Raw genomic sequence first — 115,343 nt, forward strand, 5'->3', positions numbered from 1 at the left:
AATCCTATCTTAAACCCTCTTAAAAAAGAAGAAACGGCACCCACCGCCGTTTCTTCGGTCTGTTGATAAGCCTTTTTATCCTGAAAAATGTGAAAGGCGGAAGGTGGGGTAGCTCTCGGAAGAGCGTTAGCGCCGCCTTTGTTATCAGGAAATCACCGCTCAAGCGGTTTATAATCAAAATTTCCCGAGAACAACAGCGGCCGGAAGGGGATACCTCGCCGGTGCACCACATTCTTACTTCAATCCTATCTTAAACCCTCTTAAAAAAGAAGAAACGGCACCCACCGCCGTTTCTTCGGTCTGTTGATAAGCCTTTTTATCCTGAAAAATGTGAAAGATGGAAGGTGGGGTAGCTCTCGGAAGAGCGTTAGCGACCGCCTTTGTTATCAGGAAATCACCGCTACTCAGCGTCTAAATTGAAAATTTTCTGATAACAACAGCGGCTGGAGGGAGATACCCTACCGGAGCACTTGCGCTATTTTTCAACATCCCTCAGGCTTCACAACAGACTCAACCAGCCAAAGAGCCGTTTCTTCTTTTTATCCCCCTCACCGAAATGACTCCCGAACATCCACCATAACCTGATCCTGACTCGCCTCCGGCTTACGGTACGTGGAATGCTCGATCAGCCTTTGCAGCTCCCGCTCGTATTCATCGCAGTCTAGCGGCAGACGCACCTTGCTCTCGCGGATAGAGGATAATACCATGCCGTTAATAATCATCAGCGAGTGTAAGCCCTCAGCCGCAGGTACCAACGGTTCCTGCCGGTCTGCGATCGCTTGAAGGAAATCCGCCACAATCCTTTCATGTCCAGGACCCGCACTTCCATCCCATTCGATCTCCACCACGTCGTGCTGGACGGTACCGAAGGCCCGTTTGGCGTGCTGAATGTAGCCGAGCGCCGACTCCGTATTTTGATACAGCGTTACTTTTTTGTGCTCATACACAAGCTTGCCGTATTCGCCGACGATCTCCAGCCGATCCGTGCCCGGGCACTCCGACGTGGACGCAACGAAGTTTCCCATCAGCCCACCCGGATACTCCAGCATGGCATGAACCTCATCCTCGACCTCAATATGATGGTACTTTCCGAATGCAGCCGTCGCTGTAATCGATTGAGGGAGGCCGAACAGCCACCACATCATATCCAGATTGTGCGCGCACTGATTTAACAGCACCCCGCCGCCTTCGCCCTTCCACGTGCCCCGCCAGTTCCCTACGTTAAAATACGCCTGAGGACGGAACCAGTTCGTATTAAACCAGGCGAACCTCATTAGCCTTCCGAGCTTGCCTTCCTGCACCACTTGCCTGATATACTGCCACTCAGGAGCTGTTCGCTGCTGATAGATGGCGGCAAATACGAGACCCGGCTTATGCCTTCGCTGCTCTTCATACACAGCAATCATACGCTCCGCATCCTTCACATGGGCGGCTACCGGTTTTTCCACCAGCACGTGAATATTTCGGCGCAGCGCCTCGATCGTTACGGTCGTATGCTGATAATGAGGGGTCGCCACGATAACCGCATCCAGATTGCCTGCATCCAGCATCGCAATATAATCGGTAAAGCCCTGAACTCCGTATTCGGCAGCGAGTCGATTTACTTTTTCTTCCTTTTGACTCCAAATAGAGACAACCTGGCAGCCTTCCATCCGAGACAGCTGCTCATAATAAAGCTTGCCCATATTGCCCATGCCAATAATGCCGATTTGAATCTTGCCCTTCTCTTGCATCAGCTTCACCGCCTTTCCGCTGTCTAATAGCATACCGTGGGCTGCGGGAGCGGTCTCGCGATTTGTTCGACCTGGTAGCCGAATCCGTAACCGGTCAGACTGTCCAGCTGTACCTTGCCGTCCTGTCTCCGATACAATCCGGGGTGAACCTGGGCTTCATAATGAGAGGCTTCAGGGTAAAACTGCATTCCGTTCGTCTCCACCCCCATAATGGTGCCTGCATGATAAGCCAGCAGCAGGTGAGGAATTTGCGCAAGCATCGGATTCGTTAAATCCTGCACCATCAAGGTCATGCCATGTGCCTTCGCCCAGCAGAGGCTTAGCAATGCGCCTGTTTGTGTCTTGCACGTTTTGAGCGCAACGCCGGTCCAACCCAGCTCCCGCCCCAGCTTCACCAGTTCCCAGTCATGGGCGCTCTCGTCCATGAACAAAGGCTTTCTGGCGCTGACGCTGCGGACATCGAGCCGATGTTCCTCCAGCTCATAAGGAAAAGGCTGCTCAATATACAAGATCGCTTTATAAATGTCCGGATGCTCCCGCATTAACCGGTCCAAGATATCGTTCACGTAGCTGCAATCGGTAACCTGGCAATTGAAGTCCGCCGTCAGCCATACAACCCGTCTGGCTAATGCAATGTCTCCGACTTGAACAAGCCGGTTGTAGTCCCAAGCCGCATCATTCCCCGTCAGCTTGACCTTCAAGCATTGCAGGCCGTCTCGTTCAATCCAATCCTCCAACGTGTACGGATAGCCGTCATCGCGTTCGCTGCCGGTCAATTCGTGCCGGTACAGCAGGTCTTTGCCTCCTACTAGATGCCATGCAACCAATTCTTTGTGTTTGGGAATGGAGAAAAAATCCTCCGGGTACAACCCATCAAAGCTAACCGATGACCCTGCCGCCGGCTCCAAATAAACGGACAAATCCTCGTTCATATAAGTCCCGTTGTAGGTCTCGTAGATGTTGACCCGGTTCGTCTGTCCGTAAGCATCATGAAGCGCAATGTCAAATAGGGAAAAGCAGACGAGCGCCGCCAAATACGGCACAGGCTCAGGCAAGCCCGAGCTCGCGTTAAAGGCATCGACCACCTTAGGCAGCCGCTGCTTCTGATAACGTACGCCCAGCTCGAACGGATGGCCCTGCTCCTTCCACCCGGACAGATCCTCGGCAATGAGCCGGCAAATCTGCTTCAAGGCTTGCTCGCGCGCTTCATAGCTAAGCGAACTCGGCCATACCCATTGGACACTTAACGGCGTTTCCCCCCATCCCTCGGCACGTTCGCCTAGCCGGTTTTCCGTCTGAATGCATACTCTTGCGCAGGTTACGGTCGTCAGTACCTCAGCCCCGAACTTCAGAGGGACGCGGGTTTGCACAGGCAGCTCATATAGCTGCAACCCGGTTACGGTAATATCATACGGCTTCATGACCGGTCTCCCCCGTTTCTCTCATGATGCTCCTGATATATGCCACCTCTTCCTGAAGCGCAGGAATGAGGAGATCCAAGTTACTGCTATGATAAAAAGGCTGAAAGTTCAGTACGCCTTGAAACTTAGCTTCGTGCAGCGCCTTCGCGATGACCTGCCAATTCGTTACGCCGTCCTGACAAGGCATCCATTGCTTGCTCCAGCCTTTGTTCGGAGCCGTCCTGCCCTCCGGATTGTACACGTACTGGGCGTCCTTGATTCCCATACCGGCCAAGTAGCTTCCGAGCGATAGAATCGCTCTCCTCCAGTTATCGTTGCCCTCATGAAACTGGTTGCCCGGGTCCGGCATAATGCCGACATAGTCGGACGGCAGCCCTTCTACGAGAGACAGTGCCGCATAGGAATGATGAATGAGCATGCGGTCCCCGTGGTGGATTTGGTACACCGCCTTGAGCTTATATTTGGCGCACAGCTCCGCCATTTGATACATCGAGGCACGGGCTTTCTCCATTTGCGTAAACAAGTGCTCTTGCTCGTCATAGGAAAAGTACGACATGCGGAAGCTGCGGATGCCTACATCGGACATGATCTTCAAGGGTGTGTCATCCCGTGCGAGCATTTCCGGCGAAAAGCCGGTTGTGGCGAACTCCACCTTCAGGCTGCTGCGCTGCATGGACTTCACAAAGGCAGGAGCTTCTTCAGCAAATCGGTCCGGAGTGACCCAGTAGCCTTCACGGACCACCAAATCGACCGCATCGAATCCGCTCCCACGGGCAGCCTCAGCAAGCTGGTTCACATCGCAGCTCTGAAAAAACTTAGGAAACAAGGTATACAGCATCGAATCGATCTTCCCCCTCTCCCCGGCTACGCCAAACGGTCCAGCATATCCCAAGTAACGACCATTTTCGGTTTGGAGCCATTCAGGAAAGCCCTTACATCCTCAACAACCTGATTCCCGATATGATAGCTTTGGCCTCCCGCCAAGTGGGACGTATAAATGCAGTTAGGCAGCGTGCGGATCGGATTGCTCATCTCTGCAGGTTCCGGATCGGACACATCGAGAAAGGCGAACAGGCGTCCTTTCTTAAGCTCTGCAATCAATGCCTGCTCATCAATGCAGCCGCCGCGGGAGGAATTGATAAAAATCGCGTCATCCTTCATCGCCTGAAATTCCTTTGCTCCCATCATATGGCGCGTGCTGTCCGTCATCGGGGTATGCATCGTGATGGCATCACATTGCTCGCAAAGCTCTAGAAGCGAATCGACCTTCGTCGCCCCGAGCTCTGCGGCGGCTTCCTGCGTGATATACGGATCATACAGCAGCACCTTTGGGCCAAAAGGCCGTACGAGCTGCAGGAAGTAGCGGCCCACCTGGGACGCGCCGATGATGCCGACCGTAGCAGCCGCCAGATACAATTTGTTCGGTACCGGCTGCCGGAACTCGGTTCGGTTCGACTGGGCATTCGGAAGGATTCGTCGCAGGCCGATGATCATTTCGCCGAGCACCATCTCGGCTACAGTCCTCCCTATCGCCGGAGCGCAGGAAGCAATCACAATATCGCTGCCGCGCAAATCGTCCGTGAAAAAGCCTTTGACAGACCCTGCGGCATGCTCCCACAGCCTGAGGGACGGACAAGCCTCCAATATAGCCTTCGTAGGCTTAGGCGTCCTCCAGGAGCCTACAGACACTTCGCAATCCTGCAAAAAGGCTGCAGCCTCATCATCGTTGAACTGTACATCCGTTGGATTCCATTTCACTTCAGCAATCGATTCAAGCTCGTTGCGGCTTACTTCTGAAAATATAGCTTTTTGCATACTAACCGGCATTAAAACCCCTACTTTAGCCATGCTCCATTCACGCCTCTCCGTCATTATTTTACATAGTCAATATAACACCTTGCGAAATAGGGACGAATGGCAAAATCGAGCCTTTACTTGTCGTTTTGTGTGATAGTTGATATGGTAAGGGGAGATGCCTTTGTAGAGGGAAGGTGTATTCAATGAACTCCAATCTGCTCATTTTGTTTAAAGGGGAAAAACACGGCTACGGGAAGGTCGCTTTGCACTCGCATACGTTCTGGCAGCTGGAAATGGTCACCCGCGGCCACATTGCCTATACGCTGTACGACAATACCATCAGGGTGTTGAATGCAGGAGATATGCTGCTGATCCCTCCCTTTCAGGAGCATGAATTTATCTATGATACTCCTGGTGCGGCATGGATTACATTGAAGTTCGAACGAAGCGAAGCTTCTGACTCGTCATGGGGAGGGGTCATTCCAAAATCGCTGTTCACCGAGAAATTTATGGCGTCGCTTCTTGCGACGATTACCGGAACGATCCTGAAACCCTACGAGAAAACGTTCGTGGAGGGAATGCTGGAGTCTCTCTTTGTGTATATCGGATCGGACGATTTTTGCCAAATGGAGGATGAGCCGAGCCAGCTTGTCCGCGCTATTACCGATATGGTGCGGGAGCGGAACGGCAGACCTATCAGCGTGGATGAGATCGCAGAGCAGCTGTCGTATACGCGAAGCCATATATCGAAGCTGTTCAAGCAGCTGACCGGGGAAAATTTGAAATCCTTCATCGACCGTGTGAGGCTGGAGAAGGCCAAGGAGATGCTACGGTATAGCGAATTCAATATATCTTATATCACAGAGGAGCTGGGCTTTAAGGATATTTTTACATTTTCGCGGTTTTTCAAGCGCATGACGGGAATGAATCCGAGGCTGTATCGATCTCACTAAATAACCCCACAAAGTGGGGCCAGGTTGTCGAGAAACCTATGAGGCTTGAACTAATGCTAGTATACTACGGTGGGGCATACCCCTCCAGCCAAGCTTCCGAAGCAGGCTTTGCTACGCAAAGCCCCCAGCTGTTGAAACCCGTGAAATGTGATTAGATTTAGCGGTATTTTCACGGGTTTCAAAGGCGGACGTAAACTCTTACAAGATATACCCCACCTCCATATTTAGCATAGTTCCCGCAAAATCAGTTTTCTCGACAAGTTCCCCCCACGAAGTAGGCCCATGGCTTCGAAGCTGATTCAGGCACATGCGGGGAGCCACGAAATTTAAAAAAGCTCCTTCCCGCACAAAGCGGGAAGGAGCTTGGTTCATTTTGGATTCGACTCACGCCGAACCAATTAGAAAATGCGGTTTTTCCAGCCGAGCAGCTTGGCGATTGCTTCTACGTAGTAGTAGTCTCCGTAGATCAAGGAGACGTTCACGTTTTGTCCCGCCGGCTTGTTACCCGTTCCTTCGAGCAGAATCGCTTCGTGTTCAGGACGGTCCCAAGTTCCGTAGTTTTGCGTCAGCGAGAGCAGGATACGCTCCGCTGCGTCGCGGTAGGCTTTGCCTTCAACGCCTGGCAGCGCGTCGGCCAGCTCCAGCAAGCCGGATGCGGCGCAGGATGCGGCCGAGGTGTCGCGAGGCTCGTCGGCCAAGCTTTCCGCCGCACGGAAATCCCAATGCGCCACATGATCTTCCGGCAGCATGGACAAGAAGTAGTGCGCTACGCGCTGTGCTGCGCGCAAATATTTCTTATCGCCGGTGAAGCGGTACGTGTTCGCCATGCCATGCAGCGCCCAAGCGGCACCGCGGCTCCAGGAGGAATGAGGGCCCGCGCCTTGACCGCCAAGAGACTCGATGACCTCACCGGTCTCAGGGTTGAAGCTGACGATATGGTTAACCGAGCCGTCCTCGCGGATAAAGTGGTTCACAACAGTGTCCGCGTGAGCTTTAGCGATATGGCTGAAACGAGGATCCTTGATCTCTTCGGCTGCCCAGAACAGAATGGACAGGTTCATCGAGGAGTCGACGATCGACCAGCCGATTTTTTCCTGATTCCATGCGCGGAGGAAGTTGCCTGCAATGTTGAAGCGTCCAGCGAGGAAGTTTGCTGCCGTCAGCCCGCGGCGCTTGCCGTCCTCATCACCTGTCAGCTTGTACTTGATTACCGCAGTAGGCAGGTATTGGAAGCCCACGTCGTGGTGATAGTTGTTTTGCTGGATCGATTTTTGCTCCAGCTTCTCGTCCCATACCCAGGCTGCATTTTTGTAATGCTCTTTGCCTGTCATTTCATGCATAATCCACAAAATGCCCGGCCAGAAGCCCGATGTCCACCAGTCATGGCGCATATCGTCGTAAACCCCTGTATCAGCCGGAGCCACGTGAGGGGACTTGTCCCCGATTTGGGTAATCATACGATCTACCTTGTGCTGCAGAGCCTCCCAAATATGCGGAAGTGCTTCTTGCAAATTCGCTGCTTGCTTCAACTTGCTCGTATCCAATGCTGTCATGCTCGTTATCCTCCTTTAGGATGGCTTCTGAAATCGAATGAAGTTTATAGATGCAGGATGCGCCATAGCACACCCTGCCCGAATCACTTTAGATGGTTAAGAATGCGGTCGGCAAGCCGGCGCTTGCAACGCTTACGACGGAGACTGGCTCATGCTTTGTTCCATTAGCCGCCGCGCTTGCCGCTGGTCCCCCTGCCGATACGAAGCCGGTCACCGGCACGCTGGCGGCAGCTCCGCCTACAGGATCAATCACGATGCGTGCGCGTCCGTTCGTCAGCTGAATCAAGCTGGAGCCGCGCACCGTACCTTGGCGGTCGATCAGCTTGCCGTCGCCGGTTAAACTGAACCGGACGAAGTTCAACGCGTCGAGGCAGCGTACGCCGTTGGCGTCATAAGCAACCGCTTCGACAACGATGCCGTCTTCCTGCTTCTCAGAGCTCAGTCTGATCTCGACCGGCTGGCCCCAAGCTTCCGTTTGATATTCAAACGACAGCTCGTCGGTTACCGTAACGCCGTCTTTCGTCGCTACTAACTTCACCTGGTTGATGCCCAGCTTCAGTACGGTCTCCCAACGCAGGCCTGCCGCAGGGAAGTTTTGAGAATCGCGCTTTTTCACGCCGAGGCTTGCGCCATTTAAGAACAGCTCCGCTTCCGGGCAGTTGGAGTATACCTTGATGGTTTTCAGCTCATCCGCGGCTCCCCACCGAACCGGCATCGTATGGCCGTAAATGCGGGCCATCGGCTTGCTTGTCCAGTATGATTGGTACACGTAGTAAGCTTCTTTTTTCGTAAAGTCGCGTTCGATGATCCCTTTCATATTCAAATAAGGAATCGGGGAGTCTGGACGAACTGGTGTTGCAAAATCCTTGAACGCCCACTGTGCCGCACCGGTCAGCCAATCCATCTTCTCCTGGGATTTCAAATACCAGTCGATCATTTCGCAGAAGTAGGTTTCCGACCAGTCGCCGTCACGGGATACGCGAGGCTCGCCGCCGGTCAGCAAATAATCGCCGTCACGCTCATCGGTATCGCCGTCACCGCTCTTGATAAACTCAAAGCCGGTGTACGTCTTCTCCACATGACGCGTTGCCAGGTTATCCGCGCCCCACTCCATATGGAAGAAGGAGTCGACGTTTTCAAATGCTTGGCGGCTGCTTTCTTCATAATCCGTATAAATGCCGCGGTACCAGCCTGCCCAGATCGAAGGCGAGTACACGTCGATAATGTCCTTGCAGAACTCGCAGCGGCGAATCGCGGTCAAACGGCTCGGATCCAGCTTATGCGACAAATCGTGAAGCTCCTTCATGAACGCGCGGATTTCCTGCTGGTCGAAATAGTCAAAGTCACATTCCCAATCGTTCTCGTTGCCGAGTCCCCACAGAATAACCGAAGGATGGTTATAATGCTGCTCGATCATCGCGGTCAGCATATCGCGGCACTGCTGGCGGTACTGCTCGCCTCCAAGACCTCCGCGGCACCAAGGAATTTCTTCCCATACTAGAATTCCCAGCTCGTCGCACAAATCCAGAACGATGCGAGACTGCTGGTAATGGCCGAGGCGAATGAAGTTCGCCCCCATATCCTTGATCAGCTGCATTTCCGTGCGGATCATTTCCTCGGTCATCGCAGGCCCAACGCCCGCATGATCCTCGTGGCGGTGAGTACCGCGCAGCAGCAGACGCTCGCCGTTCAGCTTGAACGGCCCTCTTTTCACGAATTCGAAGCTGCGGGCCCCGAAACGCTCCACCTGTTCCGTACGGCCGTATGCACTTTCCAGCTCCACCGTGCAGCTGTACAAGTAAGGACTGTCCGTCGTCCACAGCACAGGGTTCGCCAGTTCTGTTACAGCAAGCTCCTTCATCCCCGTCCAAGGCTTCTCGCGAAGCTGGAATTGAGCCAGCTCCTGTCCTTCTCCGTCCTTGATGCTGACCTTCAGGGTCACTTCTTCCTGCAAGCCTTGCGGATTGTATAAGGCAGCGCGAACCGCAACACGGCAGCTGCTATGAGCATCAGACAGCTTCGGCTCCACATGGACACGCTCCAAGGAGACCGCAGGCACATAAACCAGGTTCAAATAGCGGTATATCCCGCCGTACAGGTTAAAATCACTGGCATCCGAAGGAATCGTCTCCAGCTCACGGCTGTTGTCGCATGCCACGGCTACCGGAATGAGTCCTTTGTAGCGTTCGATTTCGCGCGCCTGCGCAACAGCTTCCGTAATGTCTACCGTAAATTCGTCATAGCCGCCCAAATGGGAGCCTACCTTATTCGTGTATACATAGACATCCGTACGCTGGCCCGCTCCCTCAAAGTGAAGCAGCGTCCTCCCTTGAGGATAAGGGTTGTTCACTTCCAGCTTATTACGGTACCAGCCCTGTCCTTGATAATACTTGCCGTTCGGGTCCAGTACGTCCAGTCCGTTGTAAGAATGAGGCAGCTCTACGCTATGCCATGGGACATTATAATGGTTCTGCAGCTTGTCCTGGCGCCATACCTCCCAGGGCCCTCCCAGGCTTCCGCGGTGATGCTCCCATTGCTCGATTAATCTGCGCTTGATCAAATCTATTCACACTCCGTTGGTTATAGTGGTTTCATTTTTAGCGAGTGATTGGAGAAAGTCTGCCGTCGGCTGCCGCCACGCTTCGGCCTCTGACCATCTGCTTGCGCCAAGTGCTCGTACTGGCCAAGCCGTGAAGCAGAATCGGTCATTCATGGCCGATCACCGACCCTTTCCTAAACGAGTCTCCAGTAAATCCAAATACTATAAACAAGCTTATCAAAAAATGCTCGTCCATTGTTTGGTGTGTTTATGATAAAATGTTGTTATATTACGGTTAACCGACTGAGGTGATACTACCGATGAAAATAATGAACTATATGAACTTGAACCGACACCCGGTTAAGCTCTCCTTCGCCAGAGACCGTACCCACGAATTTGTTGAAATTTTCCACGCCCATCAAGGGATGGAGCTTTTATACGTTCATGAAGGACACGGCAGTGTGATCGTAAATCAACAAATCGTGAAGCTCGGGCCGGGGAGTCTGGTGTACTTCCGTCCGTTTCAGCTGCATCGTATTCAAATGAAGATCAGCGAAGAGGCCCCTTACATCCGTTCTTTGTTCGTATTCGAGCCCTCTGAGCTTGACCGTTATCTAGCACCTTTTGCATCGCTGCAATCATTCTTTCGTTGGCTGTGGAAGGACCCTATCGCTTATCAGGTGTTCTCCGGCCTGCCTCAAGAGCGGATGGTTGAGCTATTGAATGTATACCGTACACGAATTGAGAAAGCACAGCCTGAGGATCTTCTGGAAGAGGAAATGCTGTTTCTTGTCGCTCTGCTGCATGAGCTGAAAGGGCATTGGAATCCGGAAGAGGCGGCGAGACCCGTTCGAAGCAAATCAACCAGCGCCGAGCAGGTCATGGAGTGGATCGAGGAGCACTATATGGAGGAATTCCATTTGGAAAGCCTGGCCAAAGCCGTTCATCTATCGCCGAATCACATCTCGGCTGTATTTCGTCAAACAGCGGGGACCACCATTACGGAATACTTGACCGCAAGGCGGATCCGGCAGGCGTGCTGGCTGTTGAAAACAAGCGATTTGACCGTTCAGGAGGTCGGCCAGTCGATCGGGCTGAGCAATTTCCCTTATTTTTGCCAGCTGTTCAAAAAGCATGTGGGGCTGACCCCGTATCGCTACAAGCGTTCCTTTGATTAATGTGCCGAATGATTTATGAACTAAAGCCCCGATACCGTGCAGCTCGCGCCGGAACCAGGGCTTTTTGCGCATGTCGGAACCGACCAAGTCCTCTCATAAAAGCCGAAAAAAATAAGCCGGCACCGTCCAAAGCGATGCCAGCTTGTTATCCGTTACTTTTTGCTATCAGGGTCTGACGGTTCTTCCTTAACCCAGCGGTCATACCGGTCGTCGACCTCTCGAGCCATCTGCCGGTACAGCTTGGTTTCCCGTACGACAGGATCGATCTGAGCCTGTATACGGATTTCCGTCTTGATCGGCAGCCGCTTGCGGGCCGCTTCCTCGGTATCCTCCGTATCCATTTCTCCTTCCGTCAGCTTGCGCGCGAGCTGCTCTTCCCATTCTTTTTCATCCATCGTCAGGTCCTCCTTCAACATTCAGTTCCATTCGATATAAAGATAAGCTCACTTCTAATTTACCCGATGCGAAACAGGATTACACCTGTTTTTTCCAGTTGGTGAAGAGACTTTACTTCGGGTGGCGGCGCGGTGCTTCCTATTAGCCTGCTGTATAGTCAAATAGTTATGATAAACCTGCCAACCCTCACCCGTCGGGGTCCGCCAGTTCCAGCTGCCCGTAGCCTGTAACGGCTTCATAAAGAGTGACTGTCCCGTCATTCAAGGCTGCTCCAGCACCTCTTCTTCCGGGAAAATAGCCTTGCCGGATGCTTTGCGGTATTCCGACGGGGAAAGGCCGGACTGTTTTTTGAATATCCTAGAGAAATAATACAGCTCCATTCCAATCTTGTCCGCTACCGCGGATATCGACAGATCGGTCGTAGCCAGCATTCGGCGCGCCTTCTCCAGACGCTTCTTGTTGATATACACAATGGGAGAGAGCCCCATCATCGATTTGAAATAATGCATGAAATAGTTCGGGTGAAAATGGACCAGCTTCGCCAATTCCTCGACAGTAATCGGCTCGGCGAGATGACGTTCGATATAGGACAGGACGATATTGATCTTGGACGTGCTGGAGGTCGCCGCCAAGTGCAGCTGCGTCTCCGATTGCTCGATGTATTCGGATATAATCTCGAACAGGATGGATTTTATGCGCAATGGCGCCGTAACGGAGCTATCCGTATGCAGCTCCAGCAGCTGCTGAAATTGCTTTTCGAGCAGCGGCTCGTCCTTTACGGTGATCCAATGAGGCAGGTCGAGCATTTGAAACAGGTTCACGTCCCCTACCGTCGCCGAGAAATGGCACCAATATTTGCCTAGCGGATTATCGTTCTCCGGAGCGTAAGACAGCCGCATGCCTGCAGGCAGCAGGAACAGCTGGCCGGGCTCGGGATAATAATCCTTGCCGCGGATATGAATCCAGCCGCCGCCTTCCCGGATATAATACAGGCGGTTGACGTCCGTCATCATGTTGGAGACCCGCCAGTTCGTGCCTACCTTCGTGTAATGCGCCATTTGCAGCGTAATCTGGGTATTGTCCAGATAGCTTCGCATGAGCTGAAGCTGCAATTTGTCTTGATCCATGATAGCCTCCCACTCAACCAAAAAAGCATTAGGATTGTGCAAATGTCTGCTACTATCATACATCCGCTTCCCCTGTTTTGCCTACAAGAATATGTATGCAGCCTTGCGCTGCTTAGGGTAGAATGAGCTTTTCTGCGCTATTCATCGCTATTTGGTGAGAGGCGGAAAGTACAAAAGGACACATCCTTTTTGGATGTGTCCTGAGTCTGTCGAGAAACCTATTGAGCTTGAACTATTGCCAATATACTCCGATGGGGTATGCCCCTCCAGCCGCTGTTGAAACCCGTGAATGGGATTAGATTTAGCGGTATTTTCACGGGTTTCAAAGGCGGACGTAAACTCCTCCGAGGCATACCCCACCTCCACATATAGCATATTTCGCGCAAAACAGGGTCTCTCGACATCCTGGGACACATCCTTCTTGGATGTGTCCTTTTGTTGTGAGGAGTAGAAGGGAATTACTCCTCCTTCCCCTCGGATGAGGAGGCGAAATAGGAGTTCAAGATCATGACGGACTCGTTCCCCGTACGGAGGTAATCCTCCTCGTAGAAGCGCTTGGAGACGTAAGCCGCCGCCAAGAAAGCGATGCAGAGCAGCACGAACATCGTCCAATGCAAATTAATGGCATACGAGTAGGATAACACAACATTCAGCAGCTGCAGAACAAAGACGAAGCAGCATGCGACGGCAAAAATCCCCGTCAAAGAGCGGTACGTGCTGCAGCGCAGCTTGTACAGAAGCAGCGGCGTCTTCCAGCCCCGGATGGACGCCAGATGCGAGGCCCAGCGGTAGAACGGGGCCCATCCCATTTTGACCCGTATTTCGCGCAGCGTAACATGAAATTCCGCGTACAGCTTTAATTTTACCCCTTCCAACACTTCCGTATTTTCCTTGAAGCAGATGGCACGGTTGCGATCGAGGGGACCGCGCTCCAGCAGCCATTTGCCGAAATACGAAATGATGATGCCAAGCAAGTAGCACCCGATCAGTCCTGCGATCGTCAATCCTGTGAGAATGGCCGCGGCCAAGGGTCCGTCCTCCGCCAGCTGCTGAATGCAATAGCTCATAATATCGCTGCTGGCATGAAACGAATTCATTAACCGCTTATGCATGGTCCAATCGATCAACAGACCATAAGAGCATCCTATAGCCGCTATAAATATCAGTCCTTGGAAGAACAAACCGACGATATCCAATAAAAATGACGCTAGCTTTTGCAAAATAATTCTCCTATTTGCTGTATTGGACGGCTCAGCCATCCTATGGTTACCTAAGTTGTATTCGACATATTGCTATAAATATCCTACCTATTAATACATTTCCAATAAATAACGATATCTGCGCTTTTCTCGAATGCTGGTAAATGCCCCGTTTCCCTTGCGCGCGGCACAAAAAAGCGGACCGTTCAAAAACGACCCGCTGCTCCAACTGCCTATTTGCGGCAAAATTAGTCCGCCTTCCGCCTTATGTCCTTTTCCAGCCGTCCTTCAAAGAAACGGTCCTATGGAACATCAGCCGCTTCGACGAGGAATGTTTGGAATCTACGCAAAAATAGCCGTGCCGCATAAATTGATACCGGCTCTCCGGCGGCGCTTGGGATAAGAAAGGCTCGACGAAGCAATCTGTCAGCTCGATCATGGAGTCCGGGTTGATTTTGTCCCCCCAGTCAGCCTCCTCGTCCTGCAACGCCCCCTCATCAAGCAGCAGCTTGTCATACAGCCTGACGCTGGCATTCACCGCATGCTCCTCCGATACCCAATGAATCGTTCCTTTGACCTTTCTGCCGGTGAAGCCGCTACCGCTTTTGGTCTGCGGATCGTAGGTGCAGTGCAGCTCGGTAATCTCCCCTGTGACCGGGTCCTTTCTAAACGTTTCACATCGTAAATAATAAGCGCCCTTAAGTCTGACCTCCTGGCCTGGGGACAGCTTATGAAAGCCCTTGACAGGATGCTCCATGAAATCGTCCCGCTCGATATAGAGCACCCGTGAAAAAGGAACCTTCCTATCCCCGAGCTCCTCATTCTCCGGGTTGTTCGGGATCGGCAGCCACTCCACCTGACCCTCCGGATAGTTGGTAATGACGACCTTCAACGGCCTGAGAACCGCCATCACGCAAGGCACCGTCGTTTTCAAATGATCGCGTACAAAATGATCCAGCAGCGATATATCGACCGTGCTCCACGACTTGGATACCCCGATTTCATCCAGAAAACGGTGGATACTCTCCGGCGTATAGCCTCTTCGTCTCAAGCCTTTGATCGTCGGCAGCCTCGGATCATCCCAGCCTTCCAGGAAGCCTCCCGCCACCAATTCTCTCAAGTACCGCTTACTCGTAACCGTGCCTTGGATATTCAGCCTTCCGAACTCTCTTTGTTTTGGAGCGGGATGGATATCTAACGCATTCAGAACCCATTCGTACAGAGGCCGGTGGTCCTTGAACTCCATTGAACATAACGAGTGGGTAATGCCTTCGATCGCGTCCTGCAAAGGATGGGCAAAATCATACATCGGATAGATGCACCACTGATCCCCCGTCCGGTAATGATGCGCATGGATTATCCGATACAGGACCGGGTCTCGCATGTTCATGTTCGGCGAAGCCATGTCGATCTTGGCCCTAAGAACCCGCGCCCCTGTCGGAAATTCCCCCTGCTTCATTCTGTGGAACAAATCGAGATTCTCCTCCACGGTCCGGTTTCTGTAAGGACTTTCCTTGCCCGGCTCGGTCAAGGTGCCGCGATAGTCATGGACTTCATCCGCGCTTAGGTCGCACACATAGGCAAGTCCCTTCCTTATAAGCTGCACGGCGTAATCATAGAGCCGGTCGGAATAATCCGAGCCGTAATAAATGAATGGCCCGGGATCGAATTGAAGCCACTTCATATCCTCGATGATCGCCTGAACGTACTCCATGTCCTCCTTCAATGGATTTGTATCATCCATTCGCAGGTGAAATCTGCCTCCGAAGGTTTTGGCTATCGAATAATTAATGTTAATGGCGTAGGCGCTGCCGATATGCAGATACCCGTTCGGCTCCGGCGGAAACCGGGTGCAGACCTTTTGCTCATTCGGCCCTTGCATCGCCAGATCCTGTGCGACCATTTCCTCCATCGCATTTAGCGGCTTATTCTCCATGCTTGATACGCTCCCATTTCCCATTGTACAGATGACCTCCTAACTTTTTTTCACTTATGGACCTCGGAACAACAAAAAAACTCCCACCCCCAAGATTCATCTTGGGGGCGAGAGTCCGATTTCGCGTTGCCACCCCAGTTCACCGGCATGTCGCCATGCCGACCTTATCAGGTACGGCGAAGCCTTATCATAAGCAGCGATCGCGATACCCTAGCTCTGTAACAGGAGCACCTGTCATAGCCTCCCGCTTGCACGTAGTTCCTGCGCAAGGATCGGTATGAGACTCAGAGGCTTGTTTCGGTAAAAGGCTCTTTACCCCTTTTCAGCTGCCGGGGCTCTCTGGTGAAAAAACCGTTTTACTTACTCTTCTCGTCATTGTCGGTTAATTTTGAATTATTGAACAATTTACATCAACTACAACCATTTGTCAAATGACAAATCCAATGCCCTCAAGCCCTGTTTATCATAAAAGGACGGGCCCTTGGTCCACGCGCAGGCCAGATGCATGAGCAGCTCGGCCGTCATTTTTTCCCGAACGGCTGCATACTCTGGCATACCATATAGGTTATGCCATTCATGAGGGTCCTGCGCCAAATGATACAGCTCACCTTGGACCTGGTCCACCCGGGAGTAGGCGTCGTGAAGCGCTCCGGGCAAGTACAGGATCAGCTTCCAATCCTGCTTGCGCCACATCAAGGAAGGAGGCATATGCTCTCCGGATGTGCCTTTGGAATGGTATTCGCAGAACGTCCCCAGGCGCTGCTGCTCTCCGAGCAAATCCAGACCGGGGAGGAGAGGATTTCGCGGAAGGCCCGCCACTCTCGACAATGTAGGCACAAGATCGATAAGCTCGGCCGGGCGGTCGTCTTCCGTTCCCTGTTTTTCCTTGGCAATATAAGAGCCCGATAAAATCATAGGAACCCGCACGCTGCTGTCGTACAAGCAGTACTTGCTGAACCGGAAGCGGCGCTCGCCCAGCATCTCTCCGTGATCGGATACGAACACAATCAGCGCGTTTTCCAGTCTTCCCTGCTGCTCCAGCAGGTCCAGCGCCCGCCCAAAATAATGATCCAGCCAGGTACAGTTAGCCCAATAACGCAGCGTCGTTCGTCTTCTCTCCTCCGGCGTCATCCGCTCCCAGACCTGTCTCTTATCGAGATAATTGCTGCGGGTCTGAGCGCTCCCCTCATCGTTAGCGGCCAAATGAGTCCCCTGCTCCTGTTCCCAAGGAGGCTGCGGCAGATCGGGTATGTCCTCGAGGCGGTACATAGACTCGAAAGCTTCGGGCACGTTGAACCCGGCATGCGGCTTCAGGAAGGACAGGTACAAAAACAGCGGCCTTGATTCGTCCAAACCGTTTTGCAAAAACTTCATGCACTCCTCGGCTACCCATCCGTCCCGGTGCCAGTGCATCGGAATCCGGCTCGTACAGCCGATATACCCGTTCGCGTTCTCTTCCCCGCCGCCGTAATTCCGGGTCTCCTCATGGTAAGCGGCCAAGCCCTCCGGCTCGGCATCGCCCATCATGACCGCCCCGTCTTCATAATGCCCGCTATTGCGGGCAAGTCCTACCGCGCGCACCTCGAAGCCTCTCGTCGGAGGAACGGGATTCTTCTCACCGTGGTTCCAATGCGTCTTCCCGAAGCCGGCCGTCTGATATCCCGCTTTGCGCATCAGCTCCGGCAGCGGATCGCTCGGCAGCTTATCTTCGTCGTGCAGGCCGCCGTAATTGGTCAGCACGCCAAGCTGCGACGGATAGTAGCCGAACATCATGGAGGTTCGGCTGGGCACGCACATGGGCGCTTGACACACCGCCTGGTTGTAGACGATTCCTTGATCGGCAAGCTTATCGAGGTTCGGGGTTTTAATATGCTCGTTGTACCGGCCGATACAGTCCCAGCGCTGCTGGTCCGTCATGAAAAAAATAATATTCGGTTTGGTTTGTACCATGACCATCATCCTCTCTGTTTATCCTATGCTTTGATCGATCCTACCATAGCGCCTTTGGCAAAATGCTTTTGCAAAAAAGGGTATACCAGTAATATCGGCACGGTAGCCACTACAACTGCAGCCATCTTGAGCATCTCCGACGGAGGAGGCTGCATGGAGACATCATAGGCCTGCAAATCCGTGTTGGAGGCGTTAAGAAGCATATTTTGCAGCAGCACCTGAATAGGCCACTGGGAGGAATCGTTCAAATACAGCAGAGCTGAAAAAAACTGATTCCAATAGCCGACGGCATCGAACAGAGCGAATGCGGCGATGGCCGGAAGCGATAGCGGAAGGACAATCGTGACCCAGGTTCGGATATCGTTGCTTCCGTCGATGGCGGCAGACTCGTCCAGCTCGGCGGGGATGCTGTCGGAGAAGCCCTTCATCAGGATCACGTTCCAGCCGCTGGCGAGCGCCGGAATAATCAGCGACCACACGCTTCCGATCAAGCCCATTTGCCGGACCAGCATGTAGTGGGGGATGAGTCCCGGACTGAACAGCATCGTCAAGAGCACCATGAAAAGAATTGCTTTGCGGCCGCGCATTCGTTTGCGGGAAAGGGCGTACGCCATTGTCGATGTCACCGTTAAACTGCAGATCGTTCCGACGATCGCCAAGAAGGCGCTGTTGCCTACCGATCGAAGAAACGCTTTGGTGGACAGCAAATATTCGTAGGAAGCGAGGCTCCAGTGATCTGGAAACAGCACCCACTTTTTTTGCAAATATTCGCCAGGATCCGTAAAAGACACTACGACAACGTAGTAGAACGGAAAGCAGGTCAGGAACGCGAGCAGCGCCAGCAAGGCGCCGTTCGTATATCGGAAGACGGAGTCTCCTAAAGTAGTATGTTTCATGATTGTACCTCCTAAAGGCTTTGCGTAGCAAAGCCTACTTCGTAAGCTACTGCTCTGGGCTTTGCACAGCAAAGCCTGCTTCGTTAGCTTCTGCTCTGGGCTTTGCGCAGCAAAGCCTGGGTCTGCTGAAAAACCTATAGAGCTTGAACTATTGCCAATATACTCCGGTGCGGTATGCCCCTCCAGCCGCTATTGAAACCCATGAAACGTGATTATATTAAGCAGTATTTTCACGGGTTTCAAAGGCGGACGTAAACTCCTCCGAGGCATACCCCACCTCCATATTCGGCATGGTTCCCGCAGAACAGGTTTTTCAAAAACCAAGGGCTTTGCGAAAGCAAAGCCTGCTTCATTAGCTTCTCTCCAAGCTTTGCGAAAGCAAAGCCTTGAGATTGTTGAGTAGAGAAAAATGCAAAAGGTGAAGGTGGGGTGTCTCCTGGAGGAGCGATAGCGTCCGCCTTTGTTATCTGGAAATTACCGCCAAATAGCGGATAAATCGAAAATTTCCTGAAAACAACAGCGGCCGGAGGGAGATACCCCACCGGAATAACGTTGCAATTTTTCAATCTCTACAAACAACCCAGAGCTTGCCAAGCAACGCGCCCCCCTGTCAAAATACGCCGTCCTGGCCGAACTTCTTGGCAACCCGGTTGGATACGACAACCAGGATCAGCCCGACGACCGACTTGAACAAGCCTACGGCAGTGCTGTAGCTAAACTGGGCCCGTTGAATCCCGTTACGGTATACATACGTGTCGAATACCTCGGCAACCTGGGAAACAGCCCCGTTATACATAAGAAAAATTTGCTCAAAGCCAACGTCCATCATATGCCCGAGCCGCAGGATGAGCAGAATCACGATGACACTGCGAATGGCTGGCAGCGTGACATGCCACATCTGCCGGAATCGGCCGGCCCCGTCCATTTTGGCGGCTTCATACACCTGCGGATCGGCTCCGGCGATAGCCGCAAGGAAGACGATCGTCCCCCAGCCGGCCTCCTTCCACATGGACTGCACCGTCACCATGACCCAGAACAGGTCCGGGTTCGTCAGCACGTCGATGCGCTCCTGCCCCATCGATTCCAGCAAATGGTTAATCAGGCCTTCCCCTTTGGCGAACAGCATGAACGTCAAGCCGGCTATGATAACCCATGACAAGAAATGGGGCAAATATATCACCGATTGAATGAACCGTTTGTAAATAACGCTCCTCAGCTCGTTCAGCATCAGCGACACAAGGATAGGCAGCGGGAAGAAGAACAATAAATTCAATACATTAATCGCGAGCGTATTGCGAAAGAGTAGCCAGAAATCAGTGGTGGAGAAGAACCGCTGAAAATGCTCCAGCCCTACCCACGGGCTATGACTGACCCCTCCGAAGGGCGAATAATTTTGAAAGGCAATCACAATTCCCCACATCGGCACATACTTGAAAATAAGGAAAAATACGATCCCGGGCAGGGCCATCAAATACAAATAGCGGTCTCTTTTTATGTCCAGCCCGAGCTTGCGCCAGAAGGGCCGCGTCTTGCGGCCGCTGTGCGGATGATTCTGGCGTACGGGCACAATGCGTCCTTCGGTGTGCTCCATGGATGTCACCCTTTCTTTTTACGTCAACCCTATAGGACGCTATTTGCCGATCCGCTTGTGATAAGCCTGGGTCATTTCCTCCGTCATTTTGATCACGTCCGGGTTATTCTTCGTCTTGGCTACGAAATCGTCCCAAGCGCTGATAGGCTCTCTTCCGATGACGATCTTGGACTTCAGATCCAGGATCTGCTTCTCCAAATCCGGAAGCACCTTGAGCGCAGTTGGCGAGCTTAAGCCAACACTGATATCCGGCACGCTGATCTTGGCCCTTTCCTCCTGAATTCGCCTCTTCTGGTCATCCGCTGCCTTCATATCCGGCGTAGGTGCAGCCGCATCCAGACTCGGATCGGTCGGATTGACGATCTGGTTAAAGTCCGAAGCATTATCCGCGTTAAGCTTCTCAGGAATCGTGACCTTCACCCCGTTGACGACGTTATGGTGCACTCCCTCAAGACCGAAGCGCTGAATGGCGCCTACTTCATTGGTCATCCAAGTGTCGATCAGCTTCAAAATCCGCTTCATCTTCGCTTCAGGCACAGTTTTCGGAATCGCCAGGATGCCGTTAAAGCCCGTTCCCTTCGGCGTAAAACCGTTAATGGAGGTTAACGGATAAAAGTCCGTATCCTTAAACGTCGGCACAAGCTTCCTCAAATCGGTCGCGTACACCCGATTGCCCGTTCCTGTTTTATCGATAACACTGCCGGCACGGTTGCCCTTGTATAAATCGCGAACCTGCGTCAGCTTAAGCGAGAGCTGATCCTCCGGCAGCAGTTTTTCCTTGTAAGCTTGCGTCGTGAACTCCAGCGCCTTGCGCACTTCCGGCAGAAAAGCGGTATAGACGAGCTTATCGCCTTCAAGCTTCCACTTGCCGTTAACCCCGGTAAAAATACCCTCGAACGTTCCCAGCAGCGTATCAAACCCCGTCGACAGGCCGAACGTATCGTTCTTGCCGTTGCCATCAGGATCTTGCTCGGCGAAAGCCTTCATCATCGCGTACAATTCCTCGGTCGTTGTCGGAGGCTTCAAATTCAGCTTGTCGAGCCAGTCCTTGCGGACAATCAGGAACGACTCATCGTTCTCATCCCGTGCGCGGGGAATCCCGTAATTCTTTCCGTCCTCCATCTTCGTCAGCTCCCAAGCAATCTTGGGCGTACCGTTCTGCAAATTCGGATAGTCCTTGATATAAGGGGTAATGTCCCAGAATGCGCCTTGGGCGACCATGGTCCGGAACGTGCTGTTGAAAGGATCGTTAATCATCGTCAAATCCGGGATATCTCCGGAAGCCAGGGCAATATTTAATTTCTCCGTATAAATATTGTTGGACACCCAGCGAATCGACATCTTGGAGTTCGTCGCCTTCTCAATCTCGCGTTTGATGACATTGTCATCGGAGGCAGGAGGCGTGCTTGGCGTCACCGTCATGATGCTCAATTCCAGCGGTCCGTTATCCTGAGCCGCTCCCTCCGTCTTGCCGGCAGCCTTGCCGCCGCCGCACGCCGCAAGCAGTGCCGAAGACAGCAGCAGCGCAGCCATCGTTCCCGCTATCCGAGATTGGCTTCCCTTCTTCTGCTTTTTGCGCTTTGTAACCCTCCAATAACCCTTCTCTCCACTCAAATCCATATCCATTTCTCCTATCTATATCTGTTTAACTACGGTCCGGCAAGCGAACCCTTTCTCCCCATACAGCCCTTTTATGATATTTTGCGGGCCTTGGACTGCTTGCGAAAGCTGCCTGGCGTACTGCCTACCATACGTGCGAACAATCTCGTAAAAAAGGATGCATCCCCGAAGCCTACGGCGAGCGCGATCGCCTCTATGCTTTTTGGTGTTTCGCGCAGCATATGCTTCGCCCGCTCGATTCGGATTTGCTGCAGCATGGCCGTAATGCTCATCCCCATCTCCTGTTTGAACACACGGTTCAGATGCCGCTCGCTAATCGTAAATTCCTTCGCCAAGGAGGCTGCCGTAATTTTTCGGTGAAAATTCGTTTCGAGATGATGTCTCACTCGGCGCACCAAAATCTCATGACCGCTCGCTAGCGGCCGATGCTGCTTCTGCATAGATTGCTGCTGCAGCTTACAGCGCGATAAGAGGACAAGCAATTGAATCAGCTTGAGCCGGTTCACCATCCCGAATCCGGGCTCCATGTCCTTTCCCTCCTGGATCATGCTTTCGAGCAAAGCCACAACAGCACTAGACTGCTCATGCGTCAGCTGTAGGTTTCGCGGTAATAAGGCAAGCTCTTCAAAAAAAGGGGCTACGTAAGCCAGCTCACGAACCGTATCCGGCTGATCCGGATAGGCCGTACGCACCGACTCTGCCTCAAACAGGCAATTGATGATTTCTATGCCGGAAGCCCCCGCATCCACGTAGGCATGGCTTTCACCGGGCAGAATCACATACACATCTCCGGCATGAATATCGAAGCATTGCTGGTTAATTCGGTGGCGGCCCTCGCCATGAACCACATAGACCAGCTCCACAAAGTCGTGCCGATGCTCCTCAACGATATTGTGCAATCCATGCGAGGATCGCTGGACCCAGATGGAGTGTCCGTCGTTCTTGTACTTGGCGAATGTTTTGACTAACATATCCGGATCTGCCCCTTCCTTAATACCAAGTATTACACTAGATTTTGTATGTTTTATAGTTAACTCTATCTTACCTCATTTTGCAAGCATGCGGCATGTTCGATCAGGACAAAATTATTGCTTATTACGACAACGATACAGATCAAAACAACCCCGCAAAGCCATCCATCCTGCTGGTGCGGCATTCGCAGGGAATACCCCAACGGATAGCAAGGCATATTTCCGGGGTACAAAAAAAGCCAGAAAGTGCTATACGCACTCTCTGACTTTTCCTTCCGGCTTGCGCCCTTATTCTTCGTTAATAATGACGGAGGTCGTATCCGGCTCCCAGTTAACAGCAGCTTTTAACGCTTCGCTTATAAATCGTACCGGCACAACGGTGCTGCCGTCGGCAATCTCCGCAGGAACTTCAAGCTTGACTTCTTTTCCGTCAACGTAAGCAGTCGTGCTTCCGATAAACAATTTCACGGAAATTCCATCGCGCGTTACCGTAACGGAACGTTCCTCTTCGTTCCAGGCAACATCCGCCTTCAACGCTTCAGCAATAGCACGGAACGGAACGAGCGTGCTGCCTTCACGAATAAACGGAGCCACTTCAAACGACGGCTCTTCCCCGTTTACATAGAGCTTGACGCCCTTTTTGCCCAGCTTATCGTACAGTTTGCCAAGCTTTTTATATGCTTGAATATTTTTGACGTTTGCCCGAACTGCATCCTTCTGAACATAGACGGCATCGCTTACGCTTCCTTGCTCCTCAAGCAAGTCTGCCACAGCGGATAATGCTTCATCCTTCGCTTGAATAGCCTCCAGCTTTGTTCTTTGTTCATCCGTCAGTTTACCATCGTATTTCGTCAGCAGCAGCTCGGCGATCACCGCGCCTGCCGGTTTATCCTGGACATGGTCAATAGCATTCAATAGCCCCTTATATCCCTGATGGCCGTTGGCGTTGTAAGTGCTGTCCGTAACGGAAGCCCCGGTATCCGCTTTCTTGCTGCTTGCTTTCGTTTCCGCCGAAGTCTGAGTTTGGATTACATTCTCCGCTTTTTTCTCCGCACCGTTGCCGTTGTCGGACTTCGCCAAGGCCGCTCCGGCAAAGAGACTGGTAGCCAATACACCGGATGCTGTCGCTAATAGTACTTTGTTCATGAAATAATCCCTCCAAGGATGTAGGTTGAGGTAGCTGTTAGTAGAATTCGGTAAAAGCCCCCCGTTTTTGGAGGGTGACCCCAAAAATTTTTTTCACGCAGGTATATCTGAAAATAAGAACTGCCTTCCTGCATCCGATAGGAGGCTTGATTCAGACATAAAAAAAGCTATGAGGCTCTACCCTAGGTAGAGCTCCACAGCCCTTTCTACTTCACTCATACTTAACTCCGGCCGTATTCTCCACGAAATCGCGGATCAGCATATAGCTGTCACCATTCGTAAGCTGCAGCGGGTCCGAAATTTGCTTGATCGTATCCTTCTTCAGCCATCCGCGCTGCACCAGCTCCGCTACGGCCTCTTCCCTCGTGCTCTTGAGACCCGCCGCCATAGCCAGGGTCAGAGCCGCCTGATCCAGCGTCAGAGGCTGCTTGGCAGGGGTCGGCATGTGCCGGATGGATAAGCCGGCATCACCCTGGAACGGCGCCGGATGTACTTTACGTACATTGGCCATATGGGAGACAAACCGCTGCGGATTGGACTTGCCGTCCAAATCCCAATTCATATTATCGTAGCCGCCTATCGTAACCGACATGCTGACGGCGGCTTTCAGACCCGGGAATGCTTTATGCTTCATATAGGCGGGTTTGTCGAATGGATACAACGACAGCTCTACGTTTTGCTGCATCAGCTTGTCCCTCAGCTCCGCTATGCCGTCCTTCGATTGGGACAGCTGCCGGAACGTCACTCCCCGGTCAAGCGCTATTTTGGCTGCCGCTCCGGCCGCTTCTCCCGTCGCCATTCCAAGCGGAATGACGCGAGCGCTTCCATGAGGCAGAGAATCGAAGCTCGCCGCTCTCCCGACGACAAGCAGTCCGTCTACCTTCAACGGCACCAGACAGCGGAACGGTACGCCATACTGCTTCGGCTTCATCATGACCGAGCCGGGATCCTTATAGTTCGTGCTCTGAATATCCACTTCGTAGGAGCCGTAAGCTATAGCATCCCAATGATCCCTGTTCTCCATCAAGTCGGTCATCGTCAAGCGGTATTCCCCTTGCAGATGCCGCGTTTCCCTGACATACAGCTCAGGCGCCGTTCCTAGCAGCTCCACTCGCTTGAACTCGCTGAAGTTGTTTTTCATATAGGTAACGATGTGCTCGGCTTCTTTCCTCCCGATCTCCATCCCTTCACGGACCGATTCCGGATTCAACGGGTCGACACCGAAGATTTGCATCGCATTGATCAGGACGGTATTATCGTTCTGCCTGCCTATATTCAGCCCTCTCATGCGTACCCGCTCTTTGTTCGTGGACACATAGTCCTTCATTTCGGGAAAGCCCCAGGCGCTCATCTTATCGCTTCCCGTATGAGGATGCTTGCCGAACGAGTCCCACACCTTGGGTGTAACTCCGCCAAGCTTGAACACGAGCGTAACGGCCATTTGGGAGGAGGCATCGCCGATATCCTCACGTCCCAGCGTGAACGGCGCGCCTGCGAGGGCTGCGATATCCCCGTCCTGCGTAGCGTCGATCACCGTCTTGGCATAGACCGAATGCTCGGTCTGATCAGCGCTTACAATACGCAAGCCGATTACAGCGTTTCCTGCCTTGCCGGCCTGGACCAGAGGCTTGATTTCTCTAGCCTTCATTAGAAGATCGATGTTCGGCTCGCCGCTTACCATCTTATAAAACACATTGGCCGCCGTATGCGTGTCGAACGAGGTTCCTTCGATCTGGTCATACCATTCCTGAAAAATCCCCTTATTCAAAAAGTTGTGTTTACCCGAAGCCGCCGGCTGCTGGGGAGCGTAGTTCAAATCGAGTGTATTCAGCCAGCCGAGGGTCATGAGTCCCCCCAGGATGTCACGGTCCTTCCCGTCGACCAGAAGCACCTTAAGTCCATTACGCGCTGCCGAGACGGCTGCGGCAATGCCTTCCGGATCGGTTCCCACGACGATCGTATCATAGCTTTCCTTAACCTGTGCAGCCGATTCCACCTTCTTCAGAGGCTGCTGCGGACCTATCCCGGCGCTGCGGCTCTTCCATGCGTCCCATTGTAATATCCCCCCAATCATCGCTACTAAGATCATCGCGCCTATCCACATACGGAACCGTTTCACCTGAAAGATTCAACTCCTGTTACAATAAAAAATGAGTGCAATTCCATATATTGTAACAGGAATCTTTTTACAAATTCAATACTTGATCCGCTGCGATTTAATTCCCTGTCCTTGCCTTTTCCTCTGCGCGCGCTTTATCCAACGCCATTTGCCCTTCCTCCTGCAGCTGCTTCAGTCCCGCTTCCACGGATACCCCGTCCTGAAGCATCGCTTGCATCTGCTTCTCCATGACCGCCTGAAGCTGCTCGGTGAAAGAGACCGGGATGCTGTCATTGTAACCGGATTGTACATTTTCGTTATATTTCACGTTATAGAACGGCTCCAGGCTGTGACCGTCGATCTCCTTGGCAAATTCCTTGCGCACCGGCAGCTCCATCGATGTCTTGGCTTCGATTTTGGCAGCTTCGCGCCCGTTAAAATATTTGACCACTTCCCATGCGGCGGCTGTATTCTCGGCTTGGGCGTTGATGCTGTAAATCGGGTAGACTGAAAAATTCGGATTGCTGCTATGTCCCGGATTGGACGAAGGGGCACTTGTCATCTCCCAGGCAAAGGTTGCCCCCCTCTGCTTCAGGCCGTTGATCTGCCCCAGATTGCTGATCGTCATAGCGGCCCGTCCTGCACTGAACATATCCTCTCGCTCCACATCCTCCTTATCAAACATGCGCTTATCCGGCATAAAGGTCCATTGAAACACCCCGCTCTTGTAGCCGTCGATGACAAGCCGGTAGATGTTTCTCCACGAATCTGTATCCAGCATCACCTTGCTCCCCGTTGGATCGGTATATGCGAGTCCCTCCGCCTGGCCGATATAGGTAACCAGACTCAGAGGCGACCTCATGTATCCCATATGGAAGCCGTAAATCCGTTCGTCCTTGCCCCCTTCCGCCGGAAACCGCTGTGCCAGACGAATCATTTCCTCCCACGTCATCGAATCCTTCGGATAAGGGATGCGATACTTGTCGAACAGATCCTTATTGTAAAATAGCACTGAGCTGGTAAAGTTTGGAGACAAGCCGTACAGCTTCCCATCTCCTTTCATCTTCAGGAAATCGACGGCCGCCGGAAGCAGATTCCCCACGTCGAACTGGTCCTTGGCAATCAGAGGGGACAGGTCGTACAGCTTCCCCTCCTGAACAAGCTTCCCGTAATCATACGAGTTGGTAATGAGAAGGTCCGGCTTCTGCTCATCTATCAGCTTCAAATAATTTTTCATATAGTCCTTCACATAGTTTGTGCCATACAGTTCCTGCGTAGGAACAATCTTCACATCCAGCTCAGGAAATTTAGCTATAAAATAGTCCGCGTACTCGTACTGGAATTGATCCTCGTTGCCCATAGCAATCCGAAGGGTGCCTTTGATTGGGCCAGCCGGAGTCTCCTCTGCTTTGTCGCACCCGTTCAAAAGAAGCATAACTGAGGCAGTCAACGCAAGCGCAAGCATGGAGAACCCGTACCGTTTCCTTTCCCATTTGGCAGGTATGCGGCCATTTTTTCGAATGCTCATCCCTATCCTCTCTCTTTCCATCCATTAATTCCGGCTGTCTATCAGGGCGTTGAACAGCGCCTTTTGCGCGTCTTCCTGCAGCTGTTTAAGCATATCGTCCAGCCTCTCCTTACCCTCGACGACGGAACCCGTTCTTTGTGCAGCCGCCGGGGCGAAGGCCTCATTGAACTTGCGGAGCAGACGGGGATGCACCGAGGAATCCGGCAGCTCGGCAGGCTTCATGCTGTAGAATGGAGCGTAATTATGCTCCTCGTCAGGCTTTAAAGCTTTTATATGGACCGATAGACCGCCGCCGTAGGATTTATCCAGCTTCTTGGCGATTTCCAGACTGTTGATCAGCTTCAGCATCTCCCAGGCGGGCCGCAGATGCTCCGACTTGGCATTGATCGCGAACACCGATCCGATAAACAGGGAGGACGTCTCATCCGGATGGGCCGGATGAACAGGCTCACTTACAATATCCCATGGAAAGGAAGGCATGTTGTATCTGCTGGCAGCCTGCTTCAAATCATTACTAAGCGAGAACCCATAGACAGCCATCGCTGCTTTACCCGAAATGAAGGGATTTCTTTTGTATACCTCATCCATCATCATATTGCGCTGGGGCGACGGCTCCCGTTTGTAGACATACCCTTTTTGAAAACCGTCAATCGCCATCCCCCATACCTTTTTCCAAGCGTCCGTGTTCACCGTAGCCTGCGTTCCGTCCGAACCGATCAGACTCATGCCGTTCGTCTTCCCGATTTGCATAGCGAGGTCTGAAGCGTCGCTGTAGTAGGACGGCATCAGACCGTAAATCCGATTCTCTCCGGTGCCGTCTGCAGGGAACCGCGCCGCCAGCTGCAGCACCTCTTCCCAGCTCATTTTATCCTTCGGATACGGGACCCCGTATTTGTCGAATAAGCTTTTGTTATAGTACAGGGCGTTCATTTCGTACTCCGGAGCCAATCCGTACAGCTTGCCTTCTCCAAGCTTTCGCAGCGTATCGGTTACGCCCGCATACACATTTTGCAGATCATAATGATCCTGCTTCATGACCGCCTCAAGCGGGTACAATCTGCCTTCCTTGGCAAGCTCGCTATACAAGTCGAGAGACAAGTACAGCACATCCGGGTTTTCCTGATCGATCAGCTGGATCATCTTCTCCTTATAATCAGCCTGTCCCCACCCGCTCGTGTCGACAGGAACGATCTTGACCTCCATGTTCGGATAACGGATGGTGTAGGCCTTGCCGTAGCGCATTGAAAACGTATTTTCATGAAAATATGCGACCTTCAGCGTCAGCTCCTTTTCTTGATCCATCGGTGACAGTACCGGAGGGCTGGCCGGCTTCGACAGCTGCCCGAGCAAGCCCCCGATCTCCTCCTGCCTGGTGAACGCAAAGGCTAACAGCACACAAGCTAACAGCACCGGACTCAGCTTAAGCCAGCGCCGGCTTCTCGGATTTCCCTCCACTTCGACACGCTCCTTTATCTTCCTCATCAAATCTTTGGAAAAGCCCCCCTCGCCTGGCCGTAATGGCGATCCCGCGAGCCGCTTCTCCCATTGCTCCGGTTCCATCTGCTTCATGGCTTGCCCTCCTTGTTCAACAAACCGCTTACTTTGGCCCTCGCCCGATACAATCTTGATTTGACCGTTCCCTCCGACAAAGACAATAATCCGGCTATTTCGGCATGAGTCAGCTGATGATGCGCATGAAGCAGCAGCACCTCCCGCAGCTTGCGGGGCAGCTCCAGTACGACCTGCCATACCTCCTCCTCCACCATAAGCCCCATGGCCTCCGTCTCGGCTGAAGGACTGCTGCCTTCCCTGGTCTGAAGACCAAACGGGATGACCCTGCGAATCCAGGAGGAACGCCAATGGTCCTTCACCAAATTGCGCGTTATGGTAAGCAGCCATGTTTTCACTGAGGCCTCTCCCCGGTAGGAGTACAGCCGTTCATATACCCTTACGAATACCTCCTGTGTGATATCGTCGGTAAGCTCTTTATTTCGTGTCATGAAAAATGCGTAATTCCACACATCGTCCCCGTAAGCGAGCATGATGTCTTCCAGAATGACATTCTTGTCCATCCCGCCGGAAAGTGATTTTAAATATTCAAAGGCCACCCCTGTTCACCTCACACACAATTGGACGAACCAACAGGAGGAAGGTTCCCTTTATCGGAAATATTTTCTTCTAATGGGGATAACCCGTAACTTTTCCTTTGAGCGCTTCGTCTTATAGACAGACGTCCAGCAGCCCGTATTCTTTTGCGCCACAACGCCCAAAAAATTTTCAATGTTGTGGTAAACCTCTCAACACAGCGGCCTTACGGCATGGTAAACTATGGTTGTAAAGGAGAATGCGGATGGATACACGTCTATTACAGGATAAAACAAATCGCAGATTCGATTGGCGCTGGGCTTCCGTCTGCGGAATGATGGGATTCCTGGCGGCCGTCGTGCTATGGATAGCCATCATTTGGTTTGCGCAGCAATAATTCACGGGACATGGGTCTGAGGAGTGAAAGACAAGTGGGTAGCGGCTTTTTTCGTTATAAAGAGGACCAGGCCGAGAAGCAGGAGATCCGGAAACGTAGACATTTTTCCATTCGGTTGAATTTATTCTTTTTTGTTACGTTTTCCCTGTTTAGCGTACTGATTATCCGATTAGCCATTTTGCAGTTTGTTGAGGGAAAATATTTCAAAGAGATCGAGAACAAGGTTTCCCACAGCGAAAGCCCGATTGCCCCCATTCGCGGTACGATCTACGACCAGACGGGTCATGCTATTGCCCAGTCCCGGTCCATGCAGTCACTCTACTACCGGGTGGAGGGCCGTGCCACGAACAAGGATGAAATCATAGAGCTCGCACAAAAACTTGAGCAGATCTTTGCCGAGAGGGGCAATCCGGATGCCAAGCCGCTCTCTGCCGCCGATATCTTGAAGCTGATGGATGTCGGCTTCGATTTGAATAAGAACAAGACCAAGGAGCCCAGCTACTACTCCATCCCGAGAAGGATTAAGGCCGATTTATCCAACAAGGAAATCGCCTATTTGCTGGAGCACCGGGATGAGCTGCGGGGCATCGAGATCCTGGAGGACAGCGTCCGATTGTACGACAGCCAGAAAATCGCAGCCCAATTGGTCGGCTATATGAAACGGTTCAACGCTGCCCGAAATCCGGACTCCGGTCTGGCCTACTACAGGAGCAAGATGGATGAGTATCTGGATGTCGAGGATGTCGGCTTCGATGGCCTGGAGCTGATGTATCAGGAGGAGCTGCGGGGGAAGAAGGGCAGCAAGACCTATCCGGTCAATGCAGCCGAGAAAATTATCGGGCCCCCCACCATCGTTAAGCCGGAGAAAGGCCATAATTTATATTTAACTATAAACAAGGACATTCAGCTTGCTACGCAGAAGGCGATTACCGAGCATCTTAGCTTCCTCCGGAACCGCTCGGCCGCAGGGGAGTTCGCCTATGCCCCGAATGCCCGCTCCGGGTTCGCTGTAGCCATGGAGGTACAGACCGGTAGGGTCGTCGCCATGGCAAGCATGCCGGACTACGACACGAATCTGTGGACCGGCGGCATTAGCAGCAATGAGGTTTACAACCAAATCATGCCGTTCGTCAATAACGGCACCATTACGACGTCCTATCCTGATTTTCCGGAAAAGGAGCGCAATAAGCATCCTTCCTCTCTCGTCTTCATGGGTTCTGTCATCAAGCCCTTGACCATTCTGATCGGGCTGAAGGAAGGCGTCATTAATCCTAACAGTACTTATAATGATTCAGGCTCCTTCTCCTTCGGGGTAGGTAATAACGCCACGATCCGAAATTCAGACGGTCATGCCTACGGTGCGCTGAATCCGACAACCGCAATCATCAATTCGTCCAATACCTATATGTCCGCTATGGTAGGAATCCCGCTCTGGAACAAGTATGGCGGCGAGAAATCCAAGGTGCTCGACGTATGGGCGGAGCATCTGGCAGAGTTCGGCTTGGGCGTTAAAACCGGAAGTAATTTGCCCAACGAAATTGCCGGCTCCAACGACTTTTTTCAAAACGCCAAAACGAGCAGTAAGCAGTCTGCCATGGTCTATGCATCATGGGGGCAAAACGAGAAGTATACTACGCTGCAGCTGGCGCAATATGCCGCCACGCTCGCTAACCGGGGCAAGAGGATGCAGCCGCAGTTCGTCGATAAGATCACAACGGCGGAAGGCGAGCTTGTCAAGGGATTTGAGCCCGTCCTGTTGAACGAGGTCAATTATCCCAAAAATTATTGGGATATCGTGATCAAAGGAATGAAGAGCGGCGCAGCGGGCATTGAGGATCTGCCGTTCCCTGTAGCGCGCAAGACCGGTACGTCCACGCAGGCCGTACCCGGCGGAACCGTCGATAATGCGGTGCTTATCTCCTTCGCTCCGGCCGATAATCCCGTCCTTGCGGTAGCCGTCGTCGTTCCGGAAGGAAGGTTCGGTCGGTACGGAGCCGCTCCGATCGCAGCCAAAATCTACGAGGCCTATGATCAATATATCGGCGGTCTGAGCAGCAAGGAGAAAAAGCGGTAAGCTGTTTCCATGACAAGCACCAATGTGGGAACAACAAAATTTCCCAGCGTATGTGAGGCCTTGGCTTCGAGGCTAATTCAGCTGCTTTGCAAGGGCCCCTTGAATTTGAAAGTAAGTCAAATAAGCCGGAATCCCTTACGGGGAACCGGCTTATTATGTTTGCTTATACCGCCTTATGGCCCTCATCCTGCCCGGCCTCTTCCGCCCGGCTGACTTGGACGAACAGCATCTGATCCTTGCGCAGGTAGCTCCGGGCGAACGCCATGACGTCCTCCGGCGTCACGCTGCGGATTTGTGCGGCAAAATAGTGCGGGTCTGTCTGGATCCGATACAGCTGCTCAGAGGCCAGCCTGCTGTTCACGGCTTCCGTCTGATCCTGAGAGATCATATGCCTGCCGATAATCGCATTCTGGGCCCTCTCCAGTTCTTCATCCGAGATACGTTCGTGATGCATCCGCTCCAGCTCCTCTAGAATTACGTTTTTGGCATCCTCAAGCCGAAGCGGATCAGTGCCGACATAGCCCGTGATGAAGCCCTCACTGACCATGGGACTTATGGCAGCCCACACCTCGTAGGCCAGCCCCATCTCTCCCCGAATACGCCGCTTCAGCCTCGACCCGTGTCCGCCTCCCAGCAAGTGGAGAGCTACATAACCGGCATACTTATCGTCCTCATAAGAGCTCGGGCCGTACATTCCCCAATGAAGATGCGCCTGCCGGATGTCTCTGGCCTCATGAATGACACGCCCGCCGAGCTGGTACGGCTGAAGCTTATCCAACGGCTCCGTGAAAGGCTCCGATGCAGGAATATCCAGAGAGCCGATATATTCAACAAGCTTGTCATGCTCGATATTGCCTGTGACGACCAGCACGATATTGCTAGCCTTGTAGTAATGCCTATGGTACTTGATAAGATCCTCTCTGGTCATCGCCGTGAGCGTCTCTTCCGTCCCCAGATTCCCTGCCCGTTCCGGGTGCATGGCCCTCAGCATGCGCAGCAGCGTGCGGCTCCCGTGATCACGCGGATTATCGTGAGCTCTCTTGATCTCCTCGATCACCACCTTTTTTTCAAGCTGGAGCTCCTCCTCCGGAAATTCGGAATGGAACACCATATCCGTCAGCAGCTCTACCCCCTGCCTCCATTTATCAAAAGGAACATGAGCATAATAGCGGGTCCGGTCCACGCTGGTCGCAGCATTCATTCTGCCGCCATAATTCTCGATATCGTTCGTAATCTGCTCTTTCGTTCGTCCCTTCGTTCCCTTAAACAGCATATGCTCCAAAAAATGCGCGATGCCGTATGGATACTGCTTCTCATAATGCCCCCCTGCCCTAACCCAGTAGCAGATCAGGGTCGACACGGCCTGCTCGTTGTGCTTGCTCACTATCGTAAGTCCGTTAGCCAAAGTCGTCTTTTGCATATTCCGTCTCCTCTCAGCGATTCCTCGACAAAAATCCCGCTTAAGATATACGTATTCGTGTCTCCCCAGTCCTTCCCCTTCTGTTATGCAGGCGAAAGGCTAATTTTTCCTTTTTCGGGCCATTTTTTGCTTTACGGGCAAATCAAATTTCCCTACAAAAAAAGCCTGTCCGCGTCTAAGCAGCACGGCAGGCCTGTACACATACATTATACTTTTAGCATCAATATGATGATAGAAGTCAGTCCAAAGCATACGTTGATCAAGCATAAAAACATCAGCACCTGCTTCGGATTCAATCCGCTGGCCAACAGCCGGTAATGCGCTTGGCTCGTATCCGCTTGATAAATCGGTTTGCCGTTCAGGAACCGCTTGAAGACCACGAACAAATTATCGAAGATCGGAACGCCTAACGCAAGAATCGGGATAAACAAAGACAAGACCGTCGCCTGCTTGAAGGCGCCATTCAAAGCAATGACCGCGAGCATGAAGCCGATGAACGAGGCTCCCGCATCCCCCATAAATACTTTGGCCGGAGGCTTGTTATAGCGTAGATAGCCTAAGCCGACGCCGACCAGAATGATCGCCATCATGGCGGAATCCGGTTGATTCTTCGCCAAAGCGACTATGAACAGCGTTAGCGCAGAAATCGTCGATAAGCTGCCGGCCAGTCCGTCCATGCCGTCCGAGAAGTTAATGACCGTCGTTACGCCGAAAATCCAGGTGATGGTGAGCAGAAATTGCGCCCAGGTCCATAGAAGAATTTCTTCCCCGGTGAACGGATTCGTAAAGCCATGAAATACGATCCCGGATTTGTATACGATGACAGCCGCCAGCAGCTGAACGACCAGCTTCGGCAGAGCTGACAGCTCTTTGCCATGCGTTTTGTACCAATCGTCGACAAGTCCGATCATAAGCACGAGCAATCCGCCCGCCATGATCGCTAAGGTTTGGGACAGATTATCTCTTATAAACAAAAGGTATGTAAGGACAAATCCTGCAAAAATGGCGATTCCTGCCGTAAGCGGGATCGGTTCCCGATGAATCTTTCTTTCATTGTCCGGCCTGGGCTTGTCCACAAAGTCGATCCGGTAAGCCAGCTTGCGCAGCGGAGGTATGCTTACCAATACAATCACAAACGAGATCAGTCCAGCAATAAAGTACGAAATAACGATCCCTCCTCAAAAATTGTCACATGAGTCGAATGGATAAGGATAAACTGACAATTTCCATTATATCACAGAGGAAGGAGGGTGAACATGCTGTCGAATGAAGCCTGCTTAACCAAGGGAGCCGCTGATGCGGGAATAAATCATATCGGGACGCCATGCCGAACGTTCTCCCAGCACCATGCGATCGGCGCAGGAGGCGATCGTTAATCCGATCTGCTGAAGATAATCTATCGCCTTCGTATTAAGCTCGCTTACCCCGATGGAGTGATGCTTCTCTGAGATTACAGCCTGCTGCAGCAGCATTCTCCCCGCTTCCACGTCGCTCGCCACAATAGGACCGGGGCTCCACGGAGCTCCGTGCAAATAATAGCCGCGAATGCCGCTCCCATCCTCCTTCGGAACGACCCAGCCGCCATTATGCTGGAGCAGCTTCTCCAATACAGTCATGCGGTTCTCCCCAGCCGCCCTCCGGTCCAGCTCGGCAATCATAGGAAGATCGGCAGCCTGAACGGCCCTCAGCTGCCCCGATCCGGCTGCTTCTTCCATCACGGCCTCCGGCTCCGCCTTTAAGAAGCAGTACCGGGATTCTACGGTGAAGCCCAGCTTCTCGTATACCGGCTTGCCGAACTCGGTAGCAATAAGCTGAAGCGTGCGGCAGCCCTTCGAATGGAGATCGTCCATTACGGTCCGGGTGAGCCGCGAACCCAGTCCTAGACCTCGAGACGAGGGCTCCACAATAATGGGGCCTAACCATCCCGTTGGCCCCCAGCAAGTTGCGTTAGCCATGCCGACTATACGGTCTCCCCGCTCGGCAACAAAGGTCATACAGCTCGGATCATTCCAATAATAAAGCATTTGCGGTGCAATATCGCCCCATCCCTTCGGGCGCAGCTGGCCTACAGCCTCCAGATCATTCCATAGCATCGGTCGAATGACTATGTCCATCAATGAACCACCTCTTTTTTTGTGAATAAAAATAAATAATATTGAATTATTATACATAATCTAGTAAACATATTCTACCGTTTCTTACGTTTTTATAAAGCCTTCCTCCGCAGTAGTAGTGAAACAAAGGAAAATAACCAGGATTGTACCGCAGGGAATTATTGTATATGCTAGTAACAGCTGCCGATAAGTACGGCGGACATACGAAGATGCAGGGCACACACCGCCCGGCAAGACAAGGGAGGAATGAATATTTATGGATAAGCCGCAGCAATACCAGCTCCATTCAGTCATACCGATACTGCGTATGTTTGACGTCGAGAAGACTCAACAGTTTTATTTGCATTATTTGGAATTCGAGCTCGACTGGGAGCATCGATATGAAGATAACTTCCCTCTCTACATGCAAATCTCTAACGGAAGCTGCGTGCTGCACTTATCCGAGCATCACGGAGATTGCTGCCCTGGTGCGGCCGTTCGGATAGAAACTAAGCATATTGAGGCCCTTTACGCGAGGCTTTCCGCCAAGCAGTACAAATATATGAAGCCTGGACTCGAAACAGCACCGTGGGGGGGAAAGGAAATCACGGTGCTGGACCCTGCAGGCAATCGGTTGACCTTTTATGAGCATGAATAGCCTATTGCGCCATCATGACGAGCACTAAACCCTAACAGCCCTTATGCTTCCCGCCGGGATGCTTCGGGCTGTTCTTATGTTTCACGATTCTTCGTAACGGGTACTAATTATCATGCAAGACAACCCAATGGAAGGGAGCGTGATGGGGATGATCAGCTTGCTGATAACGATCATCATGGCTATTGTCATCGGGGCTATTGGTTCGGCAATTGCGCCTGGAGGAATGTCCGGGGGTATTATCGGATCGATGATTGCAGGGTTCGTCGGCGCATGGCTCGGGGCATTGCTGCTCGGGACCTGGGGACCTATCATCGGGGGCTTCGCCGTGGTTCCGGCCATTGTAGGAGCGGCATTATTCGTCTTCCTGCTAACGCTATTGTCCAGAACCTTAAACGGCAAACAGTCTTAAACCCATTACATGGTAAGGAGAGTGGATAACGATGACAGCAACGGAAAGCAAACGAAATGATGTCGTTTTGGGAACCATTATCGGAGGTGCTGCCGGAGCATTGATCGCTCTTCTATTGGCACCGAAATCAGGCCGCGAGCTGCGGGAGGACCTTGTAACCAAAGTCCAATCCCTGCAGGCCAAGAGCCAGGATTGGCTGGAGCTGGTGAAAACCAAAGCGGCGGATACGGTAGAAACCGTGAGCGGGCAAGGCACCGAGCTGCTGGAGAAAACCAGGGAAGCTGCAAATCAGGCGCTGGACTCCGCGCACAAGGTAACAGAGGCTGCGGCAGATAAGGTGCGGCAAGCAGCGGATAAAACGGCGGATACCGCTCACCGTCTGGCCGATCGCGCTGCCGATACCACACATAAAGCGGCGGATCACGCCGAAGCTAACACTCACGAGGCGTTGGATAAAGCTAAGACAGCCTCTCAGGGGTAGCTTCCGATGCTTCTCTCAAACCAGCGATGTTCCTTCAGGGGCATCGCTTTTTCTCATGCTTTTTATGCCCGGCCGCAAGAGATGACCCCGCATAGCGGGGCGCTTTACGGGGACCTCGATGTTATGTAATAAAGCCGCAAGCAGGCGGCTGTCAAAAGGAGACAGCCGCCTGCTTGCGCCTACTCATTCAAGCTTCATCTATATGGACTTATCGTTCCAGCAGCAGTACCAGCTCGTCCGGCATCGTTTGCTCGTGCAAAAGCATCCCTACATGCAGCTTGGGCCTGTCCGGCTTTACAAAATGACCGTCTTCCAAATGATAGCCGAGCTCCTTGGCCGCTGCGTGCAGCTTACAGAACAGCTCTGCCGCTTGAATCGCATCGTCCAGGTTTGAGAACGTTTCCAACACATTGCCGGTTCCCAGCGGATTGACCTGGGATTGAATGGTAACTTGAAACTTGTCCGAGTCGGTCTGACGTACGGAAACCTCATTGCCCCCGCAAGGGATACTGTGTTTTACTGTCATGGCAAACACCGCCTTTGTACAATAGGATAATGTGTTGCTTAAGTATCATTACCCTGTACCTGACAGCTTGAAACGAAGCAAGCGGCGTTTAAAACAGGTTGGAATCCTTCTTTTTCCCGCGGATCAAATCTCCTGTCCAGCCCTTCCACTTCAGCCATCCGTAGACGATAAGGGTAAGCAGCAGAATGAATACAATGGATACCGGATAGCCCCATTGATATTCCAGCTCGGGCATTTCTTTGAAATTCATACCCCACAAGCCCGCAAAGACCGTAGCCGGCGTACAGACGACCGTAAATACGGTCAATGTCTTCATAATCTCGTTCCCTCTGTACGACGCTATATTCTCATCCATAGCCAGAAGCGTGCTCACCTCGTCGTTAAAATGCGCCATTCGAAGCGTAAGCCGTTCCACCCGCAGGCACGTCACACGATAGGCTTCGCAGCGCGCCAACTGCTCGGGATCATAAAGCTCCTTCACGGCTACCAGCAGCTCTTCCAGAGGGGTAATCCGGTGCTGCCAATGCAGCAGATCGTACTGCCGCTCTATCAAATGGTCCAGCAGGTGCGCGTTATTAAATCTTCTCATTCGCTGCTCCAGCTTGGTCAGCCTGGCGGAGAGCAGATCCAGACCATGCAGGCAGACCAAAGCCAGCTCACTCAGCAGCACGAAGAAGCCCTCTGCCGCCGTGCGGCAGCCCTTCATCCTATCATGGAGCCCCTCTTCATCCAGATGAGGACTCATGCTGGAATAATCCAGCTCGGAAGTAAACAACTCGTTCTCAGCCAAGTAAAACGATACATAGAGAGCCTCTTGATCCTCGCGCGGAGCCGGGCTGCCGTACAGAATCGCTCCGTACAAAGCTTTCGAGCCGTTATCATACATCCGGATCCGGGGTGTCCGGAAGCGGACCGTGCTGTGCTTTTTGAGCTGCTGAAGGCCGTTGACCGAATGGAGATCCTCCCGAGAGGCCTCATCCCCCTTTATTGCGGCCAAATCATCGCCGACATGCCATCTCCACCCGCCAGGCATGTTGAGCTGTCGAATTGTCATTGTCCATCTCCTCCCTACAGGCGTGGTAACAGGTGCGCATAAAAATACGCCCTTGTGAGGGCGTGAGTCTGTTGAAAAACCTGTAAAGCTTGAAAAATAGCATTGGTACCCCGGTGGGGTATCCCCCTCCGGCCGCTGTTGTTCCCGGAAAAATTTTGATTATATCGCTTTACAGCGGGTATTTTCCGAGAACAAAGGCGGACGCTATCGCTCCTACGAGGGATACCCCACCTACCACCTTTTACATTTTTCTATATGACCGGGTTTTTCAACAACCTTACGCCCTCGAGAGGGCGTGAGTCTGCTGGTAAGCTTATAATCTGAACACGCTTACACGAAGGCTTGTCCACTAGGCTATCAAGCGTCCGAAATTTCGCGGGATTCCGTGAAAAACTGCTTCAGCTTGTCAATCGCCCGCTTCTGAATCCGGGATACGCTCATTTGCGATACGTTCAGCTGCTCCGCTATGGTCCGCTGGGACTGGCCTTCTACATAAGCAAGATGGAGCACCTGCTGCTCCTGGGTTTTCAGCCGCGCCATCGCATCTTCCAAATCCAGCTTGCGCTCGAGCTGCTGAAAATCATCTTTCTCCTCGCTCAGCAAATCGCCGATAGTGGCCCCATTGTCCTCCGTAGACAACGGCGTGTCCAAAGAAACATAGTGATAATATTCACGGCCGGCCAGAATCTCGATTGTCTCCTCGACGGAAAGGTCCACCTCTTGAGCGATCTCCTCCACATTGGGTGACCGCTCAAGCCGAACCGTCAGCATATCGATAGCGGTTTGAATACGGCCGCTTTTTTCCTTAACGCGCCGCGGTACCTGGATATACCAGGACTTATCGCGCAAGTAATTTTTCATATGTCCTATGATGCTTTTCATCATGTACGCTTCAAATTGAACCCCCTGCTCCGTATCGAACTGCTTAAACAGCCGGAGCATGGACATCTGTCCCACCTGGTACAAATCTTCATAGAGGTCCGGACGGTTGCGCGACATTTTGCCCGCAGCCATCTTGACCATCGGTTCAAACTGCAGCAGCAAAGAGGTGGCGACCTCATTACAACCCGTTTGCTGATATTTTGCAATCAGATCGTGAATATGGAATGCCGGTCTCTCTGAATTTATTTTCATACCATTTCCTCACTTTTACTAAGACGTTTGGTCAATATGACCTCGGTCCCCCTCTCGCTCATCACTTCCACTTCATCCATCAGCGCCTGCATCAAATAAATGCCCAAGCCTCCGATGTTCGCCTCTTCTATTGATTTATGATGAAGCGATGTGGCCTGTTGAGCTTTCTCTTCATAATCAAAGCTGTGACCATGGTCCTTAACCGAAATACGTACCCCGTTCTCCAGCATTTCGAAACGGATATCCATCGTTCCCGGTCTGCCCGGATCATAGGCGTGGACGACCACATTGTTGCATGCCTCGGCTACGGCAACCTTCATGTCCTCAATTTCCTCGTAGGAGAAGCCGAGCTTGGTGCATATGCCATACAAGGTCAAACGCACGAGGTCTATAAACTCCGCTTCGGCAGGTAACGTCATACTAACCGTACGATTTTCCCAGTTCATATCTTCTCTTCTACCCTTTCTTATATCGCGTTATTCTTGGTTTCTTGGATAAACGGGGTTAACCCGGTCATATCGAACAGCCTTTTAATTTTGGGAGGAATATCCTCTACAATGATCGGAGCTTTCAGTACGTGTCGGGCTTTGAGCAAAGATAGGATCACCCCGATCCCCGTGCTGTCGATATACCCCAAATGCTTCAGATTCAGCACCATCAACCGGTCCGTATCCGCTACGAAGGAATCCGCAGCTGCTCGAAATTCAGCCGCCTTGGACAAGTCGAGCTCGCCTTTTAAATAAACCAGATTGCTATTTGGAGTGACCTTTTTTTCTATTTCGAACGTATGCTTTCGATTCATTCTTTTAAGCTCCTCTCTAACATCCAAACTTGTTTCCCATTATCATACCATTACCCCGAAAGGGAACCAATGAAACAGCCGAAATCGGATGTTGTCATGAATTTTTATTTTCCCCTGCTCCTAATGCTGCATTAAGGGGCTGGCGATTGACGCCGCTTGATTTGATGCCAGGCCTCCAGCACCACCGGCGCCAGCTGCAGTGCCTTGGCGATAGTTCCTGCGATGGGCCGGCACGCTTCTTCCGTCACCTTTTCCTTGATCGTACGGGCCGCCGCAGCCGATGCCTGCTTCACCGAGGAAGTGACCTCCTCGACCGCCTCACCTGCCAGCTTGACCGAATCAAATACAGGCTCCAGAGCATGCAGCTTTTGCAAAATATCCATAGTCACCTCATTCGTATGCCCGAGCAGCTCGGACGCCTCCTGCGTCATATTCTTCACTTCGTTCTGCAGCTCACGAATGGTCGTATTCGTCTGGCCCAGCAGCGATGTTACGGAACGCAGTGTCGTAATTAGAAAAACGACCAGAACCACAAACGCGATGGCGATGACAGCTACACTGATTTGAATGATCATGGATTTCCCTCCCCAGAGTTCATGAATGTCAGCTTCAGCCCCGTAAGCCGGTACCGCTTATTCATCCTTATTCGGCTATTACCCTCCGCAGGTACATAATGAAACTTGATTCATTCTCGCTAAGCCGGGGTAATACATGCTACAGCGCTTCACCCAATTCGAGATGAATGTAAAGGAGCGATGCAGCATGGAACCGAACAATGTAGATATTGAACAAAAGCGTATCGAACAAAAATATGATAAAGGGCTTGTCGCCTCAACCTTCATTAAATACGCAGCCTACATCGTCATCTTCTTTGGCTTCCTATACTTCATTGTGCGCTATATCTTCCCAATGTTCCGGTAAAACCGGCACAAACCAAAAAACTTCGCCCTTTCCGTTTTCATCCAAAAACGGGGCGAAGTTTTTTATGTAATCAAAGCAAAAAAGCCTTGCTGCGGAAAGCAATTCCGGGCAAGGCTTTTGGCATATGAATTAATAGGCAAGCGTGAAAAGGCCGTTGATATGAGACAAATAACGCATGTTGCTTGCTTCTTTCATCAGGGTAGCAGGCAAGCCCTTCAAGCGGGTTTGGTTCGCGCCGATCGTACCGATGCCGTCTTTGCGGCCCAAGCTTGCAAGCGTACCGGAGAATACAGGGCTGAACTCTTGCTTTGGTCCGTTGTTGAAGTAAGCGAAAATATTGTAGCCGATCGTTTCGCCCATTTGCCAAGCCAATTGAGCGGTAGGAGGATATGGACGGCCTTCTTTGCCGAACACAACCGCACTGTCGCCAGCCAGGAATACGTCCGGATGGGATGTGGATTGCAGGAAGTCTGTTACGGTTGCACGACCGCGGTTTACTTCGATACCACAGTTAGCCACAACGGAGTTACCTTGAACGCCGCCGGTCCATACTAAAGTGCTCGTATCGATGGAACTTCCGTCTTTCAACGATACGGTAGTTTCCGTCATTTCCGTAATAGGTACGCCGGTCAAGAACTGAACGCCGCGTTTTTCCAAGCTGGTTTGAGCGCGCTCAACCAATTCAGGAGCAAAGCCTGCCAGAATGGAAGGACCCGCTTCTACGCAGTACAAGGAAATTTCGTTGAAATCGATCCCTTTTTTACGGCACAGGCCAGGAAGCATATCCGCGAATTCGCCGACAAGCTCGACACCGGTAAGACCGCCGCCGCCGATAACGAACGTTGCGTCCGCTTTGTTCTTGGTTTTCGCGTAAGCATCGATGCGCTCTTCCACATGCGCACGCAAGCGGTTAGCGTCAGCCGCCGATTTCAGAACGAAGCTGTTTTCTTGCAAACCTGGGATTCCGAAGAATGCCGTTTCACTGCCCAATGCAATGACAAGAACGTCATACTCATACGTTTTGCCGCTGGCCATAAGAACCTTTTTCTCGTCCGGGCTGATTTTCTCAACAGTGTCAATGCGCAGATTTACGTCTTTACCGCGAAGCAGCTTTTCCAAAGGAAGAGCTACAGCCTGCTCGGACAGGTTACCTGCAGCCAATCTATGAAGCTCGGTAATGATTTGGTGAGTCGGAAAACGATTCACAAGAGTAATGGTTGCTTCTTCTGCTGTCATATATTTGCGTGCAGTCAGCGCAGTCAACAATCCGCCGTAACCGCCGCCCAAAATTAAAATTTGCTTCGACATACTTATCCTCCGTTCTATGGTAAATCCAATGGATTAACGCTGTTCCTTTTGTTCACGGCGCTCAGCCATAACATCCAGGAAAGCTTGGGAAAGCTGCAGCATTTTTTGCACTTGCGGATCTTTCAGCATTCTCAAGATGCCGAACAGACCGACAGAAGTGGTTTGCGCTGTCGCTACACGATCATTAGCCTCGATAGCAGCCGATGCAATACTTTTAGCACCATCTTGAATCGGTTTTACGAATTCTTCCATACCACCCTTGATATCCTCGATCAGCACTTGGTCCGTCACTACGTTTTGTACCACGTCGTAGGTTTTGGTCAGGATAGTAACCAATTCAGCCAGCTTAGGCAGGTTCTCTACCAGGACGGTTAGAGATTGCTGCACCTCAGGCTTCATCAATTGGTCAAGAACATCCGCAGATTCACGTGAAATCGTTTGTGTTGCTTCTGACATAAGTAAACGTCCTCCTTTGCATTGAGATAGAAAACCGCCAGTGTTTGCATCCCTGTTCATTCATTATAGCTTTTCCGTCTCAAGGAGATTTATGAAAATTGGATTTCAGACTAATTGTTAGTTGTAACTTTTTTCACAAGTAAGGCAGAAGTCCATCATTTAACTTTTTCCTTGCGATAGAACAGGTGCGAACGGAATCCTATGTAGTTCCTATTATACTCCTACTTCGTCAAATAGAAAAAAGCAATTTTCGACATTTGTGAACATTCTGCGAACAAATTAAGCTATTTTACGGATTTGTGACCTATTTATGGCATGTTATCATCCTTTTTTTAGACTAGCCTGCGAATTAGTCCGAAAATGAAACAAATACCCCTGCAAAATGTTAAAACGCCGTTCATGCTCATCCTTTGGACGAAACAAACGGCGGCTCTTATCTATTATTTAAGGCGCTGCATTGACAAGCCGCTGCTCGGCCAGTCTATCGGCCGCAAGAGATGCGGCAATCCCCTCTGTCCGGGCTGATTGGAACACGCCGGCTGCATTGGCCGAGATGCGTTCCACCTGCTGTTTGGCTTGAGCCCCGTTGCAGCCGTTCAGCTCAGCCGCGGTAACAATGATTCCGCCTGCATTAATCACATAGTCGGGAGCATAAAGAATCCCTGCCCCGTTCAGCAGCACCCCATGTCTCGGTTCGGCGAGCTGATTGTTTGCGGCGCCCGCTACGATACGGCAGCGAAGCTGTCCTAGCGTCGTATCGTTCAAGATCCCCCCGAGCGCACAAGGGGAAAACACATCGCACGCGGCGGCGTATATTTGATCCGGCATGACGGCGCTCGCGCCAAATTGCTTCATCGCGAAGAGGACTCGCCGTTCGTCCACATCCGCCACGATCAATCTGGCGCCTGCGTCGTTCAGGTATCGGCATAAGAAGGTGCCGACCTTGCCCAGGCCTTGCACCACCACCGTGATGCGGTTCAAATCATCGGTTCCGTACACTTCCTTCAGGGCAACCCGTATCCCCAAATAAACCCCATATGCCGTCATCTCCGCTGTGAATTCCCCTGTTGCACATAAGGACCCCGTCGTATCCGTTACATAACCGGTCTCGTGCCTGACGGCATCCATATCTTGAACCGTCGTCCCCAGATCGATGCCGGTAATATATCTCCCCTGCATCGTTTCAATGAAGCGGCCGAGCGAGCGAAAGACTGCCTCCCGCCTTGCCGGGTCGGGTTTGCCCATAATGACGGCCTTGCCGCCTCCATAGGGGAGGCCCGAAACGGCACATTTGTACGTCATCCCCTTTGCCAAACGAAGCGCGTCCCGAATAGCCTCCTCCTCCGAGGTATAGTCCCATATGCGGCACCCCCCGAGTGCAGGTCCCAGACGGGTATTGTGTATTGCTATAATCGCCTTCAAGCCGCTGCCCTTATCCTGACATAGGACAAGCTGTTCCGTATCATCCAGTTCCATTGCTTTCCATAATTCCATAGAAAGGTCCCCTTCGCCAAGCCGATTGTTCAGGGTATTCATCACAAATGCATGACTCTACTATAGACATATTCAAAGGCATGGACTCTGGTGACTTCCAAATGGGAGGCCAAGAACGTTTCATATAAGAAATACCCCTGTTCCTATGCGGAAACAGGGGTTAAGCTCTTGCATCTACTGAACGGCTTCTTGAAAATAGTGAACCGAAGTTACCTTGCCGCTGACTACATCGGTGTAGATTTTTAAGACATGGCTTCCATCCTTATAGACGATACCGTCCTCGCTGACAAAATAGGGCTGACCCAGCTTAACCTTAAGCTTATCGATATCCATCGGAACTTGGTCCCCATCGATATCCAGCTTCCCCGTTGACGCCGGCACCACCACGTACTCGATTTCGCCGTCCACCATAATGATGCTGCAATCGTTAAAGGTGTAAGTTTTTAAGGAAGGTAATATTTCATCCTGCTTCATAGATAGGGGCTGGCCTTTCATTTCGAACACGGTCTTCAAATCATCCGTTAGCGACAATCCGTTCACGGATTGAAAGCGGGACTGGCCCGATTCCGGATTCGTCTTCTGCGGCTGGACCGACATGTCCGAACGGCCCCCCGGCTTGGAGGAATCCGTCATGGCCAAAGCAGCCTCTTCGTGAATGGGCTGAACAACTCCCAAGCCCGTCCATAGGAATATCGTCGTTATTGTAATCATCCAAGACATCCTGTTCATGTTCCTTCCCTCCCCAATGTGTGGTGTTAGGACCCAAAAACATGCTGCCGGGAAATCATAAACAATAGACTTATTATTAGCCTATGAGCTCCGCTTGCAATTGATTAGCCGAAACGAAAATTTTCGGCAGCTTTTGCCCCTGAATGCTGATGACTTCTCTGTCGCCGATCACGGAGATCATCCCCCCGTCGGCCGAACCCCAAGTGGTGCCATCGCGTACAACGGCCCCTTCACCGACTATCGATTTGTATATGGTCACCCCGCTGCCGATCTGTGCTCCCGGCATAATGACGCTGTCGAAAATACGGCTGCCCTGCCCTATAACAGCTTCCGTGGAAATCACCGAGCGCTCCACCTGCCCATGAATGGTGCAATCGGAGCAGATAAGCGATTGCCTTACGAGTCCCAGCGATTCTACAAAGCGCGATTGCGCCAAGCCATTGGCACTGTAGAGCGGCCAGGAGTCCCGGCTTGCTACGAAGGCAGGGCTTCCGCCCAGCATATCCATATGGGCTTCCCACAGGCTTTCAATAGTACCGACATCTTTCCAATAGTCGGCAAATTCATAAGCGTACAGCTTGGCATTATGCTCCAGCATAGCCGGAATGACGTTATTTCCAAAATCATGGCCGGAAGACGAATCCTGAGCATCCCGTTCCAGGAATGTGCGTAAGAAGGAAGTATTGAATATATAAATGCCCATAGAAGCCAAATTGCTTGCCGGAGTCTTCGGTTTCTCCGCGAATTCCGTAATGCGTCCGCTGGAATCGGTTTTCATAATCCCGAAGCGGCTTGCTTCCGATATAGGTACCGGAGTTACGGCAATGGTCGCATCCGCGCCCGCTGTCAAATGATGCTCCAGCAGCTTGCGATAATCCATATGATAAATGTGATCGCCCGAAAGGACGAGCACCGTATCCGGGTTATACTTCTCGATAAAGGACCAATTGCGGTAAATCGCATCGGCCGTCCCGAGGTACCCTCTTTCGCCGATATGGGACTGGCGGGACGATAAGAGAGCTATCTCCCCTTGCTCCGGCTTCTCCAGCCATGCGGAGCCCAGACCGATATGACGATGCAGAGCCTCGGGACGATACTGTGTCACTACACCAACCGTATCGAGGCAGGAATGCCGGCAGTTGCTAAGCGCAAAGTCAATCATTCGGGCTGAGCCGCCAAAATGAACGGCAGGCTTCGCCTTTTGACTCGTCAGTATGCCCAATCTCTTCCCTTCCCCTCCGGCAAGAAGCATAGCCACACATTGCTTTTGTGTCATCCCGTCATCACCAAACCTTTCCGTTTATGTAGTTTGCCTGACCTTCATAGTATTGATTAAACGAAGGGGACCGCATTGAAACAAGCGCTTCTAGGTTTTGGGCACTCCTGATTAGTATGGTCTATAATCAATTTTTCAATCTGGAGGAGACGGGGAAAATAAATCCCAGGGATGGAGGGAAGGCGGATGAGGGAGTGAATCACTTCATGCGCCGCCCGAACTCGGACGATATGAATTTGAAGGCAACAAAAAAAGCCTATGGTTCGCTATAGGCATGTCATGGCTTCCCTTTGGACAGAAGGGAGAAGTATTCGATTTCTATCGTTTTGCTTCACCAATTATAAGGTATGATGCTCCAGCAAGCCTATTTTCGGCCGTATCGTAAACACAAATCTGGCTCCCGATGTATATTCCGTATCCAGATAAATCGTGCCCCCGAGCAGCTCGGTGAAATTTTTGCAGATGGCAAGCCCCAGCCCTGTGCCTCCATATTTGCGGGTTGTAGAGGAATCCAGCTGGGAAAAGGGCTTGAACAGAATATCGCGCTTGGAGGCGGGAATGCCGATTCCCGTATCCTGCACGGCAAACTCAATTTCCACGTATTGATCCGCTTCGCGGGACAGCTCTTTAACCGACACGTGCACGCAGCCGCTCTCCGTAAATTTGACGGCGTTTCCGAGCAAATTCACGAGAATCTGCCTTAACCTGGATTCATCTCCTACAAGCAGCTCAGGCAGCCGCGGATCGATCTCATAGGCGATATTCAACGATTTGCTGCGCGTTTCCAGCTGAAAGAGGCCTACGGACTCCTGCAGACAGGAATGGAGATGGAACAGCTCCTCGGTAATTTCCATTTTACCGGATTCGATTTTGGACAGGTCCAGTACGTCGTTCAGAATCGTCAGCAGCGAGGCGCCGCTCTTGCGGATCGTCTCGGCATACTCCCGCTGCTCCCCGGAGAGCTGCGTATCCAGCAGCAGATCCGCCATAGCCAGCACTCCGTTGAGAGGGGTACGAATTTCATGGCTCATGACCGCCAGAAATTCCGACTTGGCCCGCGCGGCCTTCTCGGCCTCCTCCTTGGCCTGCTGCAGCTCCCGGGTCCGTTCTTGCAGCAGTGCCGTCTGCCTTTGCAGCTGCTGCTGGGTCACGTAAATGTGAACGAAGCCCTCGATTTTCGAGCGCAGTACATGAGGCATGACGGGCTTAACCATATAATCGATCGCACCGACGGAGTACGCCGTGAAGGATTGATCCTGCTCATGATAGGCCGCCGTAACGAAAATGATCGGTACTGCCTTCGATTTATCCCGGGATTTAATCCATTTGGCCGTCTCGAAGCCGTCCATGCCAGGCATCTGTACGTCCAGCACAATAACGGCAAAATTATAGGTGAGCAAGCAGCGAAGAGCCTCCTCACCGGAGTGTGCCTTGACCAAATGGTAAGGCTGATCGCCAAGCATCGCCTCCAAAGCCAGAAGATTTTCCGGTTGATCGTCAACAAGCAGGATGTGAATCGGTTCATTCATGCAGCTTCCCATTCCTTTCCGTTATCGCTGGCATCCTTATTTGATCTTGCAATACATTTTCTGCTGCGGATCGAGCATTTCATAATGGGCCGCATGCTTGGTGAACGTGATCGTCTCCTTGTCTCCGAGCACAAAGATGCCCGAACGGCACAAGCTCTCATACATCAAATCATGCACCTTGCTTTGCAGCCCGGAGTTAAAATAAATCAATACATTGCGGCAGAAAATAACATGAAATTCATTGAAGGAGCGGTCCGTAACCAGATTATGCTGGGCAAAGACGATATTGCTGCGCAAAAAGGCTTGAAGGGTCGCCGTATCCCCGGATGCCGTATAATAACGGGAAAACTCCTCCTTGCCTCCGGCCTTAATATAATTTTTGGTGTATTCCCGCATCTTTTTCAATGGATAGACTCCCCGTTCTGCATATTGGAGCACTTCCTCATTCATGTCCGTTGCGTACAGTCTCGTCCTGTCATACAGGCCCTCCTCATGCAACAGGATGGCCATGGAATATACTTCCTCCCCTGTAGCACAGCCCGCATGCCAAATCCGGATCGACGGGAGCTTCCGGAGCAGAGGGACCACCTTCCTGCGGAAGGCTTCAAATAAGCCCGGATCGCGAAACATTTCGGTGACATGAATGACCAGATCGGATGCAAGCCGTTCCATGCAGGCCCTGTCATGCAGTACCCGGCTCTGCAGCTCGGAAATCGTCTGCAGCCGTTCCCCGTACAGCCGGTGCCATATGCGGCGGCGCAGGGTGGGGTAGGCATAATGGCGAAAATCGTATCCATACAGCCGGAACACCCCTTCCAGCAGCAGCTCGATCTCTATTCGCTCGCGCTCGGCCTCCTCATCCCCAAGGGGTTCCGCATCTACAGTTGTGTCTGCCACCCAAGCATTCGAATTCACACTGCTTCTCCTTTCCAGCCTCCGCTTCTCTCCTGCACCGCTCATCACTTGCATAACCAGACACGGATAAGGGAAAGCAGCTGCTCCGTATGAACCGGTTTCGTAATATAGTCCGATGCCCCAGCCTGGACACACTTCTCTCGATCGTCCTTCATGGCCTTGGCCGTCAAGGCTATGATAGGCAGTTGCTCAAACTGCGGCTGGCTGCGGATGGCGCCCATAGCTTCATAGCCGTCCATCTCCGGCATCATAATATCCATGAGCACAAGATCAATATCCGGGCTTTCCGACAGACGCTCCAATGCCTGCTTGCCCGTCTCCGCAAAGGAAACCTGCATATCATAGCCCTCCAGTAAATTCGACAGGGCGAACACGTTGCGGATATCGTCGTCCACGAGGAGCACCTTTTTACCGGCGAACACGGCTTCCTTGCTGTGAAGCTTTTGCAGAATACGGCGTTTGGCTTCCGGCAGACGGGCCTCCACCCGATGAAGAAACATGGCCGTTTCGTCCAGCAGGCGCTCCGGCGATTTCACGTCCTTGATAATGATCGATTCCGCATATTTCTTGAGCCTGAGCCGCTCCTTGCTGTCCCATCTATGCTGCGTATAAATAACAATAGGCAGACGCCGCAGGCCTTCTTCGGATTTAATCCGGTCCAGAAGCTCGAACTCGGCCAGATCCGTCGGTCCCATATCGATAACCATGCAATCGAAGGACTGCTTCTTCAGTTCCTCCCAAGCTTCGGCTCCGCCCGATGCGCTGACGATTTGAACATCATCATGCCCGATCAACTCGGTAATGGTGCTGCGATGATCCTCGTCCTTGCCTACAAGTAAAAGCCGTCTCAAGCCGTTATCCAGGAAGGCTTCAATTTGGGTGAACGCCTGCTCCAGACTTTCCTTGCTCGAAGGCTTCTGCAAATAAGCGATCGCTCCCATGGACAAGCCTTGTTGAATTTCGTCCACTACCGAAACGATATGCACCGGGATATGCCTCGTGGCAGCATCATTCTTGAGATGAACGAGAATGGACCAGCCGTCGATCACAGGAAGCTGGATATCGAGCAGGATCGCATCGGGCTTATAAGCTTTGGCCAGCTCGAGTCCCGTGTCTCCCTGGAGTGCGACGATGGTTTTGAAGCCTCTCTCGCGGGCGGTATCCATACAGATTTTGGCAAAATGGATATCGTCTTCCACGATCAGCAGAACCCTGTCGCCCTCCTCAATAGAGCCTCGATCGTCCGGAAACTGCTGTGTCTCCTCAGAAGGCATGGCGCAGGATTCCATCGGCCTCAACAGAGCCATAGGCGGAACCGGCTCCGCTAAGAACGGTTCGACGTCCCTGGCAGCAGCCGCTTGCGTGTAGCCTTCGCTCAGCAGCGATTCATGATTTTGGGGGACGTACAAGGTGAAACGGCTTCCTTCGCCCTCCACACTCTCCAGCTCGATGCAGCCTCCAAGCAGTCCCGCTATCTGCCTGCTGATCGACAGGCCGAGTCCCGTCCCGCCATAGTGGCGGCTCGTCGTGCCGTCCGCCTGACGGAATGCTTCGAAGATCATTCTCTGCTTATCAGCAGGGATGCCGATTCCGGTATCCGCTATCGTAAATCCGATCATAGGGCTGTCGCCCGTCAGCGAATGAATATGAATGGATACGCCTCCCTTGAACGTAAATTTAAATGCGTTGGAAAGCAGATTCTTCAGCACCTGCTGAAGGCGGAGGGAATCGGTCACGATGTCTTGCGGAGTCCCTTCATCGATTTGGATATCGAACGACAGCTTCTTCTTGCGGGCCATCGGGGCGAAAGCTTTGTACAGAGCGTCCGTCACATCCTTGATGACGACCGTCTCGGTGTGAAGCTCCATTTTACCGGATTCGACCTTGGCCAGATCCAGCACATCATCAATCAGCTTCAGAAGGTCGCTGCCCGAAGTATAAATCGTCTCGGCATACTCAACCTGCTTGCGGTTCAGATTACCCTCTTTGTTCTCTTTCAACAGCTGGGACAAAATCAGCAGACTGTTGAGAGGCGTCCGCAGCTCATGAGACATATTGGCAAGAAATTCCGACTTGTATTTGGATGCGTAGGCCAGCTCTATCGCCTGCTTCTCCAGCGCATCGTTGGCATGCTCAATCTGCCGGTTCATTTCCTCGGATTCGAGGATTTGCTCTTCAAGCTGCTTCGTTTTGCGCAGCAAATCGGCATTGCTTCTCTCGAGCTCCTCTTGCTGGCGCTGCAGCAGTTCCTCCGAGGCTTGCAAAGCCTTGGTCTGCTCCTCCAGCTTTTCGTTGGATGCCTGAAGCTCCTCCTGCTGGGTCAAGAGCTCCTCCGATTGACTCTGCAGCTCGTCCGTCAATGATTGAGAAATTCGCAGCAGCTCCTCTACCCGCAGCTGTCCCCGGATTCGCTGCACCGTTATCGCAACGATCTCGCTGAGCCGGTCCAGCAGCTGAAGCTCCAGCAGGCTGAACGGCTGGAGAGAGGCTACCTCGAAAACAGCCACAACCTCATCGTAAGAGACAGCGGAACGAATGGCTACCGACAGCGCGGCCACCTCTCCGAAGGCGGACCGGATCTTCAAATAATCGGCCGGCACCTCCGTGAGGTCGATCGGCTTCCCGTCCAAGGCGCATTGACCGATAAGTCCTTGTCCGGGGATGACCTGTTGAACCGGCTCCGTCCCGTCTGCGCGGGCATACATTCCTTTTAGCTCCAATGTACGGAGTGCATCCTGCTTGGGACCCGCTTCCTTCTCGGCGATATAAATAGCCCCGCTGTGAGCCCCAATGATGCGGCAGAGCTCGCCGATGAACGTCTGCCCCATCTCCTCGAACCGCCGGACACTCTGAAGCTCCGTAGAAATGAACGAGATATGGGATTCGAGCCAAGCCTGATCGGCATTAAGCTGGCTTAATTTCCGTTCATTGGCCGTTGACTCCTCCAAATCCTCAGCAATCTCATTAAAAATATGGGCGATATCGGCGAATTCATCCGTTGTCGTAATCGCTATGCGATAGGAGCCCATCCATCTGCCCTGCTCCTTTTCCAATCCGAAATTCGAGATGATGCCCGATAGCATTCCCAATCCCCGGGTCACGCTGAGAACAATCCAGAACATGATGGCAATGCCGATCAACAGGCTCAGTATGGCCAGCAGCATCGTATACATATAAACGCGGCTGTTTTCTTCTTCCGCCGCTGTCAGCGCCTGCTTCATCGCTTCTTCCTGGTAATCGGTCATACTGCCGATGCTGCTTACAAAATCATCCTGGTAACCGACGCCGACTGCGGTTCGCAGCTCGTTGGCCTCTGCTTGCTTGCCCGCCCTGTACAGCTGAAGGACGTCGTCCTTGTATTTCAAGAACGTTTTGCCGCTATTCGAAATATCGGCCGCTAAGGACTGCTCCATCCCCCCTTTGAACTCGGTATCCATTTGGCTAAGGGCTTTAGAGACAATGAGGCTCTGCGAACGAATCGCCTCCAGACTTTGGGTCGATTTCGCCGGGTCGGCAATCAACAGCAAATTAGCGAGCGACTTGGCAAGCTCCGTCGTCCCGTTGTGAAGCTCCGCGGTCAGCTGCACCTTCTTGTACCGGTTGCTGTAAATCTCCTTCATGCTTTCGTCTATCGTCGTCAAGCGGTTAATCCCGATTCCGGCCAGTGTGAACATCAGCACCATCAGCGCGCCGAAGCCGAGAAACAGCTTTGTTTTTATCTTCATTGTACTCTCTCCTTACAGCCCCTCCGACGCTTTACCTCGCTCGAACCAGGACCATGCAAATATCGTCCTCCTGCTCCTTCCTGACCTCAGGAGGCAGAAGCCGATCGATGATGCTGCACAGCTCTTCCTCTCCGCTGCATGCGGACAGCTCATTGATGAGCGGGTTCGTTTCCTCCTGCCCTTCCTCTTCCAGCGCCTCCAGCAGGCCGTCCGTATACAGGAAAAGCTGAATCGGGCTCTTGTATTCGAGCACCCCTTTTTGAATATGCATTTGCTCGAAAAATCCGACGGCACAGCCTCCCTGATCCAAAAGGCGGACCGCTTGCCCTTCCTCGAACAGCATGCCGGGCGGATGTCCGGCGTTAACATATTCGATAGTCCGGGCCTCCGTGTCGATCAGCAGATAGATAGCCGTAAAATAATAGCTGAAGCCGTTGTTATTCCGTTTGTTCAACTGGTTCATGTACCGGTTCAGCTCGGCGACAACCAGATCCGGGGAGACGAACCGGGTGATCGTATCCTGCATGACGGATGAGATGAACATGCATACAAGCGACGAGGAAATGCCATGCCCCATCATATCCAGCAAAATGATGCCGTACCGATGGTCATCGATGCGGTACCATGAATATAAATCTCCTGCCAGCTCATAGGAGGGATGGTAGGAGGCGCTGATATCCAGCCTATCCGTATGGACCGGCTGACCCAGCACGCTGCTTTGCACCTGCTTGGCCAGCTCAAGCTCGCTTTTGATCCGCGCTTCGTTCTCCTTATGCCAGTCCTTCTCGTGCTTCAAGCGCAGCGCTACACGTATGCGCGCGATTAGCTCCACCTTGTTGACAGGCTTCATCACATAATCCGAAGCCCCCGCCTCCAGCACCTCCGCCAGCAGGTTGGAGTCTCCCAATGCCGTCACGATGATGATGGGGATGTCTTTCAGCTCCTCGCATTCCTGAATGCGTCTGCAGGCCTCAAGACCGTCTATCTCAGGCATCATCATATCCAGCAAAATCAAATCGACCGGTTCCTTGGGTCCCCTCCCGGTCCCGACATTTAACAAGTCCAGCAATTCCACGGCGGATGATAGCTTGATAAAATGCGAATACCCCGTATTGCTCAATATTTTTTCAATCACCATCAGGTTAATGGGATTGTCGTCCACGATCACGATATTCATCGTCAGTAGTCCCCTATCGTTTTGCGTCTTACTTGCTTTCTATTATAAATAGAACTCTATATTTATGTAACCAATCTCCGCGGGATTGAATCACCTTCACTTCCTGTTTCATTCCTGGGGCAATCGGTTAAAAAATGGCATGCCGGTCCCGGCGGCTCGACAGCTCAAGTGAGTGCCCTACTCGAAAACTCAGCAGGCGCTTACGAAGAAAGTTTTCTAGCGAAAACTCAGTAGGTGCTCACGAAGAAAGTTTTCTAGCGAAAACTCTAAGGAGGGATTACCATGAACAACAAGGTGAAGCTGGTAATGACAGAGGAGCAGGCAATCGAAGCCATTCGCGATTTCCGAAGGGAAGGCTATGCGCTGGAGGAAATCTACGTGTTGGCTCATGACGACAAGACCACCGAAGGGCTGGCCAATCTTATGGACACCAATAAGGTAGGCTTGTATGAGGAAGGCATCGCGAATACATTCGCGAACTTGTTCCGCTCCAGGGGAGACCAATTGCGCTCCAAGATGCATTCGCTGGGCTTGACGAAAGCGGAGGCCGATCATTTCGAGGCTGAGCTCGACAAAGGAAAAATCCTTGTCATGGTGTGGTACGACGATATCGATCGCCATGATCTGGAGGAGGCCCGCCGCCGCAATCTCCATCGGGACGAGCCGGTTATTCCGCCCGCCGGCCTCTATATGTCCGACAGTATTGGACCCGACGGCACGATGCGATAACGCTTAGGCTAAAGACATCAACATGAACGGAATCCTATTGGGAGGTGAGGCAAATGTTAAGCTGGGCATTATTGTTTCTGGTTATTGCAATCATCGCCGGAATCTTCGGATTTCTTGGCATTGCTTCCGCCGCAGCGGGGATTGCCAAAGTGTTGTTCGTTCTGTTCCTGATCCTGTTTGTCATCACGCTGATTTTGGGGCGTAGACCTTCAGCCTGACCCAAGACAGCCCATTCAGGGCATTCCATTTGATAAATGAACAAAAGGAGCTGTGATCCCGAGTTGTCGGGAGCAGCTCCTTTTGCATGCCAGCTTTATCCGGTAATTTCCGTATTCTCCTGCTTGTGTCCGCGGCCGGCACTCAACCGGTCGCGGGCGCTTTCATGCCGCCTGGCCACAGGAAGGTGTGAGCCGGCTTGGGCCAATCCGTAGACCGGCATATTGTTATAGAAGCATTCATGCTTGCCCTCGTCGATCAAATACGATTCATGATAAATACCAACCGTACCGCTCGTTCCGACCTTCTGATTAAATTCACGCCAAGCCTCCAGGTGGGTAGCCCCATGCCTCGCGTAATGCTCCAGCTGCTCAAAGGACCGCCAATACTGCACTATCGTCAGACCGCGCCAGGATAGGAAATAGGAGGCCGACAAAAAACCGAGCTCCGGATGCTGATACAGCTCCTTTAACATCTTGGGCATCGCCTTCATCACCGGCAGCCACTTGTGAACGGCCCACAGCTTGTTAATGCGCATTCCAATCATAAAAACGACAAAGGACCCTTCCATCTGGGCCGTATATCTTCCCGGTATAACCTTTGACATTGCACCCACATCCTTTTTATTTATTCTATAGCTTAACTTCGCATTAATAGCTTCAGATGAGCCTCATATACTCCCATTACATCGTTGGACCGGTACAAATGCGCGGTTAGAAACGCCCCGTAAAAAATCGTAAACGCCATTTGTACGGCCATACCCGGCGTTATGCCTTCTCTTAATTGTCCATCTGCATGGGCTTCTTCTACAAACTGCCGAAACAGCTCGAACAGGTTCGGATCCTGCCGGCCAATCTCCCTATGCTCGGGAAACAGCAAATAAATTTCGGCTTCGCTAAGCTCCGGCATGCACGGATGCATCTTCATTTCGGACAAGAAGCTGATCAAGCTTAGCATCAGGCCGGGCCATTTCTTCGAGCGTTCTGCCACGTCAGCGAATATATGGCGCAGCGCCGCAAATCCCCGCTTCGGCTTCTCCGCCAGCTCGATCATCCGGTCTGTCAGCCAGACCCGCATGTAATAAACGAGCACATCCTCCTTTTGCGGAAAAAATTTAAAAAAGGTGACCTTCGATATTTCCGCCTTACGGCAAATGTCTTCCAAGTAGACCTCGCGAAACGATTTTTCTCCGATAAGCTCCAGACACGCTTCGTACAAGGCCAGCTTAGCCCGGGCTTTCTTGAGCTCCCGCAATGGTATAGCGTTTTGTTCTGCCATCATGAATTCCTTCCAAAGTTTTGTTAACTCATATCAATAAATTAACACTAATTAACTTTTGAAGTCAAGTAAAGCTTCTGATCTTTTTTCCATATTTATTAGCAGTGGAATATAACCTAAACTAAAAACTAAATAGAACCGAACCTTTTTGGGATACAGAGACAATATAGGGTGTAAGCTGCTTACTCAGGAGGGCCCTCTGAATGCAAAGTGAATACATGTACGAATTACTCGCCAAAGTGAAGGATGGTGATCAACAGGCGTTTCAAGCGATGTATGACGCCACCTATCAGGACGTCTATCGCACAGTCTCCTTTCTGGTGGATCACCAGCAGGATCGGGAAGACATCATGAACGAGATCTATATGCAAATGTGGACCTCGCTTGCCAGCTATGATATGAACCGTCCTTTCCACTTCTGGCTGCACGGATTGGTCATCCGCCAAGTGCAGAGATTTCGAGTCAAGGGATGGCGGAGATTCCGAATTTTTGAACGCATCCGTATCTTCTCCCGGGAAGAGCATCATTGGGATCACCCCACTGTGGTGACGGAGGGGACTAACCAAGAGATATCACAGGCACTCCAAAAACTGACCGACAAACAAAGAACGGTGACTATCCTCCGTTTTTTCCATGACTATACTCTTGAGGAAATCGCAGTATTGCTCGATATTCCGCTGGGTACAGTCAAGTCCAGATATCATGCTGGCCTTCAGGCGCTTCGAAAACATGTAGGGAATCTCCCCCCGGAAAGGATGGAACAGCTCCATGACTATGGAACGCAAAATCCGTGAACATCTGCATCAAGCAGCAGAAGCGATGGAATGCCCACCGGCCATATCCAAACGTATAGAACAATCCTATGCTCAATATTTGCAACGAAAAAGGAGAGAACTATCTATGAAAAAACGACTTATTAGCGGAATCGCTGCGGCTGCGATTTTGATTCCAACTGCAGCTTTCGCGGCCCCTCCCCTGATTGAAATGCTTACTAGAACACCCATGACTACGGAACAAGTCAAGGTGGATGAGGCTGGCAAAGCAGCACTTGAGAAGCTGTACAGCGCATTGCCCGTAACAAAATCGTTTGAGATTATCGATGCAAGCCGCGTTCAAGGTGTCCAAACCAGTATCACATTGCAGGAAAAAGGTGGAACTGGCAAAAGGATTACTCTTCATACCAATGCGGTTACGGGTGCAATCGAGCACGTGATTCAAGAGAATTGGGAGCCTAAGGAGAAGCCGCTCACTGCTTTAACGGATCAGGAAATCAAGACCAAGGTAGATGATCTTATTGCTAAAATGTACGGCAGCATCGGTGAGTATGAGTTTGCTATGGAGCAAATGGAGAACCCGGAACAAAAAACATGGATGTTAAATTACACCAAAAAGGGATCGAAAGCGCCATTCTACCAGGCTTTTGTCCAGGGCAATACCATCAGTATTTCTCTGATCGGCGGTGAGACTGCACCTTCAAGCATAAAAGTAGAGGGCTTCTTCTCCACAAATGGCAAGCCCGATTATACTGCTGATGCCTTTTTGAACGATGAAAGCCTGTTTTCTTTGCTAAACATGAGCCCAGCAGAATTAAAGCAGCAATTGGCAAAAGGGCAATCTGTTGTTGAAATTGCAGCATCTAAGCATGTCTCTAAACAGCAAGTGATTGATGTGATTGCAAATACGCAGGCTGAAGGACAGATTCAAGCTGAACAAAATGGGGAAATCCCTAAGAGCCATCCTTCAAAGGAACAAATGAAAAAAGCTCTTGAGCCAAAAATTTTGCCGGTTATCGAACATAAAACGGAAACACCATGGTAAGGTTGGAAGAGCCATACGGGTGAATGCTGTAAAGCAAGCGATGAGCCCTGCTTGTTCAAAATGAAAGTGGGCCAACTGAGCTGCTGCCTGAAAAGGTGGGGGCAGGAATAGAAGTACAATAGCCTTAACTCCGATTCGGTGACCCGTAGGAGGCATTTTTAAAAAAATGCCCTCCTGCGGGTCATTGCTGCTTTGATCAAAGATTTATTTTGACCTCATTCGACAAATTCCCGGTGTAAAACATCCCTTTTTTGGGTATCACTTCTAAGGGGAGAATAAGGGGGCTGAGCTGAACAACATGAATTCGTCCAACCAAATTTCCATACTGCAGCTAAGCATCCTACTAACCATGACCGTCGGTCTTGCCAATCATGTTACCGTCATTCCCCTGCTTCTGCAAACGGCGAAGCGGGATGCATGGATCAGCGTCATTGCCGCCTTCATCCTGTTCGCAGCCTGGATTTGGATCCCTTTTGCCATAACAAAAAAAACAAGGCAAGCGAATCTTGTCGATTGGCTCAAGAACCATACGGGAGTCTGGTTTACACGGCTCATACAATTGGCAGCCGCTATCTATATAGGGTGCATCGCCTTCATTTCGCTGAAAGAAACGGTGACCTGGACCAAAGTAACGTATTTACCCCAAACTCCGGTAATCATTATCGCTGCCGCTCTGATTCTGCTCAGCTGTTATACCGCTAGCAAAGGCATCCAATCCATTGCGATTGCGGCGGGCATCCTTCTGCCCATGGTCATCGTGCTCGGTTATTTCGTCATGGCCGCTAACTTTCAATATAAGCGATATAATCTGCTGTTTCCGATGATGACAAGCCAACTGTCCGCCATTGCCCAATGCACGATTTATATTGGCGGCGGATTTATCGAGCTGATCATCATCTTGTTTATGCAGCATTTATTAAGCCGTCCCCTCAAATGGGGCCATTTATTTGCGCTGCTCTCCGTCATTTGCGGGTTGACTCTAGGCCCGCTGACAGGCTCGATTGCCGCCTTCGGCCCGGAGGAGGCCGCCAATCTGCGCTACCCTGCCTATGAGCAGTGGAGGCTCGTCACAATTGGCGAGTACATCGCCCATGTCGACTTTTTCTCTATCTATCAGTGGCTCTCCGGAAGCTTCATCCGCATCGCGCTATCGATCTTTCTGATCGTCGAGCTGTTCCAGATCAGACTGCCCCGGCGACGCCAATTATCGATTAATCTGATCAGCTTATGCTTGTTTATTCTATGTATGCTGCCGGTCAGCGACATGACTTTCGTCGCCTACATTCACAACTATTACGCGATAACCTTCTACGCGGCACTTGTGATCTCGCTTGTTCTTATTACCCTTGTCGCTCTAAAAAGCAGGCAGAAAGGACGAAGCCTATGAACCTTCTTCATTGGATACGCAGCAGGCTGGAAGACAGGCGTACAACGTCCCCTTTAACCCGAAGCAAGCCCTCCAAGATGCTGACACGCTGGGATGAGCAGACGCTTCGCTCCTATTTCGCCCATTCCGATGATATATGCATTACCGCCCATACCTATTCCAATCCGGCTTGCCCCAAGGTCATTTTCGTCTATTGCGAAGGAATGATCGATTCCAAACAGCTGCAAGAATGGGTCATCCCCAATGTCACCGTCTGCATCAAGGAGCATTCGAAGTGGGAGACCATCACGGATCATTTGGGCGGCCTGCTCCAGCTGGAATCGATACGGTCGGACGAGAGCCTGTTTACGCGCTTGTTCAGCGGTCATCTTGTCATTGTCTTCGAAGCCCTCTCCCTGGTTTACACCGTCTCTATTCCGCAGATCCCGCAGAGGAATCCGGAAGAATCAGCCACGGAAATTTCACTCAAAGGCCCCCGGGATGCCTTCACAGAGGAAATCTCTACGAACGTCGCTTTAATACGTAAAAGACTGCGGACGCCAACCTTGTGCAACGAGCCTTTCGAAATAGGAACAAGGAGCCGGACCAAGGTGTCTTTAATGTACATCCGCGACATTGCCAATCCGAATACGATCCAGGAAGCGCGCAACCGGCTCAATAACATCTGTGTCGATGCCCTTCTAAGCAGCGCCCAATTGGAGGAAGGGTTATCCGACCGGTCCTATTCTTTGTTTCCACTGATCGACTATATAGGAAGGCCCGATTTTATTGCCGAGTCCCTGCTCCGGGGCCGCTTCGCCGTCTTGGTGGATGGTTCCCCGATGGCTCTGATCGCGCCGTCTAACCTGACGTCTCAGCTCAAATCGCCGGAGGACCTGCACCTCACCTTTTACTTTGTCAGCTTTGAAAGAGCGCTAAGGCTCATCGGCTTGTTCGTGGCCATTTTTGTTCCCGGCTTTTGGGTTGCCTTAAGCACGTTCAATATGGAGCAGCTCCCATTTCCGCTGCTGGCTACCGTAGTAACCTCCCGTACAGGGCTGCCCACCTCGGCACCGCTGGAAGCGCTACTGATGCTGTTTTTGTTCGAGATCTTCCGGGAGGCCGGCATCCGGCTGCCGAAGGCCGTCGGACAAACCATTGCCGTCGTGGGAGGACTTATTATCGGGGACGCGGCCATCCGGGCAGGACTGGCTTCACCCACCATGCTGATTGCTTCCTCGGTGACCGCTGTCGCCACCTTTACTTTGGTCAACCAGTCTTTAAGCGGAACCGTGAGCGTGCTCAGACTTTTCGTGCTGGTGTGCTCCTCGATACTGGGGTTGTTCGGCTTCTTCATCTCCATGTTCTTTATTGTCGTCTATTTGTCCGGTCTGCGCTCCTTCGGTCTTCCCTATCTTGCCCCCTTATCTCCTATTACCTTCCGGGGCTTGATTCCTGCCCTGCTGGCACTTCCATGGAGCGCTGAGAAAAGCAGGCCGGGGATGCTGGAGACTATCGATTCCACCCGGGAAGGTACGAGTAAGGAATGAAACGGATACCGATCATGGCAGCTCTTCTTGTCGGCATGGCGCTCATCACCGGCTGCTGGGATGCCCAAAATGTGGAAAAGATCAATTATATCTCCGCCATCGGGCTGGATTACGAGAAACCGAATTACGTCGTTTATGCGCAGCTCCTGGAATTTTCCGCAATTGCGAAGCAGGAAAGCCCTGAGAGCAGGGGAGGGACAAAGACCTGGGTCGGCAAAGGAATAGGAGAATCGCTGAACCTGGCCATGAATGACCTTTATAATACGGCACAGCAAAGAATGGTATGGAGTCACGTAACTACTATCTTTATCGGGGAGAAGGCACTCAAGCAATGGCCGGGAGGGTATGTGGACGCTCTGACCCGATTTCGGGAAATTCGGCTTACCCCATGGGTGTTCGCGACCAAGCAGCCTATAACCGAAATCATGAACGCGCCCGCTTTCTTTAATCTGTCTCCCCGCGATACGATTTCACATTCGCCGGCCGCCAACTATATGCAGCATTCCTGGATACTTCCGCTTCAGTACATGACTTTCTTGGGGGATTACAACGAGCCCGCAAGAACCGTGATTCTGCCTATCCTTTCTATCAATCCGGACCAATGGGAAAAATCCGAAAAACCGGACCCGAAGCTGACCTGGGACGGGGCATTCATCATGAGCGGCAAAAAAATCAAAGGAGCCTTAAAGCATGAAGATTTGAAGGGGCTTCGCTGGGTTATCGGAAATACGGTCCGTTCCCCGCTGAAAGTGCAAGAGAACGGAAAATTACTTGGAGTCGTATCGCTCGAGGATCCGTTGGTCCATATTGATGTAAAGCAGGCGTCAGGCCGTCCCCAATATCATCTGCGGATTTCATTGCAGGGGAATGTCGTGGAATTGTTCGGCGATACGCCGGAAAAGGAGCTTGTTGCCGCAGCCAAAAAAATGATGGAGAACGAAATCCGGTTCACTTATGAAAAGGGAATCGCTATCCATGCCGATGTCCTTCAGCTCCAATATGCCCTCTACCTCCAGCATTATAAGGATTGGAAAAGGATGTCGGAGGATCAGCTCGCTTTAGACAAGAACTCCCTGGATGGAATCGATATCCAGCTCAAGCTGCTGCATTCCGGCATGCTGAAGGAGAAGAAATAAACGTTCACGGGGGCTTAGATAAAAGCAGTCTGGGGGGATTTTCGACGTATTGTGTCGCAGCTCAGGCGGGACCTCCCTATCGAGAGAAAAAACACAGACCTTCCTGCTATAAGGAAGGTCTGTTGCTGTTATAAGTAATTGCCTACAGCCTTATGTTTGCTCATAATTGGCTCTTGCCGCTTCGACATGCCAGTAATTTTCCCTACCCCACTGTCTTAGCTCTCTCATCGGTTGAAGCAAGCTATCCCCTAAAGGAGTGAGCGAATATTCAACGGTTGGGGGTACGCTTGGTGTAATATGGCGTTGGACCAGCCCGTTCCATTCCAGCTTCCGCAGCGTTTGAGTGAGCATTTTTTTGGAAATACCGTCGATTCTTCTTTCCATTTCTCCGTATCGAATGCTTCCGTTTTCCAATGCATAAATGACAAGTGCCGTCCATTTGTTAGAAATGATTTCAAGAACTCTGCTGTACCCGCATACCGCCAACGAGATATCGGGTTGTTTTGTCTTGGCTGAAGATGTCAAATGGTCCCCCTCCTGTACACTTCAAAGTTCCCAGGACACCTTAAAGTGCCTACTTACTTAAGTTTAGTTTATGTATTATTGTATGTCTAGTAAAGGTTAAAAAAAGGAGGAAATGAACATGCCGAATATTATTAAAGCCCGCCCAAAGCTGTATGTGATGGATAACGGACGTATGAGAATGGATAAAAACTGGATTATCGCCATGCATAATCCAGCTACGGTCAGCAATCCTAATCCACCGGCACAATTCGTAGAATTTCCGATCTATACGGTATTGATCGATCACCCGGAAGGAAAAATTTTGTTCGATACGGCTTGCAACCCGAATTCAATGGGCAGCGAAGGACGCTGGGCCCAATCTACTCAGCAAATGTCCCCTTGGGCAGCGAGCGAGGAATGCTACCTGCATCATCGGCTGGAACAGCTCCAAATCAGACCGGAGGAAATCAAGTACGTCGTTGCCTCCCATCTGCATCTGGATCATGCCGGGTGCCTGGAGATCTTCACGAACGCTACGATCATCGTCCATGAAGATGAGCTGAATGGCGCGCTGCAAAGCTATGCTCGCAACGAAAAAGAAGGTGCCTATGTATGGGCGGACATCGATGCTTGGATCAAAAACCAATTGCAGTGGCGGACCGTCAAACGCAATGAAGACAACCTGGAGCTGGCAGAAGGCATCAGGGTTATGAACTTTGGCAGCGGCCATGCCTGGGGCATGTTAGGACTGCACATTGATATGCCGGAAACAGGCGGGATCATCCTCGCTTCCGATACCATCTATACGGCGGAGAGCTACGGTCCCCCCGTCAAGCCGCCAGGCATTTTATACGATTTGATAGGCTACCGGAACTCGGTTGAGAAAGTCCGCACGCTTGCTGCCCGAACGAATTCCCAAGTATGGTTCGGGCATGATGCGGATCAATTCAACCAATTACGCAAATCCACAGAAGGATACTACGAATAAGAAAGTATCTTCAGGCTTCCTGAGGGTCTGCATACTTTTTAACGGCTAGACGATCGCGGCCCCTACCTTGAGTGTGTCTCCGCAATCTTCTACAGGAAATAGATGAGGCCGCTCATTCGGATTGTTGTTCGGCAGATGAATCGTGAGCATCAACCCGCCCAGCAAGCCATGGAACAGCATCCCATGTCCGCCGTCCTTCCGGTAAATCGGCTCCGGATCGTGAACCCAGGGGCCGCTGATATCCCCGTTCAAAGAACGAGCAACCCCTATTGCGTAGCCCTGCTCCCCGAAGCTGGACCATAGGAGCAGCAGCTCGCCTGTTCTGGAGCTGTAGAAGAACGGGCCGTCCGTTACGTACGTGTCCCCATCCCGGACCGGCTTTACCCAGGGAGCCTCGCTGGCCTTGAATAGCGTCATGACCTCACCCTGTGCTTCGGTCAGATCGGGGGACAACCGCAGGGCGCATAGTTCACCGTCCTTAACCTGCACCCATTCGTGACAGAACACGATCCAGGGATCTCCGGACCGGTCCACATATAGCGTGCCGTCAAGACATTCCCAATCCTCGGGTGTCACAGGGCCGCTGCCATGCGGCTTATAAGGGCCCTCCGGACGTTCCGATACAAGAATTTGCGTCGCGCGGCAGCGTTCCTCTGATTTAAAGCTTGCGAACATATAGTAGCTGCCTTTCCATTCATGAACCTCGGGAGCCCAATAATGACGGTCCGACCAGAATGAGGCCTCAGGCCGAAACGCAGGGTAAGGCCCTTCCCAATTCACCATATCATCGCTTATGTAGACATCAAAGCCCTGCGGCTTCCCGGACCATGCGGTTTCCCCCGAGGTGCCGTATAAATAATATTTCCGTTCTTGCTCTACGGGCAAGATGAACGGATCGCGAAGATGAATATCATCCAGTCTCTTCATCCTATTCTCCCTTTCCAGGCTCGGCTGTAGTGTCATTGGTTAGCTTCTAACACTTCCAATATTCCTCTTTATTATACTTCCAAACTGGATATTATTGCAGTATCCTTCCGGGCAAGAGAAGCTCGGATGTGAAGATGCCCTTGGACTAAATAAACAAAAAGAGACCCGCATACCAAACGGTGGCTGCGGATCTTATCCAATGTATTTATATGAAAAGGGGGGTCGTTTATTATTATAGGCTTGCAACATTAATCTAAGATGAAAAATAGATTTCATTTATATTACAAAAAACAGCTATAGGAATACGACCTGTCCCTCAAGCCGCGAACGTTCGGCGGCAAATCCGATGGTATGGCCCGAAATGGACTGATCGAGCGTCGTCGACATGACGGAGGATTGGTCACCGCGAAGCGTTTTGACAAAATCCTCGACAAGCCTTAAATCACCACCGCCATGCCCGTCATCGGTGATGTTAATATTCACATGCTCCTCGGTATAGCCCTGTCCCGGTCTCGGATCCGGATGGCGGACGACAAAATGCCCGTCCTCCATAACCCCCTCGATTTCGCCCTTCGTACCTATAATATGGAGGATTCGGCAGGCCTTGGGGGTAGCGCCGATCATGTTATGCGAGGCGGTGCTGCCGTTATCGAATTCGATAATGACGGATTGACGGTCCACAACGTCATTGTCGCAATGCCATACGCAGCGCCCGTACGGATTATCGGTGCGCAGCGATTCCAGCTTCTCCTCGGTGGTCAGCTTCGCCCCCAAGTGATGGTTGTTCCACACGTAAAAGCCCCAGCGGCCCTGGTCAATATAATTTTTCTTGGCCGAATACGGACAGGATTCTTCAATCCGGCAATCCGTCAGACAGCGGGTTCCCGCTCCTTCCGGAGCTTTATCGGAACGGAAATGGGAAAGGCTTCCGAAGCTGCTGACCTTGACCGGCCGTGCATTTCCGTTCAGCCAGGTAATCAAATCAAGATCGTGGCAGCATTTGGCCATGAGCATGGACGATTTGCATTGCTCCTGGGATCCCCATTTGCCGCGGATGAAGGATACGGCCATATGGTGGTAGCTGACATGCTCGGAGGTTTGGATGTTCACCACTTCCCCGATCTCTCCGGCGGCAATCCGCTCGCGAATTGCTGTATAAAAAGGAGCGTAACGCAGCACATGACAGATCATGACCGTGCGCCCGTGCTCATCGGCAGTGCGCTTGAGCTCCATAACCTCTTCTTCGGTTACGCCGATCGGCTTTTCCAGCAGGACGTCGTATCCGGCTCTAAGGAGCGGAATGGTCGTCTGCACGTGCAGCTCGTCCATCGTTCCGTTAATAGCCGCATCCGCAATGCGGGGAAGCGCTGCTAACTGCTCCACCGTATCGAAGCAACGGTCGTCTGCAATGCCGAACCGCGCTGCCGCCAGCTTCCTCCGCTCGGCATCCGGCTCCACGACACCGACAATACATAGCTGCTCCGGATGCTTCTCCGCATAGGAAGCATAGATCATACATCGCTGTCCCGCTCCTATTAACACCGCGGAAAGCGGCACTGACACTTCATTAGCCAACCGAATCCTCTCCTTTATTCAACGTTGGATAACATCTTCACGAGGCAATCATAACGCAGATTTATGATGGATTCAATCATTATTTTTGAAATATTCAATCATATTATTGCGTATCCACTCCCCATCCTTCGGGGATGACTTGTATCCAGGTCTGGCCGGGCAGCATCGCAAGCTCCTTGCCCTCCGAGAAGGCCCGGATCATCCCGTTGTGCTGCTCCCATGTCACTTCTTTCATCCGTCCGGCCTGCAGCAAATATCCCTTGCCCGGGCCTGTTACATCAACATCGCGGCGTCCCTCGTTATCGAGCACCTGATGCTTGCTCTCACATACAAGGACATTGGCGGCGGTCAGCTGCTTGCCCGTTTCCTTGTCATTGTGGGGCTTCCCTTCCATGAACCGTTTGTACAAGCCGCTCTCGGCGTCATACTCGTAGGAAACATTATACCCGCGAATATAGTGAATCGTTGCTTTCGTGGCTGGCTTACCGCCGGCGGCAAGCTCCGGCTTCCCTGCCGCAAAAGCGTAGGAGAGTCCTGCTTCCTTCCACTCCGTGCGGAATTTTTTATTCGCTATGCCCTGGCGGATTTTGTCCATGCTGGTGTACAGATTGTGCGGCATTTTGCGGTCGCTGGACCGCCAATAATAGGCTCCGTCGCCGTATACCTCATCAAGATGCTCCAGCTTATGCTCGGCGATAAGGTCCATAGCATCCTGGCTCCAGCCCGCATGCACGATGACCGCGTCCAGCGCTTCGCCGAGCTGGACGAAATACGGCCGGATGCTGCGCACCGGCCCGATCACCTTCGGCGCTTGGGCCTGATACACGGCCACAAACCGCGTGATCTCGCCCTCGGCCAGGATCTCGTAGACGAGATCGGCCTGATCGAGTCCGCTTTGCGGCCGGGCCTGCGGCGCATTCTCCACCATGACCACCACCGGGCGGTCATGGACTGGCTTCCCGCTGACAGCCCCTGTCAGCGGGAAGCGGTACCCCGCCGACTGCTGCGCCGCAGTCGGCAGGTTCGTCTCGCCGCCGCCGTGAGGCTGGGTCACGGCGGCGGCGGAGCCGGCATCGACGCCGGGCGGCGCGGCGTCGGGCTTGGCGGTGCAGCCTGCCGATGCCGTCAGCAGGCTGCACGCGAGCACGAGCAGCAGGCCGCTGCGAGGCCTGCCGCTCGATGTGGGATTGTTGCGTATACGAATCATAAGATTTTCACCTCGGATAACCGTTGTCTACTAATCTATATTCTACTAAGGACGATAATAGAAAGGATTTTCATCAAAATGATGCTAGCTTCTATCCCTCTATTTACCCTCAAGTAAACTATTCCCTGTTTTTGTTTTATTGTGAATATTTTCACATAACAACATCTATTTAACCCGCTTTCTCCGCCTGATCATGCAAAACAGCGCTCAACCTCCATGGTGAGCGCCGTTCTCGGTATTCCATGTATTCCGCCGCATCCTCCACTCATTTCGAAAACCATCGAATCACATACATAATGAGTGACAAAACGACGCTGATGACGATGCAGGTCACGACAGGAAAATAAAACTTGAAGTTTTCCTTCTCCACGACAATATCGCCGGGCAGCCGGCCCAGCTGCAAGTACTTGCTTCCGACCGCCCAGAGCAGGCCTGCGACAATCATGACCGCGCCGCCGATAATGAGCAATTTGGCAACAGGATTCATCGGACTCGTTCAGACTCCTTTTCCCCTTCGAATTATGCCTCTATCTTATCATCGTTTCCCAAAAAACCAAAACAAACCCAAGAAGCAGACGCCTTCGGTATCTAAGCTGAATAAGGTGCTTTGTGGAGAACCCCGAAATCATATGAAAAAACCCGCAGCCGGCATCTACCGGCAGCGGGCTTGCTGCACATTTATTAAATGGAGGCCAAAATGCTGCGAACTTCTTCTCCGTATTGCTTAAGCAATTCCTTGGAGCCATATTTGCCGCTGAAATCCTCTACCCCCAGGTAGCCGTCGTAGCCTACCGCTTTCAGATCGGCAAGCACTTGCTTCCAGTTCACGATACCTTCCAGATTCGGCTCCCAGTAGGAAGTCCAGGCTTGCGATCCGTCTTCACGTACATCCGCCTTTTTCCAGCCTGTGTTTTTAATATGAACATGAGCCAGATAAGGTCCCAACAGCTCCATTCCCATGCGGAAGTTCTCATATCCTTCATGAATCATGTTGCCCGGATCGAACAGTACGCCGATATGATTCGGATCGAAGCGGCTCACCAAACGAAGCGCGGCGGATGCGCTAGCGATGATCGTGTTGTGATGAGTCTCGACGAGACATTTGACGCCGTATTTTTTGGCCAGCGGCTCTACCGCCTCCAAATAACGAACCTCCAGATCGAACAGCTCATTATAATGAGTCGAGCGGTCATAGTTAGGTACGCCGACGCGGATCACTTTGGCACCCAGCTTTTGGGCTACCTGAAGGACACGCTCCGTAGCTTCAATATCTCCGGCCTTCAAATAAGGCGTAACGCTAATCGTTTGCAGGCCATGCTCACGGGCTACGCGTGCAAAACGCTCAATCTCTTCATCCGTAGCGGACGGATCGATCGAGCACAGATTGTTGCGCCAGAAGGAAGGCTTTTCATTTTTAAATTCCTCTGGAACTTCTTTAAAGCGCCATTCGATGCCGTCAATTCCTGCTTCTTTGGCAGCTGCAGCTAATTCTTCAGGGGATAGGTCCGGTGTAACGACAGTAAATACGGAAAGCTTCATCATGGAACCTCCAGCTTCATTTTTTAGACTTGGTTTTGCTAATAAAATTATAACAGGCTGGAGAGCATTTATCTATGTTCACGTGAACATTTTTAATATTCAGATTATTTGATGCCGTTCCATGACGTCGACCGCGTCATAGCTTCTATCGTTCCGAGCTTCCAGCGATGCACTCTCCCACCGTAGACGGTTTCATTGCCCGAATTCAAGAAGCCGCGATGAGTAATTTCATTAATAACGCTCACCGCTTACAGAATCTTTGGGCAATACTTCTTCTATACGACGTAAATCTTCGGAAGTCAGCGTAACTTCCAACGATCCTATATTTTCTTCCAAATAGGACATGCGCTTCGTTCCGGGAATCGGCAAAGTTCCGTTGGCCATCGTCCAAGCAATAGCTAATTGCGAAGGCGTACAATTTTTTTCTTTTGCGATTTCTTTCACTTTATCAATTAACTCAAGGTTTTTCTGGAAATTTTCCCCCTGGAAACGCGGCAGGACTCGACGATAATCGGTTTCGGCAAAATCCTCGAACCTACGAACGCTTCCAGACAAAAATCCTCTGCTTAATGGGCTATACGCTACGAAAGTAATGCCTAATTCATTTACAGTAGGCAAAATATCGGTTTCTACTTCCCGGCTCCAAAGTGAATACTCTGTTTGCAAAGCGGAAATAGGATGAACGGCATGGGCTCGGCGCACGATATCTGACGATGCTTCTGACAACCCAATATACCGCACCTTTCCCTCCTTCACCAAATCGGACATCGCTCCTACCGTCTCCTCAATTGGCACTTCAGGATCAATACGGTGATAATAATACAAGTCAATATAATTAACACCTAGCCGTTTTAAGCTTCTATCGATCGCTGCCTTCACATAGTCGGGATGTCCGAATACTCCTTCAAAATTTGGTCCCACACCAAACTTGGACGCAATAATCGCTTGTTCACGGCGTCCTTTTAATGCTTTGCCGAGCAATTCCTCGTTATGGCCATTTCCATAGCAATCGGCTGTATCAAGCAACGTAACGCCCAATTCTAATGCACGATGAATTGCACGAGTCGATTCTTCATCATTCGCTTTTCCATACAGTTCTGACATTCCCATCAAGCCTAAACCAATTGCCGAAACCTCCAGACTGCTGTGACCTAATTGTCTAGTTTTCAAAATCCTCTCATCCTTTCCAAAGCGGGATTTAATTCCTTTTATAGCGTACATGCTAAAGCGGACTTGAAGTCAACCGTTTATTCCTTTCGATAAATTTTGTATAATTATCCCCATATTTCCCCGCACCAAGTTTGGTTCTTATGGATATTGGCAGCTATCATACAAATATCTATCTAACGTTGTTTGAAAATGTATTAAAGTACACTTTAATGTAGGAGAGAAGAATTATGATGAGTATAAAAGAAGTTACTAAGATAACAGGACTATCGGCTTCCGCACTTCGCTACTATGAAAGCGAGGGACTTCTCCCTTATGTAAAGCGCGGCGAAAATGGGAACCGCATATATGACCAAGAAGATTTAGAGTGGATTCACTTTACAACCGCACTTCGGGCAACAGGAATGCCCATCACTCAAATCCAGGAATATGTAAACCTATTTAAAGAGGGGGATCGCACGATTTCAATACGCAAAAAAATGATGTTAACCCATAAATCAGAAATTGAGAAAAAAATAAAAGAACTTTACTACAATCTAGATAAAATCAATTATAAATTGGCGTTATACGATGTTCTTGAAGCTCAAATGGATCACAAAACGATTAAAATTTGACCCGTTCGTAATAAAAGTACCTAAATCGTCATGTCAGAACGACCTCCCCTCAACCTTGGATTCGAACGGCTTCTGAATGTATGATTCTATTGGGTCATACGATTCATTTCCCTAAAATAAATAGGCAAAAAATCCCAAATACGACCCTCAGCGGACAAAAATCCGAATCGTCGGACGAACAGTATAATGTGCCAAATTTCCGAAACCAGGAGGGATTAGGCTATGTCGTTGTCTTCGACAGTGCATACGAAAAGACAGGATATGAATTGGGTTCACCTGATGATCGCCGCCCGTGATTCGGGACTTTCCACAGAGGAAGTCCGGCAATTTTTCAATGAATGTAAAAAAACAAACATAAAGATGAAAAACAAGAGTAACCAAGAAGAAGAAGAATAGGCTATTTTCTTATAGAATCTGCGGATTCTTCTTTTTTATTTTCATTTGTAAACGGTTACATTTAAAATAAAGCCACAGACGGCTTATTCTTTGCTAAAATATAATAAATACTTAGTGTAAATAACTAGTAGAACTGACGATAGAACATAAAGGGGTCACGACCATGATTGGCAAAAAAGTCAAGCAATTGCGTTTGGAGCAAGGGCTTTCTATCTCCGAGCTGGCGGAGAAGGCCGGTGTGGCCAAATCGTATTTAAGCTCGATAGAGAGAGATCTGAGATCGAATCCTTCCGTTCATTTTTTGGAAAAGATCAGTCAAGTGCTGGGGGTTTCCGTAGAAACCTTATTCCATAACGACACCACCCCTCAAGGGCAGCTGGATGAGGAATGGATGGAGCTGTTACGGGAAGCAAAGGAATCCGGGGTCAGCAAGGAGCAATTTGCGGAATTTTTGGAATTCAATAAATGGCGCAACTCGCGCAACAAACAAAAGTAGCCCCGAAGGCCGGGGCTTGATAAAGTCCTTTCCGGTTTAGGAAGGGCTTTTTATCTGTTCGAACGCTGCTTTCATGAGATCATAGCTTTGCTTCAATACTTCATGGTATTCGACCTTATTCCAGACAGGCCAGCTGTAGATAGGCAGCTTGGATACGGCGACCGTTTCGGCAGCAGTCTCCCCGGCTGACGGAGCATTTTGTTCGCTACGCTGCTGAATCCAAGGAACGAGACGAATGCCTTGGGTCGTTGCCGCTGCCAGCTTGCCGTCCTTCTCTTCGTAGCTCATGACCTGTAAGGAGCTCGGATCGGTAAAACCGAGCAGCATCCACGGGATGCGCATTTCGACCACACTCCCTTTGGCCTGCCACATCGCGAGAGAATTGAAGTCCGGCGAAGTACGGTCGGTCGTTCCTCTCGTCAAGCGGCCGGCAGCCACATCCTCAAACGGATAGTATTTGGTTGAATCCGGAGGGATCATCTCCAATCCGACGGCCAGCTTCCACGGGTGAAACAGTCCGGAATCATCCTTCATCTCCTCCGGCTTCACCTGAAGCATACCGTACAGCTTCCCGTATAATCGGCTATGGAAATCGTAATTGGATGCGATTTTCACTTCGCTTTCACTATCTTTGCCTAACGTAATGAGCGTCTCCAGACCTTCATCCAATTGGCGTCCACCAAGCTCCTTCGCATGCTTGTTGCCCCCGGGCAGCGTATCCACTCCCAGATTCAGCAGCTCGTGCTCGGGATCAAACGGCTTCGTGAGCTCCGCAAGGATATAGACATAAGACTCATCATGCGTCATGGTTATCGATTGGAATCCCGGATAAGAGCCTTGGAGAACTTGCTTATCCTCCGCCTTCAGCTTATTCCAATCGCTGGCGTCTCCATCGATATTGAGTACCCCCTCCTTGCCGGACGTTTCCGCAACAAGCCCGAAATACTGCTCGTTCGTCAGCACATTGTGCCAATATTTTCGGCGCGCCTGAGGAATTTCGAACTCCATCGTGTTCCACGTCCGTTTAAACCATTCGTCCTGCCACGAGAAGACAATGCCCCCTGCCATTCCTTCGGCATGGATATCCTGCAGCAGCGAGGCATTGATCCGTCCTTGCTCCATTTCGTCATGCCCGCCTTGATTCCGGTCCATGTTGGCCAGATGCCCTATCCCAACGGAAGACGGGATACCGAACTCCGTAATCATAACAGGCATCCCCTTATGATAGGCCTTCAGCTGGCGCAGATAGCTTCGGTAGGTATTGGCAGTGCCGTCGGCATTCTTAACATCCTGCAGCGTCGTATCCAGCCGGAAAAAGTCCGGGTAATACGGATAAACGTGAAACGATGCGAAGTAACCGCCCTGCCAGCCGGCAGCATCCAGATGAGTCGCATCCACGCTGGCCATGTCCTCCTGGATCAGGATTTCTCCAGGGTGCTTTAGCGGATCGGTCGTCACCCAGTTCGTGAAGGTGAGCGGATGCTTCCAGCCGTTTTGCTCTTCCTGTACGGCCAGATGGTCCAGAAGACGCGCCAGCCAATTTTCAAACGGGCTTGCTTCGGGCTTGGCCGATATGAAGGTGCCCTGGTACTGGGTTTTATCCTTATGCTTCTCGTTGGTGTTCTTCACCATATTCGGCTCCCATTCCGTACCCAGGTGCCAGGCAAGCAGGTACGGACCGGCATTGGCACGGTACGCGCCGCTCGCTTTGCCGAAGCGCTCCGGAATCTCCACCGTCCCGTAGACGGCCCCGACGGCCAGCGTAATTTCATTCTCAAATTGCTGGTAGATGTCGTCCAGATAAGCGTCTTTTTTCTCGATTAATTCTTCCTCCGGTGTCCAGACACCCTGGATAAAATAAAGCGGATTGTCCGCATGCTTCTGATTATATTCCACCAGCGCTTCATAGAAGACCGGGGACAAAATGGTGTATACCCGAATGGTGTTGGCGCCAAGCTGTTGAATTTGCTGAAACCATTTCAAATACGTTGCCTTGTCTATAGGCAGCTCCCCGGGATCATGCCCCGGCAGCGCTGCGCCTACATTGACCCCTTTTACGAAAAAAGGAGTCCATTGCTGTTTATCGTACATTTCGATGTGATCACCCTGGGTGCGAAACTTGATGTGCGATCCGTCGGCGCTCTTCATGCTCTCGACCTTCATGGCAGGCCAGTAATGCCAGATGAGGGTGCCGACGAGAACAACCGCAATCAGGCGCAGCAGCCAAGTGACCGGGAAGCGGGTACCCTTCATAATTTAAGCTCCTTATCTACTCCCTATACGGTTCGATCAAGCCAGCAATCTCCGCAGACGAGCCTCCAATTCTACGGGAGAGAACGGCTTGCGGATAATGTCCGCGACGCCAAGCTCGAAGCATTTGTATACATCCTGCTCCACACCCAGATCCGTCATCACAACGACTTGACAGTCCGGTGCCTGGTCCGATTGCGATACGCGGTGAATAAGCTGGTATCCGTCGAGTGCGGGAAGCATCAGCTCTGTGAGAACCAGGTCGGGCTTGACCGACTCAATGAGCCGCAGCCCCTCCAGACCGTCCTGCGCAGGATGAACGTCGTATCCGCGGTGGCCAAGGCGCATATGGAGAAATTCCTGCAGATCGCCATTCGGCTCAACCATGACGATGCTTGGAACCGATGCCCTGGCCGGCTGCCCCGAGTAAATAGCGATTTCATGACCCGTACGATCCCCATCCTCTATCAGCGCTACAAAATCCCGAATTGCCTCCGGCGTGAGCAGCGAGCTCTCAGGGAAGCTGGCAACCGCAAGACTGCCGGACAGCAATCCGGCGTCATGAAGGAATGCCTTCACCGTTATGGCCAAATAATGGGTAAAGGAGAGCGATTGTCCGGGGAGCAGAATGGTTAGAAGACCCTCATTCGCTTCATATTCGGTGAGCACCATCAAGTTCAAGTCCTCCATCTTCAATCGCGTCTCCAAATCCTGAAGCTCTATGGAGCTCAGCATGCGGGACAGGGCGGTTATAACACCGCAGCTGCTCCACCCTTCTGAGGATTGAAGCACTTGGTTAATTTGATGGTACAGATGGTCTGATCCTACGGATTGAGTTAACAAAGAAGCTTTCATAACAGATTCACTCCATTCGTTTCAAAGTTGATTGAGAGCATAGTCAGCAAACCATTAGATGGCCTGTGCCTTGGAAGCGCTGGATTCCGCAGCGGAGGCGGTAGCTTTCGCCGTATCTGCCGTCCAGCTGCGCCGGACCATATTCCCCCAGCCTTGGTTGCGCCGTAGATAATCCCAATGACCGTGCAGCTTCCACCATGCATTTAACGGATCATAATATACGGAAATGATAACGGATAAGCCTAGAATGCGAAGCAAGCTTGGACCACTGACCTTTCGCCCCATGGCAATCTCCTCGATAATGAGGGAGCCTAGTGTGAAGATAAGTCCAATCAGCAGGTTCGCCAGCAGGAAGACGAGCAGTACCGGCAGCTGGGTCATGTCCATCAGCACATACCCGACCAGCGCCGCCAGCCCGGATAAGCGGATGTAAGGGCTGATCGTTTCATATAAAATGGTATATGGCAGCGATAGCCAGCCAATGACCTTATACTTCGGGATGAACAGCATCGAACGGAATCGAATCACGTTCCATAGCGTGCCCCGGATCCAGCGGCGGCGCTGTGAGCCCAAGATGCTCAGCGTATCAGGCGCCTGCGTCCAGCAAACCGCATCGGGGCAAAAGATGATCTTGTAAGGCAAATTCCGGGCGAGTCTATTCCGGTGCAGCTTCATGACGATATTCATGTCCTCGCCCGGACAATCCTCCTCATAGCCGCCGACTTCAATCAAACAGTCCTTGCGGAATAATCCGAAGGCACCGGATACGATCAGGAGCCCGTTCACCGAGCTCCAGCCGATCCTCCCGCCGAGAAATGCTTTCATATATTCCACATATTGCAGGGCGGGAAGCCATTGGTCCGGCAGGCGAACGGAGGTGACGCGGCCGTCCTCTACCTTGCTGCCGTTGGCAATGCGCACATTACCGCCGATAGCGATATGCTCCTCCGGGTTTTCCATGTAAACCTTGACCAAGCGGATGAGCGCATCTTTTTCCAATAAGCTGTCGGCGTCGATAGTCGCAACAAGAGGGTATTGGGAGACATTGATTCCGGCGTTCAATGCGTCCGCTTTGCCGCCGTTTGCTTTGTCGATGACGACCAATTTCGGATATAGGGGATTATGATACATCCCCCGGACCGGCTTGGACTCTAGGTGAGGCTGATAATGAGTCAGGCGGGTCGGCTTCAGGTCGAACTCCTCTATCAATACCTGCAGAGTGCGGTCCTTGGACCCGTCATTGATCACAATGACCTCGTAGACCGGAAACTCCAGCAGCATCAACGAGCGTACGCTCTCGATAATCGTCAGCTCCTCATTATGGGACGGGACCAGAATCGATACGGGCGGTACGTGCTCTGAGCCTGCAAGCTCCCTATAGCGGGAGTACATCGTGCTTTTGACAAGCGTTAGCATTTTCTGATGGGATACAGCCAGAATGAACAAGTAGAGCAGGCTGGACCCGATAATTAAATAAGTGGCTGCAATTCCATAATCCAATAAAAAAGTTCTCATCCTGTCCCTCTTTCTACGAACCGATGGGAATCCGTCGCAGCAGAAGGGCTCGTGTAATTTTGTTGAAACTTCGTGCGGTATAAGCGCGACATCTCACTATGCAGCGGGATTTGCCGCATCTCTCGTTCAGCAGCTGCGGCCGACAGATCCATCGCCTCATGAATGGCGTTCCACACCGTATCCTTGGCCGGCCCTGCTTGCATATCGCGGGCGGCTTCGCACAAGACTTCAAAGCCGTCGAGGCCCAGCCGGATCAAGCTTTGGGCGCTGCCATAGCGCACCTGCCAATGTGGATCGGCAAGGGAAGCCTTCAGCGGTTCAGTGTAGAACAACAGCTGATGCTCACCAACCGCTTGTGCAGCAGCGGCCCGGATTTCTCCATCAGGATGAGCAAGCAGCTCGCCGACAAGGCCTGGCGGCAAAACCTGCGGATACCTCAGCATCAGTCTCGCCACTTGGAGACGCACCTCTGCGTCCTCCGACCTCAGGAGTCGCTCCAATGATGCTAAGCTGCACGGACGGCTTCCGCTGGACAAGCCGGTCAAAGCCAGCTTGAGCAGCGCCGGATCCGTCTCAGTGTCCAATATCTCGGCGTACAGGGGCGCCGGATCGAGCGATGATGCGGACAGAATGTCCGCTGTCAGCTGCTGCGCATGGGGATGCCGCTCCATGAGCAGCGACATGAGCCGCCGCAGCTCCTCCGGCCTCTGCGCGCATTTGGCGGCCGCACGTCCGACCACGAACGCGGTGGACTCCGCTATCTCGCGCTCCAGAAGCTTTAGCAGTGCTTCGGCGCATTCACCGGCGCGCATGACGCCCAGGTGGTATGCAGCCTCCACGCGAACAGCATGCCAAGGACTGTTCAACCGCCCCAGCTCCATATCGATCAGTCCCATATCACGGCACAAGGCTGTAAGCTTGTCCCGGTGCGGCCCCCGGATCGTTTCGATCCATTCCAGCAGCTTCGATTGCACCGCTCGAAGCTCCATACGGGTTAAAGAACCGGGCGGGGGCAGTAGAGCCTGGGTTTCATCCATCTGGACACTCAAATAGGCAAAGTAGTCCTGATGCTTGGCAAGGCCTTCGTTCAGCTGCCTGGCGTTGCTTTGATGTCGGAATCGCAGCAGCCCCAAGATGCCGAACCCGCCGGCTATTGCGGCTCCCAGTACGTACAATACGGAAGCCGTCTGTTGTAATGGCTCCATCTCCATACGTTTCTCTCCTCCAACAGCACGCTGTATTTTTTATTTATTCTACCGTAACGCTTTTGGCCAAATTGCGCGGCTTGTCCACATCGTTGCCTCTGAGGGCAGCGGTATAATAAGCCAGCAGCTGCAGCGGGATCACGCTAACGGCAGGCGTCAGCAGAGAATGGGTATACGGCACATAAATGACATGGTCCGCTGTCTTGGCAACCTCGGTGTTGCCCTCTAATGCAATGCCGATAACGTACGCCCCCCGCGCCTTGACTTCTTTAATATTGCTGAGGGTCTTCTCCATCAGCCGGTCATCGGTTGCCAGGGCAATGACGGGGGTTCCGTCCTCGATCAAGGCCAGCGATCCGTGCTTCAGCTCTCCTGCCGCATAAGCCTCCGAATGAATGTAGGAGATTTCCTTCAGCTTGAGGGAAGCTTCCATCGCGACGCAGTAATCCAGTCCCCGGCCGATAAAGAACAGATGCTCATGACGCGTTATTTGATGGGCGAGCTGTTCTATCGGCTGCAGGTACTGAAGCATCCCTTCTACCTGCATAGGCAGCCGTTCAAGCATTGCAAGGAGCTCGAGCTGCGTAATTTTATCGATAGTACCCCGTGCTTCCGCCATATACAATCCGAGCAAATAGAAGCCGATCAGCTGTGTCGTACAGGCTTTGGTCGAGGCAACGGCAATCTCCGGCCCCGCCAGCGTAAACAGAACATCGTCGGCTTCACGCGCGACGGAGCTTCCGACCACGTTGGTTATGGCCAGTACTCGTGCACCGTTCTCCTTCGCTTCGCGCATCGCTGCGAGCGTATCGGCGGTTTCGCCGGACTGGCTGACGGCAATGACCATGGTAGATTCCGGAATGACAGGCATCCGGTATCGATATTCCGATGCCAAATCCACCTCCACGGGGATGCGGGTCAGCCGTTCGATGACGTTCTTCCCGACCAATGCCGCATGATAGGCGGTTCCGCAGGCGACGATATGAATATGCTTTATGGAACGAACCTGCTCCCCGGTAAGCTGCATCCCCGGCAGCACGACCTTCTGCAGCTTCTCGTCGATCCTTCCGCGCATCGTATCCCGGTAAGCTCTCGGCTGCTCGTGAATTTCCTTCAGCATGAACGTATCGAAGCCGTTCTTCTCGGCCATCAGCAGGTCCCAGTCAATATGAAACAGCTGTGTTGCGATAAAATTGCCTTCCAGGGTCATGAGATCAACCCCTTCACGGGTTAATACGGCCATTTCCCCATCGTTCAGGATATAGACGTCCCGCGTATATTCCAATATGGCCGGAATATCCGATCCGATGAAATTTTCACCGTGTCCGACTCCGATAATTAGCGGACTCGCATTTCGTACCGCCACCAGCTTGTCCGGCTCATAGGCCGATAGCACAGCAATGGCGTAGGCGCCCCGGATCCGTGAAATCGCATGGCGAACGGCCTGTACAAGACTGCCTTCATAATAGTGGGCAATCAGATGGGACAGCACCTCCGTATCCGTTTCGGACACGAACGTATAGCCGAGCTGCTCCAGCTCCTCCTTCAGCTGCATATGATTTTCAATGATGCCGTTATGTACGACAGAGATAGTCCGATCCTTGTCTGTGTGAGGATGGGAATTCTCATCCGACGGCTTGCCGTGGGTCGCCCATCGTGTATGGCCTATGCCTGCCGAGCCCGCCAAAGGCTCAAATTGCAGCCTATGCTCCAGCTCAGTAATTCTTCCCTTTGCTTTCTTCAGCTTCAGGCCGCTGTCCGTATAGATGGCCACTCCGGCCGAGTCATATCCGCGATACTCCAGTTTCTTTAATCCTTCCAAAAGAATCGGCTGCGAATCTCTGCTTCCGATATAGCCTACAATACCGCACATTGTTTACTCCTCCTCGTGGTTGTTTTCATCACTATCGTTTTTGCAGTTCAATCATCCGCTTGAGCTCTTCCCGGCTAATGCCGGCATTCGCCGCCTCTTCGAACAGCTCGTACCAGTCTTGCCTCGATAAAGGTGCTTGCTGCTTCACTTCCGGCTGTACCAGCTGCTCCAAAGAGATGTCCAATGCAGCTGCAATTTTAACCGCCAATTGAACGGACGGGTTCGACTGAATGTCCCGCTCAAGGGTGCTCAGGTACGATTTGGCCACACCTGAGGCTTGTGACAGCTCGGATAAGGAAAGTCCCTTCTCCAAGCGCAGCTTCCTCACTCGCTTTCCCAACATGCGCCATCGATCCTTTGTTGTAATAGATGCTTGGTCGAGTATCGGCCGAGATCGTTCTATGCAGAGAACAGTCGAATTGTTCTATCTACAGAACGATATCTTGGAGTATACCGCAGAATTACCCAAAATAAAAATTCAAAATAGCGAATTATTTCGATTTAGAGAACGAAATCATTAAAAATCCTCTAGAATTCTCCAAAAAACGGCATGATTTCGTTCTTTTTATCGAATGGCGTTTTCGATATAATGAATGCCGGAACCGAAGGAATCCCAGACACCCCTCTGCCCTGCACGTGTCAAAAATCAAAACGAAAAGGAGAATGGGGTATGGACCAAACGAAAGCTCAAGTCAAACTGAAGCGAGGGGAAAGCCGTGCGCTGCCGATGCATTACTTGGCGTTAATGCGACCGCGGCAATGGACCAAAAACCTGCTGGTGTTCGCCGCACTCATCTTTTCCATCCAACAGGCAGACTTGAATATGCTGATCCGGGCTATGACCGGCTTCGTCCTGTTCTGTCTCGTCTCGAGCTGCGTGTACATTTTGAACGATTACGTGGATCGGGAAAGAGACCGGATGCATCCGGAGAAGAAGCATCGGCCGCTGGCTTCCGGCGCCATTCAGCCGCAGATGGCCTTGGTGTTCGGGTTTGTCTTGCTGCTGTGCTGCGTTCTTGTAGCGTTTCGCTTTCAGCCTTTGTTCGGCGTTGTCCTGTCGGCGTATTTTTTCTTGAACGTGCTCTATTCCTTAAAGCTGAAGCATGTTGTCATTCTCGATCTGCTGATTATTGCATCCGGCTTTGTTCTGCGGGCTGTCGGAGGCGGTCTGGTGATCGGTGTGGCCCTTACGCCCTGGTTTCTGATCTGCACCATGCTGCTGGCCTTATTCCTCGCAATCGGTAAAAGGCGTCATGAGCTGGCGCTGCTCGAAGGCGGCAAAGGGGCTCACCGCAAAGTGCTGGAGTCGTATTCGGTGGAAATGCTGGACCAAATGTCTGCCATCGCTACGACAGCCACGATCATGAGCTACGCTCTGTTTACATTTACGTCGGGACGCACGATCCATCTGATGTGGACGCTCATTTTCGTGCTGTACGGCATGTTCCGTTATTTGTATTTGATTCATATCGAGGATAAAGGCGGACGTCCGGAAAAGCTGCTGCTGGAAGACAAGCATATTTTAATAACGGTTGTGCTGTACGGCCTTTCCGTCGGCTGCATCCTGCTGTTTTTCAGCAATTAAAAGGGAGTGAACCAATAGTGTGATGAAATACATATGGTTAATTGCCTCCGTCTTGTTGGGTGCTTCAGGGCAGATTTTGATGAAATGGGGCGTTGACGGGGTTAAGCCTGCGGGGGCTGCCTTATTAACGTGGACGGGCTTGAAGGCCTATTGGCCTGTGATCGCCGGTATCGGAAGCTACGGGCTCAGCTCGATTTTCTGGCTGCTTGCTTTGAAGCAATTCCCGCTCAGTACGGCCTATCCGATGATCAGTCTGAGCTATATCCTGGTCATGGTGCTCAGCTTCTTCTTATTCCAAGAGACTCTTTCTGTACAAAAATGGTGCGGCGCGATCCTGATCTCCGCCGGAGTTCTGGTGATCGCCCGGGCATCATGAACCGGGTAAGCCTTCTTTTCCGGACCTTCCCCCGCTACCCTATTTAATCACGAATTTAATCGCAGAGTTTTTGAGAAAAGATTCCATGGGCAAAAAGAATCGAGGTGATCAGATCATGGACATCAGCTCCCGCATCCTATATCCGGCTCTGCCTTTTATAGCATGGGTCGTGTCCGGAACCTTGAAATACGCTATCAACCGCATCCGGCATGGACAGAACGCGCGTCATCTTATCGGGAACGGCGGGTTTCCGAGCACCCATACGTCCGTCGTCTCCTCGGTCACGATGCTGACCGGCTTCGATCAGGGCTTCGATACCCCGATGTTCGGACTGGGCGTAGCATTAACGTATATCGTCATGATCGATGCGGTAGGCATTCGGCGGGCTGTTGGAGATAGCGCCAAATGGATCAATAAGCTGGTCCGTGACAATACCCCGACGGCGGAAGCTGGTTTGCGGGAACGTCAAGGGCATACCCGCCTGGAGCTGCTCGGCGGACTGGCCGTTGGCACGATGCTGGGCTGGGCGGCTTCACAATGCCTCTCTTAAAATCCAATTGTATAAGCATGAAAATGGAGGGGTGACCTAATGAAGAACCGACTTGCTTCCTTTAGTTTGATGACCGGAATGGCACTATTGATGCTGGTTGTAGCCGGCTTCGTCATTCCGTCACTATTGTTCCTGGTCCATGTGCCGCTATTGCCGCTGCATTTTTGGCTAGCTGCTGCGGCGGCAGTCGGAACGGCATGGCTCGTGTTCCAGGCTTCAGGAGAGGATTTGCCTCGGTGGCTCTTCGGAGCATCCATCGGGTGCACCGCCCTGCTGTTTGCTGGCAGTCTCCTGATCAGCGCCTATTTTTACGATTTATCCTATGACGGACAAGCGTACCACCAGGAAGCGATTATTTTGCTCTCCAACGGGTGGAACCCGGTCTATGATGCGCCTGTGTCCATGCCGACAGGAAACAGCATCTGGGTCAACCATTATGCCAAGGGCGCGGAGACTGCGGCTGCAGCCATATATAAAGCAACGGGCCTGCTGGAGGGCGGCAAAGCCATCAACCTGCTTACCATCGCCGCCTCTGCCCTGCTTAGCTTATCGGCACTGCTCCAATTACGGCCGAACCAGCGCATTCAAGCCTGGATCGTTGCGGTGCTTCTTGCTCTAAACCCTGTCAGCATCTATCAAGCATTCAGCTACTATGTCGATGGCTTGCTGGCGTCCCTCTTGCCGTGTCTGGTTGCGCTCGGCGCATTAATCTATTCACGTGCAAACCGGATTCTGCTGATCGGCTATACCTTGACCATGATTCTCATCATGAATATCAAATTTACAGCGATCGCGTATGCAGGCCTGCTGACCGTCGGGCTTCTCATCGTCTTATATATGAGTGAGCAATTCGGGCTCTTGAAGCGATTGTTCCGCATCGGCGCTATCGGCGGGCTAGCGGGCGTCCTGCTGGTCGGCTACAACCCGTATGTGACGAATACCGTCCGGGACGGGCATCCGTTCTACCCGCTAGCCGGTGAAGAAGCGATTGACGTCGTCAAAAACTTCATCCCGCGCAACCTCGAAATGATGAACCGCTTCGAGCAAGCGGCTTCCTCCTATTTTGCGACGACCGTCGGCAACAGCACGGAGAAAAGGCCGACCCAATTCAAATGGCCGTTCACCTTCACGGACCGCGAGCTGCAAGTGTACGGCGAGCCCGATGTAGCGGTGTCCGGCTTCGGCCCTCTGTTCAGCGGGGCGCTGATCCTGTCGCTGCTGGTGCTGCTGCTCGCCTTTCGCAGGCGCACCGGCTGGACGTTAGCGGCCATTGGCATTATCCTGCTGCTGGCGGCCTCGGCGTTCGTCAATCCGGCGGCGTGGTGGGCCCGCTACGTGCCGCAGCTATGGTTCGTGCCGCTGATCTGCGTCTGGCTGGCGCTGAGTCTGCAAAACGGCTACCGGACCATAAAGGCTGCCGGTTGGACCTTGGCCGTATTGATTGCAGCGAATGCGCTGCTCGTCACCGGCATGTACACGAAGGAACAGTTCGCCTGGAATCAGGAGCTGAGGGGCCAGCTTGCCGAGCTGCGTCAGGTGCCTCAGCCGATTCCGGCTGAATTCACATACAGCTGGTCCAATCAGGAACGGCTTAGAGCGCTCGGAATCGAAGTGAAGGAGGAACGGGAGCTCAGCTGCAGCACCGATAAAATGACACTCGTAAAGTCGGGCACATCCTTATGTTTGAAGTGATAAAACTTTTATCGACGTCCTTCCGTAGATGAGCGACCGCGTTAAGCGGAAGTTTTTATCGCCAAATACAATTTTCACTTCCGATGATCTCGGAATCTTATAAATTCTATTGTGGAGAGAAAACCGTCTATCGACACCCAGATTGTTGAAAAGCTTTGTCATACGGAAAATACGAAAGGTAATAGATGGGGTATCCCCTGTAGGAGCGGTAGCGTTCGCCTTTGTTCTCAGGAAATTTCCACTATAAAGCAAAATATAATCCTTATTTCCTGAGAACAACAGCGACCGGAGGGGGATACCCCATTGGGGTACCGAAGCTAATTTTCAGATTATCAGGTTTTTCAACAATCTAAACATCACACCCTTCATAGATAAGAAGATAGAGCTTTTTAAAAGGAGGATATCATGCAAGTGAATTCGGTTAACAAACGCCCCCTGCTCGTTCTGGCGGTCCTTGCGCTGTTTGCCGTTGCGGCGCTTGCATGGACGTTATCGCATGGGACAAGAGGCTGGTTCGCCGGACCGGCCAAGACCGCTCCGCAATCGGTGCTGCCGGTATTCGAAGAGCAGGGAATTAAGCAGACCTCCTCGGTTAAAGACGGCCATTTAGAAGTATACAACGGCAGCGGCTGGACACCGCAATTTTGGACCGGCGTCAATCTGGGCGCGACTACTCCCGGCCATGCGCCGGGAGAGCTCAGTCCGACCAAGGAAGATTACCTGCGCTGGTTCGGGCAAATCAAAGAGATGCATGCCGATGTCATCCGCGTCTATACGATTTTGCCGCCCTACTTCTACGAGGCTCTGGCGGAATTCAACAGCGGCCGCCAAGACCCGCTCTACGTGCTTCACGGCATTTGGGCCCCGGAGGACCAGTTGAACGGGAATGGCGGCGAAGGGAGGGATGCCTATCAGGAAGATACGATAGCCGTATTTAAACAAGAGATTCAAGACGCCGTCCATGCCGTTCACGGCAATCTCAACCGAAAGGCCAAGCCTGGACATGCTTCCGGCAAATACGATGCGGACATTTCGCCCTATGTATTGGGCTGGGTCGTAGGCACAGAATGGGATCCTTATGCGGTCAAGGCAACCAATGATGCGCATCCGGATTTGAAGCCGTTTCAAGGGACGTATTTCCAGGCCAAGCCGGAGGCTTCTGCATTCGAAAGCTGGCTTGCGCAAATGCTTGAAACCGTAGCACAGGAGGAGATGAAATACGGCTGGCAGCATCCGGTTTCATTCACCAACTGGGTGACAACGGACCCGCTTACGCATCCGAATGAACCGGCGGAGAACGAAGATTTGGTATCTGTCGATCCGATGCATATTCATCCACAGGAATCGTGGAAGGCAGGCTACTTCGCTTCTTACCATATTTATCCTTATTATCCCGATCTGCTGAGCTACGAGGATAAGTACCAGACCTATAAGGACAGTACGGGCGAAATCAATCCGTACGCCGGTTATTTGCATGATTTAAGAGAGCATCACAAAGGCATTCCGTTGATTGTGGCGGAGTATGGTGTCCCTAGCTCCCGAGGCCTCGCCCACTACGGTCCGCTGAACCGCAACCAGGGCCTGCATACCGAGCAGGAGCAGGGTGAAATCGACGCCGCTCTATATCAAAGCATATACAACGAAAATTACGACGGCGCCGTCTTGTTCTCGTGGCAGGACGAATGGTTCAAAATCACCTGGAACACGCTCGAGCTGGATACGCCTATTGCAAGGCGGCCGTATTGGCGAAATATGCTTACCAACGAGGAGCATTTTGGGGTGCTGGCCGTTGAACCGGGCAAATCGCCGGAGGATACGATCGTGCTGGACGGCAAGACGGGAGATTGGGATCGTCGAAAGCAGGTGGAAACCAAGCAGTATCCGGGCTACAGTCTGTCGGTTTCCCACGATGAAGCGTACTTGTATTTGATGCTGAGAAATTCCCAAGGCGATTGGAAGCTTGGAGACAACCCCTTATACCTTGGCTTCGACACCTTGAATGGCGGAAGCACTACGGCGGATCAAGCGCCCGGTGTTAGCTTTAGCAGCGGTCAAGAATTTGTCATGAAGCTGCAGGGGGCCGAAGATTCCTCCCTGTACATCGGCAGCGCCTACGATTATCACAGCTGGCTGTACGGCTACCAGAAGAAGCTGATGCCGTGGCAGGAGAGCTGGGCTCATGCGGAGAACGGAATCTTCCTGCCGTATAAGCTGCCTGTCAACAAAGGCTTTGTACTGCCGCAAACAAAGGAAAAGGTTCCCTTCGAGGATGTGGAGCTCGGTCAGCTTCATCAAGGCACGACCGATCCGGCAAGCCCGGATTTCAACAGTTTGGCGGACTGGTTCGTTTCCGGCCCGGTTATCGAGGTGCGTATTCCTTGGATGATGCTGGGCTTCACCGATCCGAGCCAGCACAAGGCATGGAAGTACCCTTACGAAGCCGGAGCGCTTAAATTCGACGATGTGAAGTCGATCCGCGTCGAGCCGCACTGGGTTCGCGGTGCCGAGGGGAAAGAAAAGCAGGAACCTCTGGCCTACAAATGGGATCATTGGAACAAAGTCGATTATCATGAACGGCTTAAGAAGAGCTATCCGATTTTGCAAAGTCTATTCGCGGAGCAAGGTAAAAAGCCGCCGAAGGATACGCTTGCTCCCCTCCCTTCGGCCCAGACTCAATGATAAGCGACGGATGCCGGGAATTACATGAATCAAATAAGCTTAAACGATCAGGTACATCCTAAGGCCAACATTGAATTTGGAAGGAGCAGGAAAGTGACTCTGCGGCACATGAAACTATTCAATACTTCAAAGACAAGAAGGAGGTTATGCCGGTTGCTGCTAAGCTGCTTACTAGCCGGACAGGTGCTTACAGGGCTGTCCTTGTTATACGGGACTTCCGCCCTGGCTGCTGAGGCTAACGGCCAACAGGTTCTCAGCACGTGGATGTGGAATCCGTATGTGATAGGCCAAGAAGCGGACAGCACGCTGCAGCAGTTGACGAGCAAAGGAGTGAACCGGGTCTACTTGCTGGTGGATTCGAGCTACCCCGCTTCTTACTACAGCAGCTTCATTCGCAAGGCGAACGCTCAGCACATCGAGATTCAAGCGCTGGGCGGCGCTCCGAATTGGGTGCTTCCTGAGTATAACAAGCGCATGTACGAGTTCATCGACTGGGTGAAAAGCTATAACGGGAGTGTCCTTCCTGAGGAGCGGTTTGCCGGAATTCACTTGGATGTGGAGCCTTATGTACTGCCAGAATGGCGTAAGGATTCGGATAGGGTCATTGGACTTTGGAAAGACACGGTAAGCGGATTTGTCGAGGAGGTGAAGAGCGATTCCACTCTGACCGTCGGCATGGATATGCCGGTGTGGCTGGATTCGTTTCAAGTAGGTGACGGACAAGGAGGCAGGACAACCTTGTCGGATTGGCTTATTCGCCGTATGGATGAAGTGACGCTGATGGCGTATTTCAATAAAGCCCAAGACATTGCCTCGTCAGTCCAAACCGAGCTGGCTGAAGCCGACCAGGCCGGCGTCCCTGTGCTTGTAGCTGTAGATACGGTTGACAGCGGCGAGCCGGGTACGTTTTACGGCAAAAGCGAAGCCCTTATGATGCAGGAATTGTCGGCATTGCTGGAGCAAATAGGAGGCCGCCCTTCTTTCGGCGGTATCGGCGTCCATGAGTGGGATAGCTGGATAAAGATGAACTAAACGATGGGGCAGAGCTCGCACCTGGTGCGGGCTCTGTTTTTTGCCGTTCCTTCACTCTCCCATGCACCAGCCGATAGCTGCAATGCTTCGGCAGCTTATTTGAACATCCATGCCGATAAGCTCATTGTGCCGTATTGATACTGCTGATGCAGCAGTCTGGCGGACCGGTTCCGGTCGGCGGCACCCATACATATAAAGAGAGGAGCCAAATGCTCCTGGGTCGGCACAGCCTTTTGGGCATAGGGCGCCCTCTGCGCATAATCGAATAGAGACTCCAAATCCCACACGTTGATTTTATCCGCCAGCCACCGATCAAAATGTACAGCCCATTTATCGGCTCCCTCGCTCTCCCATCTCAGCTTCGACAGATTATGTACGGTGCCGCCGCTGCCGATGATCATGACCCCCTGTTCCCTTAAAGCAAGCAAGGCTTTGCCTATCCGGTACTGCTCCTCGGGAACCAGCCTGGGATGTACCGACAGAGATACCAGCGGAATATCGGCTTCGGGGTACAGCAGCTTCATTACGGTCCATACGCCGTGGTCCAGTCCCCTTCGATGATTCAGCTCACACCGGATCCCTTCGCCGGACAACAGCCTTTCGATCTCCATGCTTAGTACCAGATCCCCTTTGGCCGGATAGTCCAATTCGTAAAGCGGCTCCGGAAAGCCGAAAAAATCATACATCGTCTCCAGTTGAGGTGCACTTGAGATCATCTGCACAGGATGCTCCCAATGCGCACTGAAAATGGCTATCCCTTTAGGTCTCGGAAGCAGCAATCCCAAATTACGCAGCAGCTTCGTATAAGAGTTCGTTTCCAGCACTAATGTAGGCATTCCGTGAGCAACGAATAAAGCTGGAACCATGACAACGACTCCTTTTTGTTATTTGCATGTTCGGAGGCTTTAGCTTTCCCTTTTACAGCCGTCATGGCTGCTTAGCTGTTCCCCTCCATTATAACTGCAAAACGACAGCCTGCGCCGGGTTATAATAAAAAAGGACAAAATGTTTTCCAATTGTTTCGGCTGCTGATACAAAATCATGTCATGCTCCGTCTTATATATAGCTGCAGCTGAAAGGAGGACAATCGATTGGAACCGCAACAACAACAAACATCTGATTATTTTCGCGAAGTGTTTTATATACATTACCCTACCGTTCGCCGCAAGCTCATCGGGCTTGTCAGAGATGAGGCGGCCGCAGAAGATTTGGCTCAGGAGGTGTTCCTGCGTCTCTACCGCAACCCTCCGGACGAACCGTCTGTGATAGGCGCCTGGCTGCATCGGGTGCTGACAAGGATCGCCTACGACCATTTGAATAAAAAGGCCCGGGAGCGCGCTCTGCATGAGAAGCAATCCCTGCACATCCTCAGCACGGAAGAGGAGCAGCCGTCTAACGAGCAGCTTCTGATGAAACAGCTCGACCAGGAGGAAATGCGTGAATGGCTGGAGGAATTGCCCGAACGAGACCGCAAGGCGCTTCTCCTCAAGTACTCGGGATACAGCTACGCGGAAATCGCCGAGCAGCTCCAGGTTCGCCCCCCTTTGGTCGGAACCCTGCTGCACAGGGCTACAGAACGGTTAAGAAAACATGCCGAAGCGCAAACGCAAGCACATGCACGTATGGAATAGGAGGAAATTCGATGAGCGAATCTACTAAAAAGAATGATAGAGAGGTAACGGATGCCGCTTGGGCCAAGCTGCAGAAAAAGCTTGCTCAAGAACCTGCGCAGCCTCAATGGTCCCGCTGGTCCGAACAACTGACGGCGGATGCCGCAGCCGCTCCTCTTACAGCTTCCGTAACGGAAGCTCCGGCGATGGCAGGAAGCGCAAGCCAGCCAGCAATTCCGCAGGCTTACCCTAACAGCCCGGAATCCGGACATACCAAGCAATCCGGATCGTTCGCCAGCTGGCTGCATAAGAACAAAAAATGGGTTGCCGGCGCCGCCGCGGCAGGGGTTATCGCCGTTACCGTCGCTACGCCTTCCGGCAACCAGGCTCTTGCGGCGATCTTGAACAAGTTCCGCATGCAGCAGCTTACCGTGGTACAGGAAAATGATTTGCAAACGATCTTGAACGGTGCTTTCGGGGACGGCAAGGAACGGGAGTCGATCAACAAGTTCGGAACCTTCTCCCAAACGTCCGGCAAACCTATCGGCGAGGTCGAGGCTTCTGAAGCATCCAAAATTGTTGGACATAAAATTGTTATCCCGCCTGAATATGATGCCAAAAATAAAATCTATGTTTCCCCATCCAACAGCCTTACTTTTAATATGAATGTGGATGAGGTTAACAAAGCCATGAAACGCCTGGGGGCAACGAAGCTGCTGCCGGCCTCCGTAGACGGCAAACCGATCACGCTGGAAATGGGCGAGGCTGTTCACCTGTATGTAATCAAAGATTCCTCCGAGAAGGGAGATTCCAAGGGCTATTCGTTCTCGCAAACACCGGTGCCGACAATTACGGTCGATCCGTCCATTCCGGTAGCCGAGGCGCTGGATGCGGTGCTGCAATTCCCGCTTTTGCCTCAGAACCTTAAGGAAAGCCTGCAAACAGCCGGTGTCCTGCAAGGCGGCTCCGTTCCGCTACCTATTATAGACAATGGCCAGGTCGAAAAGGTGAAGGTCGAGGGCGTAGACGTCATCGTAAGCACCAATCAATACAACCAGGGCAAGACAACCTTCTACTCGGCAACCTGGGTGAAGCAAGGGCAGCTGTACAGGGTTGACGGCAGCAATGGGCTAACGAGCCGCGCCGCCCTTATTGCTAAAGTAACGGAGTTGATCAAGTTGTGAGCCAAACCATGATTGATGCTCAGAATTTAAGCAAAGATTACGGAAACGGCCGCGGCTGCCGCGGTATTACGCTTCAAGTTGGTGCGGGGGAAGCCTTTGGCTTCCTCGGCCCTAACGGCGCGGGCAAGAGCACCTTCGTCAAAATGCTCGTCGGCCTCATCCGTCCTACCGGAGGGAGCGCGATGATCATGGGCGAACCGATCGGCTCTGTAGAAGCGCGGCGCCATATCGGTTACTTGCCGGAGCTGTACCGCTATCAGGAATGGCTGAGCGGCGAGGAGGTTGTGAAGCTGCATGCCAAGCTGTGCGGCATGGATCCTGTCACAGCCGGAAAACGCGTTCCCGAGCTGCTTGATCAAGTAGGAATCGGTCTTCGCGGGCGAGACCGCGTGAAGAACTATTCCAAGGGCATGCAGCAGCGACTGGGCTTAGCCTGCGCTCTCGTTAACGATCCGAAGCTCGTATTCCTGGATGAACCGGCCTCCGCGCTGGATCCTATCGGACGCATGGAGGTGCGTGATCTCCTGCGCATGCTTCGCGGGCAAGGAAAAACGATATTCCTTAACTCTCACTTGCTTGAGGACGTCGAAATGCTGTGCGACCGAGTCGCCCTGCTTAATAATGGAAATATACTGCACACCGGAGCCGTCTCCGACGTGCTGCAGGAGAAAACCCGCTGGCACTTGCGTGTCGGCGGGTTCACGCCGTTTGGTTTGACATGTCTTCAGGACATGACAGGTCTTCCGATCGCAACAGCCTCGCTGGGGGTGCCACACGACAGCGATTCCGTATGGCTGGAAGCGGAGCTGGAGGATGACGAGCAGATTGGCTGGCTGAACAGCCTCGTGATTGAGCAAGGCATGACCTTGTATGAGGTGAAAAAATCGAAAACAAGGCTGGACGAATGGTTCATGAGCGCCGTGTCCGGATTGAGTCATAGGGGGGAACGCGCATGAACGCTATCATCGCAATGACCTGGAAAGAGCTTCTGCGCAAAAGAGTTATGCTGTTGACACTGCTCATGACGATCGTTTTTTTGCTCGCCTTTTGGTTTGTCGCTCAAACCATCGGAGCACGGCTTCATGACACGCAGGATAAGACCAGCATAACTTATCTTATTCAAAGCTTTACACTAGGCAGTATTACTTTAACGCTAGGCTTCTTTTTCGGAGCCTTTGTTATCGCTTTTCTATCCATCTTCAGCTCCTTTGCCGTTATCTCGGGAGAAGCGGAGCAAGGGGTGCTGCAGGCGCTCATGCCTCGTCCTGTTCCGCGCTGGCATTGGTATATGGGCCGGTGGATCGGCTATGTGACCTTGGGAATAGGGTACGCCGCCCTGCTGTTCGTTTCGATTTTATGGATCACCGATTACCATTCGGGGGTTCCCTCCGATCTATTCGCACTGATCAAATCGTTTCTGCTATTCGCCTCCGTAGTTCCGATCCTGGTCTCCGTCTCGATGCTTGGATCGTGCATATTCTCCGCTTTGGGGAACGGCGTGTTTATGACCATGCTGTACGGAGCGGGGTGGCTTGGCGGAATGATCGAAAAGGTAGGAAGCATCGCCAGACTGGACAACGACGCCGTCAAACCGTTGACAACTATAGCGGGATTAATGTCCCTCGCCATGCCTACCGAATCCCTTCAACATCGCATGCTCTCCGAGATGTTCTATCTCCCCGAGCTGCAGGGGATTGCAGAACTGGACTCCGCTCTCGGCCCGTTCGGCATCGGCCAAGTCCCATCCAATTCGTTTTTACTCTATGCGGCTTGTTATACCCTCGCTGCGATAGCAGCAGGATTATTCATGTTCAACCGCAAGGATTTATAACGTAAAAAAACAACCCTACGGTTTCCCGGATGATCCAGGTACCCGCAGGGTTGTTATGTTTTTATCCTTTTCCATTAGTTGGCCAAATGGGGCTCTACCCAGGACAGCATATCACCCAATGGTCTGAAACCGACAGCTGTAGCCACTTCGACGCCGTTTTTGAACAGCTTCATAGTCGGAATGCTCATAATACCGTAAGCTCCGGGAGTTTCCGGATTATCATCCACATTCATTTTGGCAATCGTCAGCTTGTCGCCCAATTGCTGGCTCATCTCTTCCAGAACAGGGGCGATCATTTTGCAAGGACCACACCACGGAGCCCAGAAATCTACCAGCACGACACCTTCTTGAGCAATCGTTTCTTTAAAATTGTGATCTTCTACTTTAATCAAAGACATAGTATGCACTCTCCTTTAAATAGTTTTAACCTTGATATATATCAACCTAAACTATTAATCGATTCGAACTCGACTAATAGAAGGGCCTGAACCGTATCCATGGAAAGGCTTGTCGTTACGGTTTGGATCAAATTGCAGCATGCGGAGATTCGCGTACAAATCGTCAAACCATTCCTGATCGCGAGTCATTAAGGCCAGATCCATCAAGCTGCGGAGACCCGCTTCTACCGGCACATAATCGGTCAGCTTAGACAATTTGCCCAACGAGCTGGTAACGACTTGACCGATCGCTTCTTCATGATCGCATTGGGTAACCCGAACCTTCACCGTCCCATAGGCATCAATGGATTCCACATAGCCTATAAATTTCTCATCCTCCGCCGACGTTCCGCTAACCCAATCGCTTACCTTAATCCAATCCTGACGGATCGATGTCATTACTGCCACTCTCCTTCCTCAAATAAGGATCTGCTTAACTGAAATTAAACGAATTACAGTTTACCTGCCATTTACCAAGGCTTCCTTGCCGCAAACGATAGGCATACCCTAACTGAGATCTTATTCGTAACAGTTTGGCCCGGAAAAAGAAACGCTAACGTTTCTTCTCTTGCTCTCGACGCAGCCGCTCCAATACATCGCGGATCGTCCATTGACCGAAATATTCAATCAATTGCTTCTCCGCCCCAGCGAATATGTCATCCATCACCACAGCCATATTACATGCAATCATACAATCCTGCTCCACGTCGCCCGAACACCATCCCGGCTTGACGGACCCCATAGAGGTTAAACGATACATCTCAGCCAGTGTGACCTGTGAAGGATCGCAATGGAGCAAAAATCCTCCCCCGGTTCCCTCCTTGGCGGCTACATAACCGTGCTTGCGAAGCAGCGCCATGACTTTGCGCACTCGCGCCGGATGGGTGCATACATTGTGGGCGATCATATCGCTTGTGGCCATATGATCGGGTCTGTAAGCGAGCAATACCAGACTATGAACCGCTATTGTAAACTCGCTATTCACAGTGATGCCTCCTCATAAACCTGATCGCTATTTGCTGCTGTTTGCCTTTCATACTGTTATTATATCGATTACAGTTGGAAGTGTCAAGGGCCTTTGCATGTATAGAAACGGCCTTGAGAACAAACGATAAGCTATGCTTTGCCGTACGGAAACTGCTGAAAAGCTTTAAGGAGTTGAACTGCATGTCACAGTATACCGATCATTTTATTAAAGAGTTAATCAGCAAGAACAATGACCTGTTTACCGAGCAGGATTTTACAGAATGCCAGAAAGCGGTCAAGGACTTTACGGGGCTGGTTGCCAACCTGGAAACGACCCAATACAATTTTCGCAGGAAGCTGTCGGATGTAGCCGATAAAAATCCTCATGATATCGAGAAGGTTGTTTATCTTCAAGGCATGGTAGACGGAATGAACCTAGTGATCGGTCCCTTGAAGCAATTCATTAATCAGTAACCGGCACTTCTGCGCTCTAATCCATGACGAAAGGGGCCTTTCCCGGTGAAAAGCCCCTTTCTTAGCGATATTTCCTGCTAATGAATAATAAACTGGATGATACCCGAAATAATGATGGCCTGGCAAAACGAGATGACTATTCTTTTCCGCACGGCCGCTTTATGCGTTTGACGAGTATTGTCGAACATATTGATAAACAAGTACCCGGATACAAATAAACAAATAAATACGAAAATAAAGATTCCCATTGCTCTCTCTCCCATGCTGATATGCTGTGATACTGGCTTAAACTTGAAATTTCGGGTCAAAGTCGGCAACGACAAGCACATCCATATGGCGAGAGGAGCGAAGCAGCCTCTTCACCAAAGATTGATGCCACCATTCCTGCCATAGCGTTCGTCTGGATTGCCCAATAATCATCTGTGTTGTCTTAACCTCATTGGCTTTAGCAGCCAACACATCCACGATCTGATGTCGGCTTGAGGCTGATAAAATGTGAAACTTTCCTCCGAGTCTTTCCGTCAGCTGCCCAATGGCATCGAGCCTTTCCGATAGCTCTGGAGTAACCGGTCTGTCATTCGGCTGTACAAAAGTCACTATCCATATGGCCTTAAGCCGGTGCGCGATGCGAAATCCTCTGCGGATCAGCCTCTCCGCATGCGGTGAGGTATTGACGCATACGAAGATAACCTCCTGCCTGCGCCATGGTCCTCTTAAGGCCCCTTTGCGCTCCCGGGATTCGAGCCGTTCGTCTACGTCATCGGCAATCTCCCGCAGCGCCAGCTCACGCAAAGCAATTAAATTCCCTGTTTTAAAGAAATTCCCCAGTGCTTGATCTACTTTGTCCATGGCATAAATTTGGCCGTCCTTCATTCGCCTCCGGAGGGATTCGGGCGCCACATCAATAAGCTGCACTTCATCAGCCAGCCACAGAATGTGATCCGGCACCGTTTCACGGACCCGGACCCCCGTGATCTGCATAACGGCATCGTTAAGGCTTTCCAGATGCTGCACGTTCACCGTGGAAATGACAGAGATGCCTGCATCCAATATTTCCATGACGTCCTCGTAGCGTTTTTTATTCCTGCTGCCGGGGACATTCGTATGGGCCAGCTCGTCGACGAGCACAATTTCCGGCTTAAGCCGAAGGATCTCCTCCGTATCCATTTCCTCCAGCTGGGCGCCGCGGTAATCGATCACCTTGCGCCGTATGGTCTCCAGCTGCCCGACCTGCGCCAGCGTTTCCTTCCGGCCATGGGTCTCCAGCAAACCGATGCGCACTTCCGCCCCTTTGCGCAGCAGATCGTTGCCCTCACGCAGCATCGTATACGTCTTGCCTACACCTGGGGCTGCTCCAACGTATACCTTGAACCGGCCGCGCCTGATCTGCTCGATTCTTCGCTCAACCTCCTGCGAGCTAAGCCTCCTGTAGGGATCCTCGGCCGGCTTCTTGCGCTTGGCGGGAAGAATACGTTCTCCTTCGTGCTCCGCTCTGTCGGCTACGATGAAGATGTCTATGTTTCTCGTTTGTTGAAGCATATCGTGAACGATAGAGCCTTGCCAAAGCTCCTGCCAGCGCGTCTGCTTGGAATGGCCCATCACGATTCGGGTTATATTATGCTCTACCGCATACTGCACCAGCATGCCGGGCAGCGCTCTTCGCGAGCAGAGCGGCAGCTCCTCGAAGCTGCCTCCGACCTTTTCGACCAGCTTCATGATAGACCGCTTGAAGGCGGCCTCCTCTCTGCCCAGCTGCTTCTTATTACTCACAAACGTAACGACATGAAGATCCCCGTTCAGCCGCTTGGCGATCTGCTGGCCTCTACGGACATGGATCGAGCCGTTCCAATGGTATTGCGCCGATACCAGGATGCGCTCCCCCGCACCCGATGGGCCGAGCAGCCCCATTTCCTCCCTATATTTTTCGAGTGATTCGTTCACTCCCTCCGCCACAAGACGGAGCGACAGCTCGCGAAGGACGGCGAGATTGCCGCGTTGATAGACATCGGCGTCGCCTGGGAACCTTAAGTTGCCTTCGGCGGCACGGGCTAACATCGTTTCGGGCGTTACGTCGATCAGGACGACCTCATCCGCCAGCTCCAGCGTATCGGAAGGGACGGTTTCCCTGACCTCCATACCGGTCCTCCGCTTTACCAGGTCGGTGACTCCTTCCAGCTCGTAAACATTAATAGTCGTAATGACGCTAATGCCGTGGCTTAGCAAATATTTGATATCTTCTAGTCGCGTGGGAAACCGGGCATCCTTGCGGTTGCGGTGAGCCAGGCCGTCAACCAGAACAAGCTCGGGATTGCGTTCAATCAGCTGCTCTAGATTCAAATCCTTCTTCTCCACGCCGTCCTTGAGCCAATGAATGCTGGGAATGCGCTCGAGATCGCCGATCTGCTCCACGGTGTCCGGTCTTTGCATCGTAGACACGGCGCAGATAACGACATCGATGCCCTGCTGCTTGTGCGCATGTCCTTCGCGCAGCATGTGATACGTCTTTCCCGAGCCACTGACCGCGCCGATGTAGACCTTTAGCCGCCCGCGGTGAAGCCTGGATATGGATAATAAGATTTCCTCGGGCGTCTTTCCTCTAAAGGTCTCCATCTCGGCGCCTCCCTGCTGAGCTTCTGGACTTCAATGAAGCATCATTTATGGGTCAATGCCTCCAAGTCGATGTTGAGCTTAAGCACGTTCACTCTCGGCTCACCGAACAATCCCAAGTCTCTTCCTTCTATATGAGCATCCACCAGCTTGCTCAGCTGCTCCTGCGGGATGCCCGTCAGCTTGCTGATTCGGGGAACCTGCGCTTGAGCCGATTCCGGGCTGATGTGCGGATCGAGACCGGATGCCGAGTTCGTAATCAAATCAATAGGCAGCTTGCTGATCGGAACATCGGGGTTGTTCGCCTTCCACTCCTCGATGGAAGCTTGAGTGCGCTTGATCAGCTCAGGGTTGGACGGGGCATAGTTGTTTGTTCCCGAAGCTTCCGCCTTGTAATCGATACTCGATACCCGTCCCTGGAACCATTTCGGATCGGTAAAGCTTTGTCCGATGAGCTCGGAGCCTACAATCTGTCCCGAGGCATTGCTCACCAGACTGCCATTGGCTTTGCCCGGCATCAACACTTGAGCCAGACCCGTGCATACCAGAGGATATACAATCCCGCACAGAACGATAAAAACGACGGCAATCCGAAGCACGGTAAAGAAGGAAACCGTTCCGACGCTTGGATGCGCCGCTGAAGCTGTAGCTGAAGTCGAAGGTTTCATACATTCTCATTCCTCTCTGATCCGGGGCCCGGTCCGTGGACAAGAGCGCCCCTTCCTCTATCTCTACATCCATACATTCACGATCAAATCGATGAGCTTGATCCCAATGAACGGTACGATTACCCCGCCTAGTCCGTACACCACGATGTTTCTGCTAAGCAGCTTGGATGCGGTCATGGGCTTATAAGCCACTCCCTTCATAGCAAGCGGGATCAGCAGCGGAATAATGATGGCGTTAAATAGCAATGCCGATAGGATAGCCGACATCGGGGAACCGAGCCGCATAATGTTCAAAGCCTCCATTTGCGGAATAGCTAAGGTGAACATGGCAGGGATAATAGCGAAATATTTGGCTACGTCATTTGCAATGCTGAACGTGGTCAGCGCACCGCGGGTCATGAGCAGCTGCTTCCCTATAGCAACCACTTCGATGATTTTAGACGGATCGGAGTCCAGATCAACCATATTGGCCGCTTCCTTGGCCGCGACCGTTCCGCTGTTCATCGCCAGGCCCACGTCCGCCTGGGCGAGCGCCGGGGCATCGTTCGTCCCGTCGCCTGTCATTGCGACCAGCTTGCCTTCCGCCTGCTCCCGGCGGATCACCGCTATTTTATCCTCCGGCTTGCTCTCGGCGATAAAATCATCCACTCCCGCTTCACGGGCAATGGTCGCCGCCGTCAGCGGATTATCCCCGGTACACATGATGGTCTTGATCCCCATCCTGCGCAGTTCTTCAAAGCGCTCCTTCATGCCCGGCTTCACAGTATCCTTCAAATAAATCAGCCCGTACAGCCGTTGATCTACCGCCACCGCCAGAGGTGTACCCCCTTCCGAGGCAATGGCGTTGCTCTTGCTCTCCAAATCCGCCGGGATGATGCCGCCTTGAGCGATGACCCACTGCTTCACCGCATCGACTGCCCCCTTGCGAACCTTGCGTCCATCCGCCAGATCGATACCGCTCATTCGGGTTTCCGCTTTGAATTCGATGAATTCGCCGCCTTCTCCAAGCGCTTCGTCATAGCTTAGGCCCTGCTTCTTCATCCATTCCAGCACGGACCGGCCTTCGGGGGTTTCATCCTTTATGGAGCTGACAGCCGCCCATCCGGCCAAGTCTTCTATACGTTCCGACCCGATTGGCAGCATATCGCTTGCCATGCGGTTCCCGTAAGTGATCGTTCCTGTTTTATCAAGGATCATCGTATTGATGTCCCCGGCTGCTTCTACCGCTTTGCCCGACATAGCCAACACATTGAATTGGGTAACCCGGTCCATACCGGCAATCCCTATGGCCGACAGCAAGCCTCCGATCGTTGTCGGAATCAGACACACGAGCAATGCGATTAACACCGGAATCTCCAGGCGAATCTCCAAATAGCCCGCGATAGGTGCCAAGGTCACGACAACGATCAGAAAAATAAGTGTCAAGCTGGTCAGCAAAGTATTCAATGCCAGCTCATTAGGCGTCTTCTGACGCTGGGCGCCCTCGACCAGCGATATCATCCGGTCTATGAACGATTCGCCGGGATCGCTCGTAATCCGCACTTTGATTTTGTCGCTGACGACGCGTGTTCCGCCGGTGACGGAGCTGAAATCTCCGCCGGCTTCTTTGATGACGGGAGCGGATTCCCCTGTAATCGCCGATTCATCGACCGAAGCCAGCCCTTCGATGACCTCGCCGTCACCCGGAATCATTTCGCCTTGGGACACGACGACCAGGTCCCCCTTGCGCAGCTGGGTAGAAGGCACCACCTTGATACCGGAGCCGTTATTCACGATTTTGTTTGCCGTAATTTCCTGCTTGGTTTTTTTGAGAGAGTCGGCTTGCGCCTTCCCTCTCCCCTCCGCCAGCGCTTCCGCGAAATTTGCAAACAGTACGGTGAATAATAAAATAACGAATACGGTAAAATTGAAGCCTACACTGTTCTCCGTTCCAAAGTAGCCAGGAAACACGGTCATAAGCAGCACGACCAAGGTGCCCGCTTCTACAACGAACATGACGGGATTTTTCATCATCACAACCGGACTCAGCTTCAAGAAGCTATCTTTAACGGCATTCATGACGATCGCCGAATTGAGCATCGATTTCCGATGCTGGTTTGCATTCATCTTGCTCATACAGTTTCGCCTCTCCTATTTAACGAATCGTTACATGTTCTGCGATAGGCCCCAGCACGATGGCCGGCAGGAACGTCAACGCCCCGATAATCAATACCGTACCTACCAGAATTCCTACGAACAAACGGTTATCCGTTCTGAACGTGCCGATGGTCTCGGGTACCCATTGCTTGCGTACAAGGGAACCCGCCACCCCCAAGAGGGCAATCATCGATATATAACGACCGAACAGCATGACGATACCGGTGGATATATTCCAGAACGGCGTATTATCGCCTAAGCCTTCAAATCCTGACCCGTTATTGGCGGCCGAGGAGGTATACTCATACAAAACCTGCGATATCCCGTGATAGCCCGGATTTGATATAGCTGCCCTGCCTAACTCCGTTGCCAGTGCAAGAGCCGTGGGCATCAGAATAATGAAAGGATGCGCCAGAATCGCTATAGCAATCAGCTTCATTTCACGCGGCTCGATCTTTTTGCCGAGAAACTCCGGTGTACGTCCCACCATCAAACCGGCCAGAAATACTGCAAGAATGGCATACATCAGCATATTGATCAGTCCTACGCCTTTCCCGCCGAATACGCAGTTCAGCATCATCAGAGCGAGCGGTGTGATTCCGCCGAGCGGCGTCAGCGTATCGTGCATATTATCGACTGAGCCGGTTGTCGCCGCCGTCGTTACCGTTGTAAACAGCGCTGATTGCGCGATACCGAAGCGGACCTCTTTCCCCTCCATACTGCCCTGCGAAGCGTCGATTCCCAGCTTGTTCATCAGCGGGTTCCCCGCCGATTCCGCTGTATAGACGAGTGACAGAAACAGTAGGAACAAAATCATCATCGCCGAGAATAGAACCCAGCCCTGCTTCCGATTGCGTGCAAACCGTCCGTACGTGTACGGAAGGGCAGCCGCCAAAGACCACATTGACAAAATTTCAAGCACATTCGTCAAACCGCTCGGATTTTCAAAGGGATGAGCCGAGTTGACTCCGGAAAAGCCGCCTCCGTTCGTTCCCAGATGCTTGATGGATTCCAGCGAAGCTACAGGCCCGATAGCGATTTGCTGCCGGCTTCCCTCCAACGTGTTGACGCTTAAGGTCGGCTGCAGCGTTTGCGGCACATGAAGCGCTACAAGCACCATCGTGACCCCAATAGCGAGCGGGAAAAATACCCGGATATGCGCTTTGACAAAGTCTTCAAAAAAGTTTCCAATCGTCTCTCCCTTGCTCGTGATTCCGCGTATAAAAGCAATAGCTGCGCACAGCCCCGTCGCCGCCGAGGTGAACATCATCATCGTAATGACAGCCATTTGCGAGAAGTAGGATAACCCCGACTCCCCGCTGTAATGCTGCAGATTCGTGTTGGTCATAAAGCTGATGACCGTATTGAACGACAGCGTTTCTTCCATATTATCAATACCATTCGGGTTCAGCGGCAAATCGTTTTGAACCCGAAGGATGAGATAGCCGATTGCCACAAAGACGATATTCGTCAGGATGAAGCTTAGAGCATACGTCTTCCAGGTCATCCCTTGGCGGTTCTTCAGCCCTGTTACCGCATAGATTGCCTTCTCCACAGGAGCAAACCAGGTATCCGTACGATTGCCTTCATTGGAAAAGACGTGATATAAATAGGTCCCTAATGGTTTGACCAGCAGGACTAGAATGACAATCACGACGGTGATTTGCAATATTCCCATTGTCGTTTCCTCCTATGAATGCTGTCTTCGTCTGCTGAGCTTTCCTGAATGAAAGGCTCAGAATTTTTCCGGATGAATCAGGGCATAAGCCAAATAAATGAAGAGAAGCACGGTGATGGCAGCGATAACCATCATGATCTTTCGCCTCCTGTCTCCTCAACGACCCGATTGCACCAAGACAAAAAGCCGTAAAACAAAAGGTACGTTACTGCCAGCAGTACTACCATATATACATCCTGCATAGGAATGCCTCCGTCCGCATTAATTCATCAAGAAAGATACATCATGGCTTGAAGTATGAATGACATGGTCAGCTCCCAGACCTTTATAGACAAGCCGCGGATTCATATTATGCGTCACCACGCAAATTTCTTTGGATGTCCAGGTCCTGCATATTTGAATGAAGCGGCAGCACAAGTTCAAGGAGCTTTCAAATAAAAAGACTTTACCGATCGGAAGGTCAGGCAATAGCCATGACTCGCATTCCGACGTATCGATCCAAATCGTATGCTTTACGCCCAAGCTCTCTAGTCGCTCCTGCTCTGCCCGGCTGTTCGTAATTGCTGCGAACGGAATGCCTTTGGACAGCAGCAGCCGGATAAATCCTTCCCCGGTTTTGTTGGGCGCCGATACAAGAATAAATTCTTGAGCGGCGTTCATCTTCACATTCCTCCTAATCTCTCAAGAGAAGGCAGCAGGATCAGGGCACAAAAAAAGAAGCCTGCGAAAAGAGGTGAACTCTTCTCGCGGCTTCTTAAAGCACAGCCATAGCTGTACCTAAGCACACGATCATCGTTGCCTCTCTCGATACGCTTACGAGGTTAGCTGCCGGATTCGGGCGTGAGAGTCGCCCTACCTGAAATTTCAGGATTCACCCCATGAGCCGGTAAGCTCGTTGGTTCCCCCGTTCCTTACTTAGCACTAAGGATTCAGCGATACATTGCAAGGTCATATTCATCAAGTTTTATGGAAACATTCCATATCGTTTTTCAATAGAAAACGCAAGAAGACCACAGAGGCTTAAGCCCTGTGGTCGTTAATAGCGATCACAAGCTTCATCATCCTCTCTCCATAGACCCTTTGAACTTCTGCATAGCGAAGTTAGAAGTCTGTTCCACGCTGACGAGGTTAGCTGTCGGATTCGGGCGGTGAGAGTCGCCCTACCGGCAGGCGCAAGCTAGCTTTGCACCCTTCGGATTCACCCCAAGCGATATGCGGACGGCTCTCACACCGAACGGATATCACTGTGTTGGTTCCCCCGCTTTCCTATAGAAGGAAATTAAGCGATCAGAATTTGGAAACATTGTTTTTTCAAATCATGAATTGTATATTACGCCAGTTGCCCTTAACTGTAAAGAACACTTGGGAGACTTGTGCGATGAAATTACACCAACGGCCAGGATGGCAACGCTTACTTTACATGCGATCTCCAGATAACTGCTTCCTGCTCACTCTATCTCCATTTTTCACAAATTGATTCCCTTTGATTTCCTGCGCTTCGGCACCCTCTTTATCCAAAATGCACTGAGCTAAAGCCAACCGTTTTTCTCTGCAATGCTGATTGCGTCAATCCGGTTTTTGGCTTCGAGCTTTTGCTGAAAGAACAAAATGTAGTTCCCACGCAGCAGCTTACACGGTAAAATTATACAGGATCATCAATTATTCATAAAAGAACCGGGGATTCCTCCCCGGTCAAAACCTTTTATTTTCAGCTCCAACTGCTCGTTGTATCATTCATGAAGAACTGGAACGTAATGTTAAAACGATCTTTCACTATTCCGAAGCACGGACTGAATTCAGTTTCCTGCAGCGGGAATATCACTTGCCCTTTTTCACTCAATTTAGTAAACATTTCTTTAATCTCGTTTTGCTGCGTCGCTGTAATGCAAATATTCACCTGATCTCCGATTACATAAGGTTGCCCCGGAAAGATATCAGCGACCATCAAATCATTTTCACCGGTTTGCAGCACGGCATGGGAAATGCGGGTTTTCACCTCTTCAGGTAAACCATCGGCATCCTTGCCTTCCCCGTACGTAGTTTTGAACAGTAATTTCGAGTTCAACGCTTCCTGGTAAAACTGAATTGCTTCCGCAGCTTGTCCATCCAGCATAATAAACGACGTTGAGCGCATTGACATTCCAACATCTCCTTTTAAATGAAATTGTCCAATTTTGGTTGTTTTGGACTTGATTAGCGTCATATCGCACAATAGTGACAATACTTGTCGCAATACACGAAATGGAGTTTATAATGGCAAAGTCCAAACGACTGATCGAGATTATGATGATCATCAACAAAAAGAAGTCTTTCAACGCCAAAGAGCTTGCCGATGAATTTGGAGTTTCCACGCGGACGATTATGCGGGATATGCAGGAGTTGAGCGCGCTGGGGGTTCCTTTTTATTCGGAGGTTGGTCAGCATGGGGGATATAAGATGCTTAACGAGAGAATGCTGCCCTTTTCCAGCCATGCATTGAGGCACTACGAGAATCTTCCTTTTAAGGCGGAAACAGATTCCGTGTTGCGGAAGTTTTACTCTTATATGACGGAAGATATTCGGGACCGTATCGACCGGATGCGGAAACGATTTGATCTGGTTACGCCGATGAGACATGCAAGCACGCCTTATTTGAGCTTATTGCTGGATGCTGCGATCGATCAAAAAGTGGTGCGCATGGAGTACGAATCGAAACAGCATAAGCGGTTAAGAGATGTCCAGCCGATCGGAATTTATGCCAGCAATGGGTTTTGGTATTGTCCGGCCTATTGCTTTCACCGCCAAGAAATTCGCTTGTTTCGCTGTGACCGGGTTAGATCTGTTGAACTTTCCGAACTGAAAGCGATCGATTTGACGCAAGTGCATACAGGAAACTGGGAGTCTTACATGGAAGAGGAAAGTCCGGCAATGGAGCTTTATGTTGAGCTTACGGCAACAGGGGTGCAGAGATGCCAATCCGAAATGTGGCCGGCACACAAATTGCAAATTCATGTTAGAGAAGACGGCACAGGATGGCTGGACGATCAAATCCCCACAACCAGCCTTCCATTTTTCGGTCAATTTTTTATTGGATAGGGTATGGATGCAAAGGTAAAAGCGCCAGACGAACTGATCCATGTTATGAGGGAAATGCTGGGCAAACTAATGGAGCAATATCGGTAAAGATTGTCCAACACGAAGGACCCCTTAGCGTATTATTTCGTTAAAATGTTGGAATCAGGATGGAAGGGGCCCCTGCCGCCAATTGTCTTATGAGGAAATGATTTTTTGCATTTCATGCATAGGAATGGGTTGAAGTGAAAGAATATACGGGTATTCCAAAAATATGCACAGAGAGGGTTGACCCGACCGATGCAATTAGGCGCACACGAAGCCTATGAGCTTAACGAATTGCTGCTCAGCTGCACCAATTCCATCAACAGTATGGCATTGTTCCTAAATCAAGCACGCGATCCTCAATTGAGAGATATGATCGCAAGACATTATTCCGCCCACATTCAGGACTATAACATGAAGGTCGAGTTCGCCAGTCAAGCGTCCGGGTCCAGGGACCAGCTGAATGTTCCCCCGCTCCATATGCAAATGGGCGCTCCCGCTCCTCACATGATGGTTAACCCGGTTACACCGCAGGTAAAGCTGCAGCAGCTCGATGACCGAGCCATCGCTACCTCCTACCTGCTTACGTTGAAGCGCTCTGGAAGAGACTATGCTTGGGCCGCCTTCGAATGCTCGACACCTCAGCTGCGGGCGTTTCTCGAAGACGCCTTCCGGATGTGCTCCCATCAAGCCTTTGAGGTTTGGAGCTTCATGGCCTCCCGCGGCTGGTATCCGGTCATTATGGCCCCTCAGCAAACGATGCAAACCATCGGCGGAATTTACCAGGAAGTCCCTTATCAGCAGCCCATGAACGTGTATCAGCAATAAGCATTGCCGCGCGCTAATCACTGGCGCACATCAAACAACTCTCCCCGCACTTATCGCAGGGAGAGTTGTGTTTTGTTATCGTTTGATCTAGTTTGGTACCGCCGAACTATACGCTGTCTATAGTCCGCCATAATAATCTTGAGGACGACCCTCATGTCTTCAAATTTTACTGGCCGTCCTTGATTTCCGTTATCGTAAAAGTGCCGTATCCGTTCATAATCGTGCCACCATTCATCCAGGTTACTCCTACTTGGATAGGAGTATTTAGCGGAAGATTCAGATCCTGTATCGTAACTCTTTCATTAGGATCAAGCTTCGAGACGACCATCTTGGCATCGGGACCGATCGTACTGCCCGACATCTTCTCCTTCGTATCCACTCTGTACACGATAACGACATTGTTCGTCGGTCTGTCCCCTGTATACTGTACCTCGATAGCGTACTGCCAAGACGTTTCAGAAGAGCGAGTCGGCAGTAAGGCCAGCTTCCAGTAATCCAGCTGATACGGGTTGGTAAGCTCAATCTTGACTGAAGAGGGCTCCGGAGCCTTACCGCCCTTGTTAGGGCCGGAGCATGCTGCAAGCATCATGATACAGATAAAAAGAGCCCATTTTTTCATCGCAGTCCTCACCTCATGGATTTAGACGCCGTAAGCCTCACAATAGTTTCCAGACCGATTATTATTTCACAGCCCGCTTAGAATCGAAGCGTCCACCCGCTGCGTACCTGGCTTCGCGTATAGGACACCCCATGAACCTTCAGTCCTCTGGCATCCAGCAGAGTAATGATATCACCCCGCTGCCGCAGAAAATCGGAATATCCAGGCAGAGTGATCGGTACGGTAAGAAACTGCCCTGGCTCAATGCTTCCTGCAAGCGGGTATTTCTTCTTGAATTTATTGGCCAAGGACCACCCCGCTAGCTCCAGGGTACGGTCCGTAACATTCAACAAGGTGACCGACTCGAACGCCGTCGGCACGGACGGCTTGACCAAAGCCCCGACGATAAAGATCGCATGCTCGGTATGCAGCAGCCCTTTTTCTAGAGCGGGATCAGCTCGGTGGTGTCTCAAATCTATTGGATTGCCCGTCACATCATCCGTATGCCAGGATTGGGATTGAAAGGCCAAAAATATCGCTATCCAGCGGTTATTGGAAGGAAAGTGGAGCAGCAGCCCTCCATCCTGATAAACCCCGTTATCCTTCATGCGAAGTCCCGGATTCCCCTGGTTCATATGGATATCATGCAAGCCGTTGCCGGGAAAAAATCCGAATACGCTGTCGGCCTGCTTCATCTCCGGTCCCCACACATCGCCGTAAGCATAGAGCACCGCATCACTGCAATCCATCGCTTGCTTCATATACATATCCAGCTTGCCGTTCAAATCATTATCGTGTCCCGGTACCTCGAACGGCAGAGGAACCATCCTGCGCCGGTCAAACAGATTGCCTCGAATGTAATCGAGAGCCATCCCTCCAGGTTTGCTGTCCAGCCGGTTGAAGCCATATGGAAGCCCCGGAAGGTCGCTTGTCACCTCATGCTCAAAATGCTCGTCCGTGTAATAGAGAAGCTCTGAGGGAGACAGCTGCGACTTCACGTTGATCGCAATCCGGTAATGGGTTCCTCCCGCTTCGGCATGCAGCTGGTAATGCGGATTTTCCCGCGTACCCTGCCTTCGGCCGATCACCTTGCATTTCAGGACGCCATAGTGGATCGTCATGTTGGTATCTCCCTTCTAGTCCTTGTCCGTACTAATAGCTTTAAGCAAATCATAGAGCAAGTCAATAGCCCGGCCATTTTTTTGCCCGCGGAATGTAACTTTTGATTGAAATCACCAGTCTATAGTATGATGATAAATACATCTATCGACGTTCTTTCATAGAAGCGCCCTTAGTTAAACCCACTAACGGAGGAAATTTGGAAGTTATGAACAAATCAACGCTTACCGTACTACTTTTGGCCTCATCCCTTGCTCTATTCACAGGCTGTGAGGGGTCTAACAGCCATCCGCCCGTGAAGCCTGCAGATAACGCTGCCACGGGAACCCCAAGCCCTGCCCCGGGACAATCAACAGCAACGGCGTCTCCAACTCCGTCCACAACACCTGCGGGGAACAGTACCGCCAAAACGCCGGATTCGGGCAAAAACGGAGCCAATCAAGTAGTTGCCGAGCCTAACAGCACGATGGTCCTGGTAAACAAGCAGTTCGCCCTGCCGGAGAAGTACGAGCCGTCCGATCTTGTCTACCCTGATGTGCCGTTCACGTTCAAGGAAAAAATCGAAAAACGCAAAATGCGCAAGGAAGCGGCAGCCGCTCTGGAGAAGCTGTTTGCCGGCGCCAAAAAAGACGGTATCTCTCTTGCAGGCGTGTCCGCGTATCGCTCCAATGCGACGCAAAAAAGCATATTTAATAACTATGTAAAAAATGACGGCGAAGAAAAGGCCAAAACCTACAGTGCCGTGCCAGGACACAGCGAGCATGAGACGGGGCTCGCAATCGATGTCTCCGGCAGCGACGGCAAATGTGCGGCCCAGGATTGCTTCGGAGGTACGAAGGAAGCGGAATGGCTTGCCAAGCATTCAGCGGAATACGGCTTCATCATCCGTTATTTGAAAGGCAAGGAATCTATCACAGGCTATCAATATGAGCCTTGGCATATTCGCTACGTAGGGACGCAAGCTGCCAAAGAAATAGCTTCCAAGGGCATTACACTGGAAGAATACTTGAATGCCGTTCCGGTAACAAAATAAATCAACTAGATAACCAAAAACAGCTCCAAGGCCGCCCTGCAGCGACTTTGGAGCTGTTTGTTTTTCCATTCGTTGATTATTGCTGGGTGAGAATAACGGGTCCCTCCGCCGTGATCGCAATGGTATGCTCGTATTGTGCGGACAAGCTTCCATCCACCGTTCGGGCCGTCCATCCGTCTGCGTCGATTTTCGCTCTATAATCGCCGATGTTCAGCATAGGCTCGATGGTGATGACCATGCCTTCCTTCAAGCGGGGCCCTTTCCCTGCCGGTCCGTAATGGGGCACCTGAGGCTCCTCGTGCATCTTACGGCCGATTGCATGACCGACGAATTGACGTACGACCGATAGTCCCTCGGACTCGGCATATACCTGAATCGCGTGGGAAATATCCCCGATCCGATTTCCGTCGATGGCCTGCTCAATGCCTTTGTACAGCGCGGCCTCCGTCACCTTAAGCAGCTTATCCGCCTCCGGCGACACATTGCCGACCCGATAGGACCACGCGGAGTCGGCCAGCCAGCCGTTCAGATTCACCACCATATCAATGGTGACAATATCGCCGTCCTGAAACGGATTTTCGTTAGGAAACCCGTGGCAAATAATATCGTTGACCGATGCGCAGGTGGCATACGGGTATCCGCTGTATCCTTTTTGCTCCGGGGTAGCCCCGTGCTCGGCCAAAAACTTTTCTACAAAACGGTCTATATCCATTCCCGAAACGCCGGGGCGAATCATCTTGGCAATCTCCTTATGACATGCTGCAAGAATTTTACCCGCTTCATGCATGTATTGTATTTCTTCTTTTGTTTTAATAACGACCATGACGTTCACTCCCGCTTCCTAAAATCCTGTCCATCCTTTTAGTATAACAGTTTTTAGGGTAAAAGATGATGAATGACCCGTGAACTTTTTTTAACGGGAATCTTCCAGGCTGATTGGGGGACCTTAAGAAGAAAAAGACGGGAGGATGTGCCATGAAAGCCTTTGCTTATTTCTTCCACCATTACGCGCTGTCTGCCGTACTTCTTATCGGAATTGCCGTCGCCGTGTACTTCGTCTATAAAAATTGGGACAAAATCGTCATCAAGGGAAGCGGCAGAAAATAAACCTTGCACCCTGAGCTGCTAGCCGGGAGCGATATCTTTAAAAACAAATTGCCGGTAGACCTGGAAACCATTCTTCTCATAAAATTTAGCCGCATGCTCGTTACTGGCCCAATAGTCCAGCTCTATCTTATGAATTCCGTTCTCTCTCGCGAATTGTCCGATGTAATCCATCATAGTGGTACCGTGGCCGTTATTTCTATGACCGCTGGAGATGCTGAGTTGATGAATGAATACGGAACGGTAAGCTTTCCTAAACGCGTTTTCTAAATACTGCTTCACTTCTATCCAGGCGTATCCGAGCGGCTTTCCATCATGCTCCAGAAGCAGGAAAACAAATTGGGGCTTCTCTATGATACTTTGAAAAAAGTCGCGGACCGCTTCATAGTGATAAGGCTTGAAATGCTCCGGGCAGAGCTCCGCATGGACTTGATGAACCTGTTCATTCAGTAAAGCAATCGTTTCATAATCCTTGGTTCGCGTTATGATTGTCAATATTGCTTCCTCCTCAGCCACAAGATATAATTGGTAAAATTATACTCCTCGGCACAGTCGGGTGACAATGAAAAGTTTGCAGCACTATCGGGGGAAAATAGCCCCACAAAGTGGGGCTGAAGCTGTAAAAAAACAATGCCTAAGGAAAATCCCCTAGGCATTGTTGGCATGCGCTATACAAGCGCTTTTTTGGCAATGTCGGTACGGTAATGCTTGCCTTGGAACCGGATGCGGTCCGCATCGGCATAAGCCTTGGCACGAGCCTCGGCGATATCCTTGCCAAGCGCCGTAACCCCGATAACACGTCCGCCGTTGGTTACGATTTGACCATCCTTTAACGCAGTTCCGGCATGGAATACAATGGATTCTTGAACGTCGTTCAAGCCCTCAATGGGTAGTCCTTTAGGGTAAGGCCCCGGATAGCCCTCGGAGGCGAGAATAACGCATACAGCCGCTTCATCGGACCATTGGATATCCATCTGCTCCAAATGGCCATTGACGGCAGCAAGGAAAATATCCAGCAGATCCGTTTTCAGGCGAGGCAGCACGACTTGCGTCTCCGGATCACCGAAGCGCGCGTTGAACTCGATCGTCTTAGGTCCTTGCGGAGTGATCATAAGACCGGCAAACAGCACGCCGCGGAACGGACGTCCTTCGCTGACCATAGCAGCGGCCGTCGGCTTAATGATCGTTTCTATCGCTTCGTCGATAACCGATTGGGGGATATGCGGCAGCGGCGTATATGTGCCCATGCCTCCCGTGTTCGGTCCTTTATCGTCATCGAATACGGCTTTATGGTCCTGCGCGGGCACCATCGGACGTACGACATGACCGTCTACGAAGGAGAGGATGGACATTTCCTGTCCGGTCAAAAATTCCTCGATAACCACGCGATTACCGGAATCGCCGAAGATTTTGGCGACCATGATGTCGTGAAGCGCTTTTTCCGCCTCCTCCATCGATTGCGCAACGATAACGCCTTTCCCTGCAGCCAGGCCGTCCGCTTTAATGACCGTAGGGATCGTCTGCTTGCGCAGGTAAGCCAGCGCTGCTTCATAATCGTCGAACGATTCGTATGCCGCCGTCGGAATGTTATATTTTTTAAATAAATCCTTGGAAAATACTTTGCTCGATTCCAGAATCGCCGCATTTTGGCGCGGACCGAATACCGGAATGTTCTTCGCTTCCAGATGATCGACAATGCCCTCGGACAACGGATCATCCGGTCCAATGACGACAAGATCAATCGCATTATCGATAGCGAATTCGCCGATTTCCTCGAATTGGTTCACCTGAATAGGAACGCACTCCGCAACACCGGCAATGCCTCCGTTGCCCGGAGCGCAATAGAGCTCCTGTACCTTAGGGCTTTTTTTCAACGCCCAGCAAATCGCATGCTCACGGCCTCCGCCGCCAACGACTAATACGCGCACGGTTACTGCTCCCCTCTACTCTTTGTTCAATACGAGCAGCTCGGTGCCGCCGCTTGCAATATCAATGGTTTTGACCAGCAGGGAGATTTTGTTCTCCTCGTTCAGCGCCTTCCAGTACAGATCGGCGATTTCACGAATGTCATTCGCCAAAGGAACCAGCTGAGGCTCCCCTTGGAAGGATGGCAAAGGATTGCCGTCTCCTTGGTACGTGTGAATGCAATGGCCGTAGCCTGGAATCGCTTTTTCGTACGTGTAAGTATGGCGGAGGGTTTGATCCTCCACATTGCCGTTCGATTTCAAGATGGAAAGCTTGTAGGAGAATTGTCCGTCGTTCCGGTCAACGAGACCGCTGATACGAGGCGTGAAGTTAGGAGCGTCCGGCTCGTACGTACGGGTTGCCAAAGCAGATTCGAAAGAACCGCCGGATTGCAGCGCTTCATAGATCGTATCCGTTTGGTCGCCGTTCGTCACGATATGGGCTCCGTTCACATGTCTTACCGGATAGTAAATGATGAGAGAAGGATCGGTCAATTTAGCCGGATCTTTAGCTTCCGTACGAACAAATCCGTTATCTTCTTGAATAAAAACACGATTGCGGCTGTTCTCGCTGCGTCCCATAATCCAGTACACCTGAACCAGGCGAGTACCGTCCGGCGTTGCGCCGATCACGATACCGCGTCCCGGGTAAGCGTTGCTGCTTAATGCATTGATATATTGATCCGCTTGTGCGGCTCTAGTCGTTGTCACGATGGATTCTCCTCCCCGATGGTTGATTAGTGATGGAACAAGCGTACGCCGGAATAGCACATAACCATGCCGTAGTCATTCGCGGCTTTTACGACTTCTTCATCACGCATGGAGCTGCCTGCTTGAACTACGTATTTCACACCGCTGCGGCTGGCACGGTCCAGGTTGTCGCGGAAAGGCAGGAAAGCGTCGGAGCCGTAGGATACGCCTTGCAGCTTGCTCAGCCATCCGCGCTTCTCTTCGCGGGACAAGCGGGCAGGTACTTCATCGAAGCAACCTTCCCATGCGGCCTGCTCCACAGGAGTCAGCTCTTCTTCGAGCCACAGATCGATAGCGTTGTTTTGTTCCGCACGGGAAAGGCCTTGGCGGAATTTCATGTTCAAGGCTTGCGGATGCTGACGCAGGAACCAGCGGTCTGCCTTGTCTCCGGCAAGACGGGTACAGTGAATACGGGATTGCTGGCCTGCGCCGATTCCGATCGTTTGTCCGTCCAAAGTATAGCAGATCGAGTTGGACTGCGTATATTTCAAGGTCACCAGCGCGATCAGAAGATCTCTTTTGGCGTTGTCCGGAAGGTCCTTGTTCTCCGTTACGATTTTGTCCAATGCGGACGCGTCGATTACGCCGTTATTACGCTCTTGCTGCATCGTCAAACCGAACAAAGTACGAGTCTCCACCGGATCGGGTACATAGTCAGGATCGATTTGAAGAATCAAATAGCCGCCGTTTTTCTTCGCTTTGAGGATTTCAAGAGCTTCGTCGGTGTAACCCGGAGCAACGACCAGGTCAGACACTTCACGCTTCAGCAGTAATGCAGTGGATGCGTCTACGATATCGCTGAGCGCAGCCGCATCGCCGAAGGAGGACATGCGGTCCGCACCGCGGGCACGGGCATATGCCGTAGCCAATGGAGAAAGCTCAAGACCTTCCACGAAGTACGCTTTTTTCAAATCATCCGTCAAAGGAGACGCAACGGCAGCACCTGCCGGGCTTACGTGTTTGAAAGATGCAGCCGCAGGCAGTCCCGTAGCTTGGCGCAGCTCGCGTGCAAGCTGGAAGCCGTTCAGCGCATCCAGCAGATTAATAAATCCGGGGTCCCCGTTCAACACTTTGATCGGAAGCTCTCCCTGGCTGTACAGCTTGGCTTGTTTTTGATGCGGATTCATTCCGTATCGCAATTCCAGTACGTTCGTCCCGCTTGTCGTCTGGCTCATGATTTTATCCCATCCTTCAGTTTAAGGTTCGTGATCCGTTCTAAATCGATTTGTCCTGATGCAATTTGCCGGATAACCTCCGGAAGCAGCTCATGCTCCATCGGATGAATGCGCTCGCTGAGCGATTCCTCCGTATCCTCCGGCAAAATCTCCAACGCGCGTTGGGCTAGTATAGGTCCGCTGTCCAGACCGCCGTCCACAATATGCACCGTAATACCGGTCACCTTCACTCCGTGCTCAAGCGCCTGCCGAACGGCATGAAGTCCCGGGAAGGACGGCAGGAGCGACGGGTGAATATTAATCATCCGCCCCCAATAGGCGTTAACCAGCACAGGAGTCAAAATGCGCATGTATCCAGCCAGTACGACTAGATCTACCTGTTTATTCTGGAGAAGCTCCAAAATTTCCTGCTCATAGGCTTCGCGAGACGGGTATTCCTTCGGCCGGAACGTATGTACCGGCACTCCGGCCTCCTGTGCACGCTCCACGACCTTGGCCTGAGGCCGGTCGCAGACCAATAGCTCGATGCGAACATCGAGCCTGCCTGCACGAACCGCATCCGCGATAGCCTGAAAATTCGACCCGCTTCCGGACGCGAATACGGCTATGCGTTTGGGTTCCATCATACTTCCGCTCCGGTAAACGTTACGACGCGTTCCCCTGCGGTCACTCTGCCGAGCGTATATACTTGTTCTCCGTGCTGTTCGAAGATAGCAGCCGCTTCCGCCGCTTGCTCTTCGGATACGACAATGACCATACCGATGCCCATATTGAACGTACGGAACATATCGTTGTTGCTAATATTGCCGTCCTTCTGCATCAATTGGAAAATCGGCAAAATCGGCCAGGAGCCGTAATCGATCTCGACATTCACATCCGCCGGAAGCATGCGCGGAATGTTCTCGATAAAGCCGCCGCCTGTAATGTGAGCCAGGCCTTTAAGCTGCACTTTCTCCAGCGCTGCCAAAACGGATTTCACATAAATTTTCGTTGGCTCCAATACAACATCGCCCAGCTTGCCGCCAAGCGCATCGATATGATCATGCAGGCTGTAGCCTTTTTCTTCAAGCAACAGCTTGCGCACCAGAGAGAAGCCGTTACTGTGCACGCCGCTGGAGGCCAAGCCCAATACTACGTCCCCAGGACGGATCGTGGAGCCGTCAATGATTTTCTTCTTGTCCACGATGCCTACAGTAAAGCCTGCGATGTCGTACTCGCCTTCGGAGTACATCCCCGGCATTTCTGCCGTTTCGCCGCCGATCAGGGCGCAGCCGGACTGTACACAGCCGTCGCTGATGCCTTTGATGATCGCTTCGATTTTCTCGGGAACGACCTTGTCGCACGCCAAATAATCCAGGAAAAAGAGCGGCTCCGCGCCTTGAACCACGATATCGTTCACGCACATCGCTACGGCATCGATTCCGATCGTATCATGCTTATCCATGGCAAAAGCAATTTTCAGCTTGGTGCCGACGCCGTCTGTGCCGGACACTAGCACCGGTTCTTCGTACTTGTCTTTGTTTAAGCCGAACAGCGCGCCAAATCCGCCCAAATCCGTCATTACCTCCGGACGGAATGTCGTTTTCACGTGTTTTTTCATTCGTTCAACCGCTTCGTTGCCTGCCGCGATATCGACTCCGGCCTTTTTATATGCATCCGACACTTGGTTACACTCCTTGTGGGCCGAGATTGGAGGACGGGTGGAAGAAAATGGTGTCTCAGCCGCTAGTGCCTCGGCTCAGGTCCAGGGGGAGCCTGCGGCGCTATTGAATGTGTGTGTGAAGGTTGGTGATGCCATCAGCTTACAAGAGCGGATCATTCCTCCGATCCCTGTTGTCCCCGAATTTCTTGATCAGATACCGCGTTTAACGGTTGAAATTCGGGGACAAAGGGGAACGCTTCGCTTCTGCGGAACGATTCCGCTCTCTTTCGCTGTCGGATCACCGAAACCAATGGACACTCATTCAAAAGCGCTTCTCCGGCAGGCCATGGACCTTCGCCTCGGCGGCTTCGCCGCGCTCGCTTCCAACGCATCCCCAACTCGGCTGCGTTTATTTATAGAATGGCGGAGTCGTTATGATCTCCTCCGCCTGGCCTTAGACCTTTAAAATCATCAAACCTAAACCTTAAACCCTTAAACCCTTAAACCATAAAACTTAAACCCAAAAACCAAAACATAACCCCAAAACCCTAGGCATCGCAAGCTCGCCTTATCTGACGATTTGATATCTCATCGTCAGTTAGATTAATCACAGCCGCAGCCGATGGAAGATTCCTCGGTAACGCGGGTCGGGTAGCTGTTATCAAAACAGGCGGTGCAATGGCCGCGGTTCAGCTCGACATTCGGGCGGCCGATAGAAGCCAGCAGCCCTTCTTTGCTCAGGAAGTGAAGCGAATCCGCGTTAATCGCCTTGCGGATCTCCTCGATCGATTTCTGAGCGGCGATCAGTTCCTTGCGGTCCGGCGTGTCGATGCCGTAGAAGCAAGGATTTTTGAACGGCGGTGAGCTGATGCGCACATGCACTTCCGTGGCGCCTGCTTCGCGAAGCAGGTTCACGATGCGCAAGGAAGTCGTGCCGCGCACGATCGAGTCGTCAATCATGACGACGCGTTTGCCGGCTACGATGCTCCGCACCGCGCTCAGCTTCATCTTCACGCCCTGCTCGCGCAGC

Annotated in this window: 111 protein-coding genes, 1 pseudogene and 2 riboswitches (1 of these 114 cut by a window edge); of the genes and pseudogenes, 35 read left to right on the top strand and 77 right to left on the bottom strand. The window is 51.8% G+C overall.

Annotation, left to right across the window (positions count from 1 at the left end):
* Positions 1-548: 548 nt before the first annotated feature.
* From GGC63_RS27465 to GGC63_RS27480, 4 genes are read right to left on the bottom strand one after another with little or no spacing between them, the layout of a single operon-like run.
* A complete protein-coding gene (locus GGC63_RS27465) occupies positions 549-1,733 on the bottom strand; it encodes a Gfo/Idh/MocA family protein (RefSeq protein WP_192705032.1) in 1,185 nt (394 codons plus the stop codon).
* 23 nt (positions 1,734-1,756) lie between these two features.
* Positions 1,757-3,154, bottom strand: coding sequence for a mandelate racemase/muconate lactonizing enzyme family protein (locus GGC63_RS27470; RefSeq protein WP_192705033.1), 1,398 nt, complete (start codon positions 3,152-3,154; stop codon positions 1,757-1,759).
* Positions 3,141-3,992, bottom strand: a complete 852-nt coding sequence (locus tag GGC63_RS27475; protein WP_192705034.1) for a sugar phosphate isomerase/epimerase family protein — start codon at positions 3,990-3,992, stop codon at positions 3,141-3,143. The genes GGC63_RS27470 and GGC63_RS27475 overlap by 14 nt, the downstream gene beginning before the upstream one ends.
* 26 nt (positions 3,993-4,018) lie before the next feature.
* A complete protein-coding gene (locus tag GGC63_RS27480; RefSeq protein WP_192705035.1) occupies positions 4,019-5,002 on the bottom strand; it encodes a hydroxyacid dehydrogenase in 984 nt (327 codons plus the stop codon).
* A gap of 152 nt (positions 5,003-5,154) precedes the next feature.
* Here GGC63_RS27480 and GGC63_RS27485 point away from each other — a divergent pair, with 152 nt between their 5' ends.
* Positions 5,155-5,904: a helix-turn-helix domain-containing protein gene (locus GGC63_RS27485; RefSeq protein WP_192705036.1), complete on the top strand. Its 750-nt coding sequence runs from the start codon at positions 5,155-5,157 to the stop codon at positions 5,902-5,904.
* 398 nt (positions 5,905-6,302) lie between these two features.
* Here the strand turns inward: GGC63_RS27485 and GGC63_RS27490 are convergent, their stop codons facing one another.
* Together GGC63_RS27490 and GGC63_RS27495 are read right to left on the bottom strand one after the other, a co-directional pair.
* Complete coding sequence (locus tag GGC63_RS27490) at positions 6,303-7,457, bottom strand: glycoside hydrolase family 88 protein (protein WP_079914116.1); 1,155 nt, start codon at positions 7,455-7,457, stop codon at positions 6,303-6,305.
* An 88-nt stretch (positions 7,458-7,545) separates the two neighbouring features.
* The gene (locus GGC63_RS27495; protein ID WP_192705037.1) at positions 7,546-10,017 is read right to left on the bottom strand and encodes a glycoside hydrolase family 2 TIM barrel-domain containing protein; all 2,472 of its coding nucleotides are present in this window, start codon (positions 10,015-10,017) and stop codon (positions 7,546-7,548) included.
* A 299-nt stretch (positions 10,018-10,316) separates the two neighbouring features.
* On the opposite strand from GGC63_RS27495, the gene GGC63_RS27500 reads away from it, so the two are divergent.
* Positions 10,317-11,174: an AraC family transcriptional regulator gene (locus GGC63_RS27500; protein ID WP_192705038.1), complete on the top strand. Its 858-nt coding sequence runs from the start codon at positions 10,317-10,319 to the stop codon at positions 11,172-11,174.
* Between the two features lie 152 nt (positions 11,175-11,326).
* Here the strand turns inward: GGC63_RS27500 and GGC63_RS27505 are convergent, their stop codons facing one another.
* The 15 genes from GGC63_RS27505 to GGC63_RS27570 form a co-directional block, all read right to left on the bottom strand.
* A complete protein-coding gene (locus tag GGC63_RS27505) occupies positions 11,327-11,569 on the bottom strand; it encodes a hypothetical protein (protein ID WP_079914113.1) in 243 nt (80 codons plus the stop codon).
* Between the two features lie 261 nt (positions 11,570-11,830).
* Positions 11,831-12,697, bottom strand: coding sequence for a helix-turn-helix domain-containing protein (locus GGC63_RS27510; protein ID WP_079914112.1), 867 nt, complete (start codon positions 12,695-12,697; stop codon positions 11,831-11,833).
* Between the two features lie 458 nt (positions 12,698-13,155).
* Positions 13,156-13,917, bottom strand: coding sequence for a hypothetical protein (locus GGC63_RS27515; RefSeq protein WP_192705039.1), 762 nt, complete (start codon positions 13,915-13,917; stop codon positions 13,156-13,158).
* 244 nt (positions 13,918-14,161) lie between these two features.
* Positions 14,162-15,856 carry a glutamine--tRNA ligase/YqeY domain fusion protein gene (locus tag GGC63_RS27520; protein ID WP_225948546.1) on the bottom strand — a complete coding sequence of 565 codons (1,695 nt, stop codon included), beginning with the start codon at positions 15,854-15,856 and terminating at the stop codon, positions 14,162-14,164.
* A 390-nt stretch (positions 15,857-16,246) separates the two neighbouring features.
* Positions 16,247-17,782: a sulfatase gene (locus GGC63_RS27525; protein WP_192705040.1), complete on the bottom strand. Its 1,536-nt coding sequence runs from the start codon at positions 17,780-17,782 to the stop codon at positions 16,247-16,249.
* Positions 17,783-17,805: 23 nt separating this feature from the next.
* Positions 17,806-18,678 carry a carbohydrate ABC transporter permease gene (locus GGC63_RS27530; protein WP_192705041.1) on the bottom strand — a complete coding sequence of 291 codons (873 nt, stop codon included), beginning with the start codon at positions 18,676-18,678 and terminating at the stop codon, positions 17,806-17,808.
* Positions 18,679-18,917: 239 nt separating this feature from the next.
* Positions 18,918-19,244, bottom strand: a complete 327-nt coding sequence (locus GGC63_RS34685; RefSeq protein ID WP_225948547.1) for a hypothetical protein — start codon at positions 19,242-19,244, stop codon at positions 18,918-18,920.
* A gap of 44 nt (positions 19,245-19,288) precedes the next feature.
* Entirely contained in the window at positions 19,289-20,269 is a 981-nt protein-coding gene (locus GGC63_RS27535; RefSeq protein WP_192705042.1) for an ABC transporter permease, read from the bottom strand.
* A 39-nt stretch (positions 20,270-20,308) separates the two neighbouring features.
* Positions 20,309-21,889, bottom strand: coding sequence for an extracellular solute-binding protein (locus GGC63_RS27540; protein ID WP_192705043.1), 1,581 nt, complete (start codon positions 21,887-21,889; stop codon positions 20,309-20,311).
* Between the two features lie 71 nt (positions 21,890-21,960).
* Positions 21,961-22,860, bottom strand: a complete 900-nt coding sequence (locus GGC63_RS27545) for an AraC family transcriptional regulator (protein WP_192705044.1) — start codon at positions 22,858-22,860, stop codon at positions 21,961-21,963.
* Between the two features lie 288 nt (positions 22,861-23,148).
* Positions 23,149-24,006 carry a copper amine oxidase N-terminal domain-containing protein gene (locus GGC63_RS27550; RefSeq protein ID WP_192705045.1) on the bottom strand — a complete coding sequence of 286 codons (858 nt, stop codon included), beginning with the start codon at positions 24,004-24,006 and terminating at the stop codon, positions 23,149-23,151.
* Positions 24,007-24,217: 211 nt separating this feature from the next.
* Entirely contained in the window at positions 24,218-26,125 is a 1,908-nt protein-coding gene (locus GGC63_RS27555; protein ID WP_318781132.1) for an FAD-dependent oxidoreductase, read from the bottom strand.
* Positions 26,126-26,222: 97 nt separating this feature from the next.
* Positions 26,223-27,632, bottom strand: coding sequence for an ABC transporter substrate-binding protein (locus tag GGC63_RS27560; protein WP_192705046.1), 1,410 nt, complete (start codon positions 27,630-27,632; stop codon positions 26,223-26,225).
* A 24-nt stretch (positions 27,633-27,656) separates the two neighbouring features.
* Positions 27,657-29,201 carry an ABC transporter substrate-binding protein gene (locus GGC63_RS27565; protein WP_192705047.1) on the bottom strand — a complete coding sequence of 515 codons (1,545 nt, stop codon included), beginning with the start codon at positions 29,199-29,201 and terminating at the stop codon, positions 27,657-27,659.
* The gene (locus GGC63_RS27570; RefSeq protein WP_192705048.1) at positions 29,198-29,740 is read right to left on the bottom strand and encodes an RNA polymerase sigma factor; all 543 of its coding nucleotides are present in this window, start codon (positions 29,738-29,740) and stop codon (positions 29,198-29,200) included. Before GGC63_RS27570 ends, GGC63_RS27565 begins: the two co-directional genes overlap by 4 nt.
* A gap of 242 nt (positions 29,741-29,982) precedes the next feature.
* Here GGC63_RS27570 and GGC63_RS34990 point away from each other — a divergent pair, with 242 nt between their 5' ends.
* Both GGC63_RS34990 and GGC63_RS27575 read left to right on the top strand, forming a co-directional pair.
* Entirely contained in the window at positions 29,983-30,114 is a 132-nt protein-coding gene (locus GGC63_RS34990; protein ID WP_256865574.1) for a hypothetical protein, read from the top strand.
* 34 nt (positions 30,115-30,148) lie between these two features.
* Positions 30,149-32,188, top strand: a complete 2,040-nt coding sequence (locus tag GGC63_RS27575; protein WP_318781133.1) for a peptidoglycan D,D-transpeptidase FtsI family protein — start codon at positions 30,149-30,151, stop codon at positions 32,186-32,188.
* 163 nt (positions 32,189-32,351) lie between these two features.
* Here GGC63_RS27575 and GGC63_RS27580 read toward each other — a convergent pair whose 3' ends face one another.
* The 3 genes from GGC63_RS27580 to GGC63_RS27590 all read right to left on the bottom strand — a co-directional run bounded on the left by GGC63_RS27580 (position 32,352) and on the right by GGC63_RS27590 (position 35,722).
* The gene (locus GGC63_RS27580) at positions 32,352-33,608 is read right to left on the bottom strand and encodes a M16 family metallopeptidase (protein ID WP_192705049.1); all 1,257 of its coding nucleotides are present in this window, start codon (positions 33,606-33,608) and stop codon (positions 32,352-32,354) included.
* A gap of 206 nt (positions 33,609-33,814) precedes the next feature.
* On the bottom strand, positions 33,815-34,750 hold the full coding sequence (locus tag GGC63_RS27585) for an MraY family glycosyltransferase (RefSeq protein WP_377740205.1): 936 nt from the start codon (positions 34,748-34,750) through the stop codon (positions 33,815-33,817).
* Between the two features lie 135 nt (positions 34,751-34,885).
* Entirely contained in the window at positions 34,886-35,722 is an 837-nt protein-coding gene (locus GGC63_RS27590; RefSeq protein WP_192705050.1) for a GNAT family N-acetyltransferase, read from the bottom strand.
* A 256-nt stretch (positions 35,723-35,978) separates the two neighbouring features.
* Here GGC63_RS27590 and GGC63_RS27595 point away from each other — a divergent pair, with 256 nt between their 5' ends.
* From GGC63_RS27595 to GGC63_RS27605, 3 genes are all read left to right on the top strand, one after another.
* A complete protein-coding gene (locus GGC63_RS27595) occupies positions 35,979-36,359 on the top strand; it encodes a glyoxalase superfamily protein (protein WP_079914097.1) in 381 nt (126 codons plus the stop codon).
* 148 nt (positions 36,360-36,507) lie between these two features.
* Positions 36,508-36,768 carry a GlsB/YeaQ/YmgE family stress response membrane protein gene (locus tag GGC63_RS27600; RefSeq protein WP_028549951.1) on the top strand — a complete coding sequence of 87 codons (261 nt, stop codon included), beginning with the start codon at positions 36,508-36,510 and terminating at the stop codon, positions 36,766-36,768.
* 31 nt (positions 36,769-36,799) lie between these two features.
* Entirely contained in the window at positions 36,800-37,249 is a 450-nt protein-coding gene (locus GGC63_RS27605) for a YtxH domain-containing protein (RefSeq protein WP_192705051.1), read from the top strand.
* Between the two features lie 208 nt (positions 37,250-37,457).
* Here the strand turns inward: GGC63_RS27605 and GGC63_RS27610 are convergent, their stop codons facing one another.
* From GGC63_RS27610 to GGC63_RS27635, 6 genes are all read right to left on the bottom strand, one after another.
* Positions 37,458-37,775 carry a hypothetical protein gene (locus GGC63_RS27610; protein WP_079914094.1) on the bottom strand — a complete coding sequence of 106 codons (318 nt, stop codon included), beginning with the start codon at positions 37,773-37,775 and terminating at the stop codon, positions 37,458-37,460.
* An 88-nt stretch (positions 37,776-37,863) separates the two neighbouring features.
* Positions 37,864-38,829: a magnesium transporter CorA family protein gene (locus tag GGC63_RS27615; protein ID WP_192705052.1), complete on the bottom strand. Its 966-nt coding sequence runs from the start codon at positions 38,827-38,829 to the stop codon at positions 37,864-37,866.
* A 357-nt stretch (positions 38,830-39,186) separates the two neighbouring features.
* Positions 39,187-39,963, bottom strand: coding sequence for a sigma-70 family RNA polymerase sigma factor (locus GGC63_RS27620; protein ID WP_079914092.1), 777 nt, complete (start codon positions 39,961-39,963; stop codon positions 39,187-39,189).
* Positions 39,960-40,409 carry an anti-sigma B factor RsbW gene (rsbW, locus tag GGC63_RS27625; protein ID WP_192705053.1) on the bottom strand — a complete coding sequence of 150 codons (450 nt, stop codon included), beginning with the start codon at positions 40,407-40,409 and terminating at the stop codon, positions 39,960-39,962. Before rsbW ends, GGC63_RS27620 begins: the two co-directional genes overlap by 4 nt.
* A 20-nt stretch (positions 40,410-40,429) precedes the next feature.
* Positions 40,430-40,765 (bottom strand): STAS domain-containing protein, encoded by a 336-nt coding sequence (locus GGC63_RS27630; RefSeq protein WP_192705054.1) that lies wholly within the window; start codon positions 40,763-40,765, stop codon positions 40,430-40,432.
* Between the two features lie 131 nt (positions 40,766-40,896).
* Positions 40,897-41,340 carry a DUF948 domain-containing protein gene (locus GGC63_RS27635; protein WP_192705055.1) on the bottom strand — a complete coding sequence of 148 codons (444 nt, stop codon included), beginning with the start codon at positions 41,338-41,340 and terminating at the stop codon, positions 40,897-40,899.
* A 187-nt stretch (positions 41,341-41,527) separates the two neighbouring features.
* Here GGC63_RS27635 and GGC63_RS27640 point away from each other — a divergent pair, with 187 nt between their 5' ends.
* Positions 41,528-41,686, top strand: coding sequence for a hypothetical protein (locus GGC63_RS27640; protein ID WP_179136260.1), 159 nt, complete (start codon positions 41,528-41,530; stop codon positions 41,684-41,686).
* Between the two features lie 129 nt (positions 41,687-41,815).
* Here GGC63_RS27640 and GGC63_RS27645 read toward each other — a convergent pair whose 3' ends face one another.
* The 9 genes from GGC63_RS27645 to GGC63_RS27685 all read right to left on the bottom strand — a co-directional run bounded on the left by GGC63_RS27645 (position 41,816) and on the right by GGC63_RS27685 (position 54,295).
* A complete protein-coding gene (locus GGC63_RS27645) occupies positions 41,816-42,994 on the bottom strand; it encodes an NAD(P)/FAD-dependent oxidoreductase (protein WP_079914088.1) in 1,179 nt (392 codons plus the stop codon).
* 33 nt (positions 42,995-43,027) lie between these two features.
* Entirely contained in the window at positions 43,028-43,450 is a 423-nt protein-coding gene (locus GGC63_RS27650) for a DUF1641 domain-containing protein (RefSeq protein ID WP_079914087.1), read from the bottom strand.
* Positions 43,451-43,894: 444 nt separating this feature from the next.
* On the bottom strand, positions 43,895-44,944 hold the full coding sequence (locus GGC63_RS27655; RefSeq protein WP_192705056.1) for a Leu/Phe/Val dehydrogenase: 1,050 nt from the start codon (positions 44,942-44,944) through the stop codon (positions 43,895-43,897).
* A gap of 174 nt (positions 44,945-45,118) precedes the next feature.
* Positions 45,119-45,673 (bottom strand): hypothetical protein, encoded by a 555-nt coding sequence (locus GGC63_RS27660; protein ID WP_192705057.1) that lies wholly within the window; start codon positions 45,671-45,673, stop codon positions 45,119-45,121.
* A 76-nt stretch (positions 45,674-45,749) separates the two neighbouring features.
* Complete coding sequence (locus GGC63_RS27665) at positions 45,750-46,949, bottom strand: glucose-1-phosphate adenylyltransferase (protein WP_192705058.1); 1,200 nt, start codon at positions 46,947-46,949, stop codon at positions 45,750-45,752.
* A gap of 338 nt (positions 46,950-47,287) precedes the next feature.
* Positions 47,288-48,478, bottom strand: a complete 1,191-nt coding sequence (locus GGC63_RS27670; protein ID WP_192705059.1) for an ATP-binding protein — start codon at positions 48,476-48,478, stop codon at positions 47,288-47,290.
* Positions 48,479-48,514: 36 nt separating this feature from the next.
* Entirely contained in the window at positions 48,515-49,393 is an 879-nt protein-coding gene (locus GGC63_RS27675) for a protein-glutamate O-methyltransferase CheR (RefSeq protein WP_318781134.1), read from the bottom strand.
* 44 nt (positions 49,394-49,437) lie between these two features.
* Positions 49,438-53,118: a response regulator gene (locus tag GGC63_RS27680; RefSeq protein WP_192705061.1), complete on the bottom strand. Its 3,681-nt coding sequence runs from the start codon at positions 53,116-53,118 to the stop codon at positions 49,438-49,440.
* A gap of 31 nt (positions 53,119-53,149) precedes the next feature.
* A complete protein-coding gene (locus GGC63_RS27685; protein ID WP_192705062.1) occupies positions 53,150-54,295 on the bottom strand; it encodes a SpoIIE family protein phosphatase in 1,146 nt (381 codons plus the stop codon).
* Positions 54,296-54,577: 282 nt separating this feature from the next.
* On the opposite strand from GGC63_RS27685, the gene GGC63_RS27690 reads away from it, so the two are divergent.
* Positions 54,578-55,024 carry a general stress protein gene (locus GGC63_RS27690; RefSeq protein WP_079914080.1) on the top strand — a complete coding sequence of 149 codons (447 nt, stop codon included), beginning with the start codon at positions 54,578-54,580 and terminating at the stop codon, positions 55,022-55,024.
* Positions 55,025-55,077: 53 nt separating this feature from the next.
* Positions 55,078-55,242, top strand: a complete 165-nt coding sequence (locus tag GGC63_RS27695) for a DUF1328 domain-containing protein (RefSeq protein WP_079914079.1) — start codon at positions 55,078-55,080, stop codon at positions 55,240-55,242.
* 95 nt (positions 55,243-55,337) lie between these two features.
* On the opposite strand, the gene GGC63_RS27700 is transcribed toward GGC63_RS27695, so the two are convergent.
* Entirely contained in the window at positions 55,338-55,847 is a 510-nt protein-coding gene (locus GGC63_RS27700; RefSeq protein WP_192705063.1) for a DUF4188 domain-containing protein, read from the bottom strand.
* 32 nt (positions 55,848-55,879) lie between these two features.
* Positions 55,880-56,518: a TetR/AcrR family transcriptional regulator gene (locus GGC63_RS27705; RefSeq protein WP_192705130.1), complete on the bottom strand. Its 639-nt coding sequence runs from the start codon at positions 56,516-56,518 to the stop codon at positions 55,880-55,882.
* A 203-nt stretch (positions 56,519-56,721) separates the two neighbouring features.
* On the opposite strand from GGC63_RS27705, the gene GGC63_RS27710 reads away from it, so the two are divergent.
* From GGC63_RS27710 to GGC63_RS27730, 5 genes are all read left to right on the top strand, one after another.
* Positions 56,722-57,312 carry a sigma-70 family RNA polymerase sigma factor gene (locus GGC63_RS27710; protein ID WP_192705064.1) on the top strand — a complete coding sequence of 197 codons (591 nt, stop codon included), beginning with the start codon at positions 56,722-56,724 and terminating at the stop codon, positions 57,310-57,312.
* Complete coding sequence (locus tag GGC63_RS27715; RefSeq protein WP_192705065.1) at positions 57,287-58,336, top strand: hypothetical protein; 1,050 nt, start codon at positions 57,287-57,289, stop codon at positions 58,334-58,336. Before GGC63_RS27710 ends, GGC63_RS27715 begins: the two co-directional genes overlap by 26 nt.
* A gap of 298 nt (positions 58,337-58,634) precedes the next feature.
* Positions 58,635-59,723, top strand: coding sequence for a GerAB/ArcD/ProY family transporter (locus tag GGC63_RS27720; protein ID WP_192705066.1), 1,089 nt, complete (start codon positions 58,635-58,637; stop codon positions 59,721-59,723).
* Complete coding sequence (locus GGC63_RS27725; protein ID WP_192705067.1) at positions 59,720-61,252, top strand: spore germination protein; 1,533 nt, start codon at positions 59,720-59,722, stop codon at positions 61,250-61,252. Before GGC63_RS27720 ends, GGC63_RS27725 begins: the two co-directional genes overlap by 4 nt.
* Entirely contained in the window at positions 61,249-62,388 is a 1,140-nt protein-coding gene (locus tag GGC63_RS27730; RefSeq protein WP_192705068.1) for a Ger(x)C family spore germination protein, read from the top strand. The genes GGC63_RS27725 and GGC63_RS27730 overlap by 4 nt, the downstream gene beginning before the upstream one ends.
* Positions 62,389-62,538: 150 nt before the next feature.
* Here GGC63_RS27730 and GGC63_RS27735 read toward each other — a convergent pair whose 3' ends face one another.
* Positions 62,539-62,913 (bottom strand): winged helix-turn-helix transcriptional regulator, encoded by a 375-nt coding sequence (locus tag GGC63_RS27735; RefSeq protein WP_192705069.1) that lies wholly within the window; start codon positions 62,911-62,913, stop codon positions 62,539-62,541.
* A 118-nt stretch (positions 62,914-63,031) separates the two neighbouring features.
* On the opposite strand from GGC63_RS27735, the gene GGC63_RS27740 reads away from it, so the two are divergent.
* Positions 63,032-63,880 (top strand): N-acyl homoserine lactonase family protein, encoded by an 849-nt coding sequence (locus tag GGC63_RS27740; protein WP_192705070.1) that lies wholly within the window; start codon positions 63,032-63,034, stop codon positions 63,878-63,880.
* Between the two features lie 45 nt (positions 63,881-63,925).
* Here GGC63_RS27740 and GGC63_RS27745 read toward each other — a convergent pair whose 3' ends face one another.
* From GGC63_RS27745 to GGC63_RS27775, 7 genes are all read right to left on the bottom strand, one after another.
* Positions 63,926-64,807, bottom strand: a complete 882-nt coding sequence (locus GGC63_RS27745; RefSeq protein WP_192705071.1) for a glycoside hydrolase family 43 protein — start codon at positions 64,805-64,807, stop codon at positions 63,926-63,928.
* A 294-nt stretch (positions 64,808-65,101) separates the two neighbouring features.
* A complete protein-coding gene (locus GGC63_RS27750) occupies positions 65,102-66,382 on the bottom strand; it encodes a Gfo/Idh/MocA family protein (RefSeq protein ID WP_225948548.1) in 1,281 nt (426 codons plus the stop codon).
* A 103-nt stretch (positions 66,383-66,485) separates the two neighbouring features.
* Positions 66,486-67,589, bottom strand: a complete 1,104-nt coding sequence (locus GGC63_RS27755; protein WP_192705072.1) for a DUF3048 domain-containing protein — start codon at positions 67,587-67,589, stop codon at positions 66,486-66,488.
* A gap of 265 nt (positions 67,590-67,854) precedes the next feature.
* A complete protein-coding gene (locus tag GGC63_RS27760; protein ID WP_079914067.1) occupies positions 67,855-68,076 on the bottom strand; it encodes a DUF2905 domain-containing protein in 222 nt (73 codons plus the stop codon).
* A gap of 194 nt (positions 68,077-68,270) precedes the next feature.
* Entirely contained in the window at positions 68,271-69,128 is an 858-nt protein-coding gene (locus GGC63_RS27765; protein ID WP_192705132.1) for a sugar phosphate isomerase/epimerase family protein, read from the bottom strand.
* A 104-nt stretch (positions 69,129-69,232) separates the two neighbouring features.
* Entirely contained in the window at positions 69,233-69,373 is a 141-nt protein-coding gene (locus GGC63_RS27770; RefSeq protein ID WP_192705073.1) for a hypothetical protein, read from the bottom strand.
* Positions 69,360-70,298 (bottom strand): aldo/keto reductase, encoded by a 939-nt coding sequence (locus GGC63_RS27775; protein WP_192705074.1) that lies wholly within the window; start codon positions 70,296-70,298, stop codon positions 69,360-69,362. The genes GGC63_RS27770 and GGC63_RS27775 overlap by 14 nt, the downstream gene beginning before the upstream one ends.
* Positions 70,299-70,525: 227 nt before the next feature.
* Between GGC63_RS27775 and GGC63_RS27780 the strand changes: the two genes are divergently transcribed.
* The 3 genes from GGC63_RS27780 to GGC63_RS27790 all read left to right on the top strand — a co-directional run bounded on the left by GGC63_RS27780 (position 70,526) and on the right by GGC63_RS27790 (position 71,801).
* A complete protein-coding gene (locus GGC63_RS27780) occupies positions 70,526-70,909 on the top strand; it encodes a MerR family transcriptional regulator (RefSeq protein WP_192705075.1) in 384 nt (127 codons plus the stop codon).
* A gap of 222 nt (positions 70,910-71,131) precedes the next feature.
* The gene (locus tag GGC63_RS27785; protein ID WP_225948549.1) at positions 71,132-71,305 is read left to right on the top strand and encodes an anti-repressor SinI family protein; all 174 of its coding nucleotides are present in this window, start codon (positions 71,132-71,134) and stop codon (positions 71,303-71,305) included.
* Between the two features lie 163 nt (positions 71,306-71,468).
* Positions 71,469-71,801: a helix-turn-helix domain-containing protein gene (locus GGC63_RS27790; RefSeq protein ID WP_079914062.1), complete on the top strand. Its 333-nt coding sequence runs from the start codon at positions 71,469-71,471 to the stop codon at positions 71,799-71,801.
* Positions 71,802-71,837: 36 nt separating this feature from the next.
* Here the strand turns inward: GGC63_RS27790 and GGC63_RS27795 are convergent, their stop codons facing one another.
* Genes GGC63_RS27795 through GGC63_RS27820 form a run of 6 tightly spaced genes read right to left on the bottom strand, consistent with a single transcriptional unit; the run spans position 71,838 to position 79,842 of the window.
* A complete protein-coding gene (locus GGC63_RS27795) occupies positions 71,838-74,054 on the bottom strand; it encodes a hypothetical protein (protein ID WP_192705076.1) in 2,217 nt (738 codons plus the stop codon).
* 36 nt (positions 74,055-74,090) lie between these two features.
* Entirely contained in the window at positions 74,091-74,906 is an 816-nt protein-coding gene (locus GGC63_RS27800) for a response regulator transcription factor (RefSeq protein ID WP_192705077.1), read from the bottom strand.
* A 54-nt stretch (positions 74,907-74,960) separates the two neighbouring features.
* On the bottom strand, positions 74,961-76,421 hold the full coding sequence (locus tag GGC63_RS27805; protein WP_192705078.1) for a glycosyltransferase family 2 protein: 1,461 nt from the start codon (positions 76,419-76,421) through the stop codon (positions 74,961-74,963).
* On the bottom strand, positions 76,418-77,632 hold the full coding sequence (locus tag GGC63_RS27810) for a hypothetical protein (RefSeq protein WP_192705079.1): 1,215 nt from the start codon (positions 77,630-77,632) through the stop codon (positions 76,418-76,420). The genes GGC63_RS27805 and GGC63_RS27810 overlap by 4 nt, the downstream gene beginning before the upstream one ends.
* A 37-nt stretch (positions 77,633-77,669) precedes the next feature.
* Positions 77,670-79,499 carry a glutamine--fructose-6-phosphate transaminase (isomerizing) gene (gene glmS / locus GGC63_RS27815; RefSeq protein WP_192705080.1) on the bottom strand — a complete coding sequence of 610 codons (1,830 nt, stop codon included), beginning with the start codon at positions 79,497-79,499 and terminating at the stop codon, positions 77,670-77,672.
* 31 nt (positions 79,500-79,530) lie between these two features.
* Positions 79,531-79,842, bottom strand: a complete 312-nt coding sequence (locus GGC63_RS27820) for a helix-turn-helix domain-containing protein (RefSeq protein ID WP_192705081.1) — start codon at positions 79,840-79,842, stop codon at positions 79,531-79,533.
* 384 nt (positions 79,843-80,226) lie between these two features.
* Here GGC63_RS27820 and GGC63_RS27825 point away from each other — a divergent pair, with 384 nt between their 5' ends.
* From GGC63_RS27825 to GGC63_RS27850, 6 genes are all read left to right on the top strand, one after another.
* The gene (locus GGC63_RS27825) at positions 80,227-81,084 is read left to right on the top strand and encodes a decaprenyl-phosphate phosphoribosyltransferase (protein ID WP_377740202.1); all 858 of its coding nucleotides are present in this window, start codon (positions 80,227-80,229) and stop codon (positions 81,082-81,084) included.
* A 22-nt stretch (positions 81,085-81,106) separates the two neighbouring features.
* Positions 81,107-81,460 (top strand): EamA family transporter, encoded by a 354-nt coding sequence (locus tag GGC63_RS27830; protein ID WP_225948555.1) that lies wholly within the window; start codon positions 81,107-81,109, stop codon positions 81,458-81,460.
* A 115-nt stretch (positions 81,461-81,575) separates the two neighbouring features.
* A complete protein-coding gene (locus GGC63_RS27835; RefSeq protein ID WP_192705083.1) occupies positions 81,576-82,010 on the top strand; it encodes a divergent PAP2 family protein in 435 nt (144 codons plus the stop codon).
* A 39-nt stretch (positions 82,011-82,049) separates the two neighbouring features.
* Positions 82,050-83,702 (top strand): hypothetical protein, encoded by a 1,653-nt coding sequence (locus GGC63_RS27840; protein ID WP_192705084.1) that lies wholly within the window; start codon positions 82,050-82,052, stop codon positions 83,700-83,702.
* Between the two features lie 405 nt (positions 83,703-84,107).
* Positions 84,108-86,381 carry a hypothetical protein gene (locus tag GGC63_RS27845; protein WP_192705085.1) on the top strand — a complete coding sequence of 758 codons (2,274 nt, stop codon included), beginning with the start codon at positions 84,108-84,110 and terminating at the stop codon, positions 86,379-86,381.
* Positions 86,382-86,534: 153 nt separating this feature from the next.
* A complete protein-coding gene (locus tag GGC63_RS27850) occupies positions 86,535-87,413 on the top strand; it encodes a hypothetical protein (protein ID WP_192705086.1) in 879 nt (292 codons plus the stop codon).
* Between the two features lie 95 nt (positions 87,414-87,508).
* Here GGC63_RS27850 and GGC63_RS27855 read toward each other — a convergent pair whose 3' ends face one another.
* A complete protein-coding gene (locus GGC63_RS27855; RefSeq protein ID WP_192705087.1) occupies positions 87,509-88,279 on the bottom strand; it encodes a DODA-type extradiol aromatic ring-opening family dioxygenase in 771 nt (256 codons plus the stop codon).
* Between the two features lie 225 nt (positions 88,280-88,504).
* Here GGC63_RS27855 and GGC63_RS27860 point away from each other — a divergent pair, with 225 nt between their 5' ends.
* Genes GGC63_RS27860 through GGC63_RS27875 form a run of 4 tightly spaced genes read left to right on the top strand, consistent with a single transcriptional unit; the run spans position 88,505 to position 92,038 of the window.
* The gene (locus tag GGC63_RS27860; protein ID WP_192705088.1) at positions 88,505-89,044 is read left to right on the top strand and encodes a sigma-70 family RNA polymerase sigma factor; all 540 of its coding nucleotides are present in this window, start codon (positions 88,505-88,507) and stop codon (positions 89,042-89,044) included.
* A gap of 11 nt (positions 89,045-89,055) precedes the next feature.
* The gene (locus tag GGC63_RS27865) at positions 89,056-90,207 is read left to right on the top strand and encodes a hypothetical protein (protein ID WP_192705089.1); all 1,152 of its coding nucleotides are present in this window, start codon (positions 89,056-89,058) and stop codon (positions 90,205-90,207) included.
* A gap of 8 nt (positions 90,208-90,215) precedes the next feature.
* Positions 90,216-91,163 (top strand): ABC transporter ATP-binding protein, encoded by a 948-nt coding sequence (locus tag GGC63_RS27870; protein WP_192705134.1) that lies wholly within the window; start codon positions 90,216-90,218, stop codon positions 91,161-91,163.
* Positions 91,160-92,038, top strand: coding sequence for an ABC transporter permease (locus GGC63_RS27875; RefSeq protein WP_192705090.1), 879 nt, complete (start codon positions 91,160-91,162; stop codon positions 92,036-92,038). The genes GGC63_RS27870 and GGC63_RS27875 overlap by 4 nt, the downstream gene beginning before the upstream one ends.
* Positions 92,039-92,112: 74 nt before the next feature.
* Here GGC63_RS27875 and trxA read toward each other — a convergent pair whose 3' ends face one another.
* From trxA to GGC63_RS27890, 3 genes are all read right to left on the bottom strand, one after another.
* Positions 92,113-92,436, bottom strand: coding sequence for a thioredoxin (gene trxA, locus GGC63_RS27880; protein ID WP_192705091.1), 324 nt, complete (start codon positions 92,434-92,436; stop codon positions 92,113-92,115).
* A 54-nt stretch (positions 92,437-92,490) separates the two neighbouring features.
* Positions 92,491-92,874 carry a hypothetical protein gene (locus tag GGC63_RS27885; RefSeq protein ID WP_079914045.1) on the bottom strand — a complete coding sequence of 128 codons (384 nt, stop codon included), beginning with the start codon at positions 92,872-92,874 and terminating at the stop codon, positions 92,491-92,493.
* 154 nt (positions 92,875-93,028) lie between these two features.
* A complete protein-coding gene (locus GGC63_RS27890; RefSeq protein WP_079914044.1) occupies positions 93,029-93,460 on the bottom strand; it encodes an RrF2 family transcriptional regulator in 432 nt (143 codons plus the stop codon).
* A gap of 182 nt (positions 93,461-93,642) precedes the next feature.
* Between GGC63_RS27890 and GGC63_RS27895 the strand changes: the two genes are divergently transcribed.
* Positions 93,643-93,915, top strand: a complete 273-nt coding sequence (locus tag GGC63_RS27895) for a hypothetical protein (protein ID WP_079914043.1) — start codon at positions 93,643-93,645, stop codon at positions 93,913-93,915.
* Positions 93,916-93,992: 77 nt separating this feature from the next.
* Here GGC63_RS27895 and GGC63_RS27900 read toward each other — a convergent pair whose 3' ends face one another.
* The 8 genes from GGC63_RS27900 to GGC63_RS27935 all read right to left on the bottom strand — a co-directional run bounded on the left by GGC63_RS27900 (position 93,993) and on the right by GGC63_RS27935 (position 103,144).
* Positions 93,993-94,163 carry a hypothetical protein gene (locus GGC63_RS27900; RefSeq protein ID WP_192705092.1) on the bottom strand — a complete coding sequence of 57 codons (171 nt, stop codon included), beginning with the start codon at positions 94,161-94,163 and terminating at the stop codon, positions 93,993-93,995.
* A gap of 37 nt (positions 94,164-94,200) precedes the next feature.
* Complete coding sequence (locus GGC63_RS27905; RefSeq protein WP_192705093.1) at positions 94,201-96,525, bottom strand: histidine kinase; 2,325 nt, start codon at positions 96,523-96,525, stop codon at positions 94,201-94,203.
* Between the two features lie 41 nt (positions 96,526-96,566).
* Positions 96,567-97,190, bottom strand: a complete 624-nt coding sequence (gene kdpC, locus GGC63_RS27910) for a potassium-transporting ATPase subunit KdpC (protein ID WP_192705094.1) — start codon at positions 97,188-97,190, stop codon at positions 96,567-96,569.
* A 63-nt stretch (positions 97,191-97,253) separates the two neighbouring features.
* The gene (gene kdpB, locus GGC63_RS27915; RefSeq protein WP_192705135.1) at positions 97,254-99,296 is read right to left on the bottom strand and encodes a potassium-transporting ATPase subunit KdpB; all 2,043 of its coding nucleotides are present in this window, start codon (positions 99,294-99,296) and stop codon (positions 97,254-97,256) included.
* 28 nt (positions 99,297-99,324) lie between these two features.
* Positions 99,325-101,004, bottom strand: a complete 1,680-nt coding sequence (gene kdpA / locus GGC63_RS27920; protein ID WP_192705095.1) for a potassium-transporting ATPase subunit KdpA — start codon at positions 101,002-101,004, stop codon at positions 99,325-99,327.
* A 57-nt stretch (positions 101,005-101,061) separates the two neighbouring features.
* On the bottom strand, positions 101,062-101,139 hold the full coding sequence (gene kdpF, locus GGC63_RS35435) for a K(+)-transporting ATPase subunit F (protein WP_079914173.1): 78 nt from the start codon (positions 101,137-101,139) through the stop codon (positions 101,062-101,064).
* Positions 101,140-101,265: 126 nt separating this feature from the next.
* Positions 101,266-101,664 (bottom strand): hypothetical protein, encoded by a 399-nt coding sequence (locus tag GGC63_RS27930; protein WP_192705096.1) that lies wholly within the window; start codon positions 101,662-101,664, stop codon positions 101,266-101,268.
* 134 nt (positions 101,665-101,798) lie between these two features.
* Positions 101,799-101,949, bottom strand: a riboswitch (cyclic di-AMP (ydaO/yuaA leader).
* 157 nt (positions 101,950-102,106) lie between these two features.
* Positions 102,107-102,300, bottom strand: a riboswitch (cyclic di-AMP (ydaO/yuaA leader).
* Between the two features lie 412 nt (positions 102,301-102,712).
* The gene (locus tag GGC63_RS27935) at positions 102,713-103,144 is read right to left on the bottom strand and encodes a VOC family protein (RefSeq protein WP_192705097.1); all 432 of its coding nucleotides are present in this window, start codon (positions 103,142-103,144) and stop codon (positions 102,713-102,715) included.
* Positions 103,145-103,257: 113 nt separating this feature from the next.
* Here GGC63_RS27935 and GGC63_RS27940 point away from each other — a divergent pair, with 113 nt between their 5' ends.
* Together GGC63_RS27940 and GGC63_RS27945 are read left to right on the top strand one after the other, a co-directional pair.
* On the top strand, positions 103,258-104,079 hold the full coding sequence (locus GGC63_RS27940) for a YafY family protein (protein WP_318781136.1): 822 nt from the start codon (positions 103,258-103,260) through the stop codon (positions 104,077-104,079).
* 276 nt (positions 104,080-104,355) lie between these two features.
* On the top strand, positions 104,356-104,928 hold the full coding sequence (locus tag GGC63_RS27945; protein ID WP_079914037.1) for a spore coat protein: 573 nt from the start codon (positions 104,356-104,358) through the stop codon (positions 104,926-104,928).
* A 166-nt stretch (positions 104,929-105,094) separates the two neighbouring features.
* Here the strand turns inward: GGC63_RS27945 and GGC63_RS27950 are convergent, their stop codons facing one another.
* Positions 105,095-105,547, bottom strand: coding sequence for a hypothetical protein (locus GGC63_RS27950; protein WP_192705098.1), 453 nt, complete (start codon positions 105,545-105,547; stop codon positions 105,095-105,097).
* A 473-nt stretch (positions 105,548-106,020) separates the two neighbouring features.
* Positions 106,021-106,647, bottom strand: a pseudogene (locus tag GGC63_RS34690) (DUF2278 family protein); the annotation flags it as partial.
* Positions 106,648-106,853: 206 nt separating this feature from the next.
* On the opposite strand from GGC63_RS34690, the gene GGC63_RS27960 reads away from it, so the two are divergent.
* Positions 106,854-107,678 (top strand): D-alanyl-D-alanine carboxypeptidase family protein, encoded by an 825-nt coding sequence (locus tag GGC63_RS27960; RefSeq protein WP_192705100.1) that lies wholly within the window; start codon positions 106,854-106,856, stop codon positions 107,676-107,678.
* 76 nt (positions 107,679-107,754) lie between these two features.
* Here the strand turns inward: GGC63_RS27960 and map are convergent, their stop codons facing one another.
* The gene (map, locus tag GGC63_RS27965) at positions 107,755-108,501 is read right to left on the bottom strand and encodes a type I methionyl aminopeptidase (RefSeq protein ID WP_192705101.1); all 747 of its coding nucleotides are present in this window, start codon (positions 108,499-108,501) and stop codon (positions 107,755-107,757) included.
* A 152-nt stretch (positions 108,502-108,653) separates the two neighbouring features.
* Between map and GGC63_RS34995 the strand changes: the two genes are divergently transcribed.
* Positions 108,654-108,785, top strand: a complete 132-nt coding sequence (locus GGC63_RS34995; RefSeq protein WP_264082123.1) for a hypothetical protein — start codon at positions 108,654-108,656, stop codon at positions 108,783-108,785.
* 18 nt (positions 108,786-108,803) lie between these two features.
* On the opposite strand, the gene GGC63_RS27970 is transcribed toward GGC63_RS34995, so the two are convergent.
* The 6 genes from GGC63_RS27970 to purM all read right to left on the bottom strand — a co-directional run bounded on the left by GGC63_RS27970 (position 108,804) and on the right by purM (position 114,334).
* Positions 108,804-109,277, bottom strand: a complete 474-nt coding sequence (locus tag GGC63_RS27970) for a GNAT family N-acetyltransferase (protein ID WP_192705102.1) — start codon at positions 109,275-109,277, stop codon at positions 108,804-108,806.
* 173 nt (positions 109,278-109,450) lie between these two features.
* The gene (purD, locus tag GGC63_RS27975; protein ID WP_192705103.1) at positions 109,451-110,710 is read right to left on the bottom strand and encodes a phosphoribosylamine--glycine ligase; all 1,260 of its coding nucleotides are present in this window, start codon (positions 110,708-110,710) and stop codon (positions 109,451-109,453) included.
* Positions 110,711-110,725: 15 nt separating this feature from the next.
* A complete protein-coding gene (locus GGC63_RS27980; RefSeq protein ID WP_192705104.1) occupies positions 110,726-111,457 on the bottom strand; it encodes an IMP cyclohydrolase in 732 nt (243 codons plus the stop codon).
* A gap of 26 nt (positions 111,458-111,483) precedes the next feature.
* Entirely contained in the window at positions 111,484-112,671 is a 1,188-nt protein-coding gene (locus GGC63_RS27985) for a phosphoribosylaminoimidazolecarboxamide formyltransferase (protein WP_192705105.1), read from the bottom strand.
* Entirely contained in the window at positions 112,668-113,297 is a 630-nt protein-coding gene (gene purN, locus GGC63_RS27990; RefSeq protein WP_079914028.1) for a phosphoribosylglycinamide formyltransferase, read from the bottom strand. The genes GGC63_RS27985 and purN overlap by 4 nt, the downstream gene beginning before the upstream one ends.
* Positions 113,294-114,334, bottom strand: a complete 1,041-nt coding sequence (purM, locus tag GGC63_RS27995) for a phosphoribosylformylglycinamidine cyclo-ligase (protein ID WP_192705106.1) — start codon at positions 114,332-114,334, stop codon at positions 113,294-113,296. The genes purN and purM overlap by 4 nt, the downstream gene beginning before the upstream one ends.
* Before the next feature lie 37 nt (positions 114,335-114,371).
* Here purM and GGC63_RS28000 point away from each other — a divergent pair, with 37 nt between their 5' ends.
* Positions 114,372-114,779, top strand: a complete 408-nt coding sequence (locus GGC63_RS28000) for a hypothetical protein (protein ID WP_225948550.1) — start codon at positions 114,372-114,374, stop codon at positions 114,777-114,779.
* A gap of 137 nt (positions 114,780-114,916) precedes the next feature.
* Here GGC63_RS28000 and purF read toward each other — a convergent pair whose 3' ends face one another.
* Positions 114,917-115,343: the 3' portion of an amidophosphoribosyltransferase gene (gene purF, locus GGC63_RS28005; RefSeq protein ID WP_192705108.1), read on the bottom strand. The gene runs 1,052 nt beyond the window's last position; 427 of the gene's 1,479 nt are visible here — the last part of the coding sequence; the start codon falls outside the window, past its right edge; the stop codon is at positions 114,917-114,919.

The sequence above is a fragment of the Paenibacillus sp. OAS669 genome, assembly GCF_014873645.1.
Taxonomy (GTDB): Bacteria; Bacillota; Bacilli; order Paenibacillales; family NBRC-103111; genus Paenibacillus_S; species Paenibacillus_S vulneris.

Bases quoted from the DNA above. Each gene is read 5' to 3' on its own strand.
- GGC63_RS27465 (WP_192705032.1), bottom strand. From the start codon at position 1,733: ATGCAAGAGAAGGGCAAGATTCAAATCGGCATTATTGGCATGGGCAAT.
- GGC63_RS27470 (WP_192705033.1), bottom strand. From the start codon at position 3,154: ATGAAGCCGTATGATATTACCGTAACCGGGTTGCAGCTATATGAGCTG.
- GGC63_RS27475 (WP_192705034.1), bottom strand. From the start codon at position 3,992: ATGCTGTATACCTTGTTTCCTAAGTTTTTTCAGAGCTGCGATGTGAAC.
- GGC63_RS27480 (WP_192705035.1), bottom strand. From the start codon at position 5,002: ATGGCTAAAGTAGGGGTTTTAATGCCGGTTAGTATGCAAAAAGCTATA.
- GGC63_RS27485 (WP_192705036.1), top strand. From the start codon at position 5,155: ATGAACTCCAATCTGCTCATTTTGTTTAAAGGGGAAAAACACGGCTAC.
- GGC63_RS27490 (WP_079914116.1), bottom strand. From the start codon at position 7,457: ATGACAGCATTGGATACGAGCAAGTTGAAGCAAGCAGCGAATTTGCAA.
- GGC63_RS27500 (WP_192705038.1), top strand. From the start codon at position 10,317: ATGAAAATAATGAACTATATGAACTTGAACCGACACCCGGTTAAGCTC.
- GGC63_RS27505 (WP_079914113.1), bottom strand. From the start codon at position 11,569: ATGGATGAAAAAGAATGGGAAGAGCAGCTCGCGCGCAAGCTGACGGAA.
- GGC63_RS27510 (WP_079914112.1), bottom strand. From the start codon at position 12,697: ATGGATCAAGACAAATTGCAGCTTCAGCTCATGCGAAGCTATCTGGAC.
- GGC63_RS27520 (WP_225948546.1), bottom strand. From the start codon at position 15,856: ATGGGAAATGGGAGCGTATCAAGCATGGAGAATAAGCCGCTAAATGCG.
- GGC63_RS27525 (WP_192705040.1), bottom strand. From the start codon at position 17,782: ATGGTACAAACCAAACCGAATATTATTTTTTTCATGACGGACCAGCAG.
- GGC63_RS27530 (WP_192705041.1), bottom strand. From the start codon at position 18,678: ATGAAACATACTACTTTAGGAGACTCCGTCTTCCGATATACGAACGGC.
- GGC63_RS27535 (WP_192705042.1), bottom strand. From the start codon at position 20,269: ATGGAGCACACCGAAGGACGCATTGTGCCCGTACGCCAGAATCATCCG.
- GGC63_RS27540 (WP_192705043.1), bottom strand. From the start codon at position 21,889: ATGGATTTGAGTGGAGAGAAGGGTTATTGGAGGGTTACAAAGCGCAAA.
- GGC63_RS27545 (WP_192705044.1), bottom strand. From the start codon at position 22,860: ATGTTAGTCAAAACATTCGCCAAGTACAAGAACGACGGACACTCCATC.
- GGC63_RS27550 (WP_192705045.1), bottom strand. From the start codon at position 24,006: ATGAACAAAGTACTATTAGCGACAGCATCCGGTGTATTGGCTACCAGT.
- GGC63_RS27560 (WP_192705046.1), bottom strand. From the start codon at position 27,632: ATGAGCATTCGAAAAAATGGCCGCATACCTGCCAAATGGGAAAGGAAA.
- GGC63_RS27565 (WP_192705047.1), bottom strand. From the start codon at position 29,201: ATGAAGCAGATGGAACCGGAGCAATGGGAGAAGCGGCTCGCGGGATCG.
- GGC63_RS34990 (WP_256865574.1), top strand. From the start codon at position 29,983: ATGGATACACGTCTATTACAGGATAAAACAAATCGCAGATTCGATTGG.
- GGC63_RS27580 (WP_192705049.1), bottom strand. From the start codon at position 33,608: ATGCAAAAGACGACTTTGGCTAACGGACTTACGATAGTGAGCAAGCAC.
- GGC63_RS27590 (WP_192705050.1), bottom strand. From the start codon at position 35,722: ATGGACATAGTCATTCGACCGATGCTATGGAATGATCTGGAGGCTGTA.
- GGC63_RS27595 (WP_079914097.1), top strand. From the start codon at position 35,979: ATGGATAAGCCGCAGCAATACCAGCTCCATTCAGTCATACCGATACTG.
- GGC63_RS27600 (WP_028549951.1), top strand. From the start codon at position 36,508: ATGATCAGCTTGCTGATAACGATCATCATGGCTATTGTCATCGGGGCT.
- GGC63_RS27605 (WP_192705051.1), top strand. From the start codon at position 36,800: ATGACAGCAACGGAAAGCAAACGAAATGATGTCGTTTTGGGAACCATT.
- GGC63_RS27610 (WP_079914094.1), bottom strand. From the start codon at position 37,775: ATGACAGTAAAACACAGTATCCCTTGCGGGGGCAATGAGGTTTCCGTA.
- GGC63_RS27615 (WP_192705052.1), bottom strand. From the start codon at position 38,829: ATGACAATTCGACAGCTCAACATGCCTGGCGGGTGGAGATGGCATGTC.
- GGC63_RS27620 (WP_079914092.1), bottom strand. From the start codon at position 39,963: ATGAAAATAAATTCAGAGAGACCGGCATTCCATATTCACGATCTGATT.
- rsbW (WP_192705053.1), bottom strand. From the start codon at position 40,409: ATGAACTGGGAAAATCGTACGGTTAGTATGACGTTACCTGCCGAAGCG.
- GGC63_RS27630 (WP_192705054.1), bottom strand. From the start codon at position 40,765: ATGAATCGAAAGCATACGTTCGAAATAGAAAAAAAGGTCACTCCAAAT.
- GGC63_RS27635 (WP_192705055.1), bottom strand. From the start codon at position 41,340: ATGATCATTCAAATCAGTGTAGCTGTCATCGCCATCGCGTTTGTGGTT.
- GGC63_RS27640 (WP_179136260.1), top strand. From the start codon at position 41,528: ATGGAACCGAACAATGTAGATATTGAACAAAAGCGTATCGAACAAAAA.
- GGC63_RS27645 (WP_079914088.1), bottom strand. From the start codon at position 42,994: ATGTCGAAGCAAATTTTAATTTTGGGCGGCGGTTACGGCGGATTGTTG.
- GGC63_RS27650 (WP_079914087.1), bottom strand. From the start codon at position 43,450: ATGTCAGAAGCAACACAAACGATTTCACGTGAATCTGCGGATGTTCTT.
- GGC63_RS27655 (WP_192705056.1), bottom strand. From the start codon at position 44,944: ATGGAATTATGGAAAGCAATGGAACTGGATGATACGGAACAGCTTGTC.
- GGC63_RS27660 (WP_192705057.1), bottom strand. From the start codon at position 45,673: ATGAACAGGATGTCTTGGATGATTACAATAACGACGATATTCCTATGG.
- GGC63_RS27665 (WP_192705058.1), bottom strand. From the start codon at position 46,949: ATGACACAAAAGCAATGTGTGGCTATGCTTCTTGCCGGAGGGGAAGGG.
- GGC63_RS27670 (WP_192705059.1), bottom strand. From the start codon at position 48,478: ATGAATGAACCGATTCACATCCTGCTTGTTGACGATCAACCGGAAAAT.
- GGC63_RS27680 (WP_192705061.1), bottom strand. From the start codon at position 53,118: ATGAAGATAAAAACAAAGCTGTTTCTCGGCTTCGGCGCGCTGATGGTG.
- GGC63_RS27685 (WP_192705062.1), bottom strand. From the start codon at position 54,295: ATGAATATCGTGATCGTGGACGACAATCCCATTAACCTGATGGTGATT.
- GGC63_RS27690 (WP_079914080.1), top strand. From the start codon at position 54,578: ATGAACAACAAGGTGAAGCTGGTAATGACAGAGGAGCAGGCAATCGAA.
- GGC63_RS27695 (WP_079914079.1), top strand. From the start codon at position 55,078: ATGTTAAGCTGGGCATTATTGTTTCTGGTTATTGCAATCATCGCCGGA.
- GGC63_RS27700 (WP_192705063.1), bottom strand. From the start codon at position 55,847: ATGTCAAAGGTTATACCGGGAAGATATACGGCCCAGATGGAAGGGTCC.
- GGC63_RS27705 (WP_192705130.1), bottom strand. From the start codon at position 56,518: ATGGCAGAACAAAACGCTATACCATTGCGGGAGCTCAAGAAAGCCCGG.
- GGC63_RS27710 (WP_192705064.1), top strand. From the start codon at position 56,722: ATGCAAAGTGAATACATGTACGAATTACTCGCCAAAGTGAAGGATGGT.
- GGC63_RS27715 (WP_192705065.1), top strand. From the start codon at position 57,287: ATGACTATGGAACGCAAAATCCGTGAACATCTGCATCAAGCAGCAGAA.
- GGC63_RS27720 (WP_192705066.1), top strand. From the start codon at position 58,635: ATGAATTCGTCCAACCAAATTTCCATACTGCAGCTAAGCATCCTACTA.
- GGC63_RS27725 (WP_192705067.1), top strand. From the start codon at position 59,720: ATGAACCTTCTTCATTGGATACGCAGCAGGCTGGAAGACAGGCGTACA.
- GGC63_RS27730 (WP_192705068.1), top strand. From the start codon at position 61,249: ATGAAACGGATACCGATCATGGCAGCTCTTCTTGTCGGCATGGCGCTC.
- GGC63_RS27740 (WP_192705070.1), top strand. From the start codon at position 63,032: ATGCCGAATATTATTAAAGCCCGCCCAAAGCTGTATGTGATGGATAAC.
- GGC63_RS27745 (WP_192705071.1), bottom strand. From the start codon at position 64,807: ATGAAGAGACTGGATGATATTCATCTTCGCGATCCGTTCATCTTGCCC.
- GGC63_RS27755 (WP_192705072.1), bottom strand. From the start codon at position 67,589: ATGATTCGTATACGCAACAATCCCACATCGAGCGGCAGGCCTCGCAGC.
- GGC63_RS27760 (WP_079914067.1), bottom strand. From the start codon at position 68,076: ATGAATCCTGTTGCCAAATTGCTCATTATCGGCGGCGCGGTCATGATT.
- GGC63_RS27765 (WP_192705132.1), bottom strand. From the start codon at position 69,128: ATGAAGCTTTCCGTATTTACTGTCGTTACACCGGACCTATCCCCTGAA.
- GGC63_RS27780 (WP_192705075.1), top strand. From the start codon at position 70,526: ATGATGAGTATAAAAGAAGTTACTAAGATAACAGGACTATCGGCTTCC.
- GGC63_RS27785 (WP_225948549.1), top strand. From the start codon at position 71,132: ATGTCGTTGTCTTCGACAGTGCATACGAAAAGACAGGATATGAATTGG.
- GGC63_RS27790 (WP_079914062.1), top strand. From the start codon at position 71,469: ATGATTGGCAAAAAAGTCAAGCAATTGCGTTTGGAGCAAGGGCTTTCT.
- GGC63_RS27795 (WP_192705076.1), bottom strand. From the start codon at position 74,054: ATGAAGGGTACCCGCTTCCCGGTCACTTGGCTGCTGCGCCTGATTGCG.
- GGC63_RS27800 (WP_192705077.1), bottom strand. From the start codon at position 74,906: ATGAAAGCTTCTTTGTTAACTCAATCCGTAGGATCAGACCATCTGTAC.
- GGC63_RS27805 (WP_192705078.1), bottom strand. From the start codon at position 76,421: ATGAGAACTTTTTTATTGGATTATGGAATTGCAGCCACTTATTTAATT.
- GGC63_RS27810 (WP_192705079.1), bottom strand. From the start codon at position 77,632: ATGGAGATGGAGCCATTACAACAGACGGCTTCCGTATTGTACGTACTG.
- glmS (WP_192705080.1), bottom strand. From the start codon at position 79,499: ATGTGCGGTATTGTAGGCTATATCGGAAGCAGAGATTCGCAGCCGATT.
- GGC63_RS27820 (WP_192705081.1), bottom strand. From the start codon at position 79,842: ATGTTGGGAAAGCGAGTGAGGAAGCTGCGCTTGGAGAAGGGACTTTCC.
- GGC63_RS27825 (WP_377740202.1), top strand. From the start codon at position 80,227: ATGCATTACTTGGCGTTAATGCGACCGCGGCAATGGACCAAAAACCTG.
- GGC63_RS27830 (WP_225948555.1), top strand. From the start codon at position 81,107: ATGAAATACATATGGTTAATTGCCTCCGTCTTGTTGGGTGCTTCAGGG.
- GGC63_RS27835 (WP_192705083.1), top strand. From the start codon at position 81,576: ATGGACATCAGCTCCCGCATCCTATATCCGGCTCTGCCTTTTATAGCA.
- GGC63_RS27840 (WP_192705084.1), top strand. From the start codon at position 82,050: ATGAAGAACCGACTTGCTTCCTTTAGTTTGATGACCGGAATGGCACTA.
- GGC63_RS27845 (WP_192705085.1), top strand. From the start codon at position 84,108: ATGCAAGTGAATTCGGTTAACAAACGCCCCCTGCTCGTTCTGGCGGTC.
- GGC63_RS27855 (WP_192705087.1), bottom strand. From the start codon at position 88,279: ATGGTTCCAGCTTTATTCGTTGCTCACGGAATGCCTACATTAGTGCTG.
- GGC63_RS27865 (WP_192705089.1), top strand. From the start codon at position 89,056: ATGAGCGAATCTACTAAAAAGAATGATAGAGAGGTAACGGATGCCGCT.
- GGC63_RS27870 (WP_192705134.1), top strand. From the start codon at position 90,216: ATGATTGATGCTCAGAATTTAAGCAAAGATTACGGAAACGGCCGCGGC.
- GGC63_RS27875 (WP_192705090.1), top strand. From the start codon at position 91,160: ATGAACGCTATCATCGCAATGACCTGGAAAGAGCTTCTGCGCAAAAGA.
- trxA (WP_192705091.1), bottom strand. From the start codon at position 92,436: ATGTCTTTGATTAAAGTAGAAGATCACAATTTTAAAGAAACGATTGCT.
- GGC63_RS27885 (WP_079914045.1), bottom strand. From the start codon at position 92,874: ATGACATCGATCCGTCAGGATTGGATTAAGGTAAGCGATTGGGTTAGC.
- GGC63_RS27895 (WP_079914043.1), top strand. From the start codon at position 93,643: ATGTCACAGTATACCGATCATTTTATTAAAGAGTTAATCAGCAAGAAC.
- GGC63_RS27900 (WP_192705092.1), bottom strand. From the start codon at position 94,163: ATGGGAATCTTTATTTTCGTATTTATTTGTTTATTTGTATCCGGGTAC.
- GGC63_RS27905 (WP_192705093.1), bottom strand. From the start codon at position 96,525: ATGGAGACCTTTAGAGGAAAGACGCCCGAGGAAATCTTATTATCCATA.
- kdpC (WP_192705094.1), bottom strand. From the start codon at position 97,190: ATGAAACCTTCGACTTCAGCTACAGCTTCAGCGGCGCATCCAAGCGTC.
- kdpB (WP_192705135.1), bottom strand. From the start codon at position 99,296: ATGAATGCAAACCAGCATCGGAAATCGATGCTCAATTCGGCGATCGTC.
- kdpA (WP_192705095.1), bottom strand. From the start codon at position 101,004: ATGGGAATATTGCAAATCACCGTCGTGATTGTCATTCTAGTCCTGCTG.
- kdpF (WP_079914173.1), bottom strand. From the start codon at position 101,139: ATGATGGTTATCGCTGCCATCACCGTGCTTCTCTTCATTTATTTGGCT.
- GGC63_RS27930 (WP_192705096.1), bottom strand. From the start codon at position 101,664: ATGAACGCCGCTCAAGAATTTATTCTTGTATCGGCGCCCAACAAAACC.
- GGC63_RS27935 (WP_192705097.1), bottom strand. From the start codon at position 103,144: ATGTCAATGCGCTCAACGTCGTTTATTATGCTGGATGGACAAGCTGCG.
- GGC63_RS27940 (WP_318781136.1), top strand. From the start codon at position 103,258: ATGGCAAAGTCCAAACGACTGATCGAGATTATGATGATCATCAACAAA.
- GGC63_RS27945 (WP_079914037.1), top strand. From the start codon at position 104,356: ATGCAATTAGGCGCACACGAAGCCTATGAGCTTAACGAATTGCTGCTC.
- GGC63_RS27950 (WP_192705098.1), bottom strand. From the start codon at position 105,547: ATGAAAAAATGGGCTCTTTTTATCTGTATCATGATGCTTGCAGCATGC.
- GGC63_RS27960 (WP_192705100.1), top strand. From the start codon at position 106,854: ATGAACAAATCAACGCTTACCGTACTACTTTTGGCCTCATCCCTTGCT.
- map (WP_192705101.1), bottom strand. From the start codon at position 108,501: ATGGTCGTTATTAAAACAAAAGAAGAAATACAATACATGCATGAAGCG.
- GGC63_RS34995 (WP_264082123.1), top strand. From the start codon at position 108,654: ATGAAAGCCTTTGCTTATTTCTTCCACCATTACGCGCTGTCTGCCGTA.
- GGC63_RS27985 (WP_192705105.1), bottom strand. From the start codon at position 112,671: ATGAGCCAGACGACAAGCGGGACGAACGTACTGGAATTGCGATACGGA.
- purN (WP_079914028.1), bottom strand. From the start codon at position 113,297: ATGATGGAACCCAAACGCATAGCCGTATTCGCGTCCGGAAGCGGGTCG.